We start from the raw sequence: 111,153 nt of genomic DNA on the forward strand, positions 1-111,153 counted from the left end.
CTCCGCGCGGCCTGCGACGAGTTCGGCCTGGACCTGGTCTTCATCGTCGCGCCGACGACTGAAGGCGAGCGCCTCGAACGAATGCGCGAGCAGGTGTCCGGATACGTCTACGTCCAGGCACGGCTCGGCACCACCGGGGCGCGAGACGACGTGAGCGACCAGACCGACGAGAGCCTGGCGCGCATCGACGACTGGGACGTGCCCAAGGCCGTCGGTTTCGGGATCAAGGAAGGCGAACACGCGGCGCGGATCGTCCGCGCGGGAGCGGACGGGATCATCGTCGGCTCGGCGCTGGTCGATATCGTCGCCGACGGGGCGAAAAGCGACGATTCCGTCGAGGCGGTTGCAGAGCGATTGGAGCGGAAGGCACGGGAGCTGAAAGACGGTGCACTCGCTGGCGCGGCCGACAGTGAGCCGCGACCGGAACGCACATAACCGTCACTTGCTACAGGATTTCATACCATGAGTACGGGGAAACACGCGCGCCTGGACCGCATCGGGACAGGGGGACGATACCTCGTCGTCCCGATGGACCACGGCATCACACTGGGGGCCGTCAAGGGCCTCAAAGACATCGAATCGACCATCGACGCGATCACGCGCGGCGGCGCGGATTCGATCCTGACCCAGAAAGGGATCGCCGGGCGCGTCCACGACAACAAAAACGACGCGGGCTACATCTGTCATCTCAACGGCTCGACGGCCATCGGCCCGGACGAGAACGACAAACGGCAGACCGGCACGGTCGAGGACGCCGTCCGGGCCGGAGCCGACGCGGTCTCGTTCCACATCAACGTCGGCAGTATCTACGAACCGGACCAGATCGAGAGCCTCGCCGAAGTCGCGACCGAGGCCGAGCGCCTGGGAATGCCAGTCCTGGCGATGACCTACGCTCGCGGCCCCGACATCGACCCCGCGGACGACGACTACAGCGAGGCCGTCGGCCACGCGGTCCGGCTGGGCGAGGAACTCGGCGCGGACGTGGTCAAGACCGGCTACACCGGCGACGCCGAGAGTTTCCAGCACGTCGTCGAATCGACGAGTTTGCCGGTCGTCATCGCCGGCGGCAGCAGGGGCACCGACCAAGAGACCCTGGAGATGGTCCGTGGAGCGATGGACGCGGGCGCGGCCGGCGTCTCGATGGGCCGGTCGATCTTCCAGCACGACGATCCCGAGGCCATCACCACGGGTGTCGCTGCCGTCATCCACGACGACGCAACCGCCGAGGAAGCGGCGCGCGAGGCCGGACTCGCGGTCGAGGCCTGAGACCCTCGGACCCGTCACCGACGGGGCCATCTCGTACCCGACCGGTAACTACCCCGCGAAGACGCTTTTTCTGCCGAGACTGCATTTCGATACCATGGGCTGTGCGATCACACCGACCGATCGGAACCGTATCCGCCGAAAAACGAGTCGTCCGGACGCAAACAGGTAGCGATGACGCGACTCGACGACCTCGCGACGTGCCTCTCGGACACGCGGTCGCTGGGCATCGTCTGTCACGACAACCCGGACCCGGACTCCATCGCGAGTGCGCTCGCACTGGAACTGCTCGCGTCGGCCTGGGACGTCCCGGAGATCGAAATCGTCTACGCCGGGTCGATCACCCACCAGCAAAACCGGGCGTTCGTCAACCTCCTCGATCTCGACTTGCAACACCTCGAGGACGTCGATCTCGACGAGTTCGACCGTATCGCGTTCGTCGATCATTCGACGCCCGGCGTCAACAACAGCGTTCCGACGGAGGCGACGGTCGACATCGTCATCGACCACCACGATAACGCCGAGCCCGCCGACGCGCAGTACGCGGACATTCGCGAGCAGTGTGGCGCGACCGCCTCCATCCTCGTGGGGTATCTCGAAGGGAGCGACGTTCCGATCTCTGAATCGGTCGCCTCGGCCCTGCTGTTCGCGCTGCATCGCGAGCGTCTGGACTACGTCCGGCACCCGACTATCGACGAGTACAAGGCGGCGCTGACAGTGTTCCAGCGGGCGGACGTTCCGCTCGTCGAGGAGATGTACGGCTCGTCGTTTACGCCGGCGATGCTGGACGCGATCGGGACCGCCATCAAGAGCCGCGACGTCCGTGGGTCGAGTCTGGTAGCGACCATCGGGCGGACGAACGAGAGCGGCGCGATCCCGCAGGCGGCCGACTACCTCCTGAACCTCGAAGGGGTCAAGACGGTGCTCGTGTTCGGCCTCGTCGAGGACAGCGTCCGCCTGAGCGCGCGGTCGATCGACACGCGAGTCGACATCGGCAACGCGCTCACGGAGGCCTTCGAGGACGTGGGGGAGGTCGGCGGCCACAGCGACATGGCCGGCGGGCAGATCTCGCTCGGGTTGTTCGGGGACCGAGGCGAGGACGAGCCGAAACTGTTACCGCTGGTGTCCCGTCGCATCACCAGCCGCTTTTTCGATACCATGCACCTGAACGAGGCCGAAGGGTGATGGCGAAACCGAGAATCCGCCATGTTCAAGCCGGGTGGCCGCAACGGTTGGCACATGACACGCTCCGTGTGGTTGAAGGCCGACGACGAGGTCGGCGACTGGGAGGCTCGCAAGCGGCGCATCACCGCCGGCCTGGAAGCCGGCGTCGACTGGGTGCTGGTCGACGACGACGACGTCGACCGCGTCCGCGAACTCGGCGAGGTCAACGTCGCCGCCTTCTCGAACGGCGACGTCCACGTCATGGAAGCCGAAGAGGGCGACAGCGACACCGACGCGGTCATCGTCGGCAAGGACGGCGAAGGCGACGGCACCGTCGATCTCCCCTCGGATTTCTCCGGCTCTGCGGACCTCTCGACGCTGCGAACGGATGGCGACGGCCTGCAGGGCGGCTACGTCCACATCCGGAACAAGAACTACGAGAGCTTCGCCGAGGAAGTCGCCGCCGAGGCCGACTTCACCATCGTCATCGGCGAGGACTGGAAGATCATCCCGCTGGAGAACCTCATCGCCCGCATCGGCGAGGAGACCGACCTCATCGCCGGCGTCCAGAACGCCACGGAGGCCCGTACCGCCTTCGAGACGCTGGAACTCGGTGCCGACGGCGTCCTGCTGGACACCGACGACCCCGACGAGATCCGAAAGACCGTCGAGGTCCGCGACGAGGTCCAGCGCGAGAACCTCGATCTGACGTGGGCCGAGGTCACCGACGTCGAACAGACCGGCTCGGCCGACCGCGTCTGCATCGACACGGGCAATCTCATGGACCACGACGAGGGGATGCTCATCGGCTCGATGGCTCGCGGTCTCTTTTTCGTCCACGCCGAGACCGCCGAATCCCCCTACGTCGCCTCCCGACCCTTCCGCGTGAACGCCGGCGCAGTCCACGCCTACGTCCGCACGCCCGGCGGCGAGACGAAGTACCTCTCGGAGCTGTCGAGCGGCGACGAGGTCCAGGTCGTGGACCTCGATGGCAACACCCGCGAAGCCATCGTCGGCCGGGTCAAAATCGAGAAGCGGCCGATGTTCCGGGTCCAGGCCGAAACCGACGAGGGCGACCGCATCGAGACGCTGCTGCAGAACGCCGAAACGATCAAAGTCCCGACCAAGGACGGCCGGAAAGCCATCACCGACCTGGAAGCCGGCGACGAGATGAAGGTCTACTACGAGAACACTGCCCGCCACTTCGGCGAAGCCGTCGAGGAATCGATCATCGAGAAGTAACTGATTCCGGTTTCGTAAATTCTCACATACGTCTGTATAGTGTCCTATTTTGGTTACCGCTACCTGCAGCTTTTTCCCTTCGCTTTGCCATTGGTAAGCTATGTCGAAGCAGACTGAACGGTCGACGCGCTCGGCACCGGACATCGCAGTCGATGCGGACTGGAACGGGCTTCTCGTGGGTGGGAACTGGCAGCCAGCGGGGGATCGGGACACCATCCCGGTGAGCGATCCCTCGAAGCAGGAAGAGTGGGCCGAGGTCCCCGCCGGCACCGTCGATGACGTGGACGCCGCCTTCGAGGCGGCGACGCGGAAACAACAGGGATGGGCCGAGAAGGACCCGAAACAGCGGGCGGGGGTCATCGACGGCGTGCTCGATGCCATCGACGAGCATCGGGAAATCATCATGGACCTGCTCAAGACCGAGTCGGGCAGCGGCCACATGAAAGCCCAGATGGAGATCGACACGGCCGAGGGCATCATCGCGGAGGCCCGGAGCTTCCCCAACCGGATGGGCGGCGACGTCAAGGACTCCTTCATCGAGGGCAAGGAGAACCTCGTCAAACAGGAGCCGGCGGGCGTCGTGTCGGTCATCCCGCCGTGGAACTTCCCGTTCCACCTGTCGATGCGTGCAGTCGCGCCGGCGATCGCGCTTGGCAACGCCGTCGTGCTCAAACCCGCCTCCGACACGCCGGTGACGAGCGGGCTGCTCGTCGCCAGACTGTTCGAGGAGGCCGGACTGCCGCCCGGACTCATCAACGTCGTCCCCGGCCACGGCTCGGAGATCGGCGACCGCGTCGCGGGCCATCCCGACACGGACGTCGTGGCCTTCACGGGATCGACGGAGGTCGGGAAGCACGTCGCCAAACAGGCCGTCGACTCGCTTGCCTTCCCCGCGCTCGAACTCGGCGGGAACGGCCCGCAGGTCGTCCTCGAAGACGCCGACGTGGAAAACGCCGCCTCCGCCGGGGCCTTCGGTACCTTCGCACATCAGGGCCAGGTGTGTATCTCCATCAACCGCCACCTGGTCCACGAGTCCATCTACGACGAGTACGTCGAGGCGCTGGTCGAGAAGGCCGAGATCGTCCCGACCGGGAGCGCCCACGACATGAGCACCATCGTCGGCCCGATCATCAACGAGGACCAGCGCGACCAGATACTCGAGTACATCGAGGAGACCGTCGAGCAGGGCGCCACGCTCGAAACCGGCGGCGACCACGACGGCCTCGTCGTCGAGCCGACGGTCCTCTCGGACGCGACCAACGACATGACCGCGGCGTGTAACGAACACTTCGGCCCCGTCGCGCCGGTAGTCCCGTTCTCGGACGACGAGGAAGCGATCGAACTGGCCAACGCCACGGAGTTCGGCCTCTCGGCGTCGGTGTTCTCGGCGGACCGCAACCGCGCGGAGGACGCCGCCGACGCCATCGACGCGGGGATGGTCCACATCAACGACCAGCCGATCAACGACGAGGGACACGTGCCCTTCGGCGGCATGAAATCCTCGGGAATGGGTCGCTACAACGGCGAGTACATCATGCGGGAGATGACCGAGACGAAGTGGATCTCGGTCCAGCGCGAGCCGCGAACGTTCCCGCTGTAAACCTACTTTTTTACTGCGGGGGTTTCCTCGCGCGCTTTGCGCGCTGCGGGAACCCCCGTTGTAAAAACCTGGACTAAAAACAGCCGGACGCTCGTTATACTCGCGTCCGGGGAACCGCCTCGCGCTTCGCGCTCGGCGGATGCTGGCTTACTCACTACAGCACCGGGACTAAGTAGTTCTGGTAATCTCCCTAGACACTTTTGACGCTGGACTGACTGAAGTTGCTGTTAGACATCCGTTGTGAACTCGCCCAAATCACGCTAGAGTTTCGTGCGGTCACTACGGCCGCATATAGGCGTATCCTTCTGTTTCCAATCGCGTTACTTCCACAGCGCCCTCCGGGACGGTCTCAACGCCCTCAACAAGGTCTGATTCGTCGAGATCCATCATATCGAGTGTGTTGCTGCAGGCCTTGAACGAGACACCGTCGTCCATCAGGGCTCGGACTTGCTCCTCGCTCTCCTGGCCGGTTTTGATCGCCTTCATTCCATCCGCCTGAACGACGACCGCAACATCGTCGATATCACCAGTTTCATCGTCCAAGAGGTTTCTGGCAATAGCCAGTGACGTTTCCTGTTCGGTCCCGTCTCCCGAAAGGAGATGAATAACGGTTTGCATGCACCGCAGAGAAGGCGAGCACGCTCTACTGGCTGTTGCCTGCAAATAAAAGGGAGCCGAAGAAGGATGCGATTCAGAAGACGAACCGGATAACGAGGCCCTCGAAGTCGATACTTCGTCCAGGTTCAGTTGCGACCGAAACACCGCCTCCCCCGCGGCAAATATGCGCTATCTATTCAGCAGACGATTCCGAGTAACATCGGATTCTGAGGAGATTGCCGGGTACTACGTGATCGCGTTCCATCGACGCACTCACGCCCGACTTGGTTCGTCCGCACCGTCGGTTTCGTCGGCGTCGAGTTGGGTCGTACACCAGTGGCAGAAATCGAGGTCCTCGTCGACGTCGCGACCGCAGTTGGGACAGCGCACGCCTTCCACGGTCTCCTGGCGCTGTTCGTTGCGCCGGTTGGCGATCCAGTAGGCGTCGACCATGCTCATGATCGTGATGGTGGCCAACCCGAGGACGGCCTCCAGCGGGAGCGCCTCGGACATTTGCCTGATCGATTCCACGCTGATCGTCTCGGGGACGATCCCCTCGGGGACCAGAAACGAGGCCGTCGTCAGGACGAGTCCGAACCACAGGAGCGCGCGTAGCCACTCGCGCAGATACACGTGTCCGAGCCCGGGATGAACGAACGCCAGTAGCGCGGCCAACCACGGTCGTTTGCGCACAGACCCTTGCACCGTGCCCCGAAATCGGTGTCGAGCCGTTGTTAAGCTTCCGTCTTCGCGAGAGAGGCCGTCGATGCGCTCCGAGAGAGCGCCCCGACGCTCGTCAGTCGTCGGCCTGGTCCGATCCCGAAGACAGTTGCGTGACGAGTTGGCGCAGCGTCGCCAGGTCGTACTGGCCGGGTGCGGTGGCGTCCTCGGGCTCGACGGGCGCGTAGCCGATCTTCGACCCGTAGAGCGGCGCGACGGCCCGGGAGTGTCGACCCGCCTCGCCCATCGCCATCGTGGCGACCCTGTCGTCGCCGACAGTCGAGGCCCGCGTCGCTGCCAGCAGTTCAAGTACGTCGTCGGGCGACTCAGCCGTCACCGCCAGTTTTCCTACGTCGCCGTGTTTGCTGGCCTGATCGAGCAACCGGCGAAGTTCCGGCGGGTCGGGCGTCGTCTCGAAGTCGTGGGTCGAAGCGATGACGCTGGCCCCGTTCTCGTGGGCGAAGTTGACGACGTACCCGGCGTCGCCCTCGACGAGCGCTTCGAGTTCCACGTCGACGGCCTCGACCGCGTCGTGTTCGGCGGCGGTACACAGCGCTTCCAACCGGGCTTCGTCGTCGGCGGCCTCGCCGCCCTCCCACTCGACGCGGTTGGTGGCGATGATCGGGAGTTCCCCGTCGTACTCGGAGAGGGCCGAGAGCGGCTCCTCGGCGAGATCCATCCGGAACTCGACGGCGTCCCCGTGTTCGCGTGCGGCTGGCTCGTCACGCAGGTCGGCCGTCGACGCGGCCAACACGAACGACTCGAAGTCCATATTGCCGCTTTCACCGAGCGTTATAAAAGTATGTCCGTCTCGTCGGCAGTACTGGGACCGATCAGACCGTGTCTTCGCGGAGTTCCTCGACGATGCGCTTGAGTTCCTCGACGCGCTCGACCTGTTCGTCGTTGGTATCGGAGATGTTGTCGATCTCCGTCGCGACGCGTTCGGCGCTCTCGGCCACCTCGTCGATCATGCTCGCGACCTCCTCGGTGGAGGCGGCCTGTTCGTCGGTCGCGTCGGCGACCTCCTGGGCACCCTGGGCGGCCTCCTGGACCGCGTCGTCGATGAGTTTGAGCGTGTTGACGGCGCCTTCGACCTGTTCGATCCCGGTGTCGACCTGGTCGTTGGCCTCGTCGATGCTCTCGACGGTGTTTTCGGTGTCGGCCTTGATCTCAGCGACCATCTGCTCGATCTCGGCGGCGTTCTCCCGGGACTCCTCGGCGAGGGCCTTGACCTCGTCGGCGACGACGGCGAAGCCTTCGCCGGCTTCTCCGGCACGGGCGGCCTCGATCGAGGCGTTCAGCGCCAGCAGATTGGTCTGATCGGCGATCTCGTTGATGACCTCGACGATCTCGTCGATCTCGTCGATCCGGCCCCGGAGCTGGTCGACGTCGTCCGCGACTTCCGTGGTGGCGTCGTCGACGCTCTCCATCGCCCGGATGGCGTCGTCGGCGGACTCGCGCCCCTCGTCGGCGAGTTCCCGGGCCTGGTCGCTGACGGCCTTGACCTCGCTCGCGCTCGACGCGACCTCCTCGACGGTGGCCGAGAGGTTCGAGACCTCGCTGGACACGTCTCGCATGCGGTCCGACTGGTCTTTTGCCAGCGAACTGATCTCGTCGGAACTGTTCGAGACGGATTCGGTCGCCGACAGCAACTCGTCGATGGCCGCGCCGAGTTCCTCGGCGGTGTACTCGCCCGCAGACGCGGCGAGTCCGGTATCGCCCGTTCCTGAAGCCATTGTTATCCCCACAGGCGACTGCTCGTGAATTAAGGCTACCCCCGCAATTCTCAAAAGCGATTTTCGACGGGCGGAGACCGGGTCGTCGATCGATCTCTCCGAGCGCGAAAACGGAATCACACCACGCTACGACGGACCCCTTCGAGCCGACGATCAGGCCATCGGGAGGTCCTGCTCGGCTTCCAGCAGTTCGTGGTAGCGGTTGCGGATGGTGACTTCGCTGATGTCCGCGACCTCGCTGACGGCTGCCTGCGTGGTCTTCTCGTTGGTCAACAGCGCGGCGGCGTAGACGGCGGCCGCGGCCAGCCCGACCGGCGATTTCCCGCTGTGGACGCCCTGTTCTTTCGCGTTCTGGAGGAGTTGCCGGGCACGGTGTTCGGCCTCGTCGGACAGCTCCAGCGAGGAGGCAAAGCGCGGGACGTAGCTCTCGGGGTCGGCCGGCTTCACTTCGAGGCCGAGTTCGCGGACGACGTAGCGGTACGTGCGAGCGATCTCGCTTTTCTCGACGCGGGAGACGTCGGTGATCTCGTCGAGGCTCCGGGGGACGCCCGCCTGGCGTGCGGCGGCGTACACCGACGACGTGGCGACGCCCTCGATGGACCGTCCGGGAAGGAGGTCCTCGTCCAGCGCCCGGCGGTAGATGACGCTGGCGGTCTCGCGGACGTTTTCGGGCAGGCCCAGTGCCGAGGCCATGCGGTCGATCTCGCCCAGCGCCTGTTTCAGGTTGCGCTCTTTCGAGTCCCGGGTGCGGAACCGCTCGTTCCACTTTCGAAGCCGCTGCATCTTCTGGCGCTGGCGGCTCCCCAGCGAGTTGCCGTAGGCGTCCTTGTCGCGCCAGTCGATGTTGGTCGAGAGCCCCTTGTCGTGCATCATGTTGGTCGTCGGGGCGCCGACGCGGCTCTTCTCGTCTTTCTCGGAGGCGTCGAACGCGCGCCACTCCGGCCCGCGGTCGATCTCGTTTTCGTCGACGACCAGGCCGCAGTCCTCACAGACCGTCTCGCCGTGCTCGTTGTCCATGACGAGGCTGCCACCGCACTCCGGGCAGTCGATCTGCTCTTCTTCTTGTTCGTCGGTCTCTTCCGTCGTACGCGTGCGTGTTCTCTGGTTCTCGCTCATTGTGCGAAGGCGAATGCTATCCGGGCAGGAGAGTCCTGAAAATCCCCGGACGGTTGTCGGTAAAAAACTGGTTGGAGCGAAAGTTATTTAAATATTTCGTCTCGGGTTGGAGTGCGACGTTCAAACCCGCTAAATCGCCGGTTTCGCGACGGAGTAGTGATTGATTAATATAGTGTTACTCGATGACAAACCACAAGTCTAGGTCGGGTTATCGTGAAATATGCACGTTGCGATCGGGAGCGAGAACCCGGTGAAGGTCGCGGCCACCGAACGAGCGCTGGCGGGGGACGCCGAGGCGAGCGTCGAACCGGTCGCCGTCGACTCGGAGGTGTCCGAACAACCGCGGGGCCACGCCGAGACCATCGCGGGCGCACAGAACCGTGCGGAGAGCGCTATCGCGTTCGGCCCGGCGGTCGATCTCGGGGTCGGCATCGAGGGCGGCGTCGCACAGCTCCGGCGTGACGGGACCGGCGATCGACAGTGGAGCCACGAGGTCGCGCCCATCGCGGACTCGTCGGACCTGTATCTCGTCATGTGGGCGGCGGCCTCCGACGGCGCTCGCACCACCCGCGGCAGCGGCCCGAGCGTGGTGTTGCCCGACCGAATCGCGTCTCAGATCCGGGACGGGGCGGAACTCGGGCCGGTGCTCGACGACCTGCTGGGAACCGAGGGCGTCGGGGCCGACCAGGGCGCGGCCGGCGTCCTCACCGATGGCATCATCGACCGCGAGTCGGCACTGGTCCACGCCGTCGCGGCCGCGCTCGGCCCGTTCGTTTCCGACCTGTACTAATCCGAGTCCACAGTGGCGTCGGCCTCGCCGTCGACTTCGCTGCTCTCTTCGACGGCCGTCGTCAGCGAGACGTTCAGCCACCCCATCGAGACGACCCCGCCGGCGATGGTGACGACGTTCTTGACCGCGTGGTCGACGATGGCCGCCCCGAGCGCGACGCTCCAGGTCACGGGCGTCAGCGCGACCACGAGCAACGAGAACGCGCCTTCGTAGAGGCCGATGCCACCGGGCGACAGCGGCAGGACCTTCGCGAGGTTGCCGACGCTGACGGCGAAAAAGCCGACCGCGAGCAGCGTCCCGGTCGAGAGCCCGACCTCGAAGGCGGCGAACACCAGGACGGCGGTGACCACGTCGAGCGTCCAGATGACGAGACTGCTCACGCCGATCCTGGCGAAGGCGGCGGGGCGACTGGCCACCCGCTGGACGTCACCGGTGAACGTTTCGAGGACGCCGGCCACGTAGTCCGCATACGAATCGTTCGAGAGTCGGCCGACGGCTTCGCGGACGAAGTTACGGTCGCTCCTGGCGCTGGCGACGATGAGTGCCGTGACCCCGATCGCCGCCATCCCGACCGCGATAGCGACGTAGACAGCGACGCGACCGCTCTCGCGTGCGCCAGTCACCTCCGTGGCCAGCGTCGAGAGGCTCGACGGGTCGAAGAGGGCGTAGCCGACGAGGACGGCGCCAGCCAGCGCGGTGATCGTCAGCAGGTCGAACACGCGTTCGACCGCCAGCGACGCGAACCCGGAGGGATAGGGGATCCCGCGGCGGGCCTTCACCACGTAGGCCCGGACGGCGTCGCCCGCCCGCGCCGGGAACACGAGGTTCCCCGTCTGGCTGATGAACACCGCCCCCGTGAGGAAGCCGATCCGTTCCGTGTAGCCCAGTTCGGCCAGGATATCCCGGTAGCGTGCACCCCGAAGCGGCCACGAGAGGACGTACACGAACGCCGCCGCGACGACCAGCGCGGGGTTCTGGTCCCAGGCCGCCCCCATCTCGTCGATGACGGCCGTCGGATCGAGGTAGATGGTCATCAGCGCCACGGCGACGACCACCAGCGCGGTCCCCGCGGTCAGCGTCACCCGGCGAGTGATCCGGGGGCTGACCATCAGCTGCCACCAGGTCCGCAGAATCTGGCTGCCCATCCCGAACACGTCCCGGACGAGATCGACCTTCGAGTCGCCCTTTGGCGTCCACTCGACGGGGAACTCCTTGACGCGATAGCCGGCCTTCTGGGCGCGGACCAGCACTTCCGTGTCCCAGAACCAGTGTTCGTCCTCCACGTCGTCGACGACGTCGAAGAGCGCCTCGCGGTCGAACGCCTTGAATCCGCACTGGTGGTCCAGCAGGTCCGAGCGCAGCAGCAGGCGAACGAGGCCGTTGAAGCCCCGACTCGGAACGCCCCGTTTGGCGGGGCGGTCGGCCTGCTGGCCCGGGATCCACCGGGACCCGGTCGCGAAGTCGTACTCGTCCGAGCGGATGCTCTCGACGAGTTCCTCCAGGTGTTTCATGTCCGTCGCGAGGTCGGTGTCGAAGTACACCAGCGTCTCCCCGCGGGCCTGTTCGAACGCGTACTCCAGTGCGCCGCCGCGGCCGAGGCGGTCGTCGCTGTGGACGTGCCTGACGCGGTCGTCCTCGTCTGCCATCCGGCTGGCGATCTCGGGCGTTCGGTCCGCGCAACCGTCCTCGGCGACGATGACTTCGAAGCTACCGGCGGGGAGGAACTCGGCGAGCGTCTCCAGGGTGACCGTAACGGTCTCCTCGATGGTATCGGCCTCGTTGTAGGCCGGGAGGACGACGCTCACCTCGACGCCCTGGGTCATTGCCCGACCCTTTCGGCAGGGCCTAAAAGTACCTTCTGTTCCCACAAGCGGTTCTTTGACTGACGCTCGTCGGAGGCTCCGTCGGGCCGGCAGGGCTCGCCGTGTTCAGTCCCGGTCGCCGATGTTCTTGACCAGCACCGAGTGGTCGGACTCCCGGAGGACGTTCTCGGTGACGCTGCCGAGCAACACGCGGTCGATCCCGCGCTCGCCGTGCGTGCCCATGACGATCAGGTCGATGCCTTTCGCGTCCGCGTAGTCGAGGATCTCTTCGTGTGGCGTGCCGTACCTGACGGTCGTCACGGCCGAGAGCCCGGCGTCGGCCGCCCGGTTGGTGATCTTCGTGACTGCCTGCTGTCCCTCCTGTTCGAGCGCGTCCTCGATAGTGGTCCACTTCGCATCGGGAAGCGTCGAGAAGTTCCCGGTATCGACCACGTACAGCGCGTGGACGGTCGCGTCCGTCAGGCTCGCCAGTTCGATGGCCTCGTCGATGGCCTGCTGTGCCCCCTCGCTCCCGTCGGTCGGAATCAGGATGTCGTCGTACATACCGGGCCGTACTCGCGGCGCTGATTTATAACATGGCCACTGGTCGCCGCCGCCGGGAACCGCCAAAGGGTTTTCACCCCTGGGCGGCGGATTCAGATGTATGAACGAGGCGTTCGTTCAACTGTCCTGTCCCGCGTGTTCGAAAGACTGGGAAGCAAAGCCCATGGACCTGCCACAGCGCACCGAACCGTTCACCTGCCCCGACTGCGACGAACAGCGCCCCACCGCCGAGTTCATGCGCACCGACCGCGACCTCGAAGTCCTCAAGGACATCCAGGAGTAGGTCAGTCGGCACCCTCTGACTGACGGACCGTCGCGAACTCGCTGACGTCGACATCGCCGACCTCGCTCACCGAGTCGTAGGGCCGGTCGACGACGATGTTGCCGGCGGTCTGTTTCCCGATCCCCGGAATCGCCTGGAGTTCGGAAAGCGACGCCGCGTTGATATCGAGGGGGTACGGGACGCCCGAGACCGACCGGTAGCCGTGGCCGGTCACGGCCGCGTCGATCGTCTGCCCGAGTTCGTGTTCCCCCGGAATCCCGACGAGCAGCGGGTAGGTGCCGAGTTGCCGCCCGAACGTCTTCCCGTCCTGATGGTATTCGAGGTGCACGTCCGGGAGCACAGTACCGGACGGGGCCAGCCGCTTGAGCATCGGGTTGTCGATCGTCTCGCGGATCTCGCGTTTGTAGGGTTTGAACTGCTGTTTGTGTTCCTTGGCGATGTCCGCGCCCGTGTCGCTCATGTCCGTCCCGGCGAAGGCCATCACCTGGCGGATGTTCACCCGCCGGAGCATCAGCCCCTCGTCGTACACCCGCTGGAGGAACTGTTTGTTGTGCTCGTACGTCTCGGGTCGCTCGCCCATCAGCCCGTGGACGAGGTTGATGCCGGGCAGGATCTTCGGGAGCCTGTTCGCGGCGTCGTCGCCGAAGTTGGGTGCTGTCTCTTTCCGGCGCTCGCGGCTCGCGCCGCTCGCGCGTCCGGAGGCCCTCCCGTCGGTCGGGCCTCCCGGCCGCCACCCGCCTTCCTCGTTGACGATCTTGACCGCCCGGAAACACTCCTCGGCGCTCACGTTGAGATTGTTCTCCTCCTGAACGACCGGGTCGGCCGATTCCAGGCCGAACGCGGCCGTATCGCCCGGCGTGTTGTGCTCGGCGATGATCCGGATCCCCTCCCGGGACAGCTCCGGCCACTCGACGATGGTGATGGGGTTCATGTTGTCGAGGTGGAGCGTCTCCAGATCGGGCGCGACCTCGCGGATGCCGCCGTAGAGGTCCCGCAGCGCGTCGGGGTTCGGTTTCTCGCCGTCGCCGCCGTAGGCGAGGATGTCGGCCTGCCGGCCCAGGCGGAAGTGTCGAACGCCCCGCTCGTAGAGGGCCTCGACCTCGCCGACGACCGTCTCGGTCGGCCGGAAATCCGGGTTTCCGTAGAGGGGTTCCGTGCAGAACGAACAGCCGTACGGACAGCCCCGGGAGGTCTCCATCTCGCAGATGAGGTAGTCGGGGTGGTTGGGGTGTTGTTCGATGACGAATGCGCCCTGCTGGGCCCAGCGCGCGATCTCCTCGTTGTCGCGCATCCGGTTGCCGAAGCCTTCCATGCCGCCGTGGACGAGGTCGTAGGCCGCGGCCTCGATGTCGCCTTTCGCGACGAAGTCGTAGTCCAAATCGTCCCGTTCCATGTCCTGTGCGCCGGCGTTTTCGTCGCCGACGCCGAAGCGGACGGGACCGCCCATCAGCGAGGTGCCATCGGCGGTCCAGGCCATTTTCCGGACCTCGTCGGGTTCGGCGGGCGTTCCGCCGACGTAGCTCCCGGGAACGGTCATCCCGCCGACGTAGACGAACAGGTCCGCCTCCTCGACGTCCCGCCAGCGCTGGTTGTCCTCGCGGAGCGCGTCGATGGTGTGATAGGTGATCTGCTCGGGTGGGACGCCGGCGTCGACGAGTGCGCCCGCCGTGTATCGCGGATACGTCGAGATGTAGGGCGGCACGCCGAAGTGGGCCGGCTCGTCGACGTAGCCGTCCACGATGGTCACGTCGAGGGTCGCCGGGTCTGTCATGCCCCCTGGTACTCGCTCGACTCCTAAAACGGTGTCTCACTGGCATCGCGGCCGTCCTGACCCCTCAGTGACACCAGACTCATACCGGACGGGGCTGAAGGTCCGGTGATGGCCGAGTCCGTCTCGTGGGAGTACGACTACACCACCGAGCCGTGGCTCCGCTGGCTGGTCCGGGCCGGCGCGGCCAGCGTCGTCGGCGCGTACTTCGGCATGCTCGCGATGGGTGGATTATCGGTTCTCGTCCTCCTGATCGGCGGGGACCCGGCACTCAAGTTACTGGTCGTCGTGCTGGCACTCGTCGGCGGCCCCTTTTCCCTGCTGTACCTCTGGCCCATGCTTCGCGACGCGGACCAGCGACCGGCACCCTTCAGCGGTCGCGAGCGGCGAACCCCGCTGCGGGAGTGGCTCGTCGCCGGCGTGGTCGGGTTTGCTGTGCTGGCCGGCGCGATGACGGTCGAGCCGTTGCTCGCCGGGGCACTGTTCGTCTGTGGACTCGTGGCCGGCGTCGTCGGCGTCGTCTGTTCGACGCGTGGCACCATCGACCCGGAGGCGGCGACGATGGAGCGCAGCCACCGGGAGTGGGACCTCTCTCGCGTGACCGGCTACGGCACGCGCCGGGTGGGGCCGCTGGTCGTGGTCTCCCTCGACGCGAGCGGTCCCGGGAGTTTCGGGACGGTCCCCGCTCGTATCGCCGTCCCAGCGACCGTCGCCGGCGACGTGACTGCCGCCCTCGATGCCATCCTCGAGACCGACCGCGAGACCGAAGGGCGCGACCCGAACGCGGCGGTCCGAGTCGTCGCGGTTCTGTTCGCGCTCACGTTCGCCGGTGGCGGACTCGTCGGTGCCGTCGCCCTCGACAGGCTTGGCTGGTACGTCGGACTTATCGGCCTGCTGTTCGCCGGTATCTTCCTGCTGGTCGCCCGCGAGGGGTGAGAACATCGTGTGTATCGGGAACGTACCACTATGAGACACACCACCGTTAGCGTGGTACGGTTTCATGGCAATCGACATCGCGTGTGGCATGGAAGTCGACCCCGACGACCCGGCAGCGGTCACCGAAATCGACGGCGTGGAGTACTACTTCTGTTCGGAGGGCTGTAAGCAACAGTTCGAGTCCGACCCCCAGACGTATCTGTCCGCCGAGTTCCCCTTCCTCAGCGAGATCGAGGGGATGGAAACCCCGCGGCTCCCCTACGGCGGGACCGAAGGCGAGTTCGAACTGTCCGTCGCCGACCCGAACCAGCTGGACGTAGGCGACGAGGTGTCGTTGACCCGGTCGCTCACCGACGAGGAGGTCCGTCAGTTCGCACGCATCACGAGCGACACCAACGCCCTGCACCTCAACGACGAGTTCGCCGAACACACCAGGTTCGGCCGCCGAATCGTGCACGGGACGCTCGTCGCGGGCCTCATCAGCGCCGCGCTCGCGGCGTTCCCGGGCATGACGATCTACCTCAGCCAGGAACTGGAGTTCGTCGCGCCCGCCGACATCGGCGACACGTTCACGGCCCGGTGTCGCATCGTCGATATCCTCGCTAACGACCGGTACCGGATCGCGACACACGTCGAGAACCAGGACGAGGACATCGTCATCCAGGGCACGGCGACCGTCGTCATCGACGACATGCCGCGCACCGACTGAGCCGCGGCCGGCTTCAGACGTAGATGTGGCCCTCGGTAGGGTCGTACTCCCGGTCGGGTTCGAAGTCGGCGCGCCTGGCCCGATCGGTCGCCAGCGCCGCGACGACCGCGTCGAGTGCGTCGCCGCCCGCGTCGTCGATCAGTTGCCCGCGCACGCTGTCGGTGAGTTCGATCCGGGTCCCCGATTCCAGTCCGTCGACGATTTCGGCCCGCCGTTCGCGTGCGGGACCGTCGTCGTCCTTGTACTCGCGAGCAGGCAGCGAACAGGTCGCCAGCGTCGCCGCCGGATACACCTCACAGAGCTGAGTCGCGCCACTGCCCCCCTCGTCGGCCTGCATCGGCCGGACACGGACGTCGTCGGTGCGGGCAAGGGGTGCCAGCACGTCCCTGATTCCGTAGAAGGTCTGGCTGGCGACGAGCCAGTGGTACGGGGATTTCGCCCCGACGGGGCCGTCCGTCTCCCGGAGCAGGTACGTCCGGTCGGTTCCCGCATCCTCAGCCCGGGAGACACAGGCCTCCTCGAACCCGTCGACGTCGGTGGCGACCGTGGCGACCCACTCCAGGGAATTTACCCAGGAGTCACAGCCGTGAACCGCGGCCGGGACGCCGAAGGGAAAGTCCATGCCGACGACCTCGGCGTCGCGGAGGAACTCACGAAGCGAGCCGAGACAGGGCGCGCGTTCGGCGACGCCGAAGCGGTCGGCAGCGGACGCACAGCCCTCGATGTGGAGACTGTCGCCGTCGACGACCGCCTCGGCGATCCAGATGCCGTGGCCGGCCTGGCGAGCGCCGCTGAAGTCGATGCCGTGGAGGGTTCGGGTCATGGGGACGAGTGGGCGAGCGTCGGCAAAAAGCCGGGGCATTCTTGGTGTCCGCGGACGTACAACTGCGTATGCCAAAGACCGAGGAAATCAAGTGTACTTCTCAGCGGTGCGAACTCGACATGTTCGAGAACCACTACACGTACGACATCGACGACGACCTCTCGATCTCGGACCTGCAGTGCCCGATGTGTGGCGGCACTGACTGTCTCGAAGCCGTCGAGCTATGATTCGTGAACTCGGCCGTTCCATCGGCGACGCCGTGATGGAGACCGTCGGTCGCGCGTCGAGTCGCGTCCAGGAACGCCGACCGCTCCCGGTCGACTTACTGGAGAGCGACGACGCCTACCTCGCCGTCTTCGACGCGCCGGGATCGACCAGCAGCGACGTGCAGGTCAGGTTCGAGAACAATACCATCGAGGTCCGTCTCGACCGCTTCCGCGACTTCCACGAAGGGTTCGAGATGCTACTGCCCGGCCGCGGGCTCTCGCTCGACGGGCAGATCACCCTGCCTCCCGACGCCGACGTGGATCCCGACTCGGCGGACGCGACCCTCCGGACGAACGGCACCCTGGAGATCCGGATTCCCAAAAGCGAGTCCGCACAGGAGATGTCCGTCACCGAGGAAACCGAGACCGACGAGGTGACCACCGAAGTCGAGACCGACGAAGAAACCGACTCGGACGCCTGATCAGTCTACGGTCATCCCTTCGACGACCGAGAACGCCTCGTCCCCGTCGAACCGCGATGGGTCGAACGCATCGAGGGCCTCGTCGATCCAGTCGTCGGCCCCGTCTTCTCCCTCCCGTATCTCTCTCGCGACCGCCTCGCCCAGCGCCGGGGCTCGCATGAACCCGTGGCCGTGCCAGCCGACCGCGACGAACAGGTCGGGCGCGACCGACCCCACGAGCGGATCGCGGTCCGGCGTGGCCGTACAGAGCCCGGCCCACGAGCGATCGACCGGCGGCACGTCGGTATCCGGAACGAGCGCCGCGGCCAGGCGCTCCATCGCGGACGCCTCGAACGCCTCGTCGGCCGTCCGGTCGTACCCGTCGGGGTCGAAATCCCGTTCCTCCGTGCCGTCGCCGACGAGGAACCCGCCGTCGCGCGGCCGACAGTAGAAGCCGGCCGTCGCGTCGTAGCAGATCGGCGTTTCGCCACTGGCCGGCGTCGCCTCGGTCACGAGCGCCTGGACGCGATAGGCCTTGACCGGCACCGCAACGCCGACCTCGGCCAGCAACGGGCGCGTGTGTGCCCCGGCAGCGACGAGGACCGCATCGAACTCCCGGACAGCGGACGGTGTCCTGACAGCGTTCGTGCTTTCGAGGGAAACCGTCGTCCCAGTCTCGATGTCGGCCCCGGCCGCTCGCGCCTGCTCGGCAACGATTTCGGCGTAGGCCGCCGGGTCGGTGTAGGCGGCGTCGTGTGCGATGGCGGCCACCGCGATATCGTCGGTCCGGAGCGACAGGAACCGGTCCTGGAGGGACTCGGAGTCGACGATCGCTACGTCACGGTCCCGGGCCTGCATCCGTGGCACCTGCTCGCGGATGGCATCGGCACGGACCTCGTCGCCCTCGCGGGCGAACCAGACGTACGGGTGCTCGGTGAACGAGAAGTCCGTCTCGGACGCCAGCGTTCGGAACCGGCTCATCGCGCGTTCGGCGACTGCCGCGTCGATCCGGTCGGCGACGGCGTCGTAGCAAATGCCCGCCGCACGGCCCGTACTCTCCGCCGCGATAGCACCGCGCTCGAACAGCGTCACGGCAGCGCCGGCCCGTGCGAGGTCCCGCGCCGCAGTCACGCCCACGGCACCGCCGCCGACGACGGCGACACGTTGGCCCGTCATTCTACGAACGGCTCGATGCCGCGAGCGGGGTAGCCGACGACGGTGTCGGCACCGGCTTCTCTGAGGGTCTCGACCTGGGACCTGACGCTCGTCCCGTCGCCCACCAGCGCGTAGTCCCGGACGGCCGCCGAGAGGACTTCCCGTGCCCGTCCCTCCGCGTTCGCGTCCGTATCGGCGTCGTCGGGCAGCGCCTCACGGACGGGTTGCCGGCGAGCCGCGTAGGCACCGACGGCGTCCAAGATGGCGTCTTCGTCCTCGGACAGCACCGTCGGCGCGTAGACGGCGACCGAGCCGTCGAATCCGGCCGCCCGCAGCGCGTGGAGGTCGCGCTCGGTCGACCGCGAGAGCAACTCGAACTGGGTGCCGCCCACGGCGAGCGCGACACGCTCGATGCTCTCGGTCCCGACCCAGGCGTCGGGCGCGCGTCTCCTGGCAGCCTCCAGCCGCGGCGCGACCGACCGCTCGCGCTCGGCCTCTGTCAGATACGCCGGATGTCCGGCCACGAGGACTCGCCCGACGGCCTCGGGAAGCCGGTCCCACAGTTCGTCGTCGCCGAGCGGATCGAACCCGTCGGCCCGGACCGGCGTCGTGACTCGGACCGTCTTCGCCTCGGCCAGCGCGGTCAGCGTCTCGGTATCGGGGAGTTCCTCCCGCCCCTCGTAGTCGATGGTGATCGTCTCGACCGCGAGGTCGGCGGCCCGGGAGACGTCACACTCCGTCGGTTTCACCGCGACCGCATCGATGCCCGCCGTCGCCAGTACGTCCTCGGTTAGCATTCCTGTCTCCTCCGGTCGCGCGTGACTGGACACCGCGCCCGCCACACCCGCGAGTTACAGGGTATCCCGGTCGCTCGCGGCAAAACGGTGTCGTTTTCGGCAGCCAGGATCAGGTGGTCCGAACAAAGGGCCGGACGGTGGCTACGCGCTCGCGTCGACGGGCCGGACAGCGCGCTCGAAGTCGTCCATCGTGAGTGTCACCCGTCCGGTGGTGTTCCGAGCGTCGTCATCGGTCGACACTGGGTCGAACGTCAGGTCATACTCGTGCCAGTCACCGAATCGGGCGGTCTCGTCGAGAATATCCGCTTCACTGAACCCCGCGTCCGACTCGGCGACGACGACCGTCCGGGACCGCGACGACGCTCTGGACTCCAGTTTCAGGTCGTAGAGGTGCCAGTCTCCAAACCGTGCGGTCACGTCCAGAACGTCACCCTCTTCGAACCCCGCGACCGGTTCGGTCAGTTCGTATCTACTCGCACTCATACACTCGTACGTACGGTTTCGTGCCGTAAAAACCTGTTTTAAGATTAACTTTCGTCGTAGTTACTGAACGAACGTTTTGGATTCCGATAGTCTGTCGAAATAGTCCACCAGTTTCGACCGCGTCCGCCGAGCGTCACTCACCGTTCGCCGTCGAACCGGTTACACCGGGAAATCGGCGTCCGGGTCCACCGTTCGATCGACTTCCTCGGGCATCTGCCAATCGGTAGACAGTTCGAGTAGTTGCACGAGGATGCGCGCGGTCGCCCCCCAGACGGTGTAGCCGTCGACGTGGAAGAAGTGCAGGCGGATGTCGCCGTAGTGGGGGTGGTCGCGGCGTTCGGACTCGTAGTTGTCCAGGTCTGTGAGATCGCCGATGTCGAGGACGGCGATCTCCGCGACCTCTCGCTCGTCGGGGACGTACTCGCGGTCGGGAACGTGGCCGACGAACGGTCGGACGGAGTAGCTCGTGACGGTCCGGATGTCGTCGAGTCGACCGACGATGTCCGCTTCGGCGGGCCGGAGGCCGATCTCCTCGTTTGCCTCCCTGAGCGCGGTCGCTTCGAGCCCGTCGTCGCTCGGCTCGCGGCCGCCGCCGGGAAAGCTCATCTGGCCAGGGTGTTCGCCCAGGTGGTCCGCTCGCTTGGTAAACAGGAGGGAATGGTCGTCGTTACGGGTGATGACTGGCGCGAGAACGGCGGCCTCGCGCTCCTCGTCAGAGATGCCCACAGCGTCGTGTGCAACCACCCGCTCCAGGTCCATAGGACAAACGTCGGTCCGGGCGCTCTTAATTGACCCGGGAACGGTTTGGGCTATGCTATCGTAGTCACCAGACGTCGTTGCGCACTGTATACTCGAACGGGGCGGTTCGTGCCAGAGAGCTAGCCCGCTGACGCTCCTGGACGGTGAAAATTGCTGCTGACTACGATAGCACGTTGTCCAACCGGTCGCGCTCCTCGGCCACCTCGACCGGTGCCCACACTTCGAGTTCGTAGCTCACGTCCAGCAGTTGCTCGATGCGATCGGCATCCCCCGCCTCGACTGCCTCTGTCGTGTCTCGCCGGAACTGCACCTCGGCCGCTTCGCCCAATCGCTCTCGGTCGATCGACCGCTGTTCGACGTCCATGATATGGGGGAGGTCGGTCGCGTCCTCGACCAGTTCCGGAAAGGCGACGGGGCCCGGGAAGAGCCAGTCTTCGTCGGGATCTGTGCGTTCGACGGCGACGAGGTGGTAGGTATCGAGCGCGTCGTCGATCTCAGCATCGAACGCCGACGGCTCACGGTCCTCGCCCCGCTTGAACGCCAGTTCCACCAGCGCTTGCCCGAGTTCCTCGCGGGAGAGCGCGCCGAACAGGTCGACGACGCCCGCCAGTTCGTCGCCGGTCAGGTCCATGCCCCGACGAGCGGTCGGCGTCCTCTTGAGGCTTCTGTCCGGTAGCCCTCCGTGGTCGGCTCCGGCTACCGGTCGACGATCCCATCCAGCCCGGCCTCCGAGGCCGCACGAACCGCTGCCGGTTCCAGATCCGTGTCGCGCCAGGCGGGCAACCGCGTGTCCTCGCCCGGGGACTCGATCGCGTCGGCGTAGGTCTCGACCTGTTGGCGCTCGCCGGCGGCGTCGAAGTCGAGCCCGTTGAACACCGCGTCCGTCTCGTACTGACGGACGAGTTGATCGGCCGCGTCCCGGTACCCCTCCCGGAGTCGCTCGTAGTCCGGATCGAGACCGGCGTCCTCGACGACCTGAAACAGCGCCCGGCCGACCTCGCTGCACATGTCACCCAGCCCCTGCGGGCCACCGACGGCGCGGTGGTCGTGTTCGTGCTGTCCGAGGTCGACCTGAGCGGTGCCGTCGAATCCGGTTCCTTCGAAGGCATCGCCAAGCGTCCCGACTTCGAGCCCCCAACCGCGCTGTGCGCGCAGGGAGCGGACGAGGTCGCTGGTCGCGGCGAACTCCCCGGCCAGCGCGTAGCGGAAACTGGCGAGGTAGTCGACGATGTCGTCCTCGTGAGCGTCGTCGAGCGCGCGGACCAGCGGCGTGTAGAACAGGCGAAAGAGGCGGCCGTAGAGGCGGTCGTTCTCGACGCGAGCGTAGTAGCCCTTCGAGAAGTCGTAGCCCTGTGCCAGCGGAAAGAGCAGGCGCGGAACGTGGGCGCGGGAGTAGGTCGCCGTGTCGGCGTCGTGAACGACGACGTACTCCTCCTGTGCGGCGAGGCCGAGCGCGAGCCACACGTCCCGTCCCTTCCCGGCGGGGCCGTTCAGTCCGGCTTCCGCGAGGCGGTCCCGGACCTCCGGCGCGTTACACCACAGCACATCTGGGCCGAGTTCGAACGAATCGAGCCATCGGGTGACGGTGCCGACGGAGTCTTCACTGGCGCGCAGGGCGACGATGACGCGGGCCGGATCGACCCGTTCGAGCGTCGTGAGCACGCGCTCGGCAGCGAGGCTGGCGTGTTCACGCTCCGTGAGCGGCACGACGACGGCGGCGCTCTCCGTGGGCGCGTCGGGCACCCGGTCGGAGAACGCGTGGAGCGTCGCCACGCGCTCCTGGACGTATTCCATCGGGCGTTCGTTAGGCTGCTCCCCGAAAAAGTCCGCCGTTCTCGACCCGTCACGCCCGGGCGGCTGACGGGAACCAGCCAAGTCGGTGGACGGCCACGAGGACGACCACGAGACAGAGCAGGGCGGCGGCGAACGCCCGGAAGACGAGATCGAAGGCGAAGCCGGCGTCGGTCAGCGCGCCGACCGCGGAGCTACCGGTCGCCTGAACGATCATCATGCTCCCGCTGTAGGTGGCGTAGGCGCTGGCGCGGTGACGGTCCGGCAGCGACCCGAGCAGGAGCGTGTCGACCGCGGGAAAGACGCCGTGGATCACGTAGCCGACGAGGGCGCTGACGACCGCCAGCGCGAGCAGTCCCGACGTGATCGTCAACAGAAGGACCGCACCGCTAAAGCCCACCAGAATGGCGAAGAGGTAGGGAGCGAGCGGCAGTCGGTCGGCGAGGTGACCGGAGACGAAGAACGCGGGGACACCGGCGGCGAAGACGACGGTCAGCAGGTTCCTGGCCATCGATTCGCCGACAGCCTTGGTCGTCGTGAGGTAGGTGACGTAGAAGTTGAACAGCCCGTTCCAGACGAAGCCGGCGAACCCGAGGACGGCGACGCCGGCCAGGATGATGGGGTACTGGTGGCGAACGGCCGCGAGCAGGTCGCGGTCGGCGGTGCCGGCCTTCGGGAGATCGGCGTTCCGACTCGCCAAGAAGAATCCCGCGGTCGCCAGCGCGGCGACGATCGCGATGCCCTGGAAGGTCGTCCGCCAGTCGCCGACGACGAGCGCGGCGGTCACGAACAGCGGCGCGCCCGCGGCTGCGAGTTGCGACGCCATGCCGTGGATGCCGAGGCGGCGGCCGACGCGGTCGGGGTAGAGTTCGCTGACGAGCGGGTTGGCCGCGATGAAGTACGCGCCGCTGGCCAGCCCCATCAGGAAGGCCCCGACCATGAGGACCGGGTTCGACTGCGCGGCGGCGGTAAAGAGCGCTGCGGCCGTGAGAATCCCACCGGTCGCGAGGACGACGTGCTGTCGGGGCACTCTCGTCAGCAGGTAGCCGGTGGGAACCCGTGGCAGCGCGCTGCCGAGCCAGGCCAGCGTCGCCAGCAGTCCCAGCGTCGTCCCGCTGGCACCGAAGGCGCTCCGGAGCGGTTCCAGCAGGGGCGCGAAGACCACGCGGCCGAGGTTGACGAGGAAGACGAGCGAACACAGCGACCCGAAGACCTCTCGTCGATCCACGTCGACCCGTTCCCCCGCCGCCGAGTCAAACCTTCCGACACGCGATATCGAAATCCCGCTTCATCGAACACCTGTCAGACGCCCGGCACGGAGTTTATAACCGGCCCGTGTGAACGGTCTGCTATGGAATCCGTTCGCAAGGGAATGCGCTCCGGTGCTATCGAGAAGGACACCTACGAGCGGCTCAACTGCGCGGAATGTGACACGGAACTCGGGACCAAAAACGACCCCGACGCGATGGGGACCGTCCGGTTCTGTCCCGAGTGCGGTCGCGAGTGGCAACGAATCGGCTAGGTTACTCGAAGACGGTGTCGAACGCGTCGGCACCGAGCGGTTCGAAAGTGCCGGCATCGACGTTCTCCGCGACGTGGTCCGGCGACCCCATCCCGACGAGCGAACTCGTCACCCCCGGCGCGCTCCGGGCGAAGTTGATGGCGCGCTGTGCCCGGGTATCGCCGTCCAGTTTCGCTTCTACCTCGCCCGGCATCTCCGCGGCGAGTTTCCCCTGCATGATCGAGGCGCTCGTGAACACGTCCAGGCCCGCGTCGTTAGCGAACCAGAGCGCGCTCTGTGGCCCCTCGGCCCCCTCGTGGGAGTCGACGGTGAAGGCGTCGGCCATGTAGATGTTGAATGGGAGTTGAATCGCGCGGAGGTGCGTCGAGTCGGTCCCTGCGCGGTCCGAGGCCGCACGGGCACGCGAGACGATCTCCGGGAGCGAGAGGTAGTTGTCGTGGTCCGACCCGACGCGGAAGCCCTCCCACGTCGCCACCCCGTAGTGGCGGATGTCGCCCTCGTCGGCTCGCTCCTCCAACCTGGTGAACGTCGCTTCGAGCTGGTCGTACACAGCGTCCCGGCTCTGCGTCCCCAGCTGCGTCTCGGGGTTGTGGACGTAGTAGAGGTCGACGGTGTCGAGGTCGAGATTGGCGAGCGAGCGGTCGAGTTGGTCGTCGATGTAGTCGGGGGCGATACAGTGTTGTCCCATCGCCAGGTCGTCGCGGTCGACGATGCCGGGTTCGACGTACTCATCCCGAACGTACCGGCCGGGGTCGTCGGGTCGGTCGCCGTCGAAGCCGACGAAGCCGCCCTTGGTCGCGACGAGGACGGCCTCGCGGTCGACATCGGCGTCCGCGATCGCCTCGCCGACGACGCGTTCGCTGCGCTGGTTGCGGTAGTTGATGGCGGTGTCGACGACGTTGACACCGGATTCGAGCGCCCGTACGATGGCGTCGTGGTACCCCTCGTCGGCGGCGTCGGTCGGGTTGCCGAGGTATGTGCCGACGCCGATCGAGGAGACGACGCAGTCGGAGAACGCCCGGAAGTAGGTGCGGGCGAACCGCTCGTGGTGTTCGTCGCGGTAGTCCCAGGTTGCCGCTCGGGTGGCCATAGCCCTCGGTTGGAGTGCCGGCGGTAAAATCGGGGCGGTCGCAGGTCGGGACCCGACTCGGTTGCCTGTCGGTTCCCAGATCCTCGAAATTTCCACAACATTCATTTTCGCGTCAGTAAGGATTAGCAGTACGGATGTCCTGGACACGTCGACGACAGGTAGGTGGCCGATGAGCGGACAGCAAAACCGCTCGCCGGAGGCCGAACTCGGCCTTCTGGACGCGACGATGATCGGAATGGGGGCCATGATCGGGGCCGGTATCTTCGTCTTGACGGGACTGGCCGCCGAACTGGCCGGGCCGGCGGCGTTGCTCGTGTTCGTGCTCAACGGGGTCGTCACTGCCTTTACCGGCCTCTCGTACGCGGAACTGGCGTCGTCGATCCCCAAAAGCGGCGGCGGGTACGCCTTCGTCCGGGAGATCTTCGACGACCTCCCGTCGTTCCTGATGGGGTGGATGCTCTGGTTCGCGTACATGATCGCCGGCGCGCTGTACGCGCTGGGGTTCGCGCCGAACTTCCTCGAACTGTTGCACGTCTACAAGCTGGTCCCCCCACCGGAAGCGGTGGGAGCGATCGCCCTGCCGGTCGTGGACGTCGGGATCCCGCCGGGCCTCGGGCTCGCGTTCGTGGCCGTCCTCTTGTTCGTGGCCGTCAACGCCGCCTCGACGGCGGCCAGCGGGAGCGTCGAGACGATCTTCACCATCACGAAGGTCAGCATCCTCGTCGTCTTCGTTGGCTTCGGCGTCGCCTCGCCGATGTTCGCGAGTGCCGAGTTCCAGCCGCTCTTTACCGACGGGACGGGACCGCTCGCGATCCTGCCGGCGATGGGCCTGACGTTCATCGCCTTCGAGGGGTACGACCTCATCACGACGGTCACCGAGGAAGTCGAGAACCCGCGCGAGAACATCCCGAAGGCCATCTTCCTGAGCCTGGCCGCGACGCTCGTCGTCTACATCGCGGTGGTCACGGTTGCCATTGGGACGCTGGGCGCGCGGGGTCTGGCCGAAGCCGGCGAGGCCGGCATCGCGCAGGCGGCGACCGAGTTCATGCCGACCGGCCTGCCGGTCATTCAGAACGGCGGGGCGGTGATCGTCTTCGGTGCCGTCTTCTCGACGCTGACGGCGCTGAACGCCGTGGTCATCGCTTCCTCGCGCGTCGCGTTCTCGATGGGTCGGGAGGGGCAACTGCTCCCTAGTTTCGGCCGGATTCACCACCGCTACGGGACGCCCTTCGTGGCGATCCTCGCGAGCGCCGTCGTGATGCTCGGATCGGTGGCCCTCCCGACCCAGAGCGCCGGCAACATGTCCAGCCTCTTTTTCCTGCTTTCCTTCATCGTCGTCAACGCCGCGGTCATCAAACTGCGACGGGAACGCCCGGACATGAACCGACCCTACGAGATGCCGTACTATCCGATCCCACCGCTGCTGGGCATCGGACTGAACCTGCTGTTGACGGTCGTGCTCGTGGTGTTCCTGGTGCAGACGGACCCGCTGGCGCTGGTGCTCAGCGTCGGCTGGATACTGCTCGGCGGCGTCGCGTACGTGGCCCTCAACCGGTTCCGCGCAGCCCGGGACATCGACAGCGACCCGACGCCGGCCGCTCCGGTCTCGGGGGAGGACGATTAACCATGACAAGCAATCTAGACGTGATCATCGCTGGCGGCGGACGAGTCGGCTTCCAAACAGCGTCCATCCTGGCCAACCGGGGTGACGACGTGACGATAATCGAACCCGACCCGGACACCGTCGAGGCGATCGCCGACGAGTGGGTCGCGACGGTCATCGAGGGTGACGCGACGAACCCCGACATCCTCGAACAGGCGGACGTCGCCGGTGCCGACGTCGTCGCCGGCCTCACCGCCCAGACGGGACTCAACCTCGGGGTCTGTATGGCGGCGACGGAGATGAACCCGGGCGTCCGGACCGTCGCCCGCATCGAACAGGAGACGGGCGACGCCTACACGCGGTTCGTCGACGACGTGCTCTTCCCCGAGCGAGCCGGCGCACAGGTGGCGGCCAACGAGATCACCGGGAACGACATCCGGACGCTGGCCGACGTGACCGGGACGCTCGACATCATGCAGATCCGCGTCGAGCAGGGCGCGCCCGCGGCCGGAAAAGCGCTCACGGAGGTCCGGTTCCCGGACGGGACGCTGATCATCTCCGACGACGATGGCGAGCGCGTCGCCCGCCCGGACACGACGCTCACCCCGGGCAAGAGCTACGTGGTCGCGGTCGAACCCGACGTGGTCGACGAAGTGCTGCAACTGATGCGCGGGTGAGAAGGAGCCTCAGAGATCGCCGGACATCGCGTCGAACAGCCGATCCGTCAGTTCTGGCATGGTCATGCCGGCGGAGGGACCGATGCCTTCCATGTGTTCGAGGGAGATCTGACCGCCACCCATCCGAGCGTGGCCGCCGGCTTCGGCCATCGGGATGTCCTCGACAGCGCCGCGGAGAGTCTTGCCCATGTGGACGCGGTCGTCGCGCGACCGCCCGGAGAGGTGGACCGTTCCCTCTTTCTCGCCGGCGACGACGACAGCGGTTACGCCTTCCAGTCGGAGGAGTTCGTCGGCGGCCTGCGGAATGGCGTCGGCGTTGTTCACCGTGCCGACGTTCGAGAAGGCGAAGGCGGTGCGAACGTCGCGGTTTGTGATCGCACGGGCCTTGACCTCCAGGATCTCGGCGTCGACCTCGGGGTTCGCGATGCGGTCGAGCGCGTCCTGGTCGACCCCGTCGTAGAGGTAGCTGGCGGCCTCGAATTCGGCGGGTGAACAACCCTTCGTGAGGCTCTTGGTGTCAGATTGGATGCCGTGAATGAGGCCCGTCGCCACGTCCGTCGGGAGGTCCCCGGCTCCGGCTTCCTCGTCCGGGTCGATCGTGTCCCAGCCCATCGACTGGGCGTACTCGGCGAAAATGGTCGCACAGGCCCCGTTGTCGGTCCGAACGTCGGTGAATCTCCGACCCGTGCCGCCGCCGGGATGGTGGTCGATGACGGCCAGCGGCTCGACGCCATCGGCACCGGAAAAGCCCCGCGGCGTGTTGTGGTCGACGAGGACGACGTCCTCGGCGGCCAGTTCGCTGGCGTCGTCGAGGCGTTCGAAGTCCAGATCGAGAACGGTCTCGAACGCGCGGTTTTGCTGGTGACGGATCTGACCCGCGTAGTACATCGTCGCGTCGGTGTCGGCAGCGTCGGCGATGGCGTCGACCGCCAGGGCACACGACATCGCGTCCGGGTCCGGGTTGGGGTGCATCAGCACTGCGATCTCGTCTCGCGAGGCGAGAAGCCGCCTGAACCGATGGCCAGTGGAGCGGCGAAGCCGGAGGGCGAGCCAACCAGCGCCACTGACGACCACGGCGAGGACGACGACGGCCAGGACTCCGAGCAGCGGGTTCTCCAGGGCGAACGCCGCGGTAGTGTCGACGGCCGCACGTAAGTCGTCACCACCTGCGGCTACAAGTGGCATACTCGAAACCTCTCTCCCCGCAGAGGTAAGAAGGTTCCCCATCTTCCCAAGACCGGCAACTCACCGCGAGAGGTTCCCTGGAGGTGTTTTCTCGCCGTTTCGTTACCGGTACTCGCCGGCGCAGTAGGCGTCGATGGCCGCGCGATACCCGCGCCGATACGTCGGGTATTCGAACTCGTAGCCGAATGCCTGGAGGCGGTCGTTCGAGCAGCGCTTGCTGGTCTGTATCCGCCGTCGAGCGGCCTCCGAGAGGTCGCCGTCGTCCAGCCGCTCGGCTTTCGTCCGCTTGGGCGGCTCGGGCACGCCACACTGCTCGGCAAGCCAGTCGGCGAACGCCCACTTCGAGACCGGTTCGTCGTCGACGACCAGGACGGCCTCGTCGCGGGCGAGATCCTCCGCGAGCAGATACCGGACGGCTCCCGCGGCGTCGTCGCGGTGGATCATGTTCAAGAATCCCTCGGTCACTGGTCCGTCGACGTACCGAGTCAGCCGGTAGCGGTCGGGTCCGTACAGGCCGGCGAAACGCGCGACGGTCCCGTCGATCCCGTAGTCGGCGGCGACCTCGTGGGCGACCCGCTCTGCTTCTGCGAGTACTCGCGTCTTCTCGGTCGTCGGATCGAGCGGCGTTTCCTCGTCGACCCAGTCGCCGCCGTGGTCGCCGTAGACGCCGGTACTGGACGTGTACACGAGCCGGTCCGGCGAGTCCTCGCGACCGCCGAACTGCTCGATCGCCGTTCGCAGGCCTTCGACGTAGACCTCGCGGGCGGCCTCGGCACCGCGACCGCCGGAACTGGCCGCGAAGACGACGGCGTCCGCGTCGGGGACCGACGCCAGTTCGGTGGCCTCGGTGATGTCCGCCTGGACCGACTCGAAGCCGGCCGACTCGATGGCATCGAGACCGTCCTGTGATCGCCTGACGCCGACGACCTCGTGGTCGTCGGCCAGCTGTCGCCCGAGTTCGAGTCCGACGTAGCCACAGCCGAGGATTGCGACGCGCATGATTATCCTTTCTTGCTCTCGATGAACTGGTGGAGGACGGCGTACTCTCCCAGCGTCATCGGATAGCGACCCTCGACTTTCTGCTGGATCTCCTTTGCGTCCATCTGTGCGTTGATTCCCGACTGGATGGCCTCGACGTCGAGAACGGCCACGCTCATACCCATCATCAGGATGTCCCGTGCGTCGGCGGCGAGGAAGTCCGCGTCCGGTCGGTCGGGGTCGGTCGCGAGGATCGCTGCGGCCTCCTCCAGCGTGATTTCCGGGGACTCGCCAGCCAGGAGCGAATCGAGCGTCTCCTCGTCGACGTCCGTCGCGTCGGCGACTGCGTCGACGCCCTGGGTTTCGACGGTTTCGGCGAGGACCCGCTCGTAGGCCCTCCGCAGTTCCTCGGGATCCCGTTCGGCCGGCGATTCGAACTCGTCTCGTAACATGCTCACCGATTGGGCATCCCGGTACAAATCACTGTTACTCTGCGTCCCGTTCGGGCCACCTCGACGGAACGGGTCGCTCGCTCCCGTCCCCCTCGTCCATCTCGACGCCGTCCCAGTTCGACCAGCCGGCGGACCGCTCGTCCATGTTGCCGTCCTTGTCGCCGACGCCCTGCGCGCCGGGCGGGACGACGATCGCGACGGCCGTCCGGGCCGAAAAGGAGACGCGTTCGGCTCGACCGAACGCCTCGTCGGCCCCGTCGCCGTCGAAGTCCAGTCGAGCCACGGAACCGTCTCTGACGTAGGTAAGGGAGTTTCCAGGAGCGTCAGCCCCGCCGGTTTCGGCCCGGACGGCGAACCGGTCGTATCCGCCTTTGACCTCGACGTACCAGAGGTTCGTCGTCGCCCACCAGGGCGTTCCGATTGGAACGAGCGGCAGGCCGGCCGGCACGCGGTTCATCGACTTCCCGAGCCGGTTTTCGATCCGGTCCGCTGCCTCGTTCGTCCCGTTTTTCATCGCGGCTTTCACGCGGTCGTTCAGCTTCCCTGCCAGCTCCTGGCGCATGAGCGCGGCCGACTCGTTGACTTTCCCGTGGGCGATTCGCGTCTCCTTCGCACTCGTCGCCTGCATCGACTGCATCTGGAGGTTCGAACGGGCGATCGCACGCTTCGTCTCGTTGTCGTCGACCGCTTCCGTCGCGATCGCTACCGCAGCCGAGCCATTGGTCACGGCGAGTGCCTTCCCGGCCGTCGTGTCCCACTCGGCGAGTCCGTCCTCGATCGTCGCCAGTCGGTCCGACCGGCTCTCGCCGACGTTCGACTCCCTGAGCGCGTTGCGGAGGTACTGTTCCTCGACCACCTGGAGTTTGCCGTCGACTGCGGGCCGTAACTCCGCTCGCTGTGCCGTCAGGTTCCGCCCGAGGTCCCCCTCATCGGTCACGGCCGTTGCCGCGTCGAGTCCGTAGAGCGTCTGGGCAGCCGTCCGGAACCCGACCTTCTCCCCGAGGCCGACGGCACCCAACAGCGTGTCCGTCAGATCCCCGTGTGGGTTCGTGAATACGTTCACGTTCCGCGCGGCCAGCGGGTAGACGCTCGTCTCGTCGGAGAGCGGTTCGACGTACTCGTCGCCGACTTCCGCCGTCGTCAGATACGGCGGCGAACCGTCGACGGCCGTGACTTCGACGCCGTCGATCCCCGCGTCGTCGGTCCGTCCGACCCCCTGGCGTTCGGTCAGCGCGTTCTCCACGAGGTCCTTCGAGGCACCGACCGTCTCCAGTACCGACGTGAGATTGTCCCGTCGCTCCCAGCGGTCGTCGCGTCGGTCCCGAAGCAACTCCCTGGTCTCCCTGACGTACGAACCGCGAGCCGCGACGCGGGCTTTCTGCCCGACCGTTCGGTACTCCCCGGAAGCCGAGATCAGTCCCAGCCGCTCGTCGGCGAGTTTCCGCCGGAGTTCGCCCGCGGGATTCGCCTGAAAGGTCCCGGCCCGTCCCCGCTGGACGGTCACCGAGGTGTTCCTGACCGATGATCTGAGGTCGACGATGTCCCCGATGGCCTGCCGCCGTAGGCCGTCCGGAACGTCCGCTTCGATCGCCGTCGGACTCGTATCGAGGTCGTTGTTGGCGGCGCGTTCGGCGAGTCCGTTCCAGCCGCCCCGTCCATCGACGACCTGCGAGTCCGCTCGGTCGTGGAGATTCGACAGATCGAGACCACCGAACCGGCCGCCGTTCTCGATGTCAGTGATTGGCCGCTCCGGGGCGTACTCGCTGTGTGCGTGTCGCCCGACCAGTGCCATGTCGACCCTGAATCGGTTCGTTTCCGTCGCCGTAGTCGTCGTGGTGGCCTCTTCGGAGACCCAGTGGCACGTGGTCGTGACGTTCAGCCGAACCGTCCGTCCGGCGGAATCCACCACGTGCCAGTTCGACCCCGTGTCCGGGACCGAGGCCGAAACCGTCTCGAACGCCGCGTTCCGGCCGGTTCCCGTCGAGCCGTTGAAAAACCAGAGCCCCTCCGGCCTGGTGTGCCTGCAGTTCACCGGGTCCCCGCTGATCTTCTCGACGTCGGCGACTGGCTTCACGTCGACGCTGTAGACCGACTGGAGGACGCTGGTGAGGTTCGAGCTGTCGGCCGCGTTGGCGAAGGCGCGGTCCGCCGTCTCGTTGACGCCGACGCGCATCTCCTCGCCGGGGTCCGGTACCTCGGAGCCCTGAGAGTAGCGTTCGATCCGCTGTGGGACGTTCGCACCCGGTGGCCCACTCGGAAAGACCCGATCGACCCACTTCCCCTCGACTGGCGACTCGGCCACGAGGTCCGAGAGTCCGACGTCGACCATCGCCTCGCTCAGGGCTCTGCGACCGGTCGCGTCGCTCCGGCCGAACGCAGTTCGCTGTTCACGAAGGAGCGCGCCGTTGGTCATCAGCGCGACGTGGCGGTTCGCGAGGACGTTCGTGATCGCCCCGCCACCGCTTCCGTACTGGGCGTAGCCCCGCGCCCAGGTCAGCGCGTACAGTCGACCCGTCAATCGCTGTGAGAGTCCCGGCTTGTCCAGTCCCCGATCCAGTCGCGTCTCGAACTCCTGTACCCCGTCGTGGAGTGCCATCACGGGCGTTCTGACGGTCAGGGTGGGACTCACCTGTTCCCGGCCGACGGTCCGGTTCCCGCGTCGGGCCGTGATCGTGACGTTCTCGACGTGTACCTCGAGTTTCGTCTCGTTGTCGCCGACGGGCTCGATGTGAACGCGCCGTTTCGCGTCCCGTAGTGCGCTCGCGTTCGGCGTCGGCGGCAGCGACGCCGTCGCAGTGACGCCCTGCTGTTCGATCTCGTGGTCGGCGAGTCGGTCGCGCGCCTGCAGGTAGATGCGGACCCGAAGCCAGTCCCGGAAGGTGTCGTCCTCGTCGAGGACGCGCCCGGCTGTGGTGTTCGATCGCGACAGCACCGGCTCGCGGGCGGCCGCATCGCCCGCCGTCACGACCGCAGTACGGAGTTCGGTCGTCGTCGAGGCCGTCGCTCTGTCCATCACCACGTCGACGGGCGGCTCGCTGGCGGGGCGGTCGGGCTGCATTCCCACTGTCAGCGCCGCACTCGCGACCAGGAGGACGATTCCGACGAGCGCGAACGGGACCCGGCCGCGCTCGTCGTCGGCCAGCCTCACGGGGACCACGTCCTGACGGTGATCCGGACGGTATCGACGGTGACGTTGGCCGCAGCGGCCTCCGGCGACTCGAAGCGCGTTCGCATGTCCGCCGCCAACCGCTCGCCGAGGGTGTCGGCCAGTCGAGCGTTCGCGGCCGTCGCGTCGTTCGCCAACGCCAGCGCGGTCACGTTCGTCCCGACGAGTCGACCGAACCGCTCGTAGCGATAGGTGACGAGTTGGGCGACCGGATAGTCCCCCAGCAGTGCCGTCCGGGTTTCGTCCGGCGGGAACGAGCCCTCGACAGTGCTGGTCGCGACGACTTCGCCCACGGCGCTCATGTTTCCAGTGGAGTTGGCCATAGCGCGCGCCCGGCCCCGCGTGGCCGGCATCCCGCTGTTCACTGTCAGGGTCGCTGCGTGCACGTCCGCCGACGGTGGTGGTGTCGGCCCGATTCGGACCGCTCCGCGGAGTAGCGCACCGTCGTACGGTTCCCAGACGGCCCGAACTTGCGTGCGATGGTCGCGGGTTCGGATCGCGTTGCGCGTCGCGTCCGCGACCGCGCGCTCGAAGTCGTCCCTGGTGTGGGCCACCGGCACGCCGTTCATCGTGAGGTTCCCGACCGCGGCCGAGGCCAAGTGGCTCGCGAGGGTGCCGTGTGCGGTTCGCTGGAACTGTGGGCCGCCGGTTCGGGGGAAGGTCACGACCTCCGAACGGGCCTGCCGCGCGCCCGGAGCCAGCGTGTACCGAACGTCGGCAGTGCTCGTCGCCAGCACGTCAGCCGTCTCGTCGGCTCCATCGGCGTCTGCAGGTGGCAGCGACCCCATCGGAAGTGTCAGGGTCGCGACCGCTGCCCCAACCAACAGCAGGAACAGGGCCGCGTCGAGGACGGTACTGGTGGCTCGCCGCCTCATCGCCAGACCCTCACCGTCAGTCGACCGGGCCGGACGCGTCCGGGAGCGATGCGGACGCTGACCCGTTCGCTCGCCTGCTGAGCTCGCTGCGGCGGCGCGGGGCCAGCATGCCAGCGATTATCCGTCGTTTCGAGCGTCGCGTTCAGGTGATACCCATTGGGGGCCGTCGCTGTCCGTGCGTCCGACAGTGCCCCCGGTTCGACGATCCCGCTCTCCCCCATCGACGATTCCAGGTGGTCGAGCGTCGGGCCGGCCACCCGCTGACGATCTTGCCCCGGCAGCGTCCCGTCGAGGACACCCGCATAGACGGTGAGACCGGCACCCACTGCGAACACGGCGACGATGGCTGCCAGCGGTTCGACCTGTCCCCTACGTCCCGACCAGCGTGACATCGACGCCCTCCCAGGATATCCGCCGAACGATCAGTTTTCCGTCGATACGTTCCCACTGCCGCGTTCGGTTGCGTGCCGTTGCGGTCGCCGTCCGAAACTGCGAGGCGTTGGCGAAGGCCGTGGCCGGTGGCGTCCCGGTAAGTACGGGAGCCAGGGGAGAATCTTCCCGAACCGGTGTCACGGGGCCGTAGGCGAACGCTGCGTGCGCAGTGCCGCCGTCGTTCCGGAGCGCGACACGGTGTGGTCCGAGTTTGATCCCCGTCGCGTCCAGCGAGTGCTCGCCGGTCGCCTCGTGCGGACTCGACGCGACGGCGTCGACGGTGTTTGCTACCCCCGCTGCGTCAGGTGGGACCGTACTCGGCAGGGCGACCGCGACACCGAGCGCGAGGGCGCTCGTCGTCGCGACCCCGATCCAGAGATACCAGGAATCGGCCGGTGCATCGAACATGGCCGGCCCTGGCCGCGTTTCCGGACTTAAACTTCAGGCGTCTCAGAGGAGGAGACCCGCCGCGTAGAACGACGCCAGATACGTCGCGGTCGCAGCGACCAGCGCCCAGCCGACGCGATAGCCCACGAGCGCCCGGTCGAGTCCCCGCGAGAGGCCGGTCGAAAGCGTCGTGAGCAGGGCGGCAAGGACGAGCACGTAGATCCCAACGGCGAGACCGAGGCCCGCCGTTCCGGGTCCACCGGCCGTGGCCATGGTTTCACCCGCTCCGCTGCTCCCGGCGCTACTGCCACCCATCGTCATACCATCGGCCAGCGCAACGGTCGCGCCGGCGACCAGCGGCGCGAAGACCGCCGCTGTGTTCGCGAGCGTGCTGGTCACCTGTCCGATGCGATGGCGAGCGTCCCGTTCGACCGTCGCCAGTTCCTCCAGGTGGTCGGCCATCGCGACGATTGCACCGCCGGCCGGTCGCCCCTCGCGGGCGGCGAGTGAAAGCAGCGTCGCGGTACTCCTGGCACGAGAGCTCGGTACCGTCGCCAGCGCCCCGTGCTCGCCGAGGAACGCCTCCCGAACGCCGACTTTCAGCTGTCGCTGTCGGTGCGCGGCGTCGGCCAGGACCTGCCCCGTCGCGTCGGTCACCTCCTCGGCGGCGGACTCGACGGCCGTCTCGACCGCCTGCCCCTCCTCGACGCGGCGGCCGACGTGGTACAGCGCGTCGGCCAGCCCGTCCTCGACAGCACGTACGCGGTCCCGGACCGCTTTGACGGGTCGATAGTGGACGACGAGTGCGGTCCCGGTCCCACAGCCGATGGCGGCCAAGGGTCCGGTCCAGATGCCGACCAGTACCGTTCCAGCGAAGCCACTCACCGCAGCCGTCACCGCACCTGCGACGACGGGCGGCCAGGCACGATCCGGGAGGTCGGGATGTGAGCGGTCGATACTCGGTGGCGGGAAGGTTACGGGGCGCCGGACGAGTAGCCAGACGCTGGCCGCGAGCAGGACGCCTGGCAGGAGGAGGTCGTAAAGGAGAACGATTCCAGCCAGCGGGACCGAGACGCCGGTCATCCCGATGGCCGGGAGCAGTGCGACGAGCGCCAGCGGGAGCAGGACGCCGAACGCGTACAGCGCCGTCGCGGGCCCCTGGAGACTCGCCGCGAACCCGGCCATCTCGTCGCGAGCCCCGTCGAGCACCGCGTCCAGCCCGCGGTCGAGCGTCCGCTCGCGCTCGCCCCGCGGGGCCGTACCGGCCGACTCCACTAACAGGAGTGCACGCCGGAGCGCCGGGAACCACTCGTCCCACTCCACGGTAAAGCCCGTGAGTCCCGAACGCGGATTCCCGGCCGCTCGGCGGACGTGCTCCCGGAGACTCGCTGCCAGCGGCCCCCGTCCGGTTTCGGCGGCGAAGGCGGCCGCCGACTCCGTCGCGGGCGTGATCCGCATCCGGAGGACGGCCCGGCTGACCAGCGCCGGAGCCTCGCCGAGCGCCCGCGTGCGACGCGCCGTCGCGAGTACTCGGGGGGCAGTGTGGACGGCGTGGACGAGCCCCAGCAGTGCAGCCACTCCACAGAGTCCGACGACCGGGACCAGCGCAGTCGGTACGAGGACGACGCCGACGACGACCAACGGGGACCAGGCAAGCGCCGCACCGTAGCCGGCCCGGACGACCGTCTCGGGCATCGTCGCCGTTCCGAGAAACCCCAGCGCGCGGTCCAGTTCTTCGCTCGCCTCCACGGGCCAGGGGTAGAGCCGAGCCAGTCCACGGACCGCGTGCTCGGTGGGATGCATCAACGCGCCTCCCGACGCCGCGCGTGGGCGTTACACACTGCTTCGGGGTCCGTCCGACCGGCCGTCGCGAGGTCGCCCAGCCACGACGCCCGATCGTCGAGTCGCTCGCGGACCGCGGCGTACCGTTCGCCAGACCTGGCGAGTCCGTCCACCAATCGGCTGTTCCCGCGAGCGATTCGACCCGTCGAGACGAGTTCGCCGTCGTCGAGTTCGAACAGCGGCTCGAAGCGCACGCCCTCGTCCCCGTACGTGACCTCCTCGATGGCTTTTACCCTGCGAGCCCGCCCTTCGGCCGACTGGTAGGGCTCGCAGGTCACGAGCAGATCCGTCGCGCCGAACGACGAGGGCGCGACGTCGAGGTCCGAGACGACGCGCTCGCGTACGTCCGCGCCGCCGTCGCCGTGGATCGTCCCGAGGACCGCGCTCCCGCTCGCGCCCACTCGCATCGCCTCGTAGAGTACAGCGGCTTCCTCGCCGCGAACTTCGCCGAGGACCAGCGCTCCCTCGCCGAGTCTGAGCGCCGTCCGGAGCGCCTCGGACGGCGGGACGCCCGCCCCATCGTCGTCGGCCGCACGCAACAACTGGACGTCCCGGCCGGCCGTCTGGAGCCGTTCGACCGGGAGTTCCGGCGTGTCCTCGATGACCACAGTTCGAGTATCGGCCGGGAGTTCCCACAGCAGCGCCCCCAGGAGCGTCGTCTTCCCGGCCCCGCGAGTTCCAGCCAGGAGCGTCGCCGCGTCGCGCTCGACGGCCAGGGAGAGCAAGGCAGCGGCCTCGGCCGGGAGCGTCCCGTTTTCCACGAGCGCCGGGAGTGTCCAGGCCTCCCGCTCGTGGGCGCGGAAGGCGAAGGCGATCCCCTCGCTGACGGGTTCGGTCACGCCAGCCACTCTGAGGCGGCGGTCGCCCACGGTCGCCGTCGCGTCGAGCGTCGGACTCGCCCGCGAGAACGCCCGTCCGTTCTCCCGGCGAAAGCGGGACGCCAGCGCCTCGACGCCCTCGGTCGTCACCCGGACGTTCGTCCGCATCGTCTCGCCGTCGACCCGCACGCGCAACCGATTCGCGTCCGTCGGGGCTGTCGCGAACACGTCCGAGACGCGGTCGTCCGCGAAGAGATCGACCAGCACCCCATATCCCCGCGTGTGTTTCTGCAGGACCGCTTCCAGCGTCCGCACCTGGTCCTGGCCGTCGTCCACGACCCGCCTGACCGCCCGAGCCGGTGCGCGCTGTCCACCAGTGACCGCACCGCTGGCGAGTCGGTCGTAGGCGGCCGAAAGGGTCGCCGTGGCACGCTCGTCGAGTTCGTGTTCAACCGGTTCGAGGTGGTACAGTCGTCGTTCCGTCGTCGGCTGTTCGTAGACGCGCACGACCGCACCCGTGTCGAGTTCTCGTTGGGACTCGAACCGCGCGTCGGCCGGCGGCCGCACCCCGACCCGCGCCCGGCTGATAACCGGGCCGACCGACGGCGCGAGTGCGCCCTCGTAGCTATCGGCCCGGGCGGCCAGTTCGGCCAGTCCAGTTTCGGCAGCGATGTCGGAGACGGGACCGGCGCGGCCGGTCGCCTCTCTGGCGGCACCGAGCGGGTCGCGACAAGCCCGCGTGGCCAGGTCCGAGTCACGGAACGCGACCGCGTCAGCGAACCGGCCCGCGGCGACGAGTAGGGCGGCCGCGTCGTTCTCGTAGGCCCGCTCCATGCCAGCGGACCGGGTACTCACGGCGTCGGCGTCGCGCTCGCGCAGTCGTTCGACGACGGTGGCTCTGCAGTCGGGGTCGGTCGCCAGGTGCCCGCCGCCGGGACAGTCCGACGCGTCGACGACCAGCCGGTCACCCTCGAAGGCGGGGTCGCACCCACACGCGTCGGTGGGTTCCGGGTCCGTGAACCGCTCGAAGAGCGTTCGCATGGCCGGGGCTCGTCCCGTTCTCGTACTTGAACCTCGGGGTCGGTCAAGCCGGCGTCCAATCCGTGAAACGATGGGAAGGGGCGACGACCGAACTGGTCACTCGTCGCCCACTCGTCGAACGACGACCGCCGTCTCATCACCCCGTTCTATCAGAGCAACAGATAATCTATGGATCCCCGGCTCCCGGATGACCACGGAGCCGGTGTCACCGCCGGTGTCGCCAGCGACCGTTACGTCCGGGATTCGTCGTTCCTGCGGTTCGCGACCGGTGACCTGCCATGCCAGCACTGTGCTGTTTCGGTCGTCGACGTCGGACCAATCGGGACGGCCCCCGATAGCGACGTACTCGATTCCCGCGTCGGTCCACGACTGCGCCGGAACCCGGAGCGTCACGACGCGCCGCGCGCCCGCCGAGCCCGCAGGTGCTGCGCTTTCGCGAGCGTACACGTCTTCGATTGCGGCCGCCAGCCCGTCGATTTCCCCCTCGACGCGGTGCTCGCTGCGGTCGGCGCGGGCAGTCTCCAGTGCCGGCAGCGTCACCGCCAGCAACGCCACCGCGAGCGCGACGGCCACGACGACCCGGAGCATTACAGCGACCCGGTCAGCCCCGCGAGGAAGCCACCGTCGTCGTCTGCCTCCGACTCGCTGTCGGCGGTTCGGCCGGCAGCCCGTCGCTGGGTTTGCGCTCGCTGCTGTGAGTCCACGTCGGGTGAACCACAGCCCGCTGTTGCCTCGTCCGGTGACCCGCGCTGCGGTGACCTGTCCGCGCCCTCGGTCCAGCGCGGTTTCCCGCTATCCCTCCGGGTGCCGCCAGCGGAATCGTCGCCGACCCCGCGGCCGCTCCTGCTCGCACCACGGTCGTCCGCGGGTCGCTCCCGTCTCCCATCGCTCTGTCGACCCGATTCATCGTCCAGTCGCTCTTCGAGTCGCTCGACCTTCGCGAGTGCGAGGTCCGCGCGTTGCTCCACGTCGCGATTGACCGAGCGAACGTTGCCGACGTACCCGCGGACGGCCTGCGTGCTGGCTTCGAGGTCGGCCAGCTGGGACTCGATTCCGTCCAGACGGCTCTCGAGGTCGTCGATACGAGTCGCGAGGTCGGCGGCGTCGGCCAGCCCCGCGAGCTCCCGATCAGTTCCAGTCAGTGCCCGTTCGACCGCCCGGAGCCGCTCGTCCAGTGTCTCGGTGTCCGACATACGGACGGTGGCCCCGTCTCGGGTTAAGAAGCTTCGGCCACCCAACGTTAAATAGCCGGTACCACCACGTACCGGATATGAAAGTCGTCCTGATTGGTGTCGGACAAGCAGGAGGGAAGATCACGCAGGCGCTGGCGGAGTTCGACTACGAACGCGGCTTCGAGGCGGTCAAAGGCGCGTTCGCGGTCAACACCGCCCGCACGGACCTGCAGAGTCTCGACATCGACACGATGCTCATCGGACAGGATCGGGTGAAGGGTCACGGCGTCGGCGGTGACAACGAACTCGGCGCGGAGATCATGGAAGACGAGGCCACCGAGGTGATGGACGAACTCGACGGCCGCGTCACCAGCAAATCCGACGCCGTCTTCGTCGTCGCCGGTCTCGGCGGCGGCACCGGCAGCGGCGGCGCTCCGATGCTCACCCGGCAGCTCCAGCGCATCTACGACATCCCCGTCTACGGCATCGGCGTCCTCCCCGGACGAGACGAAGGGGGAATCTACCAGGCCAACGCCGGCCGCTCGCTCAAGACGTTCGCCCGCGAGTCCGATTCGGTCCTCCTCATCGACAACGACGCCTGGAAGTCCTCCGGCGAGAGCTTAGAGGAAGGGTTCGACCAGATCAACGACCGCATCGCCGAACGTATCGGCCTGCTGTTGGCCGCCGGCGAGGTCATCGACGGCGTCGGCGAGTCGGTCGTCGACTCCAGCGAAATCATCAACACCCTCAAGAACGGCGGGATCGCCTCGCTGGGCTACGCCTCCGCGACGGCCGCCGAGGACGCCGAGGAGAACATCAACGTCATCACCTCCGCGACCCGCAAAGCCCTGATGACCGGGACTAGCCTCCCCCAGGCCGTCAAGGCCGACAAAGCCCTCCTCATCGTCGCCGGCCACCCCGACCGCATCGCCCGCAAAGGCGTCGAGCGCGCCCGCAAGTGGCTCGAAGAGGAGACCGGCAGCCTCGAAGTCCGGGGCGGGGACTTCCCGCTCAACTCCGAACGTATCGCCACGCTCGTCCTCCTCGGTGGTGTGGAAGGCTCCCAGCGCATCGACGAGTTCATGGACCGCGCCCGGGAGGCCGAGGAACAGCGCCAGGCCTCCGGCGGCGAGGACGCCGCCGCTGCCTTCGAGAACGACGATCTGGACGACCTTTTCTAGAACCCACTTTTTTACGTCGGGGGGTCGCCAGCGGCGACCCCCCGAAGCAAAAACCTGGACTAAAAAAGGCGCGCCCTCCGGGCGCGTGAACCGCGCTCGCTTCGCTCGCGCGGATGCTCGTCCCGGCAACGCATGCTTTTTCGAGTTACCGACAGTGATTCCTCGACCGGGACTAAATCGAGAGATCCCGGAAGTTGAACGTGTGGATCGAGCAGAAGGTTTTTCTCGGAAGACGGTCCTCCGCTTACCTATGTCCGAGCCCTCCACTGACGATCCGGCGTCGGGTGCCTACGACATCTCGACGGTCGAGCTCGACGACGACCGCTACGAAGTCAAACAGTCAGCGATCCGGAACAAGTACGTCGTCCGCGACAGCGCCGGCGACGTCGTCCTCCGTGGGAAGCAGAAGATGTTCAAGATGAAAGAGGAGTTCCCGTTCGTCACTGGCGACGGCGAAGACGCGTTCAGCGTCAAAGCCGGCGGCATCATGGACGTCGCGGGGAACTACACCATCACGGACGCGGGCACCGGCGAGGAGGTCGTCGTCCTCGACGAGGACTTCTCGTTGTTCGTGGAGAACTGGACGGTTCGAGACCCCGAAACGGGGGACGCCCTGGCGACCATTCAGTCGAAGAGCAAGCCCCTCTCGGCGCTCCGGCATCTGGTCTCCGTCGCGAATCTGATCCCGAACAAATACGAGATATTCGACGCTGCCGGCGACCACGTCGGCGACATCGAGGGACAGTTCTCGCTACGGGACGCCTACACCGTCAGCATCGACGACGCCAGCGACATCCCGAAAGAGGCAGTGATCGCCTCGGCGTGTATCCTCGACGCCCTCGAAAACCAGTGAACAGGCATCTGGCCGAGCAGGGCGAACATTGAAACTCGCCGTTCGGCAATACACGCCTGATGAAACAACCCGAACCGTCCGAGTGGAAAGAACGCGACAGCTACCGCAAACAGATCCTCGCCACGGAGGAAGAGATCGGTTTCGACGGGATTCCCGTGAGCGGAGCGAGCGGGAAGTCGCCGGAGGAACGAGATGAACGGAGTGAGTCGAGTGAGTTCGGCGGAAACCTCCTGCAAGTGGTCGAAATTCCACCCGGCGAACACGTCGAACCGCACTTTCACCGGGAGACCGAGGAAGTGTTCTACATCCAGCAGGCCGGTGGTACGCTCGTCGTCGACGGCACGGAAGTAACGCCAGAGGAAGGCGAGGTCATCATCTGCGAACCGGGGGACGTCCACGAAGTGATCAACGACGCCGACCGAGTATTCAGGATTCTCGTGTTCAAGGTGAACCTGACCGACGACGACACAGTCTGGGAGTCGTGACTCGCTGGGATGGTTCGAAACAACTAATCAGCGGCCCTGAGAACCGTCGGCCATGGCTGACGACGAGGAACCCGAGGGCGAGGAAGCCGAGGAAGAAGAACACCCCGTCGAACTCGGCGACGGCGAACCCGTCGAGGGCGCGCCGCTCGCCCGTGTCTCCGCGCGACTGATGTGGGGCGTCGAAAAAAGCGAGGTGCGCCGCCGCGAGGGCGAAACGGTCATCCGCACGCCGGAGGGGCCGCGCAAACTCGGCGACGTCTTGGACGACGTGGACGTGCCGTACTTCGAGAAGCGCCAGGAGTTCGAGAACGCCGTCGAGGACGCCATCGGTACCGGCCCGATCCCGACCGCGGACGAGTAGGGTATTGTTCGGTTCGAACATTCCTGCAGCAGGCTTTTCTCCCGGGGCCGTCTTCGTCAATACGAATGACGCTCCCTATCGACCCCGCGAACCTCGACCCGGACGACTACGGTGAGAAACAGGCGATCCTGGAGATGGAGCACGAGGAAGCCATCGAACACACGCGAGAGGTGTTCAAAGATGCCGGCTTCGGCGTGGCCGTGGAGTTCTCGGTCTCGGAGATGCTCGCCGAGAAGATCGACGCGGACCGGGACCCCTACTACGTGCTCGGCGCGTGCAATCCCGAGGTCGCCGACCGAGCGCTCGACGAGTGCATGGCGCTCGGGGGAATCATGCCCTGTAACGTCGTGGTCTGGGAGGAAGAACCCGGCCGCCAGCGCGTCTACCACCTCTCGATCATGAAGGTCGCTCGCCTGCTCGGCATGGCCGAGGACGACGACGCCTGGCAGGACATCATCGACACGACCGGCGAGTACGTCGAGGAAGCGTTCGCGAACCTCGACTCGGCCTAGTTCCGTTCGCGGTCGTCGGTCCGCTCGTCCCCTTCCCCGGAGTTCTCCGCCGCGATTTGCGCTTCGAGTTCGTCGACGCGGTCGCGCAGATCGTCGATGTCCTCGTCGTCGGCACCGAGCAACGTGAGTCCACTGGCGACGCCGAGCAAGACCAGCAGCGGAATACCGAGCAGGAGGACGGCGACGAGGAGGATAACGGCGAGTTCGAGCGCGCCGGGCACGACGAACAGGAGGACGGTCATGCCTGGCAGTGAGGCGGGCCGGAAATAAATGTTCGCTGGCTTCGGCGCTACGTCCCGAAGTCCCCGAGTTGTGCCTGCAGTCCAGACACCATGCCGGACTTCCGGCGGAGTTCGGCAAGCGACACCGGGAAGTGCGGCGCGAGCTCCCGGATGGCGTCGTGGAAGCTCTCGGCCTCGCCGGTCTTGTCCTGCTCGAAGGCGTGCCGGATGCCTTCGCGGATCTGCCAGACGCCGACGGGTGCCCAGTACTCGGGGGAGGCGTAGCGGACGACCAGACACTTTGCCTGTAGGCCGCGCTCCTGGAGGTGTTCGAGGACGCCCAGCCGTGAAGCGTAGTACGCGCCGGAGGTCTCGTCGACGTACTCGGTGCGTCCTTCGTACCCCTCGCTGTCGGCGGCCATGTACATCTGCCCGTCGGGGTCCGGGTTCCAGATGCTCCCCGGCGCTTTGAGTTCGACCAACTCGAACTCCCAGTTCCCGGGGGCCATGATGACCCAGTAGGTGTTACCCATGTACTCGTTGACCCGGACCTCGGTCTGGTCGATGCTCGGGGCGTTCCGGATGGTCCCCCGGAGATACTGGCCCACGGTGTCGTCGACGGCGGTGATTGACCAGCGCGTCGGCACGAGCCGTCGGTTCTCGCCCTGACCGAGCGCGCCCGCGGAAAGAATCGTATTTATTTCGTACACGTCGAATCCCCGGCGGTAGAGGTAGGTCATCGCGCCCTGGGCCTGCCAGTCGTCGTCTTCGAGCGTCTTCTCGACGGCCCGGGGCACCGAGGGGTTCTCCGCCAGGGTCGCGTCGTTAGCGCGAGCGCGCGGCCCGCGCGGCGCGCCGATGTCGTCCATGTCCACGTCGAGGTCCGGCGTGTCGGTGAGGCCGATCTCCACGTCGACCGGGTCGTCGGCGATAGCGACCTCACGTTGGACGCCGACGAAGCCGTCCCACACGTCGTTGACGTCCACGCTGGCCGAGCGCGTGGAGTTGAGCAGCCCGGTCCGGCGCTGGAACACGTCGTCGATGGAGTAGCCCTGCTGGTACCACTCGCCGCTGGTGACGTAGTCCGTCGGGTCGGTGTCGGGGCCGCCGACCGGCGAGAGCAGTCCCGTCGACACCTCGGGATAGTTCGATCGCCCGACGAAGATCGAGGGGGCGGTCGACCCGAAGATCGCGTCGCCCTGCACGCGCTCGTCGAGTTGCTGCTCGACGTCGTCTAAGTACTCCGTGATAGCGTAGGACTTCTCCTCGGCTAACCGCTGTAAATCGGCGGATTCGTCGCGCTGGAAGTCCTCGATGAAGTCGTCGAGCCGCATCTACCCGCGATTGGGACGGACGGGGTATGAATCCTCCGTCGTGGCCGAGAAATCGCGAGTCGGCGCGGCCCTAACTGTGGATGCCCATCGCTTCGATCTGTTCCTGGTAGCGGTTCCGGATGGTGACTTCGGTCACCTGAGCCACGTCCGCGACTTCGCGCTGGGTCTTCTTCTCGTTACAGAGCAACGAGGCGGCGTAGATAGCGGCGGCGGCGTACCCGGTCGGGGACTTCCCGGAGAGCAGTCCTTTCTCGGCGGTGGTTTCGATGATCTCGTTGGCTTTGGTCTGGACCTCCTCGGGGAGGTCGAGTTCCGAGCAGAAGCGGGGGACGTATTTTTTCGGATCGACGGGTTCCATCTCCAGGCCGAGTTCCTGGGAGATGTACCGATAGGTGCGACCGATCTCCTTGCGCTCGACGCGGGAGACCTCCGAGATCTCCTCTAAACTCCGCGGGATGCCTTCCTTCCGACAGGCCGCGTACAGGGCGCTGGTCGCGACCCCCTCGATGGAACGACCGCGAATGAGGTCGTCGCTGAGTGCCCGGCGATAGATGACCGAGGCGACCTCCCGGACGGCGCGCGGAACGCCCAGCGCCGAGGCCATGCGGTCGATCTCCGAGAGGGCGAACTGGAGGTTGCGCTCGCCGGCGTCTTTCGTCCGGATGCGCTCTTGCCACTTCCGGAGTCGGTGCATCTGGCTCCGCTTCTTCGAGGAGATCGAGCGCCCGTAGGCGTCCTTGTCCTTCCAGTCGATGGTCGTGGTCAGTCCCTTGTCGTGCATCGTCTTGGTCGTCGGCGCGCCGACGCGGGACTTCTCCTGGCGCTCGCTGTGATTGAACGCCCGCCACTCCGGGCCCGGATCGATGTTGTCCTCCTCGACGACCAACCCGCAGTCGTCACAGATCAACTCCCCCCGATCGGCGTCCTTGACGAGTTCCGCCGAATCGCATTCCGGACAGACGCGAACCCCCTCCTGATCGCCGCCCCGTTCGGTCTCGGTCTCGCGTTCGCGCTCCCGTTGACGGGTGGACCGTGTCATCGCGTTTTTATAGTAGTGATACCGCGCGTCTTAAGCTCTTAGGCAAATATTTTATGCTTCGGGCAATCGGGAACGATCCGCAGAAGCGGCCGGCCGACGCCGGTCGGGGCCGCCGGACCGAAAGTATAAGCGGGGTCGTGGGCCAACCCCAGCCAATGCCTGTCATCGAGTGCGACGCCGAGGCGGCCCGGGAGCGACTCGTCGACGCCGGCGTCGAGGTTTCGGAGGGGAACACGGACCACGAACGCTGGCGGGCCGACCACGGGGGAGCCACCGCTGTCGCGTACGACGGAAAGGTCGTCGTCCAGGGGGAATCACCCGAGGCCATCGAGGCGTTGCTCCGCGACGGCGGCGGCCGCGCCCACGTCTACTTCGACGGCGCGTGTCGCGGAAACCCCGGGCCGGCGGCCATCGGCTGGGTCATCGTGACAGGGGACGGCATCGCCACCGAGGGGAGCAAGACGATCGGGCGGGCGACGAACAACCAGGCCGAGTACGAGGCCCTGATCCAGGCGCTGCGGGTCGCCAGCGAGTACGGGTTCGACACCGTCGAGATCCGCGGCGATTCGGAGCTGATCGTCAAACAGGTCCGCGGCGAGTACGACACGAACGACCCCGAACTCAGGGAGTACCGCGTGACCGTCCGCGAACTCCTTACCGAGTTCGACGACTGGTCGCTGACGCACGTACCGCGGGAGATAAACGAGCGCGCCGACCAACTAGCCAACGACGCACTCGACGATGACTGAGGCAAACAGCGACCACGACGACGAACGCGGCGGCGAGGACCGACAGTCCGAGGAAAGGGCGACCGACGACGAAACAGCCGCGGACGTGCCGACCGAGGTAGTCGACGAAGCCGAACGACTGACCCGCCTCGCTCGCGAGGCCGTCGACGACAGCGAGGCCGAGGCCTACCGCGACCGGCGGGCGTCGTTGCTCGCGGACCACGGCTACAGGGTGCGGGTCCGCGAGGACGACTCGCGCGATGTCCTCGTGCTCCATCCCCAGGAGTGGCTCGACGACGGCCTGGTACAGGTCGATCAGATCGATGACGTCGACCGGGGCATCGAACGACCGCTCTCCGGGCCAGGCGAGGCCGACGACTGGGCGGTCGTCGAGGAACACAACAGCGAAGTCGTCGCCGAAGTCGAGGCCGAATACGGGGCGGTCCACGGTCAAAACGCCGCGGTGTTCGCCGAGTTCATGAGTAACCACTACGCGCGGGCGGTGGAGTCGGCGACTGACGACGAAAAAGAAGAGTTCGTAACCGACTATTTCAGGCGGAACGCGTGGCCCAGCGACGAGCAACGCGAAGCCATCGAACGGTCAGTCGAGATCACTATCGAGGTCGGCCGGTCGCTTACCGGTGCTGCTGAATGAGCGACTCGATCTCGTCGGCGCGCTCGTCGTCCGTGACGAACTTCCCGAACACCCAGCCGAGCTGGTCGAGAACCGCGTCGTGACCCTTCTCGGTGAGGGCGTACTGGTTCGTCCGCTTGTCGAGTTCGCTTTTCTCGACTAAGTCCATCTCGACGAGGTCGTCGAGGTTCGGGTAGAGCCGACCGTGATTGACCTCCGAGTCGTAGTACGATTCGAGCTCGCGCTTGATCGCGAGGCCGTACCGGGGCTCCTCCGAGAGGATGGCGAGAATGTTCTGCTGGAAGGCGGTGAGTTCTCTTGCGACGTCCATTTTTCCGTCTACAGTTTGTGTCTCTGACATACTTAGCTAAATGTCATCAAGACATTTAACGCTTGTTAACTCAATTCGAGTTTCCGGGGATATTATCCATGATAGAAGTCCTTGTTATCCATTCAAACACCTCGGAGACCATATACTTACCACGAGGTTTTGTAACTTAGTTCCCAGTCCTATTATATCTCATATATTTGTTGGCCGGGTTTCGATCGCGGACCGATCGGGTTCGAGTGGGGAGACCTGTGGTCCGTCAGCGGGACGGGTGGGCGGTGGCCTTTGCCGGAGGTCTGACCGGATTACGAAAGTACTTTTTGGCCTCCTGTCGCAGACGCGGGTGATGACGAACCTCTGGGAAGACATGGAGACGGGTCCGAACCCGCCCGAAGAGATCTACGCGGTCGTCGAGTGTCTCAAAGGCGAGCGTAACAAGTACGAATACGACAAGGACGTCCCCGGCGTCGTTCTGGACCGAGTGCTGCACTCGAACGTCCATTATCCGTCCGACTACGGGTTCCTCCCGCAGACCTACTACGACGACGAGGACCCCTTCGACGTGCTGGTGCTCGTCGAAGACCAGACGTTCCCCGGCTGCGTCATCGAGGCCCGTCCGGTCGCGATGATGAAGATGGACGACGACGGCGAGCAGGACGACAAGGTCATCGCCGTTCCGACCGAGGACCCCCGGTACGATCACATCGAGGACCTCGAGGACATCCCACAGCAGACTCTGGACGAAATCGACGAGTTCTTCGCGACCTACAAGAACCTCGAAGCGGGCAAGGAAGTCGAGACGCTGGGCTGGGAGGACAAGGCCGCAGCGAAAGACGCCATCGAGCACGCGATGGACCTCTACGAGGAGAACTTCGCCTAACTGGCCCGCGGACCGCCGCGATTTTTTCGCTCACCGCCGACCAACAGCCCCGGCGTCGGCTACGGTCGAGACGGGATCGGTGTTCGACCGCGCGATAGCTCCCGGAGTTCACCGAGCAGGACTTTCGGCAGTTGTCCCAGTAGCCAGGCAGTCGGGAGCGGATCCGACAGCGAGACGAAGGTGTGGTCCACGCGGAGGAAATCGGCCAGAAATGGGGCCATCGCGCGGATGTTTCCGTCCGAGAACTGGTGGCTGAGCCACTCGAAGTCCTCGGAGGTGCGACGCTGGACCACGTCGGTCCGGTAGTCGCCGTCGTGGCCCACCCGCTCGCCGCGGAGCTGTCGGTAGTGCAACCACGGGAAATCGACGCCGCAGTTGATCGCGAACGGGAGCGACCCCCAGTAGCGGCCGTTCATCTCGATGAGAACGTACTCGCCGTCCGGTCGCTCCATGAACTCCACCTGTGCCGGGCCGGTCCAGTCGAAGACGTCGATCACGCGAGCCGCGTAGTCGAGCATCGCCGGGTCGTCGACGGCGGAAAGCAGGGCCGAACTCCCGCCGGAGGGCGGCACCGTCCGGAGGCGACGCTCCTGGAAGTGTGCGCGGACCTCGCCGTCGTCTGCCAGGACGACCGTCGTCGTCGTCTCGCCGGGAACGTACTCCTGGACGAGCGGCTGCCAGTCGTGGAGTTCGGGAGTCGACGAAAGCAGCGTTCGGTAGGTCTCGACGAGTTCCGACGGGGAGTTCGCGTAGTTCCGGTCGTCGACGAGGTGGGTCTGACACTGGCCCCGGTCGTCCCATCGCGTCTTGCTCCGCGGTTTCACCACGACCGGATACGAGAGGTCCGAGGCGATTCGCTCGACCTCGCTCAATCCGGACGGAGCCGCGGTCTCGGGGGTCGGAACGTCCAGCGATGACACGCGCTCGAAGAGGCGCCCCTTGTCGAATACCTCCTGGAACGTGTCCCAGTCCTCGGCCGCGACGCGGGTCCCCGTCGATTCGATCTCGTCGCCGTGTTTCGAGAGGAGAGAGGTCATCGAGTCGGTCGGGCCGAACACGAACTCGTGGTCCCGCTCGTCCAGATACGAGAGCAGGTGGTCGATGAACGCCTGGTGATTCTCTCTGGGGTCGGGATGGACGAACCGCTCGTCGCTGAACCGCGAGAGCATCCCGAGTGTCGGCTCCGTGGGTCCACCCGCGACGACCGAAACGTCACGTCGCCCGAGCGATCGGACGATAGCGAGTCCGGTTTGGTTCTGGGTCGTCAACACGAGGACACTGCCAGTGGCCATTACCCAGTCCCCAACGGGCCTTGGAATTAGTATAGGTAGCCTGCCCAGGGAAAGACGGGTCTTTCGTCGGAACCGCGTCTCGACACGACACCAGTAGGACAGTTATTCAACGGAGATGTCCGACGGACCAGCACGTTCGTTCCGTTTCGAATCCGTTCACGGGCACCGATCAGCAGGGGAGATGACGGATACCGACCGTGGCCCGGAATCACCGCGCTCGTTCCGTCACCCGACGGCAGACCGTCTATGTTCTGTGGTTATCCCGGCCACGCCCACCATGTGTTATGCTTATGAGTAATTATTTGGGCGTCCCGTCCGTATTCCATACTACGATGGCGACCGAACGACACACCGGCGGTCTGTTCCACGTGACGGTGGTGCCCGAGAACTTCGATCCCGACGCGGACGGGTCCCGGAGCGACGAGTGCGAGTCCGATACGTGACGTTTCTTGCCGGTATCAGGGACGAAGAGAGGCATCCACCGCGAAAAGAAGGTTCTTGTGCCCGGTCACGGTAACGGGTGGTATGGGTCTGTTCGACCGGATTCGAGGCGACGATGGTCCCCGGGTCGCGTTCATCGGGATCGACGGGGTGCCGTACAGTATGCTCGCCGAGCATTTCGACGAGTTCGAGAACCTCGCGGCGATAGCCGAGGAGGGGAGTTCGGGGCCGATCGACAGCATCGTGCCGCCGGAGTCGTCGGCCTGTTGGCCGGCGCTGACGACCGGCGTCAACCCGGGCGAAACCGGCGTCTACGGGTTCCAGGACCGTGAAGTCGGCTCCTACGAGACGTACGTCCCGATGGGCCGTGACGTTCAGGCGACGCGCATCTGGAACCGCGTCCACGACGCCGACCGCCGCGCGACCGTCATGAACGTCCCCGTGACCTTCCCGCCACAGCGCGACGTCCAGCGCATGGTGTCCGGCTTCCTCTCGCCGAGCATCGACAAGGCAGCTTACCCTGACGAGTTCGCCGGCTACCTGGAAGGAATCGATTACAAGATCGACGTCAACGCGAAACTGGGCCACGACGACGACAAGGCCGACTTCATCGAGGACGCCCACGAGACGCTCGACCGTCGCCACGAGGCCTTCACCGAGTACATCGAACAGGACGACTGGGACCTGTTTTTCGGCGTGTTCATGACCACCGACCGGGTCAACCACTTCCTGTTCAAGGACTACGAACACGACGGCGAGTACAAAGAGGAGTTCCTCGACTTTTACCGCAAAGTCGACCAGTACATCGGCGAGATCCGCGAGAGCCTCCCCGACGACGTGACGCTCGTCGTCGCGTCCGACCACGGTTTCACGACGCTCCACCACGAGGTCCACTTCAACGAGTGGCTCGAACAGGAGGGCTGGCTCTCCTACCAGGACGACGACCACGAGGAACTGGGCGACATCGCCGAGGAGACGAAAGCCTACTCGCTCATCCCCGGTCGCTTCTACATCAACAAGGAGGGACGGGAACCCCGCGGATCCGTTCCCGAAGACGAGTACGAGGACGTTCGCGACGAACTCCAGGCCGAACTCGAAGCGCTGGAAGGACCCGACGGGACGAAGGTCGCCGACCGCGTCGTCACCAGGGAGGACGCCTTCCGCGGCGACCACTCCGACATCGCCCCGGACCTGGTCGTCGTTCCGAACCACGGCTTCGACCTCAAGGCCGGCTTCAAGGGGAGCGACGAGGTGTTCGACGTCGGCCCCCGCAACGGGATGCACAGTTTCGACAACGCCTGTCTGTTCGTCGACGAGCCGGACGCCCGCATCGAGGACGCGGACCTCTACGACATCGCCCCGACGATGCTCGAACTGCTCGACGTCGACTACAACCGGTCCGAGTTCGACGGGTCGAGTCTGCTGACTTCCTGATCTCGGGACTGGTTTCCGCTACCCGGGCTACCGAACGACCGTCACCGGGACGGGCGATCGACGAAAGACCTTTTCGGCGACGTTTCCGACCATCAGCGAGTCGCTCAGAGTGCCGCCGTGACTCCCGAGGACGACCGTCTCGAAGTCCTCCGCCCGGTTGACGATCGCCCGGATCGGATTCCCCAGCTGGACCTCGGTATCGATCTCCCTGTCGGCGTCGGCCGCGATCTCACGGGCGCGCTCGAACACAGGGGCGGCCCGGTCCCGTGCCGCTTGCTCGACGTCGTCTTCGACGGCGATGGACGTCGCTCGGCCCCACATCGGTGATGGCTCGCCGACGACGCTCAGCACGGTGACTTCCGCGTCCGGATGCGCGTCGAGGGCGTATTCGAGGGCCGCTTCCGCCATCTCCGAGTCGTCCATCGGAACGAGAACGCGAGTGATCATAGCCGATGCTACGCCGAGGATTCGGATAAAAACACGGCACCGCTAGAGGATAAGCGAAAAGAGGAGGTACGAGCCGACGACCGAGAGAATCGGCGTGAAGACCCACAGGAAGACGATCCGTGCCGTGGCCGACGGATCGAACAGACTCTCTGCTGTGAGATCTTCGGGGTCCTCGTCGCCGATCTGCGGAACGGACGCGTCGCTCTCAGTGCGGGCCGCCTGGTGATCGGTGTCACCACTCGCGAGTTCGCCGACGGTCGGTCCCGCAGGAACGTCTTCCCCGGCCGTCGGCGTCGCGAGCGCCCCGGTCGTGGGTCCCTGTTCGTGTTCGTGCTCCGGGGTCGGCGTTGCGATCTCGGCGAGTGTGGCAGCGCGACTCGCCCGTCCCCAGCCGAGACCGATGATGCAACAGGTCGTGCTGACCGCGAGACTGGCAGGGATGCCCAGTCGGGAGAGGACGGTGATGATGGTCGCACCGATTGTCGAGACGACGAGCGCGGCGAGAATCGGCAGGTCGGTGATGTCGTTCCCGACCGTGGCGAGCGTCCGGCGCGCGATGGTGAACCCGCCGAGACCGATAGCAGCGACGGCCAGCAGTATCCCCTGTTCGATGGTGATCGAGCCGTTCCCCACGAGCGGCGCGACCGCGTTGGCCGCGTTCGATGCGCCCGCGCTGAATCCCATGTAGCAGGCGATGACCAACACGAGCAGCGAGCCGACGACGTCCCGCCGCGACGCGTTCTCGTTGAATCGCGGGTACGGGGCCCGGCCTGAGCGGTCCAGTTCGACGAGTTGGGTCTGGAGCCGGCCGAACGAGAACCGGGCGTTGAGGTGGGGGTAGAGGTACCGTCCGATGACGGCCCCCGCGAAAAAGCCCAACAGCGGGGCGACGATCCACGCCGAGACGATGGTGAACATCAGCGCCGAGTTCAGCGTGTCCGTCGCCAGGCCGAGGCCGACGATCGCACCGACGGACGTCATCGACGTGGAGGCAGGGACGCCGTAGAGGTTCGCGAGCATGAGGCCGAGGCCAGCGAAAAAGAGGACGCCGACGGCGGCTTCCGGCGTGAACTGCGCGGCCGGGACGATCCCGTCGCTCATGGTGTCGATGACGTTCCGGCCGACCGTCCACGCGCCCAGGAAGGCGAAGGCGGTGAACAGCCCCGCGGCCGTCGTCTTCGTGACGATGCGACTCCCGACGGCCGGACCGAACGCGACGCCAGTGGAGGACCCGCCGATGTTGTAGCCGACGAACGCTGCAACCAGGATGCCGACGACGACGAGTGCCGAGACCATTTGAACGAAACCCGGATCTGGGCGACGTGACCCCATACACCGCCGCAGCCCTTCGGTTTGTTGCTTCCACCACCTCCCCTGATACGGCATCTATTTCGGGAATAAAGACTCCACAGAGTGCAGTTGGTGATACGCACTCGGCAATTATGTCAGACAACAGAGTTAATCTGCTCCGAAGCCTCTAGACGCTCGTTATGCTAGGGGAGATACGACGACTCAACCGAGAGACGCGCGTCCAATACGCTCTAATGTTCATCTTCGGGGCGCTGTGTATCGGCGTCGCGTTCGCACCGCTCGAGGAAACCATCCGCATCACGGCCGTCGGGACCCTGTTCGGGTTCACCGCGGGGCTCTGGGTCTCACACCTCGTCCAGGTGCTGCGACGCGCCGCTGACGCGAACCGCGCCGACGTCGGGGGAGTGACCGGACAGTGAGCCCGCGAGAACGAACTGGGGAGCGGTCGGACGCCACCCCGGAAACGGAGGTCGAGTCGACGTTCCTCGACGGTATCGAGTTCCTCACTGGCAGAGACCCCAATCTCGGGTCCTTTCTCCTCGTCGTCGGGATCGTGACCTGCGTGTTCATCGCGCTGTTCCAGTTCACGCTCCCGCCCCCTGTCTCCCACCTGCTGACGGCCGGTGTCGTCTTCGTTACCGTTCTCAGCGCCGTCTTCGGGTCGGTTCTCGACGGCCTGGGCTTCTTCGAGCGGGAGACCACGACCACCACGGACGAGCCCGCCGACCGTCAGTCGGCCGCCAGACCGTGGGTCCCCGCCGAGCGACCGTCCGCACCCCTGCCGCCGGTGATCAACTTCGACGCCGAACTGCGAGCCTACGCCGACATGTACGACGGGGACCTCCCGGTCGAGTTCGGCCCGTTCATCAGCGACTATCTCCGCCTGAAAACCAACACGGACAACCGTGCGACCATCGCCAGCGACCTCCGTGCCGACCTCAATCCGATCGGCACGCTCTTCGAGGCGGGATCCGAGGGCGATGAACTCTACGAAGAGATCTCCGACCGTCTCTTCCGATATATCAGCTCGAAGGGGACGCATCTCACGCTGAACCGTGTCACGTTCTCCGATAAGGACGGCACGGAGGCCGACGTCACGGCACTCAGAAACCAGCTCGCGAACGTCGAACTCGACATCACCAACGAGGGTGAGCCAGCGGAAGCAGCGGCCATCGTCACGCTGTACGACGAGGACGATGCGGCGATCCTCAGTCGCACCTGCGAGGCCGGCCTCGTCCGCCCGGGTGCCACGAAAGTCATCTCCGCCGAGATCTTCGTTCCCTCGGACGCCGAACGCGCCGGCGCGACCGTCGGCGTCTCCGGTCCCGGGCGGGCCGTGGCGGGCGCCTGAGCGCTGCGCTGCCGGTTGCAGACCGGCACGTAGCCAGCCGTTCGCTGTTCTCCCCGGGGGACGCGAGTCGTCTGCCGGGCGTCTGACGGGTTGTTTTGTGGACTGGTCACGTACCCCCGGGCATGACCAGTCTGACGGACGTGTACGAACACGGCGTCGGCGCGGTTGCCAGCCGTCGACGGCGGTATCTCGGGCTGGCACTGTTCGGCGTCGGCGCGCTCATGGTCGTGACGGGGATCGTCCTCGGGACGACCGGCGTGGGCGAACAGTTCGGCCTCGCCGTCTTCGAGGCCCGCGAACTCGCCGGCGTCCTCGCCGGTCTCGGAGTCCCGGCCGCCTTCCTCGGGAGTTTCACGCTGCTCCCCTCCAGCCGGCGGACCCAGGCCGCGGCGCTCATCGGCGGCAGTCTCTCCGTCTTCGGCGTCGTACTCTTCCGGGAGGCCTACCCGTACCAGTGGGTCGGGGCGACCGGCAGCACGGACCTCACGCTCCCGGTCGTGGTGGTGTACTTCGTGGGTACCATCACGACGTTCTGGTGTCTGTTCCTGGCCGTCGCCAACGTCAAACGGCGCAACGATCCCGGCGGCACGGTCACGATGGAGGTGACCGAGGAAGGAACGACCCGAGTCCTCGAAGTGTCGGGGTCCGTCCCCGGTTTCGGCAGTGTCGGCCTGTTCGGGACCGATCCCGAAGGTGAGGTCGAGACCCAGACCAACCACGACGACGAGGATGTACTGTACGACCGCCGAGACACGGCCGGGCCCGCACAGCCGACCAGTGACGGCGGCGCGGCGACCCAGTCAGTCGACGGTGACGGGCCAGTCGAACCGGTCCCCCAGGAAGTCGTCGACGCCGTCGAAACGCGCGGTCAGCCGGACCCGTACTGCGGCAACTGCGAACACTTCCAGTACGTCCGCGTCGGCGGCGAGATCAAACCCGGGTGTACGCTCCACGAGGAAGTCATGGACGACATGGAGTCCTGCGAGAACTGGGCGGCCAACAACTGATACTCACTCGATTTTCGTCCACTTCGATTCCACGTCGCGGTTCGCGCCGACCAGCCCGGAGACGAACTCCTCTAGCGACTGGCCGACCAGTTCCGAGAGTTGTGCCATCTGATTCACCTGTCAGTGACAATCGAAGGCATCGCCATAGTGGTTGGCCACCCCAACGGGACCAGCCCGCGTCGGTTCCCGGCCGCATCCGACGGAATTTTATTGGGGCTTCCGTAAGGGTGCCTACTACAATGCAGTTCTGTGACGAATGCGGTTCGATGATGAAAACCGACGACGGCATGTGGGTCTGTGGGAGCTGCGGCCACGAGACGCCACGAGACGAAGCCACCGAATCCGGGATGACGTCGACCCAATCCCAGGAGGAAAGCGAGGTCATCGACACCTCGGAGGTCGACGCCGAGGACATGGGGCCGACGACCAACGCTCGCTGTCCGGAGTGTGACAACGACCGCGCGTTCTGGGAGATGAAACAGATCCGCGCCGCAGACGAGAGCGAGACGCGCTTTTTCACCTGCACCGAGTGCGAGCACAAGTGGCGCGAGGACGACCACTGACGACGGATGGCCGACGATAGCGGCCAGGGGATGCCCGTCGTCCCGGCGACCGAACGCGAGGGCTGGGTTCGGACGGAAGCCAGCACCGAGACCGTCTTCCGGCTCCCGGCCGCCGAAGTCGTCGGACACACGCTCGTCTACGAGGACGAGGACCTCCGGGCGAGCGTTCGAGCGGCGACCGACGGGAGCCTCGACCGGATGTGGCGCTTCTTTTTCGCGACTCGGATGTCCTTTTCGCCGCCGCTACCGCCTGCCGTCGGGCCGATGGCCGTCTTCTCGACGGTCCGTTCGAAGGCCGAATCCGAGTTCGCGACGATCCTGCGCGAGCGTGGCTTCCGCGACGTGGAGTCGGGCACTCGCCAGCGCGTCCGGGTCAACACCGGCGACCGCGCCCGCCTGCGTGCGTTCAGTGCGACGCTCGACACGCCGCTCCCGGACGGGACCACGGGCGAGTTACCGATCGACGGCTGGCTCGCCCTCTGGACGACCGACGGCGAGTTCCGCCTCGCCGGCGGCGCGTACCCCGCCCGGCCGCTCGAGGAGTTCCTCGATATCGACCTGCCGGACGTTGCGACCACCCCCAGCGAGTTCCGGGCGGACCTGCTTTCGCTCGTCCGGTCCGTCGAGTGACTCAGGCCGCCCGCCGAACTCGAACCTGTCGAACGTGCTGTCGCAGGCGTCGGGGCATCGCTTTCATGAGTCCCCACCCGTCGACTTCGGTCCGACCGTCGGCCAGCCGTTTGCTGAGCCAGCCGGGTTCGGCGTTCGCGCCGAGCATGGCGATCCGGGCCCCCGCGACGTAGACGGGGGCGGTGATCCCGCCCGCGGCGAGCGTCTCGTCGAGTTTTCGGAGCGTCTCCCCTTCGGTCCGGACGATCCGGACTGCCGCCCGGAGGGACTCGACGACGATCTCGACCTGCCCGGTGATCGACGTGAGCTGTAGCGTCGCGCCGTCGAGCGAAACGAGGAGGTTGGCCGCCATCTCGACTGGGCCAGACGCGACGCCGGTGAGCAGTTGATCGACGGTCCTGAACATGGCAGAGAGGTTCAGCTCGGATTATTCTAGCCGCGCGAACGTCAGATAGCCAGTGTGGCCGACGCCCGCCGTCGACGGGCGGGAGCCCCGGTCGTCGAAGTCCATCTCGCGCTGGATGGTCTCCAGCGATTCGACGTCCGAGAGGCCGGCCTCGCGGGCGGCCGCGACGATTTCTCGGGTCTGCTCGACGAACGGCGAGTAGACGGCGACGAACCCCCCCTTCGCGAGCAGGTCGGGCGCGCGAGCGACAACGGTCGCCGCGTCCTCGGTGTCGAGCGTCAGTACGTCGAACGACTCCCCCGTGAGGGCGTCGAGTTCGGCGGTCACGTCGCCGACCCGCACGTCGACGCGGTCGTCGACGCCCGCCAGCGTCATGTTCTCGCGGGCGACCTCGGCGAAGTCGGCGTCGCGCTCGTAGGTCACCACGTCCGCGCCCGCACGGCCGAGGTACGCCGAGAGGACCCCCGTCCCGGTGCCAGCGTCGAGCACCCGATCGCCGCCCGAAACTCCGGTATGGCCCATCACGAGGCCGATGTCTCTGGGCATCATCGGCGCACCGGTGCGCTCGAAGTGGGCGAAGCAGTCGGGACCGCGCAGTTCCCGGACGGTGAAGGCCTCGTCCAAGTGCGTCGTGACGACCTCCCCCGCCGCGGCGTCCTCGGGGACCTCCAGCACACCGAGGTCGGTCTCTAGAGTTTCGCCTCGTTCGAGGAGGTACTCGCGGTCGTCGCGAACCAGGAGGACTGCCACGTTACTCCAGGTCGGCGATTGCCGCCGCGAGGTCGCCGTCGTTCGCGACCAGCGCGTCGAGGGCGTCCTCCTCGGAGACCCCGGCGCGCTGGGCGACGATCTCGATGTCGGCGCTGGGGATGCCCCCGTCGTCGCCGTCGTCACCGTCGCCGCTCTCGATTTCGCCGGCCGAGTCGCCCTCACCGCGGGCCCGGCTCTCGGGCGAGCCGATGACCTGGTAGGTCGCCTGGCCCTGGGCGTCCATCTTCTGGACTTCCGCGTCGGTGAAGACGAGTTCCTCGTCGGGTGTGCGAATGACGACCTCCTCGGCGTCGATCTCGGTCAGGTCGATCCCGAACTGGTCCATCATCTGTTGCATCTTCCGCGGGTCGAATCCGCCGCCTCCGAACATACCCGTTCGGTCGCGGTCCGGACAAAAAACCCCACCGGTTCCCCCTACCCACTGTCCTCTCGTGACGAGTGCTCCTCGTCGCTCCCACCGGTCAGGCGGTCGAACACCAGCAACCCGACCCCGCCGCCGAACGCACCGAGACTGAGCAGGGCGACCAGCAGGTGCCACTCGGAGACCCAGAACGGGAGCGGGTAGCCCGACCGGAGCAGCGTCAACAGCGGCGTCAACACCGGAACCCCCGACTCGGATTCGAGGTCGACGTCACCCTGCTCGGGGTTGTACACCTGGCCGCCGACGGTCTCGCCCTCTGGGAGGCGTTCGGCCTCGTAGGGGATGTACTCGAAGGTGGTGCTCCAGACGACGCTGCCGTTTTCGTCGATCTCGACGACGCGTTTGTTCCGGGAGTCGGTGACGAGCGTGTTCCCGTTCGCCAGTCGGTCGGCGTCCCGGGGCCACTTGAACGCCAGGCCGTTGGCCTCGTTGACGCCCCAGGCGACGAACCACTCGCCGTCCGAACCGTTCCGGTGGAGTTCGACGATCCGGTCGTTCCCGCTGTCGGCGACCAGGATCGCGTTCTCCGCGAGCCACTGCGGGTTGTGCTGTTTGTCGAAGAGCCCGGAATCACCGCATCTGATGTCCCCGTCGCCGTCGGTGTCCTCCAGCCCTGGACAGTCGTCGTCGTCCGCGTCCGTGCGGTCCTCGTTGATCACGTCGACGACGCCCTCGCCGCGTTCGACGACGACGATCTGGTTCGCGTTCCGAACGCTGACCAGGTAGCGGTCGTCACCGAGGTTGTCCACGTCGTTGATGTGGAGCCAGTCCGTTCTGGTGGGGTCCTCCGGCGCGTCGTAGAAGGAACTGGCCCGCCACTCCCAGGTTTCGGTGCCGTTCCGGTCGACCGTGTAGATCCGTTCGTGCTCCATGTCCGAGACGAGGAACTCGCCGGAGGGCAGGCGTTCGACGTCGTGTGTCTCGCTGTTTCCGCGTGTCCGAACCGGATAGCTGTACTCGAAGGTGACCGGGTCCTCGGCGTCCGGGTCGAGGATGCGGAACCCCGTGTGGGTACACGGCGACGCGTAGGGGCCACAGTCGGTGTAGCCGCTGTCCATGAACCCGGCCATGACGGTGTCGTTTTCGAGACCGGTCACGTCGAAGTAGCTGTCGGCGTCCGCGATCTCCCAGACCTGCTGGCCGCGCTGATCGACGCGCTGGACGCTCCCGTGTTCGTGATAGCCCAGGCCGCCGCCCTGGATGCCGACCAGCGTCGCGGTCTCGTTTTCCGTGGTGACTTCCTGGGACGGTGCCATCGCCCCGCTTGCGGCGACGAGCGCCAGGCCGACGACGGCGACCGCGACCAGGACGACGCCGAGTCTATCGCGTTCCATCTGGCCGAGGTGACCATTCGCAAGCAGTAAAACGCTCCGCTCTAGCGGGTCTCGGGACCCGTCACTCCATGTACCCGAGTTGCTGGAGCCGTTCGGTGACGGCGTCCGACCCACGGTCCCCGTCGGCCTCGTCTAGCGTAATCGGGTCGCGTCGGTCCCACGACCGGTCGTCGTCGAAAACGGGCAACACCTCGCCCCGCATGTCACTGGGCACGTCGCATCCGCTCGCGGCCAGCAGCGTCGGTGCCATGTCCAGGATGCTGATCCGGTCGAGTTCGCCCCGATCCGCGAAATCCGGGCCGCTGGTCAGGAAGATGCCGTGGGGCGTGTTCTCGGCCGCCCAGCGGTCCGGCCCGGTCTGGATCTCGCCGCCGCCGATGCCGTCGTTGACGTGGACGCCCGGCCGCTGGTCGACGACGACCTCCGGGGCCGAGTCGACGTACGGCCCGTTGTACACGTCTTCGCCCCTGTGGACGGCTGTAAACAGCGGCCCTTGCTCGTCGGAAACCTCTCGGAGGTCGGCCATCAGTTGCTCCCGGACCGACTCGACGTCGAAGCGCGGGTTGATGTAGACCGGTCCCTGCCCGCTCGCGAGGACTTTGGACTGTTCTACGTCGATGGCTTCGAGTTTCCGGTTGCGCTTGACGCCTTCCCGCTGTGGGACCAGTTGCTGGATGCGCTCGGGAACGACGTTCGCGAGCACGTCGACGACGCCCGCGCGTTTGGCGACCTGCAGCAGTCGCTCGCGGTCGAGCCCAAGCGTCTGGAGTACGTCCTCGACGGTCCGGCCGCGGACCTGATACCCGTTCTCGGCCAGCCACTCGTTGATGTAGAACTCCGTCGTCGTCGGCGCGCTCCCGTGGTCGGACATTAGCACGAGGTTCGTGTCCTCCATCCCGTCGAGACGCCCGAGCCACTCGTCGACCAGTTCCCAGGCGCGACGGGTCGGCTCCTCGTCCCAGAAGAAGTGGTGGAGAACGTTGAGATAAAAGAGCGTGACGTGGACGAAATCCAGGTCGCGTTCCTCCATGAGGGTGGTGGCAGCCTCGAACCGGGCGTCCAGCAGGTCGAGGATGGCGTCGACTTCGGCCCCGCGCTCGTCGTTCGAGGAGAGCAGCGGTTCGGGGTGGACGCGGTAGTCGAACCGGTCTTCGAGTTCGTCGGCGAGGGACTCGGGCGAGGTGTAGCCCGAACTGATCGACCGGTACTCGCCCTCGACGGCGTCGGGACCGCCGGCGACGACGACCCCGTCGATCTCCCGCGGGGGGTACATCGTCGGCATGTTCACGACGCCGGCCGACTGGCCCTCGTCGTTGAGGTAGTCCCACAGTTCGGCGGTCTCGAAATTCCCGCCGTTCATCACGTCGATCCGCCCCTCCGCCAGGTCGACCCGCTCGAACCAGAAGACGCCGAGGCCGCCGGGGTCCTTCCCCGCGGAGTAACACTTCCAGTTGGGGAAGGTAACGGGGGGGAGACAGCTCCGCGTTTCGGCCCACGAGGAGTGCTCGCGGAGCGCGGCGAGGTTGGGGAGCGTGCCGTCTTCGATCCACGGGTCGAGGAGCCGCCAGCTCGCGCCGTCGAGGCCGACGACGAATGTCCGCGTCATACCCCAAGCGAGACGAGGGCCGTACTAGTTCCTTTCGTCCGACGGGTTCGCCGGCAACCCTCGCCCGAACGACACATCTAAGTAAACCGGAAATACGACTCTACCTGTGCGCACCGTCGCAGTCATTCCCGCCTATCACGAAGCCTCCACCATCGGGCCGGTCATCGACGGGACCCAGCAGTACGTCGACGAGGTCGTCGTCGTCGACGACGGGTCGACCGACGGGACCGCGGCCGTCGCACGCGACCACGGCGCGACGGTCATCAAACACGTTTTCAACACCGGCGTCGGTGGGGCCGTCAGGACCGGCTACCGCTACGCCATCCGCCACGAGTTCGACTTCATCGTCCAGGTCGACGCCGACGGCCAACACGACCCCGAGAAGATCCCCGAGTTGCTCGACGCCGCCGCGGACGCCGACATGGTGATCGGGAGTCGGTATCTCAACGAGAGCATCCAGGACTACCCGCTCATTCGCCGAATGGGGATCCGGTTTTTCACCGAACTGGTCAACCGCCTGGGCGGCGTCGACATCACCGACGTGACGAGCGGCTTCCGCGTCTATCGCGTCTCGGCGCTCGAAGAGATCCTCCACCGCTCGGACAGCCACTGGGCCGTCGAGCAGACGCTGGAAGCCGCCCGTCAGCAACACCGGATCACCGAGGTGTCGACCACGATGCCCGTCCGGGACGAGGGCGAATCCCAGTTCTCGATCCGGACGCTCGCGCTCTATCCGATCCGAATGACCGACGTCATCCTCCGCGTGCTCGTCTTTCGATAACCATGGCCTCCTCCTTTACGCTCGTCAACCTCGTTGCACTGCTCGTCGGACTCGGCTTCCTGTTCAACGGGTACGTCATCGTCAGGCGCGGCCGGGAGGACATCGCGCTGTTCGTCATGTCCCTGGTCGTCGGCACCGGCCTCATCTTCGTCGCCCTCTTTCAGAACTCCTTTCAGATCGTCGCGACGGTGCTCGGCCTCGAACTGAAGGCGCGAGCCATCCTCGTCATGTCGAACCTGACGCTGTTCGTCGTCGTCACGTACCTGTTCAACCGGATCGGCAAGCTCTACGACCGGCTCTCGCGCGTCAACGAGGAACTCAGCCTCCTCAAACAACAGCTCGAGGACGAGCCGGATGAGCGATAAAGCCGTCCTCTCCATCGATTTCGAGCTGTTCTCCCAGACGCCGGCCTACCGGAGCGCCGCGGGCGAGACCGATCGCGACGGCGTCGGCCTCGCCGGGGGCGAGTTTCTCCTGAATCGGCTGGCCGACCACGACGCGTCGGCCACCTGTTTCGTCGTCTCCTCGGTCGCCGAAGCGTATCCGGAGGCCGTCGAGGCACTGGCGGCGGCCGGCCACGAGATCGGATCACACACGCACACGCACAGGCTCCTCACGGACCTCGACGCCGATGATCGCCGCGAAGAGATGGAGCGGTCGCGAACGGTACTGGAAGACGTCACCGGGAACACAGTCTCGGGCTTTCGTGCGCCGGCGTTCGACATCGCCTCTGACCACTTCGACGCGCTGGCGGCGACAGGCTACGCCTACGATTCGAGCGTCGTCGCCAGCCGGCGGATTCCGGGCTGGTACGGCGGTGAGTACGACCTCACGCGGCCGGCACCGGCGAGCGAAGTTCGCGCGGACGCGCCGGCCGGACTCGCGGAACTCCCGGTGAGCGTCATGCCGGGCCTGCGACTCCCACTGACGGGCACCTGGCTCCGGTTTTTCGGCCCGCGCTACACGATCCTGGGGATGAAACTGCTCGCGCGGCGCGGGATCGCACCCGTGCTCTACGTCCATCCCTGGGAGTTCGTCGACCTGCCCGAGGTCGAGGGCGTGCCGGCGCGCGTCTACTGGCGGACCGGCGACTGGATGCGCCGCGCCGTCGAGCGAATTCTGGCCCAGCCCTTCGAGTTCGTGACCGCTCGCGACGTGGTCGAGGACGCCGATACCGGGGTCGAGTGAGATGGCGCGCACGTCGCTTTCGCTCCGCGGAGTCGCCGTCACGGCGGCGAAGGTCGCCATCGCCGTCGCCGCCTTCGCCTGGCTCGTCGGGCAGATCGACGTCGAGCGCGCACTCGGCGCGCTCGGCGGCCTCCAACCCGGTCCCATCGCGGCGCTGTTCGCCGTGAGCATCGCCGGGCTGTTCGCTCGCTTCTACACCTGGCAGGTCACCATCGCTCCGGTACAGCGCGTCTCCGTCCGGACGGCCGGGAGCATCGCGCTCATCGTGAACTTCGTCAACCAGTTGCTCCCCTCGCGGCTATCGGGGCGACTCGCCGCGCCGTTCGTCCTGCGAAGCCAGACTGGGATGGCCTACACGGACGCAGCGGCCGTCTCAGGCGTTCACACCGGCATCTACGCGCTCCTGTACGGACTCGTGTCGCTCGTCGGTGTCGCGGCGAGTTACGGACAGCTCCCCTTCGGTCTCGTCGTCGTCGTCGGCCTCTCGACCGGGCTCTACCTCGCCGCCGGCGTGTTCGTCCTGGCGGTCGGTACGAACCTGCAGTTCCTCGACCCGCTTCTGGCCGTCCTGACTCGGGTCGTCGCCAGGGTGCCGCGAGTCGGGGAGCGCGCAGCCGAGCGAATCCGGGACCTGTCGTCGGGGACCGACGCTTCGGCGGCGACGTTCCGGGACCTCGCGACGAATCCTCGGGTGTGGCTCGGCTACGCGGCCGGCTGGGCAGTCACGCTGGTGCTGGCCCCCGGCGTTCGGGTTTTCCTGCTACTCGCGAGTTTCGGCGTGGCCTTCGAGCCCGTCGTCCTGCTCCCGCTCTATCTCGTGACGGCCTACAGCGTGACGCTGCTCCCGCTGACGCCCGGCGGCATCGGCGTCACGGAGGCGACCGCAACCGCCGTGTTCGTCGCGCTGGGCGTCCCCGCCGAGGTCATCGTGCCGATCGTCCTCGTCGACCGCGTGTTCGGGATCTACCTGCCAGCAGTCATGGGCTGGTACCCGTCGACGCGGCTCGACCTCGCCGCGATGTCGGTGGACTAGCGGTCGGCGAGCGAGCGAAGCCCTGAGCAACGCGCGCCCTCAGAACGGCACCCGCCGGGGCTGGCGACAGTCCCCGGTCCGTTCCAGAATGACAGTGTACTGGTTTGGGGTGAGTTCCTGCTCGTCGGCGAACTGATCGACGTGGGGCGTGATCCCGTGCCCGAGCAGATCAGTGACCGATCCCGGCGTCGGGCGCTGCGGGACGAAGTTCGGGGGACGCGGGCCGAACTCGGCGGCGATCTCGTAGTTGCGCTCCTCCTCGAGTAGCGACCGGATGTAGGCCGCCTGAACGTCGCCGTTGCGGTAGTACGTGTCGTTTTTGAGATAGAGGAGGTCTCGGTATCCCAGTTGGATGTACTCCGGACAGGGATCAAGCGTCTCCTCGCCGTACGGGTGGCTGACAGCCATGCCGTGGGGGATCGCCGTGTCCTGCATGTTGACGCGGTAGAGTTCCATCGTCGCGTTGTCGGCGGCGTTCTCGGTCAGCCAGGACTCGGCCTCGTCGCGGGGCATCGACGCGAACCCGGCGACGCCGACGCCCGCGTAGATCCCGCTCGTTACGACGAGCAGGGCGATGACTGGTCCGCCGATCGACGGTCGTCGGTCACGGAGTCGGGCGAGTGTTCCACCGAGTAACAGGGCCAGGAGCGGAAACGTCGGCAGGAGGTGATGTACGCGGAAGTCGTGCCACTGCGAGAACATGACGACGTTCGCGACGAGGGCGACAAGCACCAGGGCGGTTCCGTCGAAGTCCGGGCCGCGTCGCCGGAGGTGGGCCGCGCTGGCGACGACGCCGGTCACTGCCGCCGCGAACAGCGGCAGGCTCAGACCAGTGAAGTACTGCCGGAGAAACCACCACCAGATGGGGGCGTCCGGTCCCGTCGGGTGGGACATGCGCGACGCCGAGCCGCCGAAGATCCGCCCCCATAGCAGATCGAATTCCCCCACGAGCGCGGTCGGAAAGCCCAGGACGATCGCGGCGAAGCCGAGCAGCGCACCGCTGCCGAGGAGGGCCGGCGCGAAGAGCGCCTCCGTCCAGTCGTCACCGGCGTTCCGGGCTCGAAGGAAGTGACCGACGCCGATCAGCAGGATGATCGGTGCCGCCGTGAGTTTGAACGCGATGGCGACGCCGCCGAAGAGGCTCCCCGCGAGGAACAACGCGCCGTCGCCGGTCTGAACGTACCTGAGAACGAGGTAGAGCGCGAGCAACACGAAAAACAGCGCCGGCATGTCCTCGCCGCCCTCGTGGGCGATGGTGAGGAAGCCGAACGTGACGGTCAGCAGGACGGCCGAGAGCCGACCGGCCGTCCGGCCGTAGGTCGCGACGCCCAGGCGATAGGTGAGGTACACACAGCCGACCGCGAACAGGACGTTGAACAGCCGGACGAGGCCGAGGCTCCAGGTCCACACCCATCGGGGCGTTGCCTCCCAGGACGGGTAGAAGCCGAACTCCCAGCTCGGTCGGACGAACGCCTCGAACAGGTCGAGCTGTCCGGTCAGGAACGCAACGATCGCCACTGGGAGGACGGCCAGGCCGAAGAGATAGAAGGTCGCGCCGAACGGGACGCGCCCCCAGACGACGCCTTCCCTGAGCGACTCGTAGCTCGGCTCGGAGATGACGTGGCCGTAGGCGACCAGCGAGTCCATGAGCCGGCTGTGCTCGTCGCGGGTCGCGAAGTTGGGGATGCGATGCCAGAACCAGAAGCCCGAGAGGACCGTCGCAGCAAGGAGGATGAATTTGAGGTACGGGTCCGTCCTGAGATCGTCCGCGAACTGTCCGACCCCCTGTGCGACCAGGCTACGGATGCGGCCTCCCATTGGTGTCAGGTCAGCCAGGTGTCGTAAAAAACAACCGTTGTTCGGAAGCGCCGGGCGCTACCACGGCGGCGTTCGCGACTCGTCACACGGGCCCTCGTGTTCCATGATGAGCGTGTACTGGTTCACCGTGAGTTCCTGTTCGTCGCCGTACTGGTCGCTGTGCGGGTTGATACCGAGGGCGACGAGGTCGGCGAGCGACCCGGGCGTCGGCCGTTGGGGGACGTAGTTCGGGGGCCGGGGGCCGAACTCGGCGGCAACCTCGTAGTTGTACTCCCCGTCCAGGAGCGCCCGGACGTACCGGGCTCGCGCGTCCACGTTCGAGTCCACGTCGTACCCCCGCTGGTCGTCGGGCACGTCCCTGAGATAGAGCAGGTCCTTGTAGGTGAGTTGGATGTAGTCGGGACAACGCTCGACGTCGGTTTCGTTCGGGTCGGCCCAGATCGGGTTGAGCGCCATCCAGTGGGGGACCGCGATCTCCTGGAAGCCGTGGAAATACCCCTCCATCGTGTCCGACCGGTCCGCGTGTTCGTTGAGCCACGTTCTCGCCTCGTCCCGGGGAAGGGTGGCGTAGCCGGCGGTGCCCGCGCCGGCGTAGAGCGCAGTCGTGAGGAGGAGCGCGGCGAGTACCGGGGCGGCGACCGACGGCCGACGGTCGCGGAACCGTTCGAGCGCACCGGCGGTCAACAGCGCGACGAGCGGGAACGTCGGCAGGAGGTGGTGAACCCGGAAGTCGTGCCAGGTCGCGTACAGGAGGAGATACAGCCCGAGACACCCCAGCAAGAGCGCGGTACCGCTGAAGGCTCTGGTCGATCCTCGATCGTCACTTGCCCGCAACGTGCGTAGATGGAGGGCGCTCGCGAGTACGCCCGCGATGCCGGCGAGCAAGAGCGGAATCCCGAGCCCGCTGACGTACGTCCGGAGGAACCACCACCACGTCGGGGCCGTCGGACCGACAGCGAGCCCGGTTCGCTGACTGGTGTGGCCGAACAGCCGGCCAACTACGGGCTCGACGTGCCCGACGAGCAGGGTCGGGAACCCGACGGCGAGCGCGACGGCCCCGACCCCGGCACCCGAAAGCAACAGTCGCGGTCGCCAGAGGGCCCGACGCAGGGGCGTCGATTCGGCCCGTGCTCGAAGCAGAACGGCGAGGCCGACGACGAGCACGATCGGTGCCGCCGTGAGTTTGAACGCCAGCGCCACGCCGCCAGCCGCGCTCGCCCAGAGAAACAGGTCACGCCGTCCGGTCTCGACGTATCGGATCAGCAGGGTGAGCGCGAGCAACAGGAAAAAGACCGCCGGCATGTCCTCGCCGCCCTCGTGGGCGAGTTTGACGAAACCGAACGTGAGCGTCAGCAACACGGCCGCGAGCCGACCCGTGGCCCGGTCCCGGAGGTCGACCCCGATCCGGTAGGTGCAATAGACCGAGGCGACGGCGAACACGACGTTCGTGAGCCGGGCGAACGCGAGGCTCCACGTCCAGATCCACTTGGGCGTCGCCTGCCAGACCGGGTAGTACCCGTACTCGCTGCTCGGGAAATGGATGGCCTCGATGGCACTGAGGTCTCCGGTGATCGCCGCTGCCAGAACGACCGGGAGCAGCGCGAGCGCGTAGACGTAGAACGTCGCGCCGAACGGTTCCCGACCCCACGCGACGCCCTGGCGGAGGCTCTCGATACTCGGGTCTTCGAGCACGGAGCTGTAGGCGACGAGCGGGTCGAGGAGGCGGTCCCGTTCGTCCCACGTCGCGAAGTTCGGGAGCCCGTGCCAGAACCAGAAGCTACAGAGAACAAGTGCGAGGCCGAGGACGTAGACGAGATACGGGTCCGTGCGGAGGTCCGAGCGGAGTTGCCGGAACGCGTTCGCGAGCGGTCGCGGAGGGACCTGCATCGGTCCCGGATACGAAACGACTGCAGTTAAACTGACGTTTTTCGACCAGCCGCAGTACCCCACCGACGGGTCGTCCTGTCACTCGGCGTTCGCGTCTGCTGTGGCCCCGTCTCGGACGAACACGGCCATCCCGGTGTCGAAATCAGCCATTCCCTGTCCCGAGAGTTCGGCCCGCCCGACCGCGAGCAGCGGGCCGTCGTCGTGGACGACCAGCACCTCGTCGCCCGGTCTGATCGCGTCGTCGGCCGACTGGACGAACTTCGCGAAGGCGTTGCGTCCCTCCCGGACGTAGGGTTCGCTCTCGTCGCCCAGGACGACACGGTGTCGGGGGGCGTTGAGCCCCGCCTGGAGTCGGCGGCCGCCCGCGGTGCCGAGTCTGAACCGCCCGTCGACGCCGTAGGTGACGAGTCGCCCGGCGTCGGCGACCACCTGGTCCGGGCGACCCGACGTGCTGCGATACACCGTAAGGTCCTCGTCGTCGGGAAAGAGCGTCGAGCCGGCCCCAGCGCCGAACTGGTAGTCGGCGACCCGCTGGAGCATCCGGCGCTCGTCGGTCTGCATGGCTGACCCGAGCGGACCCACCGACAAAACACCTTCCACCCACCGGTCCGTGTTGCTGACTGTTACCACGAACCAATAGATGCAGTATCAATCATAAACGATCATGCCACAGGCAGGCAGTTTGGATGGATTTATACCAGATTACGGCGTAACCCGTGATAATATGCTATCAAGCACAGCCAAGATCGCAGTCGGTGTGGTGCTGCTGGTCGTCAGCAGCGCGCTGATTCTCGGGGCGGGCCTGCAGGGGAGTCCGGTTCCGGTGGCGGCCGCAGCCGTCGCCTCGCTCGGCCTGGCCGCCGGGTCGCTGCTGGTGGGCACCTCCGAGGGCGGACGTCCCGTTTAGAGCAGGAACGTCTCTTTCTCGGCGCTCAGATCCCTGAACTCGTCGGCAGCGGCGACGAGTTCCTCGGCGGTCGACTCCTCGAAGGCCATCACTTCGACCTTGCAGCCCTCGTGTTTCAGGTGGCGACAGAGCCGCGAGAAGTCGCCGTCGCCGGTACAGAGAATAACCGTGTCGACGTGGTCGGCCAGTGACACCGCGTCCAGGCTCATTCCCACGTCCCAGTCGGCCTTCTTCGAGCCGTCGCCGAAGGTCTTGATCTCCTTGGTCTTGGCTTCGAAGCCGATGTCGACGAGCGCCTCGAAGAAACTCTCCTCGTCTTCGGCGTTGGCGCGGATGACGTAAGCGATCGCACGGGTCAGTTCGCGGCCACGGACTCCCTCTTCCAGGAGGGAGGCGTAGTCGATGTTTCGCGTGTAGAGACTCCGGGCGGTGTGGTAGAGGTTCTGCGCGTCGGCGAGCATCGCCACGCGCTGCCCGGGGTGAACGTCCGTCATGCTCGCTTTTTGCAGACGGTGTGTGATATGGTTTTGTGTCTGCCCGCTCGCCAGGGGTCCGGTTCACGTCAGCCTTCGTCTCCCTGGTCTGTGTCGGAACCATCTTTTCGCCGAGAGACGCTCGAACCAAACGTAATACGGGGAAAACGTTTTTTCGCTTGTGGTTCGGTTTCTCTACGAGCAGATGGAGGACCCCCCGCCGATCGAAGTGTTGCTCGACCACGCACAGGACAAGGTCGTGTTGCTCGACGGGGAGGGTCGATTCAAATACGCCAACGGAGCTGTCGAGCGAATCCTCGGCTACGAACCCGCCGATCTGATCGGTGAGAACGCCTTCGAGTACATCCACCCCGACGACGTGGACGAGGCCGAAACCGCCTTCGAACGGACGATCACGAGCGAGACCTTCACCGAGACGATGGTCGAGTACCGCTTTCGGGCCGAGGACGGCTCGTGGGTGTGGCTCGAAAGTCAGATGTCGAACCTTACCGACGAAGACCTCGACGGCTACGTGGTCAGCTCGCGGGACATCTCGGACCGCGTCACCGCCGAACGCTCGCAGGCGGTGGCGGCGAGGCGACTCAGGGAACTGGCGGCGACGACCGACGACGTTCTCTGGATGTTCGACAGCGACTGGACCGAACTCCTGTTCGTGAACCACGCCTACGAAGCGGTCTACGGCCTCCCCATCGAGGAGATCGAGTCCGATCCACGGGCGTTCGTCGACGCCGTCCACCCCGACGACGTGCCGCTGGTCGAAGAGGCGATGGCCCGTCTCTCCGACGGCAGGTCCGTGGACATAGAGTACCGGGTCAACCCTGCGGAGGACTACGACGTGTGGGTGTGGGTGCAGGCGATCCCCGTCGTCGAGGACAGCGAGGGACGGAGTCCCTCGGGCAATCGGTCACAGACCGATGGCGGCGAGGTGGTCCGCATCACCGGCTTCACCCGGGACATCACCGACCGTCGACAGCGCGAGCGCCAGCTCTACGTGATGGACAACCTCCTGCGTCACAACCTCCGCAACGACCTCACGACCATCACGTGCAACGCAGAACTCATCGAACAGCAGGTGCCCGAAGTGGCCGAGCAGACGGCGACCATCCGCCGGACGAGCGCGAGTCTCCTCGCCAGTGCCGAGAAAGAGCGCAAGATCATCGATCTGCTGACGACGGAGGCGACCCACCAGCGGGTCGAGATCGACGCCGCCGTGGAGACCGCGGCGGAGATCGTCGAGGATCGGTTTCCGGCAGTGTCGATCGAGCTGCCTCGTCTCGAGCCGGCGACTGTGGTTGCAGTGGCCGGTATCGAGGCGGCGATCCTCGAGTTGATCGAGAACGCTGTACAGCACAGCGAGTGCGAAGGGCCGACGGTCCGGGTGACAGCCCGCCGAAACGGCCAGCAGGTCGTGGTGCGGATCGAGGACGAGGCACCGCCGATCCCGGAGGTCGAAGCGCGGGTGTTGACCGGTGAGCACGAAATGAACGCCGTGTACCACAGCTCGGGGCTCGGCTTGTGGCTGGTCTACTGGGTCGTCGAACTATCGGACGGCGAGATCACGGTGACATCGGCGGGCGACCGGGGCAATCGTATCGAGATCGAACTGCCACGCGGCCACGGGTGAGGGGAGTCGGCCGCCGGAACAGCCACGCCGATCTGTCGTCGGAACGTATAAGTTCTCCCGTGTTGGCTATTCGGATATGAACCGGGCCACACGCGGACGTACCGGGCGGCGTGACAGCCGTCGGTGTGGCGCGGATCGCTTTTTCTCGAAACCGAAACCGACCGACGACGAGTGACTCACGGCGGGCGTAGCGCCCTCGTCGCGGGTCGGTTTCGGCGGTATCGGCAGACCACCACGCTCAAATCACAGCCACACCCAACCAACAGCAATGACACACGACACCTACACCGGCGTGTTCCCCGCGATGACCACGCCGTTCCACGAGGACGAGAGCATCGACTTCGAAACGCTACAGGACCACGCCCGATACCTCGAATCGGCGGGCGTCGACGGCCTGGTTCCGATGGGCACGACCGGGGAGAGCGCCACCGTCTCCCACGACGAACACATCGAGGTCATCGAGGCGGTCGTCGAAGCGGTCGACGACGTGCCGGTGATCGCCGGCTCGGGCAGCAACAACACGCGCGAAGCGATCGAACTCTCGCGGCGCTCGGTCGAGGCGGGCGCGGACGGCCTGCTCCTGATCTCACCCTACTACAACAAGCCCGAACCTGCGGGGATGGAGACCCACTTCCGACGGATCGCCGACGAGTTCGACGTGCCTCAGATCATCTACAACGTCCCCTCCCGGACGGGGCGGAACATCGCCGTCGAGACCGCCGTGAACCTCGCCGAACACGAGAACATCGTCGGCTACAAGGCCGCAAGCGGCGACATGAACCGCATCACTGAGGTCATCGAACGGACGCGGGAGGAGAACTTCTCGGTGCTGTCGGGCGACGACGCGATGACGCTCCCAATCATCGCCACCGGCGGGACCGGCTGTATCAGCGTCTCCGCGAACATCGAACCCGAGCGGACCTGTGCGATGGTCGGCGCGGCCGTCTCGGGCGATTACGAGCGCGCCCGGACCTACCACCACGAACTCGGGCCGCTGTTCCGCGCACTGTTCATGGTCTCGAACCCCATCCCGATCAAGGAGGCCATGGAGATCCGCGGTCACTACGACTCCGGCCGGATGCGCTCGCCGCTCTCCCGGATGGACGAGGCGGACCTGGAGCGTCTGCGCGAAGTGCTGGCCGACCTCGACGACGGTCAGGTGCCGGAAGTCGCGGAGGCCAGCGAATGACGACCGTCGCAGTCAACGGCGCGACGGGCCGGATGGGTCGGACCGTGATCGAGACGGCGGCCGACCGCGACGACGTCGACGCCGTCGTCGGATTCGACGTGGCCGACGCCGACGAGGTGCAGGGCGTCCCGATCCTCGACGCGGAGAACGTCGCCGAGGGACTCGCCGAATACGATCCCGACGTCGTGATCGACTTCACGATTCCGGAGGCGACACTCGCGCTGGCCGACGCCTGCGTCGAGGCCGGCGTCGGGATGGTCGTTGGAACGACCGGCTTCTCCGACGACGGGTTCGACCGGCTACAGGCGGCCAGTGAATCGGTCCCACTGTTGAAGGCGACCAACTTCGCACGCGGCGTCCACGCGCTCCTCCGGGCCATCGGCGAGGCGCTGGAGGCTGTCCCGGAGTACGACCTGGAACTGATGGAGACCCATCACAACGGGAAGGTCGACGCGCCCTCGGGGACCGCCAAGACCATCCTCGACACCGTCCAGGACCACCGCGACGTGGAACCGGTGTACGGCCGCGAGGGGCACGCCCCGCGAGAAGACGACGAAATCGGCGTGTTCGCGCGCCGAGCGGGCGACATCCGCGGCGAGCACGAACTCATCGCGGCGGGCAACGACGAGGTGCTGTCGCTCTCTCACCACGCCGAGGACCGGGGCGTGTTCGCGGCGGGGGCGCTCGACGCGGCCGACTGGCTCGCGGGCCGGGACGCCGAGTGGTACGAATTCGGTGACGTTATCGACGCGGAGTAAGGACGCGAACACATGAGTCTGCAATCCGACATCGAGGCGCTGTGGAACCGCTACGACGAGGGACTGACCGCCGCCGACGCCACCGCCGACGACCTGGGCGTCCTCGACGCCTTCCTCGAATCACTGGAACAGGGAATCGTCCGCGCCGCCGAACCCGACGGCTCGGGCGACTCGGTCCGAGAGCGCTGGACGGTCAACGAGTGGGTCAAACACGGTATCCTGCTCAACTTCGGCCTGCGCGATATCGAGGCCCGGACCCACGGCGGCGTCGACTACCACGACGTCCTGCCGCTCCGGGAGACCGCCGACATCGGCGAGCGCGGCTCCCGGAACACGCCCGACGGGACCGTCATCCGACGCGGTGCCTACGTGGGCAGCGACGCGATCATGATGAGCCCGTCGTTCGTGAACATCGGCGCGTACGTCGACGACGGCACGCTGGTCGACTCCTGTGACACGGTCGGCTCCTGCGCGCAGATCGGCGAGAACGTCAAACTCGGCGCGAACACGCTGGTCGGCGGCGTCCTCGAACCGGTCGAGGACAACCCCGTCATCATCGAAGACGGCGTGTCGCTCGGGGCCGGGACTCGCGTCACCTCCGGGTTCGTCGTCGGCGAGAACAGCGTCGTCGGCGAGAACACGCTGCTGACGCCGCGCATTCCGGTGTACGACCTCGTCGAGGATCAGGTGCTGTACGGCGAACTGCCGGCCGAGCGCCGGGCGTTCGCCCGCTACGTCGAGTCCTCGGTCAGCGACAACGACCTCATCCCCGGGGCGGCCTACAAGCCCGCCGTGGTCGCGACGGACATCGAGACGGAAACCCTCGAGGGGACCGAGCGCGAGGACGCACTTCGAGAATGACGACTGGACCCGCAGTCCGCCGGCTCTCCGCGTGGGACGCCGAGCGACTGCGCGGCCTCGCCGACGAGTACGAGACGCCACTGTACGTCGTCGATCTGGAGCGGGTACGGGAGAACGCGCGGCGGTTGCAGGCCGCCTTCACCGACGAGGAGATCAGCTACGCGGTCAAGGCCAACACGACCCGGGCGGTGCTCGACACCGTTCGGGAGACGGGCCTCGGTGCGGAGTGTGCCTCTGCTGGCGAACTCCAGCGGGCCATCGACGCGGGCTTCGCTCCCGAGGACGTTCGATACACCGCTGTCAATCCGCCGGACCGTGACCTCGACCACGTCGTCGAAATCGCCGCGGACAACGACGTCGTCGTCACGGTCGATTCGGCCGACACCTTAGAGCGCGTCGCCGACCGGGGCTTCGACGGGCGGCTCTGCATCCGCGTGCTCCCCGGCGTCGGGGCGGGCCATCACGAGAAGGTCTCGACGGGCGCGGCACCGAAGTTCGGCGTGCCCTACGACCGGGTCGCCGACCTCGCAGCGGACGCGGTCGACCGCGGCATGGACCTCGTGGGACTCCACGCTCACGCCGGGAGCGGCATCTCCGCCGAGGACATGGACGCCCATCGGGAACTGGTCTCGCGGATGGGCGACCTCGCGCGGGACGTCGTCGACGACGTGACCGACCTGGCGTTCGTCAACGTCGGGGGCGGCCTCGGCGTGCCCTACCGCGAGGACGAACCGCCGCTCGACCTCGATTCGGTGGCCGAGGCCACCCGTGCGGCGCTCGGCGACGTGGACGCACAGTTGGGAATCGAACCGGGCCGGTACGTCGTCGCCGACGCGGGCGTGTTGCTCGCGACGGTCAACACCGTCAAGGAGACGGCCGAAACGACGGTCGTCGGCGTCGACGCGGGGATGACGACACTTATCCGTCCGGCGATGTATAATTCGTATCACGAGATACGCTCGCTCGCACCCGAAGCGGCCGACAGGAAGACGGTACCGGCGATGGTCGCCGGGCCGATCTGTGAGACCGCCGACGTGCTCGGACGGGACCGTCAGTTGCCGGCCCCCGAACGCGACGACGTGCTGGCGGTCGGGAACGCCGGGGCGTACGGCTACGAGATGAGCAGCCAGTACAACTCCCGGCCGCGGCCGGCGGTCGTCGCCGTCGACGGACGGGAGTCGTCGATCGCGGTTCGGCGCGAGGAGCTCGCGGACGTAACCAGACTAGAACCATGGTCGGAGTAGAGAAATACCACGGGACGGGCAACGACTTCATCATCGTCGACGCGGACGAGGAGGTGCCGGACCGGCGGGCGTTCGCCGCGGACCTCTGTGACCGCGAGACGGGACTGACACACCCCGACGCGCTGAAGACGGGTGCCGACGGCGTCCTCTTTCTCGCGCTGGAAGACGAGTACTCGCCGCCACGGGTCGTGATGACGCTGGTCCAGCCGGACGGCAGCGTCGCGGCCATGTGTGGCAACGGGGCCCGCTGTGCGGCCAAGTGGGTCGCCGAGCGGACCGACGCCGACGAGGTCATGATCGACACCCAGGCGGGGACGCGTCGCGCCGAGATCACCGATCAGGGAGTCACCATCGAGATGGGGAAGCCCGCCTTCGAACCCGAGGCAGTCCCCGTCGATAGCGACGACCCGCTGATCGAGGCGGCGGTCGAGGGGCTGACGGTCACCGCGGTCAACACGGGCGTCCCCCACGCGGTGGCGTTCGTCGACGACGTGACAACGGTCGACGTCGGTGCCGTCGCACCGGCGGTTCGCGACGCCGAGATCTTCCCGGAGGGAGCGAACGTGAACTTCGCCTCCGAACGGTCCGACGGTGGGGCCACCGCCGTCCACGGCTTCGATCAGCGTACCTTCGAACGCGGCGTCGAGGCCGAGACCGACTCGTGTGGCACCGGGGCAGTGGCGATCACTGCAGCCGCAGAACGGCTCGACAAGGTCGAGGTGGGCGAGCGCATCCCCGTCCACCCGCCTGGCGGACGGCTGGTCGTCCAGTTGACCGAGGACGACGCGCTGCTCCAGGGGCCGGTCGAGCGCGAGTACGCCGGCCACGCCGCGTTGCCCGGTTCACAGCCGGTCGAGACCGACAGCGACGTGGACGCCGACGCGACCGGGGACGACTGATGGCCTTCGACGCGCTTTCCTTCCACGAAACCGCGGTCCAGACGCCTTCCCACGAGAACGTCTCGGAGATGCGGGAGTTCCTGGTCGAGACGCTCGAAGCGGAGGGGACGGCCCCCACCGTCGACGACGCCGGGAACACGCTCGCGACTCGCGAGGGCGACGCGTCGGGGCCGCACATCGTTTTGAACACCCACATTGACACGGTGCCACCGCACGTTCCCTTCGAACGGCGAGCGACGCCACCAGGCGTCGCTGACGGGTCGAGCGGGCAACGGCCGCGAGACGGCGACGTCGTCCGGGGGCGAGGGTCCTGCGACGCGAAGGGGCCGCTGGCCGCGTTGCTGACCGCGTTCTTCGAGGCCGACATCGAGGCCGGGCGGCTCACGCTGGCAGTCACCCCCGACGAGGAAGTGTACTCGACGGGAGCCGCGGCGCTCGATCTGGAAGCCGATGGGTTCATCGTGGGCGAGCCGACGGGCCTCGACGTCTGCAACGCGGCGAAGGGACGGTTCGAGGGGACAGTGACAATCGAAGGCGTCGCCGCTCACGCCGCGGAACCGGGGAGCGGTGCCAGCGCCATACGGGCGGCATCGCCGGTATTGCAGGCTATCGAGTCCTACGACGAGACCGTCGGGCCGCCCGAACACGACTCGCTGGGGCGGCCGACGCTCGAACCGACGGTCATCGATGGCGGCGAGGCGACGAACCAGATCCCTGCGGAGTGCCGGATTACGATCGACCGGCGGAGCGTTCCCCCGGAGACCCAGCAGGGCTTTCGTGAGCAACTGGAAGCCCATCTCCAGTCCTGGCTGCCCGATTCGCTGTCACTCTCGTTCGAATACACCGAGCGCGAGACGCCGTTTCTGGAAGCGTTCGCGACGCCCGCCGACAGCGAACTCGTCAACACGATGCAAGCGGCGGGAGCCGGCGAGGTTCGACCGTTCGGGGCGGCAACAGAAGCGTCCTACTTCGCCGAGGACGCCCCGACAGTCGTGTTCGGACCGGGCGTACTGGCCGACAATGACGGTGCCGTCGCCCACGCCGAACGCGAGTACGTCCGTCGCTCGGACGTCGAGCGTGCGGGCGAGATCGTCACGGCCGCAGTCGAGGACCTGCTCGGGTAGCCTCGGTCGCGAGATCCCGGCCGTCCCCGACGACTGTTTCCAGGATTGATAGCGCCCAGCAGACGGTCGGCAGACGCCCGTCAGACGCGGCGAAAACGCTTTTGACGGAGATACGAGAGTATCGACTATGGCAACGGCACGTAGGCGGCGATTCGACGTGGAAGCGCTCGGACGGGCGGGTGCGCTCGTGGCGATCTGTACGCTCGTCCTGACGGCGAGTTTCGTGGGACTCGTCGCGTTACTCTCCGGACAGGCACCGGGCGTCAGCGGCCGACTCCCGCTGTACGTCCTCGGCATGGCAACTGCCTTCGTGGGCACGATACTGCTGTTCGAGGCACAGGGAATCGACGGGCGAACGATCATCGCGACGGCCGGCAGCGTCGCGCTCGGGACGTTCATCTTCCTGACGCTCGGCGGTGAGGGCATCGTGCACGTCGTCCGGAACCCCGGGCAGGTCGTCGCGTCGCAACTGCTCTTTTACTTCCTCGCGGCCGGCATGATCGGCACCGGCCTGGGCTACTGGGGCATCCAGCACTGGCACGAACTGGCGATCGCAAAGCCCGGCTCGACGAGTGCGAAATCGAGCCGGTTCCGCCGATAGTCAGCCCAACAGCGCGTTCAGAAGTCGGGATTCGACTTTTCTGAGGATCTCGCCGACGGTGCCGGGGGCGACGTCGACCTCGTCGGCGACGTCGTCGTAGGTGACTTTCCGCGGCGTGTCGTAGTACCCCATCTCGACGGCGATCTCGGCGACCTCACGCTGGCGGTCGGTGAGTCGCGTCAGGAGACGCTCGTTTTCCGGGGCGTAGTCGCCCAGTTTTTCGAGTTCGACCGTGATCCCCTCCGGAACCGCGGCCAGGGCCTGTCGGATCTGTTCCTCGTCACCGACCGTCGTCAGCCGGATGCTTCCGTCGCCGACGAACTCGATGGGGAAGTCGGGGACGACCTCGAATTTCTGGGGGATCTCCAGCAGCCCCTCCAGCATCTCGTTTGCCTCGACGTGCGCGTAGGTGATGATGCGGTCCTGCATCGGGGAGATCTGGTAAGTAATGAGTTCGGGCATGTGCTCGGCGGCGAAATCGATGACCTCCCGATCGCCGCTCAGTTCGTACATCGTCGTCACCGTGCCGTCGTCGAGCAGTTGCATCTGGAGGATGCGCTCGTTCTCGACGCCCGGTGCCTGCTGGATACGCCGCTCGATGGGGTGAAACCAGCCCCGTTCCGGCGTCAGTCGTCCCTCGACGTATCGCATTTGCCGGGTTATGACACCCACCTCGCATAGGTGTTTACATCCGACAGGTCCCAGCCCTCACTCCTCGGTCGATTCCTCGACCAGTTCGCTCGCGACACCCACGTATCCCGCCGGCGTCAGGGCGTGGAGTTGCTCACGCACGTCCTCGCTCACGTCCAGGTCGTCGAACAGGTCGCGGAAGTCCTCGATGGTGACCCGTTGCCCACGTGTGAGGTCTTTGACCTGCTCGTAGGCGTCGTCGTGCCCTTCCCGACGGAGGATCGTCTGGACCGCCTCGCCGATGATCTCCGGCGTGTCCGCCAGGTCGTCGCGCATGACCTGCTCGTTGGGCACGACCTTTCCGAGCCCGTTCTGGCACTTCCCGTACCCGATGAGACAGTGGGAGAGCGCTGCCCCCATGTTGCGCTTGACCGTCGAATCAGAGAGGTCCCGCTGGAGACGCGACTTCGTCACGTAGTCGCCCAGGAAGGTCAGATCGGAGTTGGCCTTCGAGAGGTTCCCCTCGCTGTTCTCGAAGTCGATGGGATTGACCTTGTGGGGCATCGTCGACGACCCCGTCTCCCCTTCGACGGTCTCCTGACCCAGATACCGATCCGAGACGTACAGCCACATGTCCAGATTCAGATCGAGCAGGACGTTGTTGGCGCCGCGGAGCGCGTCGAACAGCTCCGCGAGATCGTCACAGGGGTTGACCTGCGTCGTGAGCGGGGCGTGTTCGAGGCCGAGTCGGTCGACGAACCCAGCGGCGAACGCCTGCCAGTCCACGTCGGGGTAGGCGGCGTGATGGGCGGCGTAGGTTCCCGAGGCACCCGCGAGCTTGCCTTCGATACCGCCGAGGGCATCAGCGATTCGGCCGAGTGCACGCCCCAACCGAGCGGCGTAAACGGCCAGTTCCTTCCCGAAGGTGGTGGGTGTCGCGGGCTGGCCGTGGGTGCGCGCGAGCATCGGGAGGTCGCGGTGGTTCTGGGCCATCTCGGTCAGCGAGTCCCGCAGTTCGCGGAGTTCGGGAACGACCACTTCGGCGACGGCGGGTTTGACCAGCAGCCGGTAGGCGAGGTTGTTCACGTCCTCGCTGGTGAGTCCGAAGTGGATCCACTGGCCGGCGTCCAGCCCCTCGGGGAGGTGCTCGCGAACGAAGTACTCGATGGCCTTGACGTCGTGATTGGTCGCCGAGTACTCCTTCCAGCCCTGGGTTTCGAGCTGTTTGACGATCTCGGCGTCGTCGATGTCGAACGCCTCGTACAGGCTCCGGAGGTGGTCGCGCTGACCGTCGTCGATGGTCAGCGGGGTCGCGTCGAGGTCGGCGAGGGCGATCAGATACTCGACCTCGACCTGCGTGCGTGCTCGCATGAGGGCGCGCTCGCTCGCGTAGGGAACCAGCGGTTCCGTGTAGCGGGCGTAGCGCCCGTCGAGGGGCGAGACTGCGTCGACTGTCTCTCGGGTGGTCATACTGCTCGGTGGGTGACAGCGGCTAAAAGGAATGTCGAAGCCCCGCGAGCGGATTCAGCGCAGTCGGCGGTAGACGCGCAGGAGTGCCGAGACGGCGAACCCGAGCCCCGGGACCCGACGCGACAGGGCCGCGGCACCGAGCAGCATCGCGCCGCTCTTCGGGCGACCGCGAGCGAACTCCATGGCCGCGTCGACGATCGTCGAGATAATTCCGATATCTGAGACGGTCTTCCGGTTGAGGTGGACCATACGAAACGGAGACTCCCACCACGGAAGGGACCACGGCCTGCGCTTGCAGGGCCGTGGAAGGCTCAGATCGGGTTGATAGAGTGCTTTTTTGGCGGCCAGTCGTCGGCGTGGTCCTCGGCCCGTTCCAGCGCACGGACGATCCGCCCGCGCGTCTCGTCGGGTTCGATCACCTCGTCGACGCCGACGTGTTCGGTGGCGCGGATGGCGTTGGTTCGGTCGGTGAACTCCGCGATCATCGCTTCGCGTGCGGCTTCGGGGTCGTCCGCCTCCTGGATCTTCCGGCGGTAGGCGATGTCGACGGCCCCCTCGATACCCATCGCGGCGAGTTCGGCCGTCGGCCAGACGACGGTGAGGTCGTTGTCCGTCGAGCGGCCGCCGCCCATGGCGACGTAGCCGAAGCCGTAGCCCCGCCGGAGGACGACGTTGCACTTCGGGACGGTCGCGCGGTTCAACTCGAAGGGGAGTTTCGCGCAGTGACGGGCGATGCCGTCCTGTTCGGAGTCCGGCCCGGGGAGGATACCCGGGACGTCGACGAGCGTGACGATCGGCAGGCCGAACGCGTCGCACATCGAGACGAAGTGCGAGGCCTTGTCCGAGGCGGCGGTGTCGATCGTCCCGGCTTTGCTCCGTGGGTTGTTGGCGACGACGCCGACCGGCCGCCCCGCCATCCGGGCGAATCCAGTGACGATGTTGCGGCCGTAGGTCGGCTTCAACTCGAAAAAGGAATCCCGATCGACGATCCCGGTAACGATCTCGTAGATGTCGTAGCCCTTGGTCCTGTCGGCCGGCATCACCTCGGTGAGTCCGTCGACCGCGGCGTCGCTCGGCGGGTCCCAGTCCTCGACGGTCGGCGGCGAGGCCTCGGCGTTGCGGGGGAGATACGAGAGGAAGGACTCGATGGCGTCCAGGCAGTCCTCGTCGCTCTCGCAGGCCAGATCGGCCATCCCGGTTTCGGTGGTCTGGACCCCCGCACCGCCCAGTTCCTGTTTGGTCATGTCGACGCCGAGTGCGGCCTCGACGAGTGAGGGACCGGCCACGCCCATGGTCGACGTGCCCTCGACCATCGGGACGAAATCCGAGAGCGCGGCGAAGTTGGTCGCGGCCGCAAATCCCGGCCCCATCATCGCCGATACCTGGGGAACCCAGCCGGACATCGTTTCCTGCTTGTTGGCGAAGCCGGCGTCGCCACGCGCGAACGGTCGTGCGTCGAGACCCTCCTGAATCCGGTGGCCGCCGCCGTCGTGGAGCATCACCAGCGGGTAGCCCCGCTCTAAGGCCAGGTCGGAGACGCGGTCCATCTTCCGGCCGCCGGTGTGGCCGATCGATCCGCCCTTGACGGTGAAGTCCGTCGCGATGAGTGCCACGGGTCGCCCGTCCACGTCGCCGATACCGGTGACGACGCCGTCCGCCGGGGCGTCCTCGCGTTCCCAGTCGACGGTTTCGGGCGTCGTCGGTGCTGGCGAGGCCAACTGGCCGAGTTCGTCGAACGTGCCCTCGTCACAGAGGTAGTCGATACGCTCGCGGGCCGTCAGCTTCCCCGCCTCGTGCTGGCTGGCGACCGCTGCCTCCCGCCCCGCGTCGGCGACCGCCGCCTTAGCCGCCCGGACCTGCTCGATGAGGTCCTCGATGTCCCGGTCGTCACGCGCCGTCATCGACCGATCGCCCCCTCTCGGCCGCGTCAGTACTGTCAACCATACCCAATCCCAGAATTACACGAGTCATAAAATCACCGAATCGCATAACGCTGTTAACCTGTGGTGGCAGATACCGAAACAATGATAATGTTTTGTGCAAGACACACCGCTGGGGCGACCGCATACCCCATCGAGCACTCCCCTCTCTCATTTCCCGTCTTTCTCCCCCACACCACGTTTCCGAGAAACCGGAGAGCTACGGCACTGCTATCGTGCAATGGAGATGGGGTCCCCGGCCGATTCGCAACGCATTTGCGGCCGGCCACCGCCCCTCCGGGTATGAAGGTAGCGGGACTGGCCAGCAACCGCGGTCGCAATCTCATGAACGTCCACGACCTGGCACCCGGCGGGGCCGAACTCGCCGTCGTCCTCACGAACTCCGAGGACGCACCGGTCGTCGAAAAAGCCGAGAAACGGGGAATTCCCGCCGAAACCGTCGTCCAGGGCGACGACGAAAGTCGTCGCGAACACGAAGAACGGGTCGTCGAGGCCCTGTCCGACTACGACTTCGACCTCGTCTGTCTCGACGGGTACATGCGCGTGGTCTCGGAGACGTTCCTCGATCCGATGCCAACGACGCTGAACGTTCACCCCTCGCTGCTGCCCGCCTTCCCCGGGATGGACGCCTGGGGCGACGCCCTGGAGTACGGCGTCGACGTGGTCGGCTGTACCGTCCACGCCGTCACGAACGCCGTCGCCGAGGACGGCTCGCTCATCGAGGCGGAGGTCGACGGCGGCCCCGTCGTCACCCAGGAGCCGATCCCGGTCTACGAAGGGGACACGAAAGAAGACCTGCAAGATCGCGTGCTCCATCAGGGCGAAATGAAAGCGTACCCGCGAGCAGTCCGCTGGTTCGCGGAAGGTCGCGTCGACATCGACTGGGAGGCAAACCAGGTCCACGTCGAGGGCGACGATGGCGGCGACCTGCCCCAGCGACGCGTGACGAGCGAGGACCGCCATGCAGACCTCAGATACGGGGAAAACCCCCATCAGGACGCCGCACTCTACGCCGACGTGACCTGCGAAGAGGCCAGCGTTGTGCAGGCCCCCGAGGTCAACGACGCCGAGAAGGGAATGGGGTACAACAACTACAACGACGCCGACGCCGCCCTCAACCTGATCAAGGAGTTCGACGAGCCGGCCGCGGCAGTCATCAAGCACACCAACCCTGCAGGCTGTGCGGTGGCCGACACGGTCGCCGAGGCCTACGCCGACGCGCTCTCGACTGACGCAAAGAGCGCGTTCGGCGGTATCGTCGCCCTCAATCGCGAGTGCGACGCGGCGACGGCCGAGCAGATCATCGAGTCCTACAAGGAAGTCGTGGTCGCACCGGGCTACACCGACGACGCCCTCGACGTGCTCGGCGAGAAGGAAAAGCTCCGGGTGCTCGACATCGAGGGGTCCTTCGAGCCGACTGAACCGGTGACCGAGAAGGACCTCGTCGGCGGGACGCTCGTCCAGGAGCGCGACCAGCAGGCCCCGGCCCGCGAGGACCTGGAGGTCGTCACCGAGCGCGAACCGACCGACGAGCAACTGGAGGCGATGCAGTTCGCCTGGCAGACGATCAAACACGTCAAGTCCAACGCCATCGTGTTCGCGAAAGGAACCGAGACCGTGGGCGTCGGTGCCGGGCAGGTCTCACGGGTCGACGCCGTCGAGATCGCGAAGATGAAAGCCGAGAAGGACGCCGAGGGCAAGTCCGCAGAGGGCGCGGTCATGGCCTCGGACGCCTTCTTCCCGTTCCCGGACGGCATCGAGGCCGCCGCGGAAGCCGGCATCGAGGCCGTCGTCCAGCCCGGCGGGTCGGTCAACGACGAGGACGTCATCGAGGCCGCGGACGAACACGACATGGCGATGGTCTTTACGGGCAGTCGCGCGTTCCGACACGACTGACCGCTGATCGCCACACGGCACCCAGTTTCGGCCATTGATTTTATCCGAAGAGGCTCGGTACAAACGGGGTGCTATGGAGGAAGCACTCGAAGTCTTCGAGGTCGCCGAGGAGTTCGGACTCGATGGCATCGTCTCGTGGGTGCTTCGCGCCGTCGGCCTCCTGCTGGTCCTCACCGGACTCGGTCTGTGGCTACTGACCGATTCCGGCCTGCTGCTACTCCCGGCCGGCCTGATGGTCGTGGGTGTGGTCATGCTGGTCGCAACGGAGTTGCTGTTCGCGATCGCCGAACTCGTGTGAGGGCGTCACACAGCCATCGTTTCTTGCGTGCCAACTGATTTGAACCAGCCGACTGTACGGTCAGATATGGTACTCTCGAAGCTCACCGGTCGCCTGCCCGACTCGCTCCGCGACCGCCTGCCGGGTCGTCCCGACGGGCTACCGAATCCGCCGTCAGTGGGAACACCGGACGTACCGGTCGACGTGCCCGACGTGCGACCCGACGCCGACGCGTTACCGGGCGTCGACGACGCTGACGGCGACAAACTGACGCTCGGGTTGACAGTCGTGACGCTGGCGGGACTCGGCCTGGCGACGGCCGGCGTCGTCGGTCGACTCGTCCTCGATAAACTGCGGAGCCGAGGGGCGGAGGCAGACCGAGCGGAGACGCCGGACGAGCCAGGGGTGACCGACGTGACGGACGAGCGCGTAGAAACAGCCACCGAGGGTGACGTGGCAGCGACGACGGACACGGAAGATCTTGACGCGGCGGACGTGGCAACTGCCGACGAAACGGACGACGTGGACGTCGAAACGGTGATCGCCGAACCCGAGGACTCGCCACCGGAACCCGACGGAACGGTCGAGACGCCGCTGGCTGACGAGGAGCCGAAAGGAGAACCCGACGACGAGTCCGCGACCCCGGAGGAATCAGTGACTGGGGATACGCCCTCGACGCGAACGACGCCGCTGGGTGCGCGGGCCTCGGAGACGAGCGACGAACCGTCGGAACCGCCCCGAATCGCGCCGCTCGTCGGCATGGTCGCGCTGGTCGGGATGAAGTTCGTCGTCGAGAGACTCGGCGGCGACGCGGTCGAGGCGTAGTCGACCGGTGCGTTCCGCCGACCGTATGGAGAGTATTAGCATTCCATGACGAGAAACTCCATAGAGTACGTGACGCCCCTGTATTCGACGTAGGTCCGTTCTGCGTACCCGATTTTCGCCTCGATCTCGTCGGACGTCGAGAGCATGGCTTCGTTGCTCACCCTCGCAAGCTCGCTTCCGTCCTGACGGTTCTCATTCCGGGACTCCGCATGAGCATCGGCGGCCTGCCTGAGCGCCGCGGCCAGATGTTCGTTTTCGAGGAGTCCGTCGTTCGCCGCATCGAGCACGGTTTCAGTTGCCGGATCCGTCTCGGGAAGCGATACCCACAAAACGCCACGCGCTGGGCAGTCAGTTCCGTACGGAAAACCGTCCGAGCGCTGTGAGTCATCGCGAGCCGAGGAGCGAGTGCCCGGTGCCCCCGTCGTTGTAGGCGACCGAGAATCCGAGCTACCGGTTGCTGGCTCCACTGTTGTTGGAGTTCGCTCGTCTGTGAGACAGCCAGACGCCCCGATCAGCGTGACACAGATCGTCGAACAGAGGGTGCGCCGGTTCACGGTATCCACTCTCGACGTGTGACGAAAGTGCTTTGTGGAGACGAATGTTTGCTCGCGCTATATTTCGGCCGCTGTTTCGAAACCGACCGAGAACTCGAACAGCGATCGGTTGCGTGTGGCAACCGACCGAGAGTGAGAGTGGTGTTGGGGATCCGCTGTGGTGTTGGGGGGTTCTGCTCCGGAACCGGCGGTCAGTTGTAGGCCGAGTGGCCGGTGAGTTCCTTCCCGACGATGAGCTTCTGGATCTCGGTGGTGCCGTCCGGGATGGACATCACGCGAGCGTCCCGGAAGTACCGCTCCAGTCGGTTCTCGGTCTTGAGCCCCTCGCCGCCGTGGATCTGGAGCGCGTCGGAGGTCGCCTCGACGGCCTTCTCGGCGGTGTAGCCCTTCGCCATCGAGGACATGAGGCGGGCGTCCGAGGAACCGCGTTCGAGCGCTTCGAGGGCGCGCCGGGAGAGCTGGCGCGAGGTTTCGAGGTTCACCCGGATGTCGTAGAGCAGTTCCTGGACGAGCTGGTGTTCGGCGATCGGTTTGCCGAAGGTCTCCCGTTCGGTGACGTACTCGATGGCCTCGTCGAAGGCGGCCTGCATGATGCCGACCGACATGTACGACATGCCGGTCCGCATAAAGGAGAACGTCGCGTTCAGGGCCTTCTGCTCGAAGAACAGCTCCGCGACCGATTCGGGGAACGGCACCACGTCGGTGATGTGATTACCCTCCCGCAGGGCGTTCCCGATGATCGTCGAGAGCTTGTTCTCCTCGGGGACGCGTACACCGTCCAGATACATTCGGCCGTTGTTGACCGCCTTCCAGCCGAGTTTGTTCAGGGTCTCGGCCTCGTAGTCGGAGTACTCGCGGTCGACCAGGAACATGTCCTGTGCGCCGCTGTCCTCGTCCTCGGCGACCACAAGCGACACGTCCGCGATGGGCGCGTTGCCGACCCACGTTTTCTCGCCTTCGAGGACGTACTCGTCGCCGTCCTTGCGTGCGGTCGTGCGGGGCCGAGCGGTGTCGGAGCCGCCCTCCGGTTCGGTGACGGCCAGCGAGCCGATGCACTCGCCGGTTTCGAGTTTCGAGAGCTGGTTCTCCCGGGTGACGTCGGCGGCGTGTTCGACGAACACGGCCGGGAAGCTCATCAGCAGGCCGACGTTGAGGCTCGGCCAGACGTAACTGACCTCCTCGGAGACGATGGCGAAGCGGCGCAGGTCCCCGAAGAAGTCCTGGGCCGTCTCGGGGTCGAATCCGACGCCCAGTTCCTGGAGGTCCTTGATGTACCGCACCATCTCCTCGCGCGTGAACGGCTCCCGGTCGGCCTCGTCGACCACCGGTTCGACCTCGGCTTCCAGATAGCCCCGGAGGTCGTCCCTGAACGACCGCTGAGAGTCAGTCAGCTGCATGGCTGTTCGGGACCGACTCGGTGATCTCCCCCATCACGGACGCCAGTTGCGTGCCCTTCTGGACGGAGCCGTCCAGTTCGTACTCCTGGGTCATGAAGCCCTGGATCGGGTCGGTCCCGCCAGTGATGAGCGCCGTCAAAGTGTCGGCCGGCCCGGAAAGCGTCAGGTCAGCCTCCTCGGCCAGTCCCGCGCCGCCCGTGACGGTCTCCTCGGCGGCATCGACCTGGAGGTGGCCCTCCATCGGGCAGTCGTCGGCCTCGAAGTTGGCCGTGATGTCGGTCGTGATCTGCTCTCTGATGGCCGGAGTGTCCTCGACCAGGAGGTTCACGCCGGTCCACAGGAGGTCCTGGAACCGGTCGGCAGCCTCAGGTTCGTCCGCGTAGAAGCCCTCGATGTCGATGGCTTCCATGCGCCCGACGACCCGCGAGAACACCTCGGGGTTGTCGGCGATGAGTTGACGCTCCCGGCCGTCGATGTCTTCGAGCAGCCCGGGGAGGTCCGTTTTCAACTGCGCTTCGTCTTTTTCGAGCGATGCTTCGATCCGATCGACGAGTTCCTCGGTCATAGTCGTCCCATTCCCCACCGGGCCACCCCACTGGTGGCCGATGGCTACCCGTTCCTTGGGTCGGAACCCCCCTGAGCGTGCCCCGTCGGATGTGAGGTGGTTTTATATGCCGGTTCGACGCTCACGTCGGAAATCGCTGATTCCGGCGTTCGGGCCGGCATTCACCGGGGTTCGATGAGAACGACAGCGCTATCGCTCTGCGATGGCGTCGCCCCCACACGCGGTACACGCTTCGCGGTCGCTGTAGAACAACTCCCCACAGTCGGTACACTGGTGGGTGGCCTCGTCGGCTTTCGCCGTCTCCACGTCCTGTTTGAACCCCTCGACTTTCCGCCCGAGGCGGTTGAAAAAGCCCATGGGAGTCCTTTCGGTTCGATTCCGGATAAAGATTGACGGCGAGCCAGTGCTGTCGACACGCCGTGACGGCGACGAACGCACCGACTCGAAACGGAGGCGGCCTCAGAAGAGGAAGCGCTTGCTCGTCTCGGAAGCCACGTCGGTCATCAGCAACGCGGCGTCGGAGTACTGGAGGATCTTCTGCATGTCACCGTCGAGTTCGAGTTCGCCGGACATGATGCCCTCGACGACGTCGAGTTCGCCGGTGACCAGGCGGACCCACTGCTCGTACTCGCCGGTGAGGACGAAGCCCTTGTCGCGCTCGTCGAGTTCCATCAGCGTGTCCGTCCCGGTACAGTCGCCGTCTTCGAGTCCGATCCAGGCGTAGACGTGGCCCTCGTCGGTGACGTTCTCTTCGAGTTCGTCGAGCAGGTCGTTGAGGATCTCCGGCATGACCCGTCGCAGCCCCTCCCAGACCTTGTCGGGCGCGTTCTCGATGCGGGTTTCGAGCAGTTCGTTGGCGGCGCGCTCGGCGAGCGGGCCCTCCCGCTCCTCGATGCCGTTCTGGACTTCCTCCGGGGCGTCCTCCAGGACGGTGTCGAGCACCCCGTCGGGGAGTTGGCGGATGCCCGTATCGAGCGCGGACCAGACTTCCTCGGGCAGGTCGCCGACCGTGTTCTCCTCGATCGGGAGGTTGTTGATCTCGAAGACGAAATCGCCGTTGAAGCCCTGGCCCCACCCGGACATCTTCTCGGAGAGTTCCTCGCTCGCGGTCAGATCCGCCTCGTAGACCTCGAGCCACGCGGTCGTCGGCCAGTACTCCTCGAGTTCGTACGTCTCTTCTTCCTGTTGTGCACTCATGGTAGATCTCCCCCGTTGTGCGACACGCACGGTGTCGAGTCACCCCCAGGCCACACGTTCGCGTATCAACGGGTGTACCAGCATTATTTACACCCTAGGGTTTAGAAATTATCCCTCCGATCTGAGGTGGTTTAAACGTGTTTCACGTCACGGATCGGGCTTTCGGAGCTGGGGCTTCGAAACTGCAGTGTTCGGCACCTGGGACGGCGATCGGCTCGCGCCGACGAGAAGCACGTCGTGAGCTCGGGTGTCGACGACGGTCTAGAAAACGTCCAGATCGCCGCCGAACATGTCGTCCTGGGCCTCGGTCTCGATGCGGCAGTCGGATGTCGGGTAGGAGATACAGAGCAGCGCGTAGCCGTCCGCTTCCTGCATGGGATCCAGTGCAGTCCCCTCGCTCTGGTCGATCTCTCCCTCCAGCAGCTTCCCGACACAGGACGTACACTGTCCCTGCCGGCAGGAGTAGGGCAGGTCCAGTCCCGCGTCCTCGGCCGCGTCGAGCACGTACTCGTCCTCGGGAACCGACAGCGAGACGGTCTCGCCGTCGTGGACGAGTTCCACCTCGTAGTCGGTGTCAGTCGGCTCGTCTTCGAGTTCGGCCCCGCTCATAGTTCCTGTCGGAGTTTGAATACGTCGAGCGCCTCCAGTCGTGGGTCGTCGTGCGTGTCGGCGTTCGACCCCACCGCCGCACCCGCGACGCCCTCGTTGTTCACGCGACCGGAGCCCGAATCGAGGATGTAGGCGACCTCCTCGGAGACTCTTTCGGGGGCCATCCCGAGGTCCGCCGCGGCGTCCTCGACGGCGGCTTCGATCTCCTCGTCCGATGCGGTGAAGTCCGTGCCCTCGATGTCAGTGAGTTTCGTCATGATCAGTCACCCGCAGCCTGTTTCTTTTGCTCGTAGATGTGGTCGTACTTCTCGATGACCTCGCCGTAATCGTTGTCGCGGGCCTCCTCCATGGCGTCGGCGGCGGCCTGCATGTAATCGCGGGGCTGCGCGTTGTCTATGTCCAGCGTGTCGAACAGCATGTCGCCGGCCAGGCGCGCGCCGCGGTTGACCAGGTCGTCGAAGTCGACGCCCAGCGGGTCGCCGATGTCGCCCGTGATGAAATACCCCGTGTCGGTGATGTAGCCGATGTCCTCGACGGCCTGCTCCCAGATTGCGTTCTGGACGCCCTGGTACTCGGGCACGCCCTGGCGTTCCTTCTCGATGAGTTCCTCGAGGAGTTCGAGGCCGAAGGTGATGTGTCGGCCCTCGTCGGTGCTGATGAACTGGAAGCCCTTGTTCAACAGCGTGAGCGGTGCTTCCTGCATCATGCGGTTCTTCGCGAAGTAGCCGCCCCGAGCCAGGATGCCCTCGACGCCGATGTGGTAGTTCGTCGCCGCCCGCGCGATGTCGACGGGGTCGCCGCCGTGGGCCGCCTGGGCCTGGAGCGTGCCCTGCCGGTCGAACATCTTCCCCGCGCCGCAGGCGTCCGTCCGCGGGATCTGGACGCCGCCGCGCCGGGTGTCGAGTTCGTACTGCGGGAACTTGTCGATCATCACGTTCGAGAGGTACAGGTCGAAAAACTGCGTGTGTTTGGCTTCCTCCAGGGCCAGCGCGGAGGCGAACATCTCCTTTTCGATGGAGCGGTCGAACCACGGCGTCGACACCGTGGTCATGATGCGTCGCGCGTCCTGTGCGACCGCGTGTTCGCCGTCGATGAAATATGAGATGACTCGCGCCCACTGTTCTTTCTCGTCGTCGGCCAGCGACTCCCAGACTTCGCGGTCCTCCTCGAAGCCCACCTTCTCGACCAGCTTCTCGGCGTCCCACGTCCCCAGTTCGACCGACTTCTGATACAACTCGTAGTACGTGCTGTCCGTGTCGATCCGCCCCGCCCCTGATTCGGGAGTACTGTCACTGGCGTCCATGCCTGTACATTGTTACAACGCGGTTCCCATTACAAATAGCTCCCTGGATGTGAGGGTGTTTTTAAGATACCCCGTCGGTCCGGGCAGATGTTGCCCCTTGATTGTCGATTCATAACGAATATTTAGGTCGGTTCGAATTGGGAGAGTAGCATGCGCTATTTCCAGTTGCTCCTGACGCCGACGGAGCAGGAGGGGTTCCACGAGATCGATACGCTGACGGCCCAGCATCCAGCTATCGACCGGGAGGCGATCCTCCACCTGAACCTCCTCAACGACGGGACGGGCGTCGCGCTCTTTTTGATGCAGGGGGATTCGGAGGCACTCCAGGAGATATACCGCGATCACGAGTCGGTACTCTCCTACGACATCTTCGACAGCGAGGAGTCGGGCTTTCACGCACACGTTCACTTCGAGCCGGACGACCCGGCCACGGCGTTGCTCGAAATCGTCGACCGGCACAAACTGTACATCGACCCGCCCCTGGAGTTCAACGAGGCGGGCGCGCTCCGCCTGACCGCCGCCGGCCCCCAGGAACTGGTCAGACAGGCGGCCATCGACATCCCCGACAGCGTCGACGCCCATCTCGAACTCATCGGCGAGTACGAACCCCAGCGCGACAGTCTCGTGACGATGCTCACCGACCGCCAACAGGAAGTGCTCCAGACAGCCGTCGAGATGGGGTACTACTCGATTCCCCGGCAGGCCACGCACGAGGATCTGGCGTCCCAACTGGACTGTTCGGCCGGAACCGTCGGCGAACACCTTCGGAAAATCGAGGCCTGTGTCCTCTCGGAACTGATCCCGTAGGCCCGTGCCGCGTCGCCGTACCGTATCGGGTGTCGTTGCCCCTCGTTATAGTGGCGAACCGCTTTTGTTCTCTCGTTGAGAATCTCCGTCCATGCGGGAGTTCGACATCGTCGTCCGGACGCAGGACGGCACGTACAATCCCATCGACAGGGGCATCATCGACGACCCCGAGATGACTCGGAAGGGCGTCGAGTACTTCGACATGATGTCCGACGGGACCGTCGTCCTGTTGTATCACATCACCGGCGACGCTGCCAAACTGGAGTCGCTGCTCGACGCCGAGGAGAGCGCGCTATCCTACGACGTCTTCGAGATCGAGGACGACGGGCTCCGAGCCCACGTCCACCTGACGCCGGACACGATGGTGACGGCGCTCATCATGCTCAAAAACGAGTACGACCTCATCATCAACCCCCCGCTCACCATCGACGAGGACGGCGGCCTCCACATGAGCGTCGCCGGAGACCCCGACAAGATCCGCAAGGCCGCGATGAACCGGCCGGGGAGCATCGACATCCAGCTCGAGGAGGCCGAGAACGGGGACGTCGACATGGTCGACATCACGACGCTGTTGACCGACCGCCAGCAAGAGGTCCTGGAAGTTGCGATGGAACAGGGATACTACGAGATCCCCCGGCAGGCGACCAACGAGGACATCGCCGCGGACATGGACTGTTCGACCAGCACCGTCGGCGAGCACCTCCGGAAGATCGAGTCGCGTCTCATCTCCGAGATCGGTCCGGCCTGATCGCGTTCCCGGTTTCGTTCTACCTACAGTCCGACAGCCTAAAGCGCGCCGCCACGGATGACCGCGTATGGAGTTCCACGACGCGGCGAACTTCCTGTTCGACCTCCGTCGATACCCGCCGCGACCTGGAACCGCGGCCACGCGGGACCTCCTCGACGAACTGGGCGACCCACACGAGGACTACCGGTGTGTGCAGGTCGCCGGCTCCAACGGGAAGGGCAGCACCGCAAGGATGACCGAACGGGTCCTCCGCGAGGCCGGCCTGGACGTCGGGCTCTACACCTCGCCGCACCTCGACGACGTGCGCGAACGCGTCCGCATCAACGGCCGCAAACTCACCGAGCGCGCACTCGTCGAGTACGTCGAATCGATCCGGGAGTACGTCACCGACTGTGCCGCCGACGGCGGCGCGCCGACCTTCTTCGAGACGATCACGGGACTGGCGCTCTGGGCATTTCGACGCGCCGAGGTCGACGTGGCCATCCTCGAAGTCGGTATCGGCGGAAAAGAGGACGCGACCAGCGTCGTCTCCCCCGTCGCCAGCGCCGTCACGACCGTCACGCTCGAACACACGGCACTGCTCGGCGACACGGTCGCGGAGATCGCCAGGGACAAGGCACACGTCGCCCCTGCCGACACACCCTTGGTCACCGGCGCGACCGGCGACGCGCTGGCGGCCGTTCGCGAGGTCGCCGGCGACACCGTCACCGTCGACGACGAGGGCGACCCCGACGTTCGAGTCGAGTACGGCGGCCGAGACGGCCTCGAATCAATTGTTTCGCTCGAAGGTACCGACTGGTCGGTCGATACCCGACTCCCGCTCCTGGGGGAGCACCAGGCCCGGAACGCCGGCGTCGCGGCGGCGCTCGCCCGACAGGTGACCGACCTCTCGCGGTCGGACCTCGAACGGGGGTTGCGCAACGCCCACTGGCCCGGGCGGTTCGAGGTGATGAGCCGCGACCCGCTCGTCGTGCTCGACGGGGCGCACAATCCAGGCGGCGCAGCGGGGCTGGCGCGCACGCTCACGGCGTTCGACTACGACGACCTCCACGTCGTCGCGGGGGCGATGAGCGATAAGGACCACCGCGGCATCGCTGCGGCGCTGCCCGATCCGACAGGCGTCGTCGCCTGCGAACCCGATCTCGACCGCGCCGAGGAGGAATCGGTCGTCGCGCGTGCGTTCGAATCGACTTATCCCGACGCCGCCGTCGAGACGCGCAGCGACGTGGCCGGCGCGTTCGAGATGGCGCTCGACGAGGCATCGGCCGACGACTGCGTGCTCGTGACCGGATCGCTGTACTGCGTCGCCGAGGCGCGGACCCGCTGGACGCGCACCGAGATTCCCAAGCGAGTCGAATCGATCCCCCAGGCGCGCGAGACCATCGAGGCAACTCACGTCACCGACGCCGGCGCGTGGCGGATGCGCGGGAAGACCATCCACCGACTGCTGAAGACGCGCGTCCAGCCCCGACAGGCCCAGTATTTGAAAGAAGAGATGCTCTCGCTGGGCGGCGAATGTGCCATCTCCGGACTGAACGACCAGGACCAGGAGAACCTCGACGTGTTGCTGATGGGAACGCTGGCCCAGTACAAGCGACTGGCCGGCAAACTCGACGGCCAGCCCTACGGCCTTTCGCCGCTGGCCGACGACCTTCGGGGGGCGCTCGGCATCGAGGGCCACGGTCGCGACGAGCGCGGCTATCCCTGGGAAGACGGTACCGCCGTCATGGGCATCCTCAACGTCACGCCCGACAGTTTCCACGACGGTGGAGAATTCGACGCCGTCGCGGACGCGGTCGGTCGCGCCGAGGAGATGGTCGCGGCGGGCGTCGACATCATCGACATCGGTGGCGAGTCAACCCGGCCCGGCGCGGAACCGGTCCCGGCCGAAGAGGAGCGCGACCGGATCGTCCCGGTGATCGAGCGGATCGCCGATCTGGACGCGATGATCTCGGTCGACACGCGGAAAGCGGAGGTAGCGGCCGCCGCGCTCGACGCCGGCGCGGACGTCTTGAACGACGTGTCGGGGCTGGAGGACCCCGAGATGCGACTGGTCGCGGCCGACTACGACGTGCCCGTGGTCGTGATGCACAGCATCGAAGCGCCGGTCGACCCCGACACCGACGTGGAGTACGACGACGTGGTCGAGGACGTGATCGACGACCTCACCGAACGAGTCCTGCTCGCCGAGAAGGCTGGCCTCGACCGGGAACAGATCATCGTCGATCCCGGCTTAGGCTTCGGCAAATCGAAAGCCGAGAACTTCGAGATGCTGGGCCGCATCGGCGAGTTCGGCGCGCTGGGCTGTCCGGTGCTCGTCGGCCACTCCCACAAGTCGATGTTCTCGCTGGTCGACCGCGACCGGGACGAGCGACTGGACGCGACCGTCGCGGGCACGACGCTGGCGGCCGAACGCGGTGCCGACATCGTCCGGGTCCACGACGTGGAAGCGAACGTCGCCGCCGTCCGGACCGTCGCCGCCGCGGACGACCCGTCGGCGTTCGCCGACGACGAGGAGTGACGGCCGAGGCCGATCAAAAGACGCCGTGTTCGGCCTGAAGGTCCCGGTAGAGGTCGAGATAGCGTTCGATGATCTCGTCGTGGTCGTAGGTAGCCGCGAGTTCCGAATCCGCGTCGAGTCGCTCGTACCGTCCGGCGTCCTCGATGGCCTCGGTGATACCCTCGTCGTCGGAGACCCGGAAACTCCGCGGGTACTGTTCGATGAGTTCGTGGGCGCTGGATTCGGCCTGGTACTGGACGATGCCGACGCAGCCACAGGCCAGCGCCCAGAGCAGTTCCGTCGCGAAGTTCTCGGTGTAAGCCGTGTGGACGAACGTGTGTGCGCCCTTGTAGACGGCAACCCGCTCTTCGCGCGGCAGGTCTCCGACGAACGACACCCTGTCGTCGATGCGGAGGTCGGCGGCCTGCCGCTCGTAGGCCTCGCGCTGGGGTCCCTCACCGATGATCGTCGCCGACCAGTCGCGCTGTCGGAGTTCGGCCAGCCCCAACAGCAGCGTCTCGACGTTGGCGTCCGAGTCGAGGTCCCGCGCGTAGACGATGTCCGCGTCCGAATCCGGTTCAGTGTCCGCCACGAGCGATGCGTCGATGCTCTCGGGGATGACTCGCGTGTTGTCGGTACTCGCGCCGATCTCCCGGACGGCGGTCCGAACCAGTTCCGAAGGAGTCACCACTGTCGCGGGTTTTCGGGCAGCGCGACGCGTCCAGCGCGAGTCCGGCACGTCCTCGTCGCCGAACCACTCGACGACCAGCGGTGCGCGGGCGAGCGTGCCGCCGAGGCCGGCCGCCGCTACCGCTTTCGGTGGGTCGGGTGCCGCGTGGATCACGTCGGGTCGGTAGCGGGCCAGCAGAAACGGGGTGCGGGCCAGAAACGAGGGGGTCGCCTTCGTGTCCGTGACCGCACGGTAGGTGACGCCGTCGCGCGCTTCGAACTCGTCGTGGTCGGGCCACCACCGCGTACAGAAGACCGTCACGTCGTGGCCGCGATCGGCCAGTTGGGTCGCGATTCGGTGGAGTCGCTCGCGACCCTCGGTCGCGTCGTCGAAAACCGTCTGCTCAGTCACGAAAGCGACCCGCATACGCCCCAGGTGGCGGGGGCCGGTCAAAAATCCCCATCCTTCCGCGCCCCGACTACAGCGACTCGTCGTTCTCGAACTCGTCGTTCCCGGCGGCCTTTTCGGGAATCGAACCGCCGCGGTCCGAGTAGCGTTGCCGGCCCACCGACTCCTTGGGCATCAGATTGAGGATGCTCTGGCGGAGTTCCTCGTCGGAATCGAAGGTGTCCGCGCCCGTCCCGTCGAACAGTTCCGCGATCCGTATCGGGTCGGCGTTCGTCCGCCCGATCGTCTTCTCGCCGTACTCGGCCACGAACTCGTCTTTGGTCGTCGGGTAGGACAACTCCCCCAGAACGGACTCGATGTCCGTGAAATCGACGCCCTCCTCGCGGTCGGTGTTCTCACCGGACATACCCACTCACGGCCGACCACGAGCAAACGGCTTTCCCCTGCATGTGAAAGCCGACCAGTCCTTCGACGGGCCGCGCAAAACGACTAAGGGCGCTGCCCACTTCCGCCCGCCATGTACGATCTGGAGCGGTATCTCAACATCCGGAGCGCCTACGGCGCGTCCGTCGGTCCCGAGGAACAGGTCGCCTTCCTCATGAACACCACCGGCACGCCGCAGGTCTGGACGCTCGACGAACCAGGTGGGTGGCCTACCCAGCGCACCTTCTCCGACGAGCGCGTCACCTTCTGTTCGTGGTCGCCCGAACGCCGCGAACTCGCCTTCGGCATGGACGAGGGCGGCGACGAGTTCACCCAGCTGTTCCGACTCGACGCCGAGAGCGGAACCATCGACCCGCTGACGGACACCCCAGATGCCATCCACTACTGGGGCGGCTGGTCACACGACGGCGACCGCTTCGCTTTCGCGGCCAACCGCCGGGACGAGTCCGTCTTCGACGTCTACGTGCAGGGCCGCGACGAACGCGGCGAGGAGGCCGACCTGATCTACGAGGGCGACGGCTGGCTGGTAGTGGCCGGCTGGAGCCCCGACGACGACCGGCTGATTCTCTCCGAACACCACTCCAGTTTCGACAAGGACCTGTTCGTCCTCGACATCGAAACCGGCGAACGAACCCACGTCACGCCCCACGACGGGGAGGCACGGTACAATAGTCCCTCCTGGGGGCCGGATGGCGAGGGAATCTACTGCTGTACTGACCGCGGGGCCGACACGCTCTACCTGGGTCGCATCGACCTCGACACCCACGAGATCGGGACCGTCGAAGACGGGGGAAAGTGGAACGTCGACGGCATCGCGATGGACGACGAGACCGGCCGGTTCGCGTTCTCGCGGAACGTCGACGGCTACACCGAACTCACAGTTGGAACGCTCACCGGGCCGACCGACTACGAGACGGTGCCCGATCCGGACCTGCCCGACGGCACCGCTGGCGGCGTGAGTTTCGACCCAAACGCCGAGACGTTCGCGCTGTCGGCGTCGAGTCGCACGACGAACACCAACGTCTATCTGACCGAGTTCGAATCCGGCGAGACGACCCGGTGGACCCGCGCCTCCACGGCCGGCATCCCCGATTCGTCGTTCCGGGGTCCCGAACTGGTTCACGTCGAGTCGTTCGACGGCCGCGAGATTCCGGCGTATTTCACGCTGCCCGAGGACGCTCCCGACGGGGAGACGCCCGTCATCGTCGACATCCACGGCGGCCCCGAGAGCCAGCGCCGCCCCTCCTTTTCGGGACTGACACAGTACTTCCTGTCGCGGGGGTACGCCGTCTTCGAGCCGAACGTCCGCGGGTCCTCTGGGTACGGGAAGACCTACACGCACTTAGACGACGTGCGAAAACGGATGGACTCGGTGAAGGACCTCCGGGCAGGGGTAGACTGGCTCCACGACCACCCGAGCGTCGACCCCGAACGGATCGTCGCCAAGGGCGGCTCCTACGGCGGGTTCATGGTCCTGGCGGCGCTCACCGAGTACCCCGACCTCTGGGCCGCGGGCGTCGACGTGGTCGGCATCGCCAACTTCGTCACCTTTCTGGAGAACACCGGGTCCTGGCGACGCGAACACCGCGAGGCCGAGTACGGTTCGCTCGAATCGGACCGGGAGTTCCTCGAATCCATCAGCCCGCTCACTCACGCCGACGAGATCGAGGCCCCGCTGTTCGTCCTCCACGGCGCGAACGACCCACGCGTCCCGGTCGGGGAAGCCGAACAGATCGCCGACGAGGTGGCCGAACGGGACGTTCCCGTCGAGAAACTGATCTTCGAGGACGAGGGACACGGAATCACCAAGCGGGAAAACCGGATCGAAGCCTACACCGCCGTCGTCGACTTCCTCGACGAACACGTCTGAGTCCCCGAAATCGGCCAGTTCGCGGCCCGTAGATGCGGATGCAGTCTTTCGGTCGACGCAGCCCTCGATACGACTCTTCCGCGATCCCTGTTTCAACCAGGCATTGTGTCCTATCGTAGAGGACAAAAATGTCTGCGGCCTTTTTATCCGGTGCGTGTCTGGCAACTACTATGGGTGTTGCTGGGAAGTCGCGAGACCACGTCGAGGAGCTCTTATCGGAGCTCGAGTCGGATTACGACTCGTTTCCGGTCAGCCAGACGACGGTCTCCGTATCGGCAGACCACTACGACCGCGTCGTCGAGCAGTGTCAGCGGGGAATCGCCAGGGTGGACGTGCACGTCCACAACGACCAGGACGACGTGTTGCTGGTCGAAAACGGGGACGGCCTGACGGCCCCGGGCGAGATTATCTCGGCCGAGGACTCGCTCGAAGACCGAGCCCGGCGCGCCGTCAGACAGTCCACGGGCGTCGAGTGTCGGATAGAGACCATCCAGGAAGTGACCATCGCCGGCGTCCACAGCGAAGCCGACCCCGATGCCGAGCCGGTCTATCGGCTCGTCGTCCTCATGTCCGCCCGGGTCGCCGCCGGGTCGCCGAGTTCGAACGGTCACTGGCAGGCCGACCCGCCAGAGAGCGAACTCGTTATATGACGCCGGTCGCGCGCGCGACTTCGCGCGCGGCCTGCTCGTTGACGCCGTCCCCGAGGATCGTGTAGCGGTCGCGGATCTCGTGTGCCGTCGTGAGCGCTTCCAGGACCGTTTCCTCGTCGATACCCAGTTCCTCGGCGGTCGTCGGTGCCCCGATACTGGCCAGCGCGTTCCGGACCGAGCGCCACTCGCCTTTGGCCCCGCTGTGGAGGTACTCGGTCAGGATCGAGCCGACGCCGACCTGGTGACCGTGCAGCGCGGTCCCGGGCGCGAGTCGATCGAGCTGGTGGGAAAAGAGGTGTTCGGCACCGCTGGCCGGCCGCGAGGAGCCGGCGATCGACATCGCCACGCCCGACGAGACGAGTGCCTTCACGACGATCCAGGACGACTCCTCCAGGCCCTGTTTGATGGAATCGGAGTTCTCGACGAGCATCTCGGCGGTCATCCGCGAGAGCGCGCCCGCGTACTCCGAGTACTCGACGTTTTTCAGCCGGTGGGCCAGTTCCCAGTCCTTGACCGCAGTGTAGTTGCTGATGATGTCGGCACAGCCCGCCGTCGTCAGCCGCCAGGGCGAGTTCGCCAGGATTTCCGTGTCGGCGACGACCGCCAGCGGCGGCTCCGCGGCGACGCTGTGTCGCGTATCCCCCTCGGGGACCGACCCGCGCCCGCTGACGATGCCGTCGTGGCTCGCAGCCGTCGGGACCGACACGAATCCCAGCCCCAACTCGTCGGCCGCCATCTTCGTGATGTCGATGACTTTCCCGCCGCCGACGCCGACCAGGAACCCCACGTCCGCCGCCTCGGCTTGCTCGACGATGCGCTGGACGGCCGCGAAACTGGCTTCTTCGACGAGCGCCGTCTCGGGGTCCGGGCCGTTGGCGGCGAATCCCTCGACGACCTGGTTGCCGGCGAGTTCCCTGGGCGTCGGACTCGACACGACGAGCGGTCGTCCCGTGAGGTGTAACTCCGCGACCGCGTCGACAGTCTGGTCCAGTACCCCGTGCCCCACCAGCACGTTTCTGGGGAGCCGAATCCACGTCGACTTCTCGAACATATCCGCTCCTCTCGTGCGACGGTGTAAGGGTTTATCCCTCCGGCCGACAGGGCACACGATTCGACGATTCGGGGCGAACTGCCCGTCTGGGCGTCGACGCGGGCCGACTGAACCGCGGAGGACCGCCCCTCGTCGTAGCCAGCAGATCTTGAGGATTGAGGAGGGAATATATGCGTCAATTCCCTAGCCCCGATGTGGATTCCCCATTCGAGGTTCTCGGGATCGACGCGGACGCCGACGACGACGAAGTCCTGGAGGCCTACCGCGAGCGAGTCAAGGAGGTCCATCCGGACCAGGGCGGTTCCGCGCGCGAGTTCCAGGCCGTCCGCGAGGCCTACGAACGGATCGAAGCCGGGTACGACCCCGACGGGGAGATGGCCGGCCCGACCGCGCCCGGCCAGCAGGTCGACCAAGAGGAACAGCGAGCAGTCTCCCACCGCGTCGAGTACGTCAACTACCAGGTACTGGACGATTTCGGCTGGGAGCTCACCGACGACGACCTGTTCGAGAAGGCGGCCGAGGCCGACCTCCCCATCGAGGACTACGGGGCCTTCGACGTCGACCCCGGCGATTCGATCCTCGAAGCCGCCGAGAACTGCGGGTTCTCCTGGCCCTTTGCCTGTCGAGGCGGTGCCTGCTCGAACTGCGCCATCGCGCTCATCGACGGCGAGATTCCGCCGCCGACCAGCCACGTCCTCCCACCGGAACTCATCGACCGCGGCATTCGCCTGTCCTGTATCACCACTCCAGTCACCGAGGACACCAAGATCGTCTACAACGTCAAACACCTCCCCGGCGTCAACGAACTCCTCCTCCCTGCGAGTCGGTTCGAGAAGGCCTCGACTGATTGATCAGGATTCGAAACAGCGCGGGTGCCTATGTAACAGCACACTGGGTAGTGAATTTCTGGAACAATGGAAGTCAATCACACGCTCAGTGTACGTGCTTACTGAGGAGTTATTCAGTGTGAATCCCCGATAGATATTCTTGTATTGAGGTCGGCTATCTAACACATATGCAGTTGATGAGAGAGTTGGTTGGGATGATTATCTACATTTCAGGGGCGTTTATCATTGCATCTCCAGGGATTGTTTATATCGAAAAACTTCACAAGCCGGGGAGATTGCTCAGGGCACTTGAGAAGTTGGAGGCTGATGAAATAGAACGTAGTCATTGCGGATTCGAGTTGATGAAAGAAGAAATCAATTCGATAGTCGATGAGGAAGAACAGCTCAGCGGAGATGTTCACAAGCTCGATGTATATGCTGGAACTGTTACGACGGGGAAGGGGGCACTGCTCAAAGTACGGGCACACATAGGAGAAAATGACACTCGACAGATTGAGGATCCACTTTTCATAAAGATCAGATACCAGTTAGACCGTACAATCCGTCGGGGGAAAACAAAAATTAGAACAGTGGGAATCTGTTTCATGTTAGTCGGATTTACGCTACAGATGTGGCCAGATCTGACGAGGGTGTTTTCACTGGTTGCATGAACTCTACTGACCATTAGCATCCGCGAGCGAAGCGAGCGGTTCACTGAAGCCGAACGAAGTGAGGCTTCAGCCTTTTTCGCCCACGTTTTTCGAGGAGAGGTCGCCGGTAGGCGACCCGACGAAGAAAAAGGTGGTCAGTCGTCGGCCTGGCCCGTCACGGCGTCGCTCGCGTCCGCGGACGGCGTCGCCGAGGCCGGCGGGTTCTGCCGGACGTCCGCCTCCTCGTTTTCGGCGATGATCTCCGCGTAGGCGTCGGGGAGGACCTTCACGAAGTTGTCGAGTTCCTCGTCCCAGTTGTCGAGGACGTACTGGCCTCGGTCGCTGTCCGTGTAGGCGACGTGGTTCTCGACGAGGCGTCGAAGCATCCGTCGGTCTTTGTCGTCCAGGGAGTCGAACGTCGAGACCATGCCGCGGTTGACTTTCGCCTCGAAGTCGCCCTCGCGGTCCAAGACGTAGGCGACGCCGCCGGACATCCCGGCCGCGAAGTTCTTGCCGGTCTCGCCGAGGACGGCGACTGCACCGCCGGTCATGTACTCACAGCCGTGGTCGCCGACCGACTCGACGACCGCCTTCACGCCGGAGTTCCGGACGGCGAAGCGCTCGCCAGCCTGGCCGTTGACGTACAGTTCGCCCTGGGTCGCGCCGTAGAGGGCGACGTTCCCGATGAGGGTGTTCTCCTCGGGTTCGAGCGAGGAGACGTCGGGCGTGTTGACGACGAGTTTCCCGCCCGAGAGCCCCTTGCCGACGTAGTCGTTGGCCGTGCCGGTCAGCTCGAAGGTGACGCCATCTTGCAGGAACGCACCGTAGCTCTGGCCGGCCGTGCCCTCGAAGTCGACGCGGATGGTGTCGGCCGGGAGGCCGGGGGTGCCGTGTTCCTTCGAGATCTCGTTCGAGAGCGTGGCCCCGACTGCCCGGTGGACGTTCGAGATGTCCATGTCCAGCGAGACCGGTTCGCCGCCCTCGATAGCGGCCTCGGCTTCGTCGATGATCTCCCAGTCAAGCTGTTCGTCGACCTCGTGGTCCTGCTCGCGGGTCTTGTAGCGGTCGTCGTCGCCCGCGGGCTCGGCGATGATCGACGAGAGGTCGAGCTTCTTGGCCTTCGGGTGGTCGACGTCGTCGCGCTGGCTGAGTGCGTCGACGCGACCGATCATCTCGTCGACCGTCTCGAAGCCGAGTTCGGCCATGATCTCCCGGAGCTCCTGCCCGACGAACGTCATGTAGTTGATGACGTGCTGGGGCTGGCCCGGGAACCGGTCGCGGAGCTTCTCGTTCTGGGTCGCGACGCCGACCGGACAGGTGTTCTCGTGGCACTGTCGTGCCATCACGCAGCCGGAGGTGACCATCGACGCCGTGCCGAAGGCGAAGGACTCCGCACCGAGCAGCGCGCCGACCGCCACGTCGCGGCCGGTCTTGAACCCGCCGTCGGTCGTCACGCGGATTCGCGATCGCAGGCCCGTCGCCCGGAGCATCTGGTTGGCCTCGGCGACCCCCAGTTCCCAGGGCAGGCCCGCGTTCTTGATGGACGTTTTCGGCGAGGCACCGGTCCCGCCGGAGTGGCCCGAGATGTGGACCACGTCGGCGTTGGCCTTCGCGACACCGGCGGCGATGGTCCCGATGCCGTCCTCGGCGACCAGTTTGACGTTGATGTCAGCGTCGGGATTGGCGGCCTTGAGGTCGTGGATCAGCTGTTTCAGGTCCTCGATGGAGTAGATGTCGTGCAGCGGTGGCGGCGAGATCAGGCCCACGCCCGGCGTCGCGTACCGGACGTGTGCGATCATCTCGTTGACCTTCTTGCCGGGCAGGTGGCCACCCTCACCGGGCTTTGACCCCTGGGCCATCTTGATCTGGATTTCCTCGGCAGCCGAGAGGTAATCGGAGGTGACGCCGAAGCGACCGGAGGCGACCTGCTTGGTCTTACACTCCTTCTCGGTGCCGAACCGTTCGGGGGGTTCGCCACCCTCGCCGGTGTTGGCGTTGGCCCCGATGCGGTTCATCGCGATGGCGTTGTTCTCGTGCATCTCCGGCGACAGCGACCCGAGGCTCATCGCGGCCGTCTCGAACCGTTCGACGATGTCCGAGATGGGCTCGACGTCCTCCACGGGGATGGACTCGCGGTCCTCGTCGTCGAACTCCAGCAGGCCACGGAGCGTGTGGAGTTCCTCGGACTGGTCGTTGAGCATCTCGGCGAACTCCTGGTACTTCTCGTAGTCGCCGGTCCGGACCGCCTGCTGGAGCGTCCCGACGGTCTCGGGGTTCCACTCGTGTTTGATGCCGTCCGAGCGGTGTTCGTACTCGCCCTGGCGCTCCATCTGCGGGTCGTCGCTGAAGGCCACGTCGTAGCGCTTCCGGAGGTCGGACTCGATGTCCTCGATGTCGGCCCCCTCGGTGCGGCAGGTCGTCCCCTCGAAGTACTCCGCGATGAAATCGGAGGAGAGCCCGACTGCCTCGAAGATCTGGGCACCCTGGTAGCTCTCGGTGGTCGAGATGCCCATCTTGGCCATCGTCTTCAGGAGCCCGTCCTCGACGGCACCGATGTAGGCCTCGATGGCCGTGTCGAGTTTCGCGCCGTCCGGTCCGGCCACGAGGTCGTCGATGGTCTGGTAGGCCAGGTAGGGGTTGACCGCGCCCGCGCCGTAACCGATGAGCGTCGCGAAGTGGTGGACTGCACGCGGGTCGCCCGATTCGAGGACGAGCCCGACGTGGTTGCGCAGTCCGTTGCGGACGAGGTGGTGGTGAACGCCGCCGACCGCCAGCAGGCTGGGGATCGGAATCGCGTCCTCGCCGGCCCCACGGTCCGAGAGGACGATGATGTCGTGTTCGGTCGCGGCCTCGTCGGCTTCCGTTCGCACTCGCTCGACCGCTTCCCTGAGGTCGTCCTCGGGATCGTAGGTGATGTCAATGGTCTTCGTCGACATCCCGTTCGCGTCCAGGTCTTTGATGGCCGCCGTCTCCTCGTCGGTGAGGATCGGCGAGTCGAGAACGAGCTGGCGGGCGTGGTCCTGACTCTCGTCGAGCAGGTTACGCTGGTAGCCGAGCCGAGACTCCAGCGACGTCACGAGTTCCTCGCGGATGTAGTCCAGTGGCGGGTTCGTGACCTGTGCGAACAACTGCTTGAAGTAGGTAAACAGCGGCCGGTTGAACTGCGAGAGCACCGACAGCGGCGTGTCGTCGCCCATGGAGCCGATAGGGTCTTTCCCCTTCTCGGACATGGGCTGGATGAGGTGGTCGACCTCGTCGTACGTGTAGCCATACAGCGCCTGCTGTGTGCGCAACTCCTCGACCGGATTCCGCGGTTCGGGGTCGTGGTCGGCGATGTCTTCGAGTCCGACCTGCTCCTGAGCGACCCACTCGGCGTACTTCTCGTCGGTCAGGCCCTGGAACACTTCCTCGTCGGGGATGACCCGTCCCTCGTCGGGGTCCGCGAGGAAGAGCTGTCCGGGCTGGAGACGACCGCGTTTTTCGAGTTCGCTCGGGTCGTGATCCAGTGCGCCGGCCTCGCTGGACATTACGAGCCTGCCGTTTTCCAGTATGTCGTACCGGCAGGGGCGCAGGCCGTTGCGGTCCAGGACCGCACCGACGCGTTCGCCGTCGGTGGCCGCGACCAGGGCGGGGCCGTCCCACGGCTCGACGAGCGAGGCGTGGTAGTCGTACCAGTCGCGTCGTTCCTGGGAGACCATGTTGGCCTCGCCGCGCCAGGCCTCGGGGATGAGCATCCGGAGCGCGTGCGGGAGGTCTCGACCCGTCTCCATGAGCAGTTCGAGGCCGTTGTCGACGCTTGCGGTGTCGGACTGCTCGGGATCGTCGATGATCGGCTTGACCTTCTCGATGTCGTCGCCGTAGCGTTCGTCCGCGAGGTCCGTCTCGCGTGCGCGCATCCAGTTGATGTTGCCCTGGATGGTGTTGAACTCGCCGTTGTGGATGATGTTGCGGTACGGATGCGCGAGATGCCACGCGCCGAGCGTGTTCGTCGAGAACCGCGCGTGGACCATCGCGAACGTCGAGGCCATCCGCTCGTCGGTCAGTTCCGGGTAGTACTCGGGGAGTTGCTCCGCCAGCAGCAGACCCTTGTAGACGACGGTGTCCTGATCTAGCGAGACGATGTAGAACCGTTCGTGACCTGCGGGTTCTTCGGCTTCGACCGTGTTCTCGACGACGCGTCGGCCGACGTAGAGGCGCTTGTCGAACTCCTCGTCGGAAACCTCACCGTTCGCCTCGACGAACGCCTGCTCGACGCGCGGTTCGGATTCGGCAGCGGTCGCGCCGAGGCTGTCGTTGTTCGTCGGTACGGTCCGCCAGTGGAACACGTCCAACCCCTCGGCTTCGAGTTCCGATTCGACGAGGTCCTTGAGCCCCTCGGCGGCTTCCTCGTCGTCTTTCGGGAGGAAAAAGGAGCCGACGGCGTACTCGCCCTGGGACGGGAGGGAGACGTCGAGTTCCGAAGCGAAGAAGTCGTGGGGCATCTGGAAGAGGATCCCGGCACCGTCACCGGTGTTCGATTCGGCCCCGGTCGTCCCGCGGTGTTCGAGGTTCTCTAGCAATTCGAGGCCGTCCGCGACGACGTCGTGGTCGGTTCCCCCATCGAGATCCATTACCACGCCGACGCCGCAGTTCGACCGTTCATCAGTCGGGTCTGCGAGCCCGGCGTCACTCGCAGACTCATCAGTAGTGCGTTGCCCAACCATACCTTGCCCCTGTAACCGGACGAATAAGAGGTTGACCCTGAAGGCCTACGGGTCTGTTAAACGCAAATAAGGGCATATAACCGCATGCCGTAGAATACTGAGACATACTCACAAACAACCGTGTACGTTAGTGGATATCGACGTGGTCCCCGAAGAGTCCGGGAAGTGACGTATCGAGGGATACGCTCTTTACCCAGGGCTGAAATCTACCGGACACGTCTTATACATGGTCGCTCTCATCGACGAGGACGGACGGTTGTTCGGACTCGTGAATATCGTCGATCTGCTCGTCGTGCTGGTCGTGGTCGCCATGGTCGCGGCAGGCTGGGCGCTGGTCGCTGGTGGTGCCGAGCCACAGACCAACGAGACCGAGAACACAACCACAGTCGTCACGATCGAGGCTCAGCAACTCGAACCGTACGTTGCCGAGGCAGTTCCGAACGGCTCCGTCGGTGGCCAGGAGGTCGTGGCAGTCCACTCGAAGACCGTCGAACCGACCACGGTCTTCGTCCCGGACCGGAACGGGCAGTTGCGCGTCCGCGAGCATCCGCGGCTGAAAACGGCCACGCTGCGAGTGGAACTCAACACGACTCGGACCGCACATGGGCTGAACTTCACCGGTGAGCGGAAGACGACCCGTGGGTTCGTCGAACAGGACCGACCCCTTCGAATCGGCCAACGACTCCGTCTCGACATCGGAGACACCACGCTCGCGGGGAACGTCACTGCGATCGAGAACTAAGAGCCAAGCGGAATCGTGAGGGCAGTCAGTACGACTTCGCGAAGTACGCCGTCTCCTCGGCGTCGTCCCCGCAGATCGCACACTCGTCACCGATCGGTTCGGCGTCGCGGTCGAGCGGCACCATGACGATCTCGGCGGCCATCGCGTCCTTGATGGGTTCCTCGCACTCTTCGTCGCCGCACCACGGCGCTTTCACGTAGCCTTTGTGCTGGCCGAGCGTGCCCAGGATCTCCTCGCGGCTTCCGGCTTCGCGGACGCTCTCTTCTAAGTTCTCCTCGGCGCTGGCCTTGAGTTTCGCGAAGACGGTGTCGAGGTGGTCGTCGACGGTTTCGACCAGGCCCTCCCGATCGACGGTTTCGGACTCCCCGTCCGGTCGGTGGTTGAGCGTGATCTCGTCGTCTTCGACTTCGTTGGGCCCGACCTCGATCCGGAGCGGGACGCCCTTGAGTTCCCACTCGTTGAATTTGAACCCGGGGTTGCGCTCGTCGCGGTCGTCGAGGTCGACGCGGAACTGGTCGTCCAGTTCGAGCGCCAGGTCCTCGGCGTACTCGAGTACGTCCTCTTTGGTGTCTTCCTGCCAGATGGGGACGATAACGACCTGCGTGGGCGCGAGCGCGGGCGGGACGACGAGCCCCTGATCGTCGGAGTGGGTCATCACGAGCGCACCGAGCGCACGCCAGGACAGCCCCCAGGAAGTGGTGTGTGCAGTCTGCTCGTCCTCGTCCTCGTCGACGTAGGTCACGTCGTAGGCCTCCGCGAAGGAGGTACCGAGATAGTGGGAGGTGCCGCCCTGGACCGATTTGCCGTCGGGCATCAGCGCCTCGACCGTCGCCGTGGTGTGTGCGCCCGGGAACTTGTCGTGTTCGGGTTTCCGACCCTTCAGCACCGGAATCGCGAGCACGTCCTCGTAGAGTTTCTCGTACTGATCGAGGCGGGTCATCGTCTCGTCCCAGGCACCGTCCTCGTCTTCGTGGGCCGTGTGGCCCTCCTGCCAGAGGAACTCCTTGGTTCGGAAGAAGGGCTTGGTCTCGGTGGCCTCCCAGCGGACGACCGAACACCACTGGTTCACGCGGTGGGGCAGGTCGCGGTGGCTGCGCGTCCACTGCGCGAGGAAGGGCGTGATGATGCTCTCGCTGGTCGGTCGGACGGCGAGGGGTTCTTCGAGTTCGTCGTAGCCGCCCTTGGTGACCCACGCCACCTCGGGGTCGAACCCCTCGACGATGTCTTTCTCCTTTTCGAGGTAGCTCTCGGGGATGAACATCGGGAAGTAGGCGTTGGTGACGCCGGTGTCCTTGAACCAGGAGTCGAGATGAGACTGGAGGTTCTCCCAGAGCGCATATCCTCGGGGTCGCGTGACGATGAACCCACCCATCGGCGCGTAATCCGCGAGTTCCGCCTTCTGAATGACTTCGGCGTACCACTCTCCCGTCGCGTGTTCCTTGCTTTCGGTGATACCGAGTTCCTGCTCGTCGCTCATACCGGAACTGTCCGGGACGGGCGTATTAAAGCCGCCGTGTCGTCCGGAGGACGGTCCGAGGACGCCCCCGTGGCGACAGTAACCGAACCCAACAAGTCGAACGCACGGCGCAACAATACCTAAGCCAATGGAGGCGAGAACTGGTAGCATGTCTCAGGGTGGGTCACAGGGAATCGGGCAGTTGGATACGCTGATGGAGACGCTCGCTAAGCGGGAGCGTCGACGGTTGCTCTACTACCTCCGGGAACACGACACGGCGACACAGCAGGAACTCGTCGACGTACTGACGGGATGGGCTGCGACGGACCGTGATCGAGGTACTGTCACGAAAGACGACTGGGTGCGGATGCAGACTGCACTCCACCACGTCCATCTGCCGCGTCTCGAACACGCGAATCTCGTCGAGTACGACCCGTCGATCGACGTGGTTCGATTGCTGGACCTCCCGCCCTGGGTCGAACGCTGTCTCGACGCTGCCTTCGAGGGCGACCAGAACCTCGCGGCGGACCGGAGACAGCCGACCGAATTCCTCTCGGAAAAATCCGACTGACCGTGTCCCTCGAGGATTTCCTCGCCGAGATGGGGGCACAGCGGCGAACGGTGACCGTCTACAGCGACGATCCCGACCCGGAGATCCCGGACCGGTTCCGCGACTGGAACGTCGAGCTCCGATTCAACCGGCTTCCCGAAGGAAGCCACGCCGGGTTCGTCACCGTTCGGCAGGGTACCGACTTCCTGGCCGGCGTCGACAGTGACGTGCTCTCCGGGTTCTTCGAGCCGACCCGAACAATCCCTGGTTCCGACGCCGAGAGAGACCCGGCGCTGACGACGTTCCTCGACCACTTCGACGAGACGCTCTTTCACGGAACGACGCGCCGACAGTTGCTCGCTGCGAGCCGTGAGTTCGAGGACCGCGCCTGGCGCGTCGGTTCAGGGCGGCTGTACGCGGGGTTTCAGCGGCCGGCGGCGCTCGAAGCCCAGCGGTCGCCGTACCAGCGCCTGGCCGACCGCGGCCTCGACGTGCACGTCTACTTCGACGGCGACTGGGACACGGCGACGATCCCGGGCGTTCGAATGCACGTCGTCCGGAACGACGAGATCGGACGGTTCTGGTTCGTCGCCTTCGACGGCGGCCCCGAGTCGCTGGTGGACGCCGACCTGGACCGGGACGACCATCCAACTCAGGCCTGTGCACTGCTCGCCAAAGAGACCGGCCAGGGAACGTACAGCGGGTTCTGGACGTACGATCCCGAACGCGTGGCGTCCCTGTTGAACTATCTCGAAGCGACGTACCGCTGACGACCGCGCAGTCGAGGGCTCGAACCTTCGTGTACGATAATGATATAAATCCCCCTCTATATCCGGCAGTGATTACTCCCCCGACGTACCTGTTTGTACAGGTAGCCCGATGGCAGTGGGCCATCGGGGGTACCACGAGAATTGCGGTCCGATACCGTCACTCGGTGTCTCCGGGGGGATTCACCGAACCGGACTCCGGGGGTGGGGTCCGCTGGGGTGGCACCGCACACGCGCTCGCCGCTCACTGTTCTATCGATCACAGTCGACTACCGTACAGTCTCCTCGCTCGCCGACTGCGTCGACCGATATCGTCCCGTCGTCCAGACGAGAACGGCGACCGACCCGGCGACGACGGCCGGCCAGATATCGGAGCTCAGATACAGATCCGTCGAGGGCAACTGGACCCAGGAGAACGGATACAGGTAGGGTGGCGCGTAGCCGCCCGCCCGAACCACCTGCAAGTCGAGGCCGACGTGGAGCAAGACACCGCCGACGAGGGCGGCGAGAACCGCCCGGCGCTCGACTGGCGGCACGAGCAAGGAACCGGTGACGGCGAGCGTCACCGCGACGCCGACCGTCTGTAGCGCGAGCCAGGAGATCTCGAGGCCGGCTATCGTCGCCCGGAGCGACCCCGTGAGCAGGTACACCTTGGCAGCGTCCGGGAGCACGCTCCCGACCATCGCCATCGGGACGTGACGCGCGTCGAGCCATCCGACCCGCCGGGTCGCGATCGTCCCGAACACGTAGGCCGCGAGCACGTGGGTCAACAGATCCGTCATCCGTCCCCCTCCCCAGGATGTTGGTTCCGTGGACGGAAATAGCCGGACATGGGTTCGGGTTGCCAGTGTCTGAGCGAGTACCCTCCGACCAGCAGGAGGGCCAGCGCCGAGGCGGCGAGCATGTACGTTCGGTTACGGGCGTCGGTCACGACGACGCGCTCGGCGTCGACGGCCGGGCCGGGTCGAGCGGTGCCGTAGACCTGTACCTCGTCGCCGGGGTCGAGCGCGCTCGGGAGCGACTCGGCGGTGACGGCCCAGCCGTTGGTCGCCCTGAAGCCGTCCTCGGTCCGACGGTCGACGGTGAGCCAGACGTCGACGCGCTCACCGTGGTACCGCTCGAAGTCGTCGTCGAGTTCGGTGCCCGTCGGGTAGACTCGCTTTTCGTCCTCGTGAGTCGCGTAGTCCGCGAGTTGGACCCCGCAGACGGCGAGTAGCAATCCGATCAGAGCGAGCCTGACGACCGGCCGTTCGCGCATCGGTGCATCCTGTCGGCGAGAGACAAATACCTGTTTTGGAACGGCTCATACGGAATGCTGTAGAAGGTTTCCGCATCGACCGCCCGACTGCGGGCGGTCGTAGCGGGAAACAGCTACAGCAAACCGGATCAGCGCCTGCTCCGAAACGGGCTCTCGGTTTCAGTCCAGTTCCACCCTGGGAGCCTCGTCTGGAAGCCGGCGGCCAGAGCCGCATCGAGGTCGTCCGCGCCGGCAGCGTCCCCAGGGTCGCCGTGGGTGATCACATCGGCGTAGTGAAAGGTCGCTTCGCCGAGCGTCCGGAGGGGTTGCCCGCCGGCGATCATGCCGGCCAGTTCCCGCCCGAGAAGTTCGTCGACGACGAATCCGGGATAGTCCCCCTCGACATCGAGGTCGCGCAACAGCGCGA

Annotated in this window: 117 protein-coding genes and 1 pseudogene (2 of these 118 running past the window's edge); 54 read left to right on the top strand and 64 right to left on the bottom strand. The window is 66.1% G+C overall.

Annotation, left to right across the window (positions count from 1 at the left end):
• From trpA to E2481_RS03775, 5 genes are all read left to right on the top strand, one after another.
• Positions 1-435: the 3' portion of a tryptophan synthase subunit alpha gene (trpA, locus tag E2481_RS03755; protein ID WP_136715778.1), read on the top strand. 414 nt of this gene lie to the left of the window's left edge; the window shows 435 of its 849 coding nt (coding positions 415-849); the start codon falls outside the window, past its left edge; its stop codon occupies positions 433-435.
• Between the two features lie 27 nt (positions 436-462).
• Positions 463-1,266, top strand: coding sequence for a 2-amino-3,7-dideoxy-D-threo-hept-6-ulosonate synthase (locus E2481_RS03760; RefSeq protein WP_136715779.1), 804 nt, complete (start codon positions 463-465; stop codon positions 1,264-1,266).
• 171 nt (positions 1,267-1,437) lie between these two features.
• A complete protein-coding gene (locus tag E2481_RS03765; protein ID WP_136715780.1) occupies positions 1,438-2,448 on the top strand; it encodes a DHH family phosphoesterase in 1,011 nt (336 codons plus the stop codon).
• A 54-nt stretch (positions 2,449-2,502) separates the two neighbouring features.
• A complete protein-coding gene (locus tag E2481_RS03770; RefSeq protein WP_136715781.1) occupies positions 2,503-3,669 on the top strand; it encodes a 3-dehydroquinate synthase II in 1,167 nt (388 codons plus the stop codon).
• Positions 3,670-3,769: 100 nt separating this feature from the next.
• Complete coding sequence (locus E2481_RS03775; RefSeq protein WP_136715782.1) at positions 3,770-5,269, top strand: aldehyde dehydrogenase family protein; 1,500 nt, start codon at positions 3,770-3,772, stop codon at positions 5,267-5,269.
• 279 nt (positions 5,270-5,548) lie between these two features.
• Here E2481_RS03775 and E2481_RS03780 read toward each other — a convergent pair whose 3' ends face one another.
• The 5 genes from E2481_RS03780 to E2481_RS03800 all read right to left on the bottom strand — a co-directional run bounded on the left by E2481_RS03780 (position 5,549) and on the right by E2481_RS03800 (position 9,438).
• Entirely contained in the window at positions 5,549-5,887 is a 339-nt protein-coding gene (locus tag E2481_RS03780; protein ID WP_136715783.1) for a DsrE family protein, read from the bottom strand.
• A 252-nt stretch (positions 5,888-6,139) separates the two neighbouring features.
• Positions 6,140-6,559 carry a zinc ribbon domain-containing protein gene (locus E2481_RS03785; RefSeq protein WP_250137713.1) on the bottom strand — a complete coding sequence of 140 codons (420 nt, stop codon included), beginning with the start codon at positions 6,557-6,559 and terminating at the stop codon, positions 6,140-6,142.
• A 103-nt stretch (positions 6,560-6,662) separates the two neighbouring features.
• Positions 6,663-7,358, bottom strand: coding sequence for a type I 3-dehydroquinate dehydratase (locus E2481_RS03790; protein ID WP_136715785.1), 696 nt, complete (start codon positions 7,356-7,358; stop codon positions 6,663-6,665).
• A 61-nt stretch (positions 7,359-7,419) separates the two neighbouring features.
• Positions 7,420-8,322 carry a methyl-accepting chemotaxis protein gene (locus E2481_RS03795; RefSeq protein WP_136715786.1) on the bottom strand — a complete coding sequence of 301 codons (903 nt, stop codon included), beginning with the start codon at positions 8,320-8,322 and terminating at the stop codon, positions 7,420-7,422.
• Between the two features lie 153 nt (positions 8,323-8,475).
• Complete coding sequence (locus E2481_RS03800) at positions 8,476-9,438, bottom strand: transcription initiation factor IIB (protein ID WP_136715787.1); 963 nt, start codon at positions 9,436-9,438, stop codon at positions 8,476-8,478.
• A 220-nt stretch (positions 9,439-9,658) separates the two neighbouring features.
• Here E2481_RS03800 and E2481_RS03805 point away from each other — a divergent pair, with 220 nt between their 5' ends.
• A complete protein-coding gene (locus tag E2481_RS03805) occupies positions 9,659-10,228 on the top strand; it encodes a DUF84 family protein (RefSeq protein WP_136715788.1) in 570 nt (189 codons plus the stop codon).
• Here the strand turns inward: E2481_RS03805 and E2481_RS03810 are convergent.
• Both E2481_RS03810 and E2481_RS03815 read right to left on the bottom strand, forming a co-directional pair.
• Positions 10,225-12,051: a flippase-like domain-containing protein gene (locus E2481_RS03810; protein WP_136715789.1), complete on the bottom strand. Its 1,827-nt coding sequence runs from the start codon at positions 12,049-12,051 to the stop codon at positions 10,225-10,227. The genes E2481_RS03805 and E2481_RS03810 overlap by 4 nt on opposite strands.
• Before the next feature lie 105 nt (positions 12,052-12,156).
• Positions 12,157-12,594, bottom strand: a complete 438-nt coding sequence (locus E2481_RS03815) for a universal stress protein (RefSeq protein WP_136715790.1) — start codon at positions 12,592-12,594, stop codon at positions 12,157-12,159.
• 100 nt (positions 12,595-12,694) lie between these two features.
• On the opposite strand from E2481_RS03815, the gene E2481_RS03820 reads away from it, so the two are divergent.
• Entirely contained in the window at positions 12,695-12,877 is a 183-nt protein-coding gene (locus E2481_RS03820; protein ID WP_136715791.1) for a DUF7836 family putative zinc-binding protein, read from the top strand.
• A gap of 1 nt (position 12,878) precedes the next feature.
• Here E2481_RS03820 and E2481_RS03825 read toward each other — a convergent pair whose 3' ends face one another.
• A complete protein-coding gene (locus tag E2481_RS03825) occupies positions 12,879-14,648 on the bottom strand; it encodes a radical SAM protein (protein ID WP_136715792.1) in 1,770 nt (589 codons plus the stop codon).
• A gap of 108 nt (positions 14,649-14,756) precedes the next feature.
• Here E2481_RS03825 and E2481_RS03830 point away from each other — a divergent pair, with 108 nt between their 5' ends.
• Entirely contained in the window at positions 14,757-15,581 is an 825-nt protein-coding gene (locus E2481_RS03830) for a hypothetical protein (protein ID WP_136715793.1), read from the top strand.
• A gap of 64 nt (positions 15,582-15,645) precedes the next feature.
• On the top strand, positions 15,646-16,290 hold the full coding sequence (locus tag E2481_RS18910) for a MaoC/PaaZ C-terminal domain-containing protein (protein ID WP_136715794.1): 645 nt from the start codon (positions 15,646-15,648) through the stop codon (positions 16,288-16,290).
• A 13-nt stretch (positions 16,291-16,303) separates the two neighbouring features.
• Here E2481_RS18910 and E2481_RS03840 read toward each other — a convergent pair whose 3' ends face one another.
• Complete coding sequence (locus E2481_RS03840) at positions 16,304-17,113, bottom strand: DUF429 domain-containing protein (RefSeq protein WP_169302363.1); 810 nt, start codon at positions 17,111-17,113, stop codon at positions 16,304-16,306.
• 68 nt (positions 17,114-17,181) lie between these two features.
• On the opposite strand from E2481_RS03840, the gene E2481_RS18550 reads away from it, so the two are divergent.
• Both E2481_RS18550 and E2481_RS03845 read left to right on the top strand, forming a co-directional pair.
• On the top strand, positions 17,182-17,340 hold the full coding sequence (locus E2481_RS18550) for a DUF7559 family protein (protein WP_169302364.1): 159 nt from the start codon (positions 17,182-17,184) through the stop codon (positions 17,338-17,340).
• On the top strand, positions 17,337-17,801 hold the full coding sequence (locus tag E2481_RS03845; protein ID WP_136715796.1) for an Hsp20/alpha crystallin family protein: 465 nt from the start codon (positions 17,337-17,339) through the stop codon (positions 17,799-17,801). Before E2481_RS18550 ends, E2481_RS03845 begins: the two co-directional genes overlap by 4 nt.
• On the opposite strand, the pseudogene E2481_RS03850 reads toward E2481_RS03845, so the two are convergent.
• The 7 genes and pseudogenes from E2481_RS03850 to E2481_RS03880 all read right to left on the bottom strand — a co-directional run.
• Positions 17,802-18,980, bottom strand: a pseudogene (locus E2481_RS03850) (NAD(P)/FAD-dependent oxidoreductase); the annotation flags it as partial. It lies immediately after the preceding gene.
• Positions 18,953-19,732, bottom strand: coding sequence for a DUF7388 family protein (locus E2481_RS03855; RefSeq protein ID WP_136715797.1), 780 nt, complete (start codon positions 19,730-19,732; stop codon positions 18,953-18,955). The gene E2481_RS03855 and the pseudogene E2481_RS03850, both read right to left, overlap by 28 nt.
• 141 nt (positions 19,733-19,873) lie before the next feature.
• On the bottom strand, positions 19,874-20,215 hold the full coding sequence (locus E2481_RS03860) for a hypothetical protein (protein ID WP_136715798.1): 342 nt from the start codon (positions 20,213-20,215) through the stop codon (positions 19,874-19,876).
• 159 nt (positions 20,216-20,374) lie between these two features.
• Positions 20,375-20,974 (bottom strand): NUDIX hydrolase, encoded by a 600-nt coding sequence (locus E2481_RS03865; protein ID WP_136715799.1) that lies wholly within the window; start codon positions 20,972-20,974, stop codon positions 20,375-20,377.
• Between the two features lie 160 nt (positions 20,975-21,134).
• Positions 21,135-21,605, bottom strand: a complete 471-nt coding sequence (locus E2481_RS03870; protein ID WP_136715800.1) for a DUF7109 family protein — start codon at positions 21,603-21,605, stop codon at positions 21,135-21,137.
• 65 nt (positions 21,606-21,670) lie between these two features.
• Positions 21,671-22,768, bottom strand: a complete 1,098-nt coding sequence (locus E2481_RS03875) for a glycosyl transferase family 2 (protein WP_136715801.1) — start codon at positions 22,766-22,768, stop codon at positions 21,671-21,673.
• Between the two features lie 49 nt (positions 22,769-22,817).
• On the bottom strand, positions 22,818-23,993 hold the full coding sequence (locus tag E2481_RS03880; RefSeq protein WP_136715802.1) for an MFS transporter: 1,176 nt from the start codon (positions 23,991-23,993) through the stop codon (positions 22,818-22,820).
• Positions 23,994-24,116: 123 nt separating this feature from the next.
• On the opposite strand from E2481_RS03880, the gene E2481_RS18555 reads away from it, so the two are divergent.
• On the top strand, positions 24,117-24,287 hold the full coding sequence (locus E2481_RS18555) for an HVO_0758 family zinc finger protein (protein ID WP_169302365.1): 171 nt from the start codon (positions 24,117-24,119) through the stop codon (positions 24,285-24,287).
• Between the two features lies 1 nt (position 24,288).
• Here the strand turns inward: E2481_RS18555 and E2481_RS03885 are convergent, their stop codons facing one another.
• Positions 24,289-25,377: an aldo/keto reductase gene (locus E2481_RS03885; protein WP_136715803.1), complete on the bottom strand. Its 1,089-nt coding sequence runs from the start codon at positions 25,375-25,377 to the stop codon at positions 24,289-24,291.
• 169 nt (positions 25,378-25,546) lie between these two features.
• Between E2481_RS03885 and E2481_RS03890 the strand changes: the two genes are divergently transcribed.
• Both E2481_RS03890 and E2481_RS03895 read left to right on the top strand, forming a co-directional pair.
• The gene (locus E2481_RS03890) at positions 25,547-27,001 is read left to right on the top strand and encodes an APC family permease (protein ID WP_136715804.1); all 1,455 of its coding nucleotides are present in this window, start codon (positions 25,547-25,549) and stop codon (positions 26,999-27,001) included.
• A 2-nt stretch (positions 27,002-27,003) separates the two neighbouring features.
• Positions 27,004-27,657 carry a potassium channel family protein gene (locus E2481_RS03895; protein ID WP_136715805.1) on the top strand — a complete coding sequence of 218 codons (654 nt, stop codon included), beginning with the start codon at positions 27,004-27,006 and terminating at the stop codon, positions 27,655-27,657.
• A 9-nt stretch (positions 27,658-27,666) separates the two neighbouring features.
• Here the strand turns inward: E2481_RS03895 and E2481_RS03900 are convergent, their stop codons facing one another.
• The 11 genes from E2481_RS03900 to E2481_RS03950 form a co-directional block, all read right to left on the bottom strand.
• Positions 27,667-28,842: a DHH family phosphoesterase gene (locus tag E2481_RS03900; RefSeq protein WP_136715806.1), complete on the bottom strand. Its 1,176-nt coding sequence runs from the start codon at positions 28,840-28,842 to the stop codon at positions 27,667-27,669.
• Positions 28,843-28,944: 102 nt separating this feature from the next.
• Positions 28,945-29,841, bottom strand: coding sequence for an SDR family oxidoreductase (locus tag E2481_RS03905; RefSeq protein WP_136715807.1), 897 nt, complete (start codon positions 29,839-29,841; stop codon positions 28,945-28,947).
• A gap of 2 nt (positions 29,842-29,843) precedes the next feature.
• Positions 29,844-30,272, bottom strand: a complete 429-nt coding sequence (locus tag E2481_RS03910; protein ID WP_136715808.1) for a DUF5791 family protein — start codon at positions 30,270-30,272, stop codon at positions 29,844-29,846.
• 34 nt (positions 30,273-30,306) lie between these two features.
• Complete coding sequence (locus E2481_RS03915; RefSeq protein ID WP_136715809.1) at positions 30,307-33,420, bottom strand: DUF7286 family protein; 3,114 nt, start codon at positions 33,418-33,420, stop codon at positions 30,307-30,309.
• Positions 33,417-34,313: a DUF7284 family protein gene (locus E2481_RS03920; protein ID WP_136715810.1), complete on the bottom strand. Its 897-nt coding sequence runs from the start codon at positions 34,311-34,313 to the stop codon at positions 33,417-33,419. The genes E2481_RS03915 and E2481_RS03920 overlap by 4 nt, the downstream gene beginning before the upstream one ends.
• Positions 34,310-34,705, bottom strand: coding sequence for a DUF7285 family protein (locus E2481_RS03925; protein WP_136715811.1), 396 nt, complete (start codon positions 34,703-34,705; stop codon positions 34,310-34,312). Before E2481_RS03925 ends, E2481_RS03920 begins: the two co-directional genes overlap by 4 nt.
• A complete protein-coding gene (locus tag E2481_RS03930; RefSeq protein WP_136715812.1) occupies positions 34,683-35,153 on the bottom strand; it encodes a DUF7283 family protein in 471 nt (156 codons plus the stop codon). The genes E2481_RS03925 and E2481_RS03930 overlap by 23 nt, the downstream gene beginning before the upstream one ends.
• Before the next feature lie 42 nt (positions 35,154-35,195).
• A complete protein-coding gene (locus E2481_RS03935; protein ID WP_136715813.1) occupies positions 35,196-36,935 on the bottom strand; it encodes a type II secretion system protein in 1,740 nt (579 codons plus the stop codon).
• Positions 36,935-38,833, bottom strand: coding sequence for an ATPase, T2SS/T4P/T4SS family (locus E2481_RS03940; RefSeq protein ID WP_136715814.1), 1,899 nt, complete (start codon positions 38,831-38,833; stop codon positions 36,935-36,937). Before E2481_RS03940 ends, E2481_RS03935 begins: the two co-directional genes overlap by 1 nt.
• A 96-nt stretch (positions 38,834-38,929) precedes the next feature.
• A complete protein-coding gene (locus E2481_RS03945; RefSeq protein WP_136715815.1) occupies positions 38,930-39,421 on the bottom strand; it encodes a DUF7311 family protein in 492 nt (163 codons plus the stop codon).
• Positions 39,421-40,026 (bottom strand): DUF7310 family coiled-coil domain-containing protein, encoded by a 606-nt coding sequence (locus E2481_RS03950; RefSeq protein WP_136715816.1) that lies wholly within the window; start codon positions 40,024-40,026, stop codon positions 39,421-39,423. The genes E2481_RS03945 and E2481_RS03950 overlap by 1 nt, the downstream gene beginning before the upstream one ends.
• 77 nt (positions 40,027-40,103) lie before the next feature.
• Here E2481_RS03950 and E2481_RS03955 point away from each other — a divergent pair, with 77 nt between their 5' ends.
• From E2481_RS03955 to E2481_RS03975, 5 genes are all read left to right on the top strand, one after another.
• Entirely contained in the window at positions 40,104-41,186 is a 1,083-nt protein-coding gene (locus E2481_RS03955; protein ID WP_136715817.1) for a tubulin/FtsZ family protein, read from the top strand.
• Between the two features lie 250 nt (positions 41,187-41,436).
• Positions 41,437-42,039, top strand: coding sequence for an LURP-one-related/scramblase family protein (locus tag E2481_RS03960; protein ID WP_136715818.1), 603 nt, complete (start codon positions 41,437-41,439; stop codon positions 42,037-42,039).
• A 59-nt stretch (positions 42,040-42,098) separates the two neighbouring features.
• Complete coding sequence (locus E2481_RS03965) at positions 42,099-42,524, top strand: cupin domain-containing protein (RefSeq protein ID WP_136715819.1); 426 nt, start codon at positions 42,099-42,101, stop codon at positions 42,522-42,524.
• A gap of 52 nt (positions 42,525-42,576) precedes the next feature.
• On the top strand, positions 42,577-42,885 hold the full coding sequence (locus tag E2481_RS03970) for a DUF5789 family protein (RefSeq protein WP_136715820.1): 309 nt from the start codon (positions 42,577-42,579) through the stop codon (positions 42,883-42,885).
• 65 nt (positions 42,886-42,950) lie between these two features.
• The gene (locus E2481_RS03975) at positions 42,951-43,397 is read left to right on the top strand and encodes a DUF302 domain-containing protein (RefSeq protein WP_136715821.1); all 447 of its coding nucleotides are present in this window, start codon (positions 42,951-42,953) and stop codon (positions 43,395-43,397) included.
• Here the strand turns inward: E2481_RS03975 and E2481_RS03980 are convergent.
• The 3 genes from E2481_RS03980 to E2481_RS03990 all read right to left on the bottom strand — a co-directional run bounded on the left by E2481_RS03980 (position 43,394) and on the right by E2481_RS03990 (position 45,991).
• Positions 43,394-43,639, bottom strand: coding sequence for a hypothetical protein (locus E2481_RS03980; RefSeq protein WP_136715822.1), 246 nt, complete (start codon positions 43,637-43,639; stop codon positions 43,394-43,396). The two genes, E2481_RS03975 and E2481_RS03980, sit on opposite strands and share 4 nt — an antisense overlap.
• Before the next feature lie 47 nt (positions 43,640-43,686).
• The gene (gene nreA / locus E2481_RS03985; RefSeq protein WP_136715823.1) at positions 43,687-44,952 is read right to left on the bottom strand and encodes a DNA repair protein NreA; all 1,266 of its coding nucleotides are present in this window, start codon (positions 44,950-44,952) and stop codon (positions 43,687-43,689) included.
• A gap of 70 nt (positions 44,953-45,022) precedes the next feature.
• Entirely contained in the window at positions 45,023-45,991 is a 969-nt protein-coding gene (locus tag E2481_RS03990) for a transcription initiation factor IIB (RefSeq protein ID WP_136715824.1), read from the bottom strand.
• A gap of 155 nt (positions 45,992-46,146) precedes the next feature.
• Between E2481_RS03990 and rnhA the strand changes: the two genes are divergently transcribed.
• Positions 46,147-46,740 carry a ribonuclease HI gene (rnhA, locus tag E2481_RS03995; protein ID WP_136715825.1) on the top strand — a complete coding sequence of 198 codons (594 nt, stop codon included), beginning with the start codon at positions 46,147-46,149 and terminating at the stop codon, positions 46,738-46,740.
• Entirely contained in the window at positions 46,733-47,374 is a 642-nt protein-coding gene (locus E2481_RS04000; protein ID WP_250137715.1) for a DUF7108 domain-containing protein, read from the top strand. The genes rnhA and E2481_RS04000 overlap by 8 nt, the downstream gene beginning before the upstream one ends.
• Here the strand turns inward: E2481_RS04000 and E2481_RS04005 are convergent.
• Positions 47,355-47,714 carry a PadR family transcriptional regulator gene (locus E2481_RS04005; RefSeq protein ID WP_136715826.1) on the bottom strand — a complete coding sequence of 120 codons (360 nt, stop codon included), beginning with the start codon at positions 47,712-47,714 and terminating at the stop codon, positions 47,355-47,357. The genes E2481_RS04000 and E2481_RS04005 overlap by 20 nt on opposite strands.
• A gap of 313 nt (positions 47,715-48,027) precedes the next feature.
• On the opposite strand from E2481_RS04005, the gene E2481_RS04010 reads away from it, so the two are divergent.
• A complete protein-coding gene (locus E2481_RS04010) occupies positions 48,028-48,561 on the top strand; it encodes an inorganic diphosphatase (protein ID WP_136715827.1) in 534 nt (177 codons plus the stop codon).
• A 59-nt stretch (positions 48,562-48,620) separates the two neighbouring features.
• On the opposite strand, the gene E2481_RS04015 is transcribed toward E2481_RS04010, so the two are convergent.
• Complete coding sequence (locus E2481_RS04015) at positions 48,621-49,853, bottom strand: carboxylate--amine ligase (protein WP_136715828.1); 1,233 nt, start codon at positions 49,851-49,853, stop codon at positions 48,621-48,623.
• 525 nt (positions 49,854-50,378) lie between these two features.
• Here E2481_RS04015 and E2481_RS04020 point away from each other — a divergent pair.
• Positions 50,379-51,728, top strand: coding sequence for an alkaline phosphatase family protein (locus tag E2481_RS04020; protein ID WP_136715829.1), 1,350 nt, complete (start codon positions 50,379-50,381; stop codon positions 51,726-51,728).
• Between the two features lie 27 nt (positions 51,729-51,755).
• Here the strand turns inward: E2481_RS04020 and E2481_RS04025 are convergent, their stop codons facing one another.
• Together E2481_RS04025 and E2481_RS04030 are read right to left on the bottom strand one after the other, a co-directional pair.
• The gene (locus E2481_RS04025) at positions 51,756-52,175 is read right to left on the bottom strand and encodes a universal stress protein (protein WP_136715830.1); all 420 of its coding nucleotides are present in this window, start codon (positions 52,173-52,175) and stop codon (positions 51,756-51,758) included.
• A 42-nt stretch (positions 52,176-52,217) separates the two neighbouring features.
• On the bottom strand, positions 52,218-53,471 hold the full coding sequence (locus E2481_RS04030; protein ID WP_136715831.1) for an inorganic phosphate transporter: 1,254 nt from the start codon (positions 53,469-53,471) through the stop codon (positions 52,218-52,220).
• A 194-nt stretch (positions 53,472-53,665) separates the two neighbouring features.
• Here E2481_RS04030 and E2481_RS04035 point away from each other — a divergent pair, with 194 nt between their 5' ends.
• From E2481_RS04035 to E2481_RS04055, 5 genes are all read left to right on the top strand, one after another.
• A complete protein-coding gene (locus tag E2481_RS04035) occupies positions 53,666-53,905 on the top strand; it encodes a hypothetical protein (RefSeq protein ID WP_136715832.1) in 240 nt (79 codons plus the stop codon).
• Entirely contained in the window at positions 53,902-54,837 is a 936-nt protein-coding gene (locus E2481_RS18915) for a hypothetical protein (RefSeq protein WP_250137717.1), read from the top strand. The genes E2481_RS04035 and E2481_RS18915 overlap by 4 nt, the downstream gene beginning before the upstream one ends.
• 122 nt (positions 54,838-54,959) lie before the next feature.
• Positions 54,960-55,844, top strand: a complete 885-nt coding sequence (locus tag E2481_RS04045) for a DUF7139 domain-containing protein (protein WP_136715833.1) — start codon at positions 54,960-54,962, stop codon at positions 55,842-55,844.
• A gap of 239 nt (positions 55,845-56,083) precedes the next feature.
• Positions 56,084-56,407, top strand: a complete 324-nt coding sequence (locus tag E2481_RS04050) for a transcription factor S (protein WP_136715834.1) — start codon at positions 56,084-56,086, stop codon at positions 56,405-56,407.
• Positions 56,408-56,413: 6 nt separating this feature from the next.
• Positions 56,414-57,037 (top strand): hypothetical protein, encoded by a 624-nt coding sequence (locus E2481_RS04055; protein WP_136715835.1) that lies wholly within the window; start codon positions 56,414-56,416, stop codon positions 57,035-57,037.
• Between the two features lies 1 nt (position 57,038).
• Here E2481_RS04055 and E2481_RS04060 read toward each other — a convergent pair whose 3' ends face one another.
• The 5 genes from E2481_RS04060 to E2481_RS04080 all read right to left on the bottom strand — a co-directional run bounded on the left by E2481_RS04060 (position 57,039) and on the right by E2481_RS04080 (position 61,575).
• Positions 57,039-57,443, bottom strand: coding sequence for a hypothetical protein (locus E2481_RS04060; RefSeq protein ID WP_136715836.1), 405 nt, complete (start codon positions 57,441-57,443; stop codon positions 57,039-57,041).
• Positions 57,444-57,464: 21 nt separating this feature from the next.
• Positions 57,465-58,193 (bottom strand): tRNA (adenine-N1)-methyltransferase, encoded by a 729-nt coding sequence (locus E2481_RS04065; RefSeq protein WP_136715837.1) that lies wholly within the window; start codon positions 58,191-58,193, stop codon positions 57,465-57,467.
• Position 58,194: 1 nt separating this feature from the next.
• Positions 58,195-58,584: a nascent polypeptide-associated complex protein gene (locus E2481_RS04070; RefSeq protein WP_136715838.1), complete on the bottom strand. Its 390-nt coding sequence runs from the start codon at positions 58,582-58,584 to the stop codon at positions 58,195-58,197.
• A 44-nt stretch (positions 58,585-58,628) separates the two neighbouring features.
• On the bottom strand, positions 58,629-59,969 hold the full coding sequence (locus tag E2481_RS04075) for an aryl-sulfate sulfotransferase (RefSeq protein ID WP_136715839.1): 1,341 nt from the start codon (positions 59,967-59,969) through the stop codon (positions 58,629-58,631).
• A 61-nt stretch (positions 59,970-60,030) separates the two neighbouring features.
• Complete coding sequence (locus E2481_RS04080) at positions 60,031-61,575, bottom strand: alkaline phosphatase family protein (RefSeq protein ID WP_136715840.1); 1,545 nt, start codon at positions 61,573-61,575, stop codon at positions 60,031-60,033.
• Positions 61,576-61,681: 106 nt separating this feature from the next.
• On the opposite strand from E2481_RS04080, the gene E2481_RS04085 reads away from it, so the two are divergent.
• The 4 genes from E2481_RS04085 to E2481_RS04100 are packed head-to-tail and all read left to right on the top strand — an operon-like array spanning position 61,682 to position 64,577.
• Positions 61,682-62,356 (top strand): glycosyltransferase family 2 protein, encoded by a 675-nt coding sequence (locus tag E2481_RS04085; RefSeq protein WP_136715841.1) that lies wholly within the window; start codon positions 61,682-61,684, stop codon positions 62,354-62,356.
• Positions 62,357-62,358: 2 nt separating this feature from the next.
• Positions 62,359-62,721, top strand: coding sequence for a DUF2304 domain-containing protein (locus tag E2481_RS04090; RefSeq protein ID WP_136715842.1), 363 nt, complete (start codon positions 62,359-62,361; stop codon positions 62,719-62,721).
• The gene (locus E2481_RS04095) at positions 62,711-63,544 is read left to right on the top strand and encodes a polysaccharide deacetylase family protein (protein WP_136715843.1); all 834 of its coding nucleotides are present in this window, start codon (positions 62,711-62,713) and stop codon (positions 63,542-63,544) included. Before E2481_RS04090 ends, E2481_RS04095 begins: the two co-directional genes overlap by 11 nt.
• 1 nt (position 63,545) lies before the next feature.
• Positions 63,546-64,577, top strand: coding sequence for a lysylphosphatidylglycerol synthase transmembrane domain-containing protein (locus E2481_RS04100; protein ID WP_136715844.1), 1,032 nt, complete (start codon positions 63,546-63,548; stop codon positions 64,575-64,577).
• Positions 64,578-64,616: 39 nt separating this feature from the next.
• Here E2481_RS04100 and E2481_RS04105 read toward each other — a convergent pair whose 3' ends face one another.
• From E2481_RS04105 to E2481_RS04115, 3 genes are all read right to left on the bottom strand, one after another.
• Positions 64,617-66,395 carry an ArnT family glycosyltransferase gene (locus E2481_RS04105; protein ID WP_136715845.1) on the bottom strand — a complete coding sequence of 593 codons (1,779 nt, stop codon included), beginning with the start codon at positions 66,393-66,395 and terminating at the stop codon, positions 64,617-64,619.
• Between the two features lie 57 nt (positions 66,396-66,452).
• Positions 66,453-68,282, bottom strand: coding sequence for an ArnT family glycosyltransferase (locus tag E2481_RS04110; RefSeq protein WP_136715846.1), 1,830 nt, complete (start codon positions 68,280-68,282; stop codon positions 66,453-66,455).
• 78 nt (positions 68,283-68,360) lie between these two features.
• A complete protein-coding gene (locus tag E2481_RS04115; RefSeq protein ID WP_136715847.1) occupies positions 68,361-68,843 on the bottom strand; it encodes a PUA domain-containing protein in 483 nt (160 codons plus the stop codon).
• A gap of 163 nt (positions 68,844-69,006) precedes the next feature.
• Here E2481_RS04115 and E2481_RS04120 point away from each other — a divergent pair, with 163 nt between their 5' ends.
• On the top strand, positions 69,007-69,189 hold the full coding sequence (locus tag E2481_RS04120; protein WP_136715848.1) for a hypothetical protein: 183 nt from the start codon (positions 69,007-69,009) through the stop codon (positions 69,187-69,189).
• On the opposite strand, the gene E2481_RS04125 is transcribed toward E2481_RS04120, so the two are convergent.
• Positions 69,186-69,683, bottom strand: a complete 498-nt coding sequence (locus E2481_RS04125; RefSeq protein ID WP_136715849.1) for a LabA-like NYN domain-containing protein — start codon at positions 69,681-69,683, stop codon at positions 69,186-69,188. The two genes, E2481_RS04120 and E2481_RS04125, sit on opposite strands and share 4 nt — an antisense overlap.
• Before the next feature lie 184 nt (positions 69,684-69,867).
• Between E2481_RS04125 and E2481_RS04130 the strand changes: the two genes are divergently transcribed.
• The 8 genes from E2481_RS04130 (at position 69,868) to E2481_RS04165 (ending at position 77,983) form a co-directional block, all read left to right on the top strand.
• Positions 69,868-71,307 (top strand): PAS domain-containing sensor histidine kinase, encoded by a 1,440-nt coding sequence (locus E2481_RS04130; RefSeq protein WP_169302366.1) that lies wholly within the window; start codon positions 69,868-69,870, stop codon positions 71,305-71,307.
• Positions 71,308-71,575: 268 nt separating this feature from the next.
• Positions 71,576-72,496, top strand: coding sequence for a 4-hydroxy-tetrahydrodipicolinate synthase (gene dapA / locus E2481_RS04135; protein ID WP_136715850.1), 921 nt, complete (start codon positions 71,576-71,578; stop codon positions 72,494-72,496).
• Complete coding sequence (gene dapB, locus E2481_RS04140; protein ID WP_136715851.1) at positions 72,493-73,254, top strand: 4-hydroxy-tetrahydrodipicolinate reductase; 762 nt, start codon at positions 72,493-72,495, stop codon at positions 73,252-73,254. Before dapA ends, dapB begins: the two co-directional genes overlap by 4 nt.
• A 12-nt stretch (positions 73,255-73,266) precedes the next feature.
• Positions 73,267-74,115, top strand: coding sequence for a 2,3,4,5-tetrahydropyridine-2,6-dicarboxylate N-succinyltransferase (locus E2481_RS04145; RefSeq protein ID WP_136715852.1), 849 nt, complete (start codon positions 73,267-73,269; stop codon positions 74,113-74,115).
• The gene (gene lysA, locus E2481_RS04150) at positions 74,112-75,359 is read left to right on the top strand and encodes a diaminopimelate decarboxylase (RefSeq protein ID WP_136715853.1); all 1,248 of its coding nucleotides are present in this window, start codon (positions 74,112-74,114) and stop codon (positions 75,357-75,359) included. Before E2481_RS04145 ends, lysA begins: the two co-directional genes overlap by 4 nt.
• Positions 75,347-76,258 carry a diaminopimelate epimerase gene (gene dapF / locus E2481_RS04155; RefSeq protein ID WP_136715854.1) on the top strand — a complete coding sequence of 304 codons (912 nt, stop codon included), beginning with the start codon at positions 75,347-75,349 and terminating at the stop codon, positions 76,256-76,258. The genes lysA and dapF overlap by 13 nt, the downstream gene beginning before the upstream one ends.
• Positions 76,258-77,382, top strand: a complete 1,125-nt coding sequence (locus tag E2481_RS04160; RefSeq protein WP_136715855.1) for a M20 family metallopeptidase — start codon at positions 76,258-76,260, stop codon at positions 77,380-77,382. Before dapF ends, E2481_RS04160 begins: the two co-directional genes overlap by 1 nt.
• A gap of 127 nt (positions 77,383-77,509) precedes the next feature.
• Positions 77,510-77,983, top strand: coding sequence for a hypothetical protein (locus E2481_RS04165; protein WP_136715856.1), 474 nt, complete (start codon positions 77,510-77,512; stop codon positions 77,981-77,983).
• On the opposite strand, the gene E2481_RS04170 is transcribed toward E2481_RS04165, so the two are convergent.
• From E2481_RS04170 to E2481_RS04185, 4 genes are all read right to left on the bottom strand, one after another.
• On the bottom strand, positions 77,984-78,634 hold the full coding sequence (locus tag E2481_RS04170; protein WP_136715857.1) for a helix-turn-helix domain-containing protein: 651 nt from the start codon (positions 78,632-78,634) through the stop codon (positions 77,984-77,986).
• Between the two features lie 57 nt (positions 78,635-78,691).
• Entirely contained in the window at positions 78,692-80,083 is a 1,392-nt protein-coding gene (gene purB, locus E2481_RS04175; protein WP_136715858.1) for an adenylosuccinate lyase, read from the bottom strand.
• Between the two features lie 54 nt (positions 80,084-80,137).
• Complete coding sequence (locus E2481_RS04180; RefSeq protein ID WP_136715859.1) at positions 80,138-80,332, bottom strand: hypothetical protein; 195 nt, start codon at positions 80,330-80,332, stop codon at positions 80,138-80,140.
• A 62-nt stretch (positions 80,333-80,394) separates the two neighbouring features.
• Positions 80,395-81,984, bottom strand: coding sequence for an acyl-CoA carboxylase subunit beta (locus E2481_RS04185; RefSeq protein ID WP_136715860.1), 1,590 nt, complete (start codon positions 81,982-81,984; stop codon positions 80,395-80,397).
• A gap of 321 nt (positions 81,985-82,305) precedes the next feature.
• Between E2481_RS04185 and purH the strand changes: the two genes are divergently transcribed.
• The 3 genes from purH to E2481_RS04200 all read left to right on the top strand — a co-directional run bounded on the left by purH (position 82,306) and on the right by E2481_RS04200 (position 85,021).
• The gene (purH, locus tag E2481_RS04190; protein ID WP_136715861.1) at positions 82,306-83,919 is read left to right on the top strand and encodes a bifunctional phosphoribosylaminoimidazolecarboxamide formyltransferase/IMP cyclohydrolase; all 1,614 of its coding nucleotides are present in this window, start codon (positions 82,306-82,308) and stop codon (positions 83,917-83,919) included.
• A 73-nt stretch (positions 83,920-83,992) separates the two neighbouring features.
• A complete protein-coding gene (locus E2481_RS04195; RefSeq protein WP_136715862.1) occupies positions 83,993-84,217 on the top strand; it encodes a hypothetical protein in 225 nt (74 codons plus the stop codon).
• A 66-nt stretch (positions 84,218-84,283) separates the two neighbouring features.
• A complete protein-coding gene (locus tag E2481_RS04200; RefSeq protein ID WP_136715863.1) occupies positions 84,284-85,021 on the top strand; it encodes a hypothetical protein in 738 nt (245 codons plus the stop codon).
• A gap of 35 nt (positions 85,022-85,056) precedes the next feature.
• Here the strand turns inward: E2481_RS04200 and E2481_RS04205 are convergent, their stop codons facing one another.
• From E2481_RS04205 to E2481_RS04235, 8 genes are all read right to left on the bottom strand, one after another.
• Positions 85,057-85,308, bottom strand: coding sequence for a hypothetical protein (locus tag E2481_RS04205; RefSeq protein ID WP_136715864.1), 252 nt, complete (start codon positions 85,306-85,308; stop codon positions 85,057-85,059).
• Positions 85,309-85,766: 458 nt separating this feature from the next.
• Complete coding sequence (locus tag E2481_RS04210) at positions 85,767-86,972, bottom strand: acyl-CoA dehydrogenase family protein (protein WP_136715865.1); 1,206 nt, start codon at positions 86,970-86,972, stop codon at positions 85,767-85,769.
• Positions 86,959-87,537, bottom strand: coding sequence for an SCP2 sterol-binding domain-containing protein (locus E2481_RS04215; protein WP_136715866.1), 579 nt, complete (start codon positions 87,535-87,537; stop codon positions 86,959-86,961). The genes E2481_RS04210 and E2481_RS04215 overlap by 14 nt, the downstream gene beginning before the upstream one ends.
• 189 nt (positions 87,538-87,726) lie before the next feature.
• The gene (locus tag E2481_RS18560) at positions 87,727-87,894 is read right to left on the bottom strand and encodes a zinc ribbon domain-containing protein (RefSeq protein WP_169302367.1); all 168 of its coding nucleotides are present in this window, start codon (positions 87,892-87,894) and stop codon (positions 87,727-87,729) included.
• A 102-nt stretch (positions 87,895-87,996) separates the two neighbouring features.
• Positions 87,997-88,734, bottom strand: a complete 738-nt coding sequence (locus tag E2481_RS04220) for an SCP2 sterol-binding domain-containing protein (protein ID WP_136715867.1) — start codon at positions 88,732-88,734, stop codon at positions 87,997-87,999.
• A 261-nt stretch (positions 88,735-88,995) separates the two neighbouring features.
• On the bottom strand, positions 88,996-89,343 hold the full coding sequence (locus E2481_RS04225) for a 2Fe-2S iron-sulfur cluster-binding protein (RefSeq protein ID WP_136715868.1): 348 nt from the start codon (positions 89,341-89,343) through the stop codon (positions 88,996-88,998).
• Complete coding sequence (locus E2481_RS04230; protein WP_136715869.1) at positions 89,340-89,600, bottom strand: hypothetical protein; 261 nt, start codon at positions 89,598-89,600, stop codon at positions 89,340-89,342. Before E2481_RS04230 ends, E2481_RS04225 begins: the two co-directional genes overlap by 4 nt.
• Before the next feature lie 2 nt (positions 89,601-89,602).
• The gene (locus tag E2481_RS04235; RefSeq protein WP_136715870.1) at positions 89,603-90,646 is read right to left on the bottom strand and encodes a ribonucleotide-diphosphate reductase subunit beta; all 1,044 of its coding nucleotides are present in this window, start codon (positions 90,644-90,646) and stop codon (positions 89,603-89,605) included.
• A 150-nt stretch (positions 90,647-90,796) separates the two neighbouring features.
• Between E2481_RS04235 and E2481_RS04240 the strand changes: the two genes are divergently transcribed.
• The 3 genes from E2481_RS04240 to folP all read left to right on the top strand — a co-directional run bounded on the left by E2481_RS04240 (position 90,797) and on the right by folP (position 94,722).
• Positions 90,797-91,453: a helix-turn-helix domain-containing protein gene (locus E2481_RS04240; protein WP_136715871.1), complete on the top strand. Its 657-nt coding sequence runs from the start codon at positions 90,797-90,799 to the stop codon at positions 91,451-91,453.
• A 91-nt stretch (positions 91,454-91,544) separates the two neighbouring features.
• Positions 91,545-92,201, top strand: coding sequence for a helix-turn-helix domain-containing protein (locus E2481_RS04245; protein ID WP_136715872.1), 657 nt, complete (start codon positions 91,545-91,547; stop codon positions 92,199-92,201).
• A gap of 67 nt (positions 92,202-92,268) precedes the next feature.
• A complete protein-coding gene (gene folP / locus E2481_RS04250; RefSeq protein ID WP_136715873.1) occupies positions 92,269-94,722 on the top strand; it encodes a dihydropteroate synthase in 2,454 nt (817 codons plus the stop codon).
• A 13-nt stretch (positions 94,723-94,735) separates the two neighbouring features.
• Here the strand turns inward: folP and E2481_RS04255 are convergent, their stop codons facing one another.
• Both E2481_RS04255 and E2481_RS04260 read right to left on the bottom strand, forming a co-directional pair.
• Positions 94,736-95,797 (bottom strand): glycosyltransferase family 4 protein, encoded by a 1,062-nt coding sequence (locus tag E2481_RS04255; protein WP_136715874.1) that lies wholly within the window; start codon positions 95,795-95,797, stop codon positions 94,736-94,738.
• Positions 95,798-95,849: 52 nt separating this feature from the next.
• Entirely contained in the window at positions 95,850-96,185 is a 336-nt protein-coding gene (locus E2481_RS04260) for a DUF5789 family protein (RefSeq protein ID WP_136715875.1), read from the bottom strand.
• A gap of 111 nt (positions 96,186-96,296) precedes the next feature.
• On the opposite strand from E2481_RS04260, the gene E2481_RS04265 reads away from it, so the two are divergent.
• Both E2481_RS04265 and E2481_RS04270 read left to right on the top strand, forming a co-directional pair.
• Positions 96,297-98,093, top strand: a complete 1,797-nt coding sequence (locus tag E2481_RS04265; protein WP_136715876.1) for a S9 family peptidase — start codon at positions 96,297-96,299, stop codon at positions 98,091-98,093.
• Between the two features lie 170 nt (positions 98,094-98,263).
• Positions 98,264-98,743 carry a hypothetical protein gene (locus E2481_RS04270; RefSeq protein WP_136715877.1) on the top strand — a complete coding sequence of 160 codons (480 nt, stop codon included), beginning with the start codon at positions 98,264-98,266 and terminating at the stop codon, positions 98,741-98,743.
• Here E2481_RS04270 and E2481_RS04275 read toward each other — a convergent pair.
• Complete coding sequence (locus E2481_RS04275; protein ID WP_136715878.1) at positions 98,736-99,794, bottom strand: NAD(P)-dependent glycerol-1-phosphate dehydrogenase; 1,059 nt, start codon at positions 99,792-99,794, stop codon at positions 98,736-98,738. The genes E2481_RS04270 and E2481_RS04275 overlap by 8 nt on opposite strands.
• Before the next feature lie 194 nt (positions 99,795-99,988).
• Here E2481_RS04275 and fer point away from each other — a divergent pair, with 194 nt between their 5' ends.
• Both fer and E2481_RS04285 read left to right on the top strand, forming a co-directional pair.
• Positions 99,989-100,645: a ferredoxin Fer gene (fer, locus tag E2481_RS04280; RefSeq protein ID WP_136715879.1), complete on the top strand. Its 657-nt coding sequence runs from the start codon at positions 99,989-99,991 to the stop codon at positions 100,643-100,645.
• Positions 100,646-100,836: 191 nt separating this feature from the next.
• Positions 100,837-101,292 carry a hypothetical protein gene (locus E2481_RS04285; protein ID WP_136715880.1) on the top strand — a complete coding sequence of 152 codons (456 nt, stop codon included), beginning with the start codon at positions 100,837-100,839 and terminating at the stop codon, positions 101,290-101,292.
• Positions 101,293-101,426: 134 nt separating this feature from the next.
• On the opposite strand, the gene gltB is transcribed toward E2481_RS04285, so the two are convergent.
• Positions 101,427-105,974, bottom strand: coding sequence for a glutamate synthase large subunit (gene gltB / locus E2481_RS04290; RefSeq protein ID WP_136715881.1), 4,548 nt, complete (start codon positions 105,972-105,974; stop codon positions 101,427-101,429).
• Positions 105,975-106,200: 226 nt separating this feature from the next.
• Here gltB and E2481_RS04295 point away from each other — a divergent pair, with 226 nt between their 5' ends.
• Positions 106,201-106,716 (top strand): DUF4330 family protein, encoded by a 516-nt coding sequence (locus E2481_RS04295; protein ID WP_136715882.1) that lies wholly within the window; start codon positions 106,201-106,203, stop codon positions 106,714-106,716.
• A gap of 25 nt (positions 106,717-106,741) precedes the next feature.
• Here the strand turns inward: E2481_RS04295 and proS are convergent, their stop codons facing one another.
• Positions 106,742-108,193, bottom strand: coding sequence for a proline--tRNA ligase (gene proS / locus E2481_RS04300; protein ID WP_136715883.1), 1,452 nt, complete (start codon positions 108,191-108,193; stop codon positions 106,742-106,744).
• Between the two features lie 148 nt (positions 108,194-108,341).
• Here proS and E2481_RS04305 point away from each other — a divergent pair, with 148 nt between their 5' ends.
• Both E2481_RS04305 and E2481_RS04310 read left to right on the top strand, forming a co-directional pair.
• Entirely contained in the window at positions 108,342-108,743 is a 402-nt protein-coding gene (locus E2481_RS04305) for a DUF7344 domain-containing protein (RefSeq protein ID WP_136715884.1), read from the top strand.
• 2 nt (positions 108,744-108,745) lie between these two features.
• On the top strand, positions 108,746-109,492 hold the full coding sequence (locus E2481_RS04310; protein ID WP_250137718.1) for a DICT sensory domain-containing protein: 747 nt from the start codon (positions 108,746-108,748) through the stop codon (positions 109,490-109,492).
• 266 nt (positions 109,493-109,758) lie between these two features.
• Here E2481_RS04310 and E2481_RS04315 read toward each other — a convergent pair whose 3' ends face one another.
• From E2481_RS04315 to E2481_RS04325, 3 genes are all read right to left on the bottom strand, one after another.
• Positions 109,759-110,271 (bottom strand): hypothetical protein, encoded by a 513-nt coding sequence (locus E2481_RS04315; protein WP_250137719.1) that lies wholly within the window; start codon positions 110,269-110,271, stop codon positions 109,759-109,761.
• A complete protein-coding gene (locus tag E2481_RS04320; RefSeq protein ID WP_136715885.1) occupies positions 110,268-110,747 on the bottom strand; it encodes a hypothetical protein in 480 nt (159 codons plus the stop codon). Before E2481_RS04320 ends, E2481_RS04315 begins: the two co-directional genes overlap by 4 nt.
• A 128-nt stretch (positions 110,748-110,875) precedes the next feature.
• A protein-coding gene (locus E2481_RS04325; protein ID WP_136715886.1) for a hypothetical protein crosses the window boundary here: on the bottom strand, positions 110,876-111,153 show its 3' portion. 208 nt of this gene lie beyond the right edge of the window; 278 of the gene's 486 nt are visible here — the last part of the coding sequence; its start codon lies off the right edge, out of view; its stop codon occupies positions 110,876-110,878.

The sequence above is a fragment of the Halorientalis salina genome (assembly GCF_005049285.1).
GTDB classification, from domain to species: Archaea; Halobacteriota; Halobacteria; order Halobacteriales; family Haloarculaceae; genus Halorientalis; species Halorientalis salina.

Coding starts and splice junctions, on each gene's coding strand:
- E2481_RS03760 (WP_136715779.1), top strand. CDS start 463: ATGAGTACGGGGAAACACGCGCGCCTGGACCGCATCGGGACAGGGGGA.
- E2481_RS03765 (WP_136715780.1), top strand. CDS start 1,438: ATGACGCGACTCGACGACCTCGCGACGTGCCTCTCGGACACGCGGTCG.
- E2481_RS03770 (WP_136715781.1), top strand. CDS start 2,503: ATGACACGCTCCGTGTGGTTGAAGGCCGACGACGAGGTCGGCGACTGG.
- E2481_RS03775 (WP_136715782.1), top strand. CDS start 3,770: ATGTCGAAGCAGACTGAACGGTCGACGCGCTCGGCACCGGACATCGCA.
- E2481_RS03780 (WP_136715783.1), bottom strand. CDS start 5,887: ATGCAAACCGTTATTCATCTCCTTTCGGGAGACGGGACCGAACAGGAA.
- E2481_RS03790 (WP_136715785.1), bottom strand. CDS start 7,358: ATGGACTTCGAGTCGTTCGTGTTGGCCGCGTCGACGGCCGACCTGCGT.
- E2481_RS03795 (WP_136715786.1), bottom strand. CDS start 8,322: ATGGCTTCAGGAACGGGCGATACCGGACTCGCCGCGTCTGCGGGCGAG.
- E2481_RS03800 (WP_136715787.1), bottom strand. CDS start 9,438: ATGAGCGAGAACCAGAGAACACGCACGCGTACGACGGAAGAGACCGAC.
- E2481_RS03805 (WP_136715788.1), top strand. CDS start 9,659: ATGCACGTTGCGATCGGGAGCGAGAACCCGGTGAAGGTCGCGGCCACC.
- E2481_RS03810 (WP_136715789.1), bottom strand. CDS start 12,051: ATGACCCAGGGCGTCGAGGTGAGCGTCGTCCTCCCGGCCTACAACGAG.
- E2481_RS03815 (WP_136715790.1), bottom strand. CDS start 12,594: ATGTACGACGACATCCTGATTCCGACCGACGGGAGCGAGGGGGCACAG.
- E2481_RS03820 (WP_136715791.1), top strand. CDS start 12,695: ATGAACGAGGCGTTCGTTCAACTGTCCTGTCCCGCGTGTTCGAAAGAC.
- E2481_RS03825 (WP_136715792.1), bottom strand. CDS start 14,648: ATGACAGACCCGGCGACCCTCGACGTGACCATCGTGGACGGCTACGTC.
- E2481_RS03830 (WP_136715793.1), top strand. CDS start 14,757: ATGGCCGAGTCCGTCTCGTGGGAGTACGACTACACCACCGAGCCGTGG.
- E2481_RS18910 (WP_136715794.1), top strand. CDS start 15,646: ATGGCAATCGACATCGCGTGTGGCATGGAAGTCGACCCCGACGACCCG.
- E2481_RS03840 (WP_169302363.1), bottom strand. CDS start 17,113: ATGACCCGAACCCTCCACGGCATCGACTTCAGCGGCGCTCGCCAGGCC.
- E2481_RS18550 (WP_169302364.1), top strand. CDS start 17,182: ATGCCAAAGACCGAGGAAATCAAGTGTACTTCTCAGCGGTGCGAACTC.
- E2481_RS03845 (WP_136715796.1), top strand. CDS start 17,337: ATGATTCGTGAACTCGGCCGTTCCATCGGCGACGCCGTGATGGAGACC.
- E2481_RS03855 (WP_136715797.1), bottom strand. CDS start 19,732: ATGCTAACCGAGGACGTACTGGCGACGGCGGGCATCGATGCGGTCGCG.
- E2481_RS03860 (WP_136715798.1), bottom strand. CDS start 20,215: ATGAGTGCGAGTAGATACGAACTGACCGAACCGGTCGCGGGGTTCGAA.
- E2481_RS03865 (WP_136715799.1), bottom strand. CDS start 20,974: ATGGACCTGGAGCGGGTGGTTGCACACGACGCTGTGGGCATCTCTGAC.
- E2481_RS03870 (WP_136715800.1), bottom strand. CDS start 21,605: ATGGACCTGACCGGCGACGAACTGGCGGGCGTCGTCGACCTGTTCGGC.
- E2481_RS03875 (WP_136715801.1), bottom strand. CDS start 22,768: ATGGAATACGTCCAGGAGCGCGTGGCGACGCTCCACGCGTTCTCCGAC.
- E2481_RS18555 (WP_169302365.1), top strand. CDS start 24,117: ATGGAATCCGTTCGCAAGGGAATGCGCTCCGGTGCTATCGAGAAGGAC.
- E2481_RS03885 (WP_136715803.1), bottom strand. CDS start 25,377: ATGGCCACCCGAGCGGCAACCTGGGACTACCGCGACGAACACCACGAG.
- E2481_RS03890 (WP_136715804.1), top strand. CDS start 25,547: ATGAGCGGACAGCAAAACCGCTCGCCGGAGGCCGAACTCGGCCTTCTG.
- E2481_RS03895 (WP_136715805.1), top strand. CDS start 27,004: ATGACAAGCAATCTAGACGTGATCATCGCTGGCGGCGGACGAGTCGGC.
- E2481_RS03900 (WP_136715806.1), bottom strand. CDS start 28,842: ATGCCACTTGTAGCCGCAGGTGGTGACGACTTACGTGCGGCCGTCGAC.
- E2481_RS03905 (WP_136715807.1), bottom strand. CDS start 29,841: ATGCGCGTCGCAATCCTCGGCTGTGGCTACGTCGGACTCGAACTCGGG.
- E2481_RS03910 (WP_136715808.1), bottom strand. CDS start 30,272: ATGTTACGAGACGAGTTCGAATCGCCGGCCGAACGGGATCCCGAGGAA.
- E2481_RS03920 (WP_136715810.1), bottom strand. CDS start 34,313: ATGAGGCGGCGAGCCACCAGTACCGTCCTCGACGCGGCCCTGTTCCTG.
- E2481_RS03925 (WP_136715811.1), bottom strand. CDS start 34,705: ATGTCACGCTGGTCGGGACGTAGGGGACAGGTCGAACCGCTGGCAGCC.
- E2481_RS03930 (WP_136715812.1), bottom strand. CDS start 35,153: ATGTTCGATGCACCGGCCGATTCCTGGTATCTCTGGATCGGGGTCGCG.
- E2481_RS03935 (WP_136715813.1), bottom strand. CDS start 36,935: ATGCATCCCACCGAGCACGCGGTCCGTGGACTGGCTCGGCTCTACCCC.
- E2481_RS03940 (WP_136715814.1), bottom strand. CDS start 38,833: ATGCGAACGCTCTTCGAGCGGTTCACGGACCCGGAACCCACCGACGCG.
- E2481_RS03945 (WP_136715815.1), bottom strand. CDS start 39,421: ATGCTCCGGGTCGTCGTGGCCGTCGCGCTCGCGGTGGCGTTGCTGGCG.
- E2481_RS03950 (WP_136715816.1), bottom strand. CDS start 40,026: ATGTCGGACACCGAGACACTGGACGAGCGGCTCCGGGCGGTCGAACGG.
- E2481_RS03955 (WP_136715817.1), top strand. CDS start 40,104: ATGAAAGTCGTCCTGATTGGTGTCGGACAAGCAGGAGGGAAGATCACG.
- E2481_RS03960 (WP_136715818.1), top strand. CDS start 41,437: ATGTCCGAGCCCTCCACTGACGATCCGGCGTCGGGTGCCTACGACATC.
- E2481_RS03965 (WP_136715819.1), top strand. CDS start 42,099: ATGAAACAACCCGAACCGTCCGAGTGGAAAGAACGCGACAGCTACCGC.
- E2481_RS03970 (WP_136715820.1), top strand. CDS start 42,577: ATGGCTGACGACGAGGAACCCGAGGGCGAGGAAGCCGAGGAAGAAGAA.
- E2481_RS03975 (WP_136715821.1), top strand. CDS start 42,951: ATGACGCTCCCTATCGACCCCGCGAACCTCGACCCGGACGACTACGGT.
- E2481_RS03980 (WP_136715822.1), bottom strand. CDS start 43,639: ATGACCGTCCTCCTGTTCGTCGTGCCCGGCGCGCTCGAACTCGCCGTT.
- nreA (WP_136715823.1), bottom strand. CDS start 44,952: ATGCGGCTCGACGACTTCATCGAGGACTTCCAGCGCGACGAATCCGCC.
- E2481_RS03990 (WP_136715824.1), bottom strand. CDS start 45,991: ATGACACGGTCCACCCGTCAACGGGAGCGCGAACGCGAGACCGAGACC.
- rnhA (WP_136715825.1), top strand. CDS start 46,147: ATGCCTGTCATCGAGTGCGACGCCGAGGCGGCCCGGGAGCGACTCGTC.
- E2481_RS04000 (WP_250137715.1), top strand. CDS start 46,733: ATGACTGAGGCAAACAGCGACCACGACGACGAACGCGGCGGCGAGGAC.
- E2481_RS04005 (WP_136715826.1), bottom strand. CDS start 47,714: ATGTCAGAGACACAAACTGTAGACGGAAAAATGGACGTCGCAAGAGAA.
- E2481_RS04010 (WP_136715827.1), top strand. CDS start 48,028: ATGACGAACCTCTGGGAAGACATGGAGACGGGTCCGAACCCGCCCGAA.
- E2481_RS04015 (WP_136715828.1), bottom strand. CDS start 49,853: ATGGCCACTGGCAGTGTCCTCGTGTTGACGACCCAGAACCAAACCGGA.
- E2481_RS04020 (WP_136715829.1), top strand. CDS start 50,379: ATGGGTCTGTTCGACCGGATTCGAGGCGACGATGGTCCCCGGGTCGCG.
- E2481_RS04025 (WP_136715830.1), bottom strand. CDS start 52,175: ATGATCACTCGCGTTCTCGTTCCGATGGACGACTCGGAGATGGCGGAA.
- E2481_RS04030 (WP_136715831.1), bottom strand. CDS start 53,471: ATGGTCTCGGCACTCGTCGTCGTCGGCATCCTGGTTGCAGCGTTCGTC.
- E2481_RS04035 (WP_136715832.1), top strand. CDS start 53,666: ATGCTAGGGGAGATACGACGACTCAACCGAGAGACGCGCGTCCAATAC.
- E2481_RS04045 (WP_136715833.1), top strand. CDS start 54,960: ATGACCAGTCTGACGGACGTGTACGAACACGGCGTCGGCGCGGTTGCC.
- E2481_RS04050 (WP_136715834.1), top strand. CDS start 56,084: ATGCAGTTCTGTGACGAATGCGGTTCGATGATGAAAACCGACGACGGC.
- E2481_RS04055 (WP_136715835.1), top strand. CDS start 56,414: ATGGCCGACGATAGCGGCCAGGGGATGCCCGTCGTCCCGGCGACCGAA.
- E2481_RS04060 (WP_136715836.1), bottom strand. CDS start 57,443: ATGTTCAGGACCGTCGATCAACTGCTCACCGGCGTCGCGTCTGGCCCA.
- E2481_RS04070 (WP_136715838.1), bottom strand. CDS start 58,584: ATGTTCGGAGGCGGCGGATTCGACCCGCGGAAGATGCAACAGATGATG.
- E2481_RS04075 (WP_136715839.1), bottom strand. CDS start 59,969: ATGGAACGCGATAGACTCGGCGTCGTCCTGGTCGCGGTCGCCGTCGTC.
- E2481_RS04080 (WP_136715840.1), bottom strand. CDS start 61,575: ATGACGCGGACATTCGTCGTCGGCCTCGACGGCGCGAGCTGGCGGCTC.
- E2481_RS04090 (WP_136715842.1), top strand. CDS start 62,359: ATGGCCTCCTCCTTTACGCTCGTCAACCTCGTTGCACTGCTCGTCGGA.
- E2481_RS04095 (WP_136715843.1), top strand. CDS start 62,711: ATGAGCGATAAAGCCGTCCTCTCCATCGATTTCGAGCTGTTCTCCCAG.
- E2481_RS04100 (WP_136715844.1), top strand. CDS start 63,546: ATGGCGCGCACGTCGCTTTCGCTCCGCGGAGTCGCCGTCACGGCGGCG.
- E2481_RS04105 (WP_136715845.1), bottom strand. CDS start 66,395: ATGGGAGGCCGCATCCGTAGCCTGGTCGCACAGGGGGTCGGACAGTTC.
- E2481_RS04110 (WP_136715846.1), bottom strand. CDS start 68,282: ATGCAGGTCCCTCCGCGACCGCTCGCGAACGCGTTCCGGCAACTCCGC.
- E2481_RS04115 (WP_136715847.1), bottom strand. CDS start 68,843: ATGCAGACCGACGAGCGCCGGATGCTCCAGCGGGTCGCCGACTACCAG.
- E2481_RS04120 (WP_136715848.1), top strand. CDS start 69,007: ATGCTATCAAGCACAGCCAAGATCGCAGTCGGTGTGGTGCTGCTGGTC.
- E2481_RS04125 (WP_136715849.1), bottom strand. CDS start 69,683: ATGACGGACGTTCACCCCGGGCAGCGCGTGGCGATGCTCGCCGACGCG.
- E2481_RS04130 (WP_169302366.1), top strand. CDS start 69,868: ATGGAGGACCCCCCGCCGATCGAAGTGTTGCTCGACCACGCACAGGAC.
- dapA (WP_136715850.1), top strand. CDS start 71,576: ATGACACACGACACCTACACCGGCGTGTTCCCCGCGATGACCACGCCG.
- dapB (WP_136715851.1), top strand. CDS start 72,493: ATGACGACCGTCGCAGTCAACGGCGCGACGGGCCGGATGGGTCGGACC.
- E2481_RS04145 (WP_136715852.1), top strand. CDS start 73,267: ATGAGTCTGCAATCCGACATCGAGGCGCTGTGGAACCGCTACGACGAG.
- lysA (WP_136715853.1), top strand. CDS start 74,112: ATGACGACTGGACCCGCAGTCCGCCGGCTCTCCGCGTGGGACGCCGAG.
- dapF (WP_136715854.1), top strand. CDS start 75,347: ATGGTCGGAGTAGAGAAATACCACGGGACGGGCAACGACTTCATCATC.
- E2481_RS04160 (WP_136715855.1), top strand. CDS start 76,258: ATGGCCTTCGACGCGCTTTCCTTCCACGAAACCGCGGTCCAGACGCCT.
- E2481_RS04165 (WP_136715856.1), top strand. CDS start 77,510: ATGGCAACGGCACGTAGGCGGCGATTCGACGTGGAAGCGCTCGGACGG.
- E2481_RS04170 (WP_136715857.1), bottom strand. CDS start 78,634: ATGCGATACGTCGAGGGACGACTGACGCCGGAACGGGGCTGGTTTCAC.
- purB (WP_136715858.1), bottom strand. CDS start 80,083: ATGACCACCCGAGAGACAGTCGACGCAGTCTCGCCCCTCGACGGGCGC.
- E2481_RS04180 (WP_136715859.1), bottom strand. CDS start 80,332: ATGGTCCACCTCAACCGGAAGACCGTCTCAGATATCGGAATTATCTCG.
- E2481_RS04185 (WP_136715860.1), bottom strand. CDS start 81,984: ATGACGGCGCGTGACGACCGGGACATCGAGGACCTCATCGAGCAGGTC.
- purH (WP_136715861.1), top strand. CDS start 82,306: ATGAAGGTAGCGGGACTGGCCAGCAACCGCGGTCGCAATCTCATGAAC.
- E2481_RS04195 (WP_136715862.1), top strand. CDS start 83,993: ATGGAGGAAGCACTCGAAGTCTTCGAGGTCGCCGAGGAGTTCGGACTC.
- E2481_RS04200 (WP_136715863.1), top strand. CDS start 84,284: ATGGTACTCTCGAAGCTCACCGGTCGCCTGCCCGACTCGCTCCGCGAC.
- E2481_RS04210 (WP_136715865.1), bottom strand. CDS start 86,972: ATGCAGCTGACTGACTCTCAGCGGTCGTTCAGGGACGACCTCCGGGGC.
- E2481_RS04215 (WP_136715866.1), bottom strand. CDS start 87,537: ATGACCGAGGAACTCGTCGATCGGATCGAAGCATCGCTCGAAAAAGAC.
- E2481_RS18560 (WP_169302367.1), bottom strand. CDS start 87,894: ATGGGCTTTTTCAACCGCCTCGGGCGGAAAGTCGAGGGGTTCAAACAG.
- E2481_RS04220 (WP_136715867.1), bottom strand. CDS start 88,734: ATGAGTGCACAACAGGAAGAAGAGACGTACGAACTCGAGGAGTACTGG.
- E2481_RS04225 (WP_136715868.1), bottom strand. CDS start 89,343: ATGAGCGGGGCCGAACTCGAAGACGAGCCGACTGACACCGACTACGAG.
- E2481_RS04230 (WP_136715869.1), bottom strand. CDS start 89,600: ATGACGAAACTCACTGACATCGAGGGCACGGACTTCACCGCATCGGAC.
- E2481_RS04235 (WP_136715870.1), bottom strand. CDS start 90,646: ATGGACGCCAGTGACAGTACTCCCGAATCAGGGGCGGGGCGGATCGAC.
- E2481_RS04240 (WP_136715871.1), top strand. CDS start 90,797: ATGCGCTATTTCCAGTTGCTCCTGACGCCGACGGAGCAGGAGGGGTTC.
- E2481_RS04245 (WP_136715872.1), top strand. CDS start 91,545: ATGCGGGAGTTCGACATCGTCGTCCGGACGCAGGACGGCACGTACAAT.
- folP (WP_136715873.1), top strand. CDS start 92,269: ATGGAGTTCCACGACGCGGCGAACTTCCTGTTCGACCTCCGTCGATAC.
- E2481_RS04255 (WP_136715874.1), bottom strand. CDS start 95,797: ATGCGGGTCGCTTTCGTGACTGAGCAGACGGTTTTCGACGACGCGACC.
- E2481_RS04260 (WP_136715875.1), bottom strand. CDS start 96,185: ATGTCCGGTGAGAACACCGACCGCGAGGAGGGCGTCGATTTCACGGAC.
- E2481_RS04265 (WP_136715876.1), top strand. CDS start 96,297: ATGTACGATCTGGAGCGGTATCTCAACATCCGGAGCGCCTACGGCGCG.
- E2481_RS04270 (WP_136715877.1), top strand. CDS start 98,264: ATGGGTGTTGCTGGGAAGTCGCGAGACCACGTCGAGGAGCTCTTATCG.
- E2481_RS04275 (WP_136715878.1), bottom strand. CDS start 99,794: ATGTTCGAGAAGTCGACGTGGATTCGGCTCCCCAGAAACGTGCTGGTG.
- E2481_RS04285 (WP_136715880.1), top strand. CDS start 100,837: ATGATTATCTACATTTCAGGGGCGTTTATCATTGCATCTCCAGGGATT.
- gltB (WP_136715881.1), bottom strand. CDS start 105,974: ATGGTTGGGCAACGCACTACTGATGAGTCTGCGAGTGACGCCGGGCTC.
- E2481_RS04295 (WP_136715882.1), top strand. CDS start 106,201: ATGGTCGCTCTCATCGACGAGGACGGACGGTTGTTCGGACTCGTGAAT.
- proS (WP_136715883.1), bottom strand. CDS start 108,193: ATGAGCGACGAGCAGGAACTCGGTATCACCGAAAGCAAGGAACACGCG.
- E2481_RS04305 (WP_136715884.1), top strand. CDS start 108,342: ATGTCTCAGGGTGGGTCACAGGGAATCGGGCAGTTGGATACGCTGATG.
- E2481_RS04315 (WP_250137719.1), bottom strand. CDS start 110,271: ATGACGGATCTGTTGACCCACGTGCTCGCGGCCTACGTGTTCGGGACG.
- E2481_RS04320 (WP_136715885.1), bottom strand. CDS start 110,747: ATGCGCGAACGGCCGGTCGTCAGGCTCGCTCTGATCGGATTGCTACTC.